The organism is Pseudomonas sp. AC532, assembly GCF_979258965.1.
This window is the reverse complement of the sequence record NZ_OZ409888.1, coordinates 2,188,694-2,301,372: the sequence shown is the minus strand read 5'-3', so window position 1 is coordinate 2,301,372 and position 112,679 is coordinate 2,188,694. Positions and strand designations below refer to the sequence as shown.

Below are 112,679 nucleotides of genomic sequence, written 5' to 3'. Positions count from 1 at the left end.
ATGCCGGGGATCGAAGGCGACCCGCTCCAACAGGCACTGCAACGGTTTCAGGCACCCCTGCAGGTCGCCAACGGCATAGGTTGCCATCAGTGCAGGGCACCGGGAACGGCGAGGCGGAAGGGCGCTATCGGCGCATCGAAACGCCGGCCATCCTCGGCGATCATCTGGTAGCTGCCCTGCATGATGCCGACCTGCGTCGCCATCAGCGTGCCGCTGCTGTAGCGGTGGCTATTACCCGGCTCGATCAGTGGCTGTTCGCCGACCACACCGGCGCCGCGCACTTCCTGGACCTGGCCGTTACCGTCGGTGATCAGCCAGTGGCGCGACACCAGCTGCGCCGGCAGGCTGCCGTTGTTGGTGATGGTCACATCGTAGGCGAACGCGAAGCGATTCTGCTGCGGCTGCGATTGCTCCGTCAGGTAGCGTGTGACGATGCTGACGTCGATCTGGTAGCGAGGGTCGGACATGGGCACTCGGTCGGTCAGGTGGGCGAAACGGCGGGCTGTGCCGCCAACTGGTCGGCCAGGCGCACGAAGGCGGCCAGGTCCAGCTGTTCGGGGCGCAGGCTGCCATCGACACCGGCAGCTTCGATTTCGCTGGCCGGCAGCAGGGCCTTGAGGGTGTTGCGCAGGGTCTTGCGGCGCTGGTTGAAGGCCTCGCGAACCACACGTTCGAGGAGCTGGTGATCCTTGGCAGGGTGCGGCAGCTGTTTGTGCGGGGTCAGGCGCACGATGGCCGAGTCGACCTTGGGAGGCGGGTTGAACGCCCCAGGGCCGACGTTGAACAGGTGCTCCACCTGGCAATGGTACTGCACCATGATCGACAGGCGGCCCCAGTCACCACCGCCGGGCCCGGCGGCAAGGCGCTCGACCACTTCCTTCTGCAGCATGAAATGCATGTCGCGAATCAGGTGGGCATTGGCCAACAGGTGAAAAATCAGCGGCGTGGAGATGTTGTAAGGCAGGTTGCCGACCACGCGCAGGCTGCCGGGCTCGGCCTCCAGGCGGGCGAAGTCGAACTTGAGGGCGTCGCCCTGGTTCAGCCGAAAGCGTGGCTCGCTGCCGAACTTGGCTTGCAGGATGGGGATCAGGTCGAGGTCCAGTTCGATGACATCGAGCCGGGCACCGCTGTTGAGCAACCCTTCGGTCAGCGCACCCTGACCGGGGCCGATCTCCAGCAGGTGGTCGCTGTCACGCGCATGGATGGCGCGCAGGATGCGATGGATAACCCCCGCGTCGTGAAGAAAGTTCTGGCCAAAGCGTTTGCGCGCACGGTGTTGGTAAGGCTCGGACATCGGAAAAGCAGCTCCAGGCTTCAAGCTGCAAGCGGTAGGCAAGCGCGTAAAGCGATCAGGCGAAAACGCGCAGTTTAGCAGGGAACGACCGTCGAGCGCGTTGCCGCTCGCCGTCTTGCACCTCAGCGGGCGTTGTCGGTCAGGGTGCTGCCATGGGCCATTTCGTAGGCGGTTTCCAGGGCCACCTGCAGGCTGCCGCAGTCGACCCGTCCCGTGCCGGCCAGGTCCAGCGCGGTGCCATGGTCTACCGAGGTGCGGATGATGGGCAGCCCCAGGGTGACGTTCACGGCGGCGCCAAAGCCTTTGTACTTGAGCACCGGTAGGCCCTGGTCGTGATACATCGCCAGCACGGCATCGCAGTGCTCAAGATGCTTGGGGGTGAACAGCGTATCGGCTGGCAGCGGGCCGATCAGGTCCAGGCCCTCGCCGCGCAGGTGCTGCAGCACGGGCTCGATGATGTCGATTTCCTCGCGGCCCAGGTGGCCACCTTCGCCCGCATGTGGGTTGAGGCCGCAGACCAGGATGCGCGGAGCGGAGATGCCGAACTTGTCGCGCAGCTCCGCATGCAGGATGCGGGTCACCCGCTGCAGGCGCTCGGCAGTGATGGCACTGGCGACGTCCTTGAGCGGCAGGTGAGTGGTGACCAGTGCCACGCGCAAGCCACGGGTGGCGAGCATCATGACCACCTGCCCGGTACCCGTCAGCTCGGCGAGGAACTCGGTATGGCCGGAAAAGGCGATCCCCGCCTCGTTGATGATGCCCTTGTGGACGGGCGCGGTGATGAGCCCGGCGAAGTCACCATCCAGGCAGCCCTGGCCGGCGCGGGTCAGGGTACGCAGTACATAGGCGGCGTTGGCGCTGTCCAGTTGCCCGGTTCGCACCGGCTGGCCAAGGGGCGTGTCCCAGACATACAGGCTACCCGCCGGTGCCGGTTGCGCTGGCCAGTTGCCGGGCGCGGTGTCGATCAGGCTTATCTCCAGCCCGAGCTCTGCCGCGCGCGCACTCAGCAGTGCGGTGCTGGCGATGCAGATCAGCGCATGCGCCTGGCGCTCGCGGGCCAGCAACAGGCACAGGTCGGGGCCGATGCCGGCGGGTTCTCCGGGGGTGAGGGCAAAGCGCAGGGAAGGGGACATGATCGGCTCTCGAGGGGCAGGGCACTGGTGATTCTAGCGCAGGCGCCCATGAAAAAGCCCGGCGTTGGGCCGGGCTTTCGGTACAGCATCGAAGCGGGTTACAGCTTGATTTCGACGTAGGCTTCGTCGCGGATCTGGCGTAGCCAGGTCTGCAATTCTTCCTCGTATTTGCGGTTGCGCAGCAGGTTGAGCGCCTGTTGTTCACGCATCTGCTCGCTGCTATCGGTGGCGCGACGGCCCATGACCTGCAGCACGTGCCAACCGAACGGGCTCTTGAAGGGCTTGGAGACTTCACCGCTGGCGGTGTTGTTCATCACTTCGCGAAACTCGGGAACCAGGGCAGCCGGGTCGATCCAGCTCAGGCTGCCGCCGTTGAGGGCCGAACCCGGGTCTTCGGAGAAGTTTTTCGCCAGTTCGGCAAAGTCTTCCCCGGCCTGGATGCGCTGGTACAGGCGCTCGGCCAGAACTTGTGCGTCGGCCTCGCTGCGGATCTCGCTGGGTTTGATCAGGATGTGCCGCACGTTCACTTCATCGCGGACCGCCGCTGCCTCGCCACCGCGCTTCTCCAGCACCTTGAGCAGGATGAAGCCGCCGGGTGTGCGGATCGGCTCGCTGACGTCGCCGACGTTCATCGTGCTGAGCATGCTGTCGAATGGCGGTGGCAACTGGGCAGCCTTGCGCCAGCCCATGTCGCCGCCTTCCAGCGCGGTTTCACTGGAGGAGTTGGCGATGGCCAATTGGCCGAAGTCGGCGCCCTGGCGTGCTTGCTGGTAGATATCCTGAGCGCGGCGCTCTGCGGTCTGCAGGGCGTCGGCCGAGGCATCTTCCTGCACCGGGATGACGATGTTGGCCAGGCGGAACTCTTCCGACAGCTGCATCTTGCCGAGGTCGGAGGCCAGGAAGTTCTTCACTTCCTGCTCCGTCACCTGGATACGCTCCGCCACCCGGCGCTGACGCACACGGCTGATGATCATCTCGCGGGCGACCTGGTCACGGGCTTCGTTGAACGACAGGCCGTCCTGGGCCAGTGCCGCGCGGAACTGCTCGATGGTCATGCCATTGCGCTGGGCAATGGTGGTGATCGCCTGGTTGAGTTCTTCGTCACTGATGCGAATGCCGGAGCGCTCGCCCATCTGCAGCTGGATGTTCTCGATGATCAGGCGATCGAGCACTTGCTGCGTCAGGACGTCGGCCGGTGGAACCTCGGCGCCGCGCTTGGCGATGGTCTGTTGAACTTCGCGAACACGGGCGTCGAGCTGGGTTTGCATGATCACGTCGTTATCGACGATCGCCACCACGCGGTTGAGGGGCTGTACATCGGCATGCGCCGCGGTACCCAGAAACAGCGCGCCCAACAGCAGCGGGCGCACGCACTCAGAAAGCTTCATCTTCACGTTTACGATAACCTTGAATGCCTTGGTCGAGGAATGTCTCAACGTTGCTACCCGTCACACCGCCCAGGCCTTTGAGGACGATCTGCAGGAAAATGCCGGTATCAGCCTGGTCGTTGCGCGAAGGATTGAGGCTGACCTCGTCGTAGTCGATCCAGTAGCGGTTGATGACACGCAATTTCCAGCAGCAGCTGTCGTACTCGAAGCCGCCGAAGGCTTCCAGGGTACGGTTGCGACCGTAGTCGTACTGCCAGCGGGAGATCACGCTCCACTGCGGGCCGATTGGCCAGATGACGGAGAAGTCATGCTGGCTGATCTTGTAGTAGTCCTCGATGAAGTTCGGGCTACCTTCGGTTCCATAATCGCTGCCGAAGCCCCACCGACCGGTACTTTCGTCGTAATTGAGGGTGTCGTTGCGATAGCGATAACCCACGTTGACGATCTTGCGCGGATTGTCGGCAGGCTGGTAATGGAACATGGCACTGCCGGAGCGGGTGCGGCGTGCATCCGGATCCCAGTTGAAGTCCGAGGTGAAGCGCCAGTCCTGGTTGTAGCGGTACATGTATTCCAGGGCGTACGGCGAAACCGACGACTGCGCTTCATCACGCGTGCGGTAGTCGATGCCGGGCATCTGCACCTGGCGATCTTCGAAATAGAAGGCCTGGCCGATGCTGAAGCGCTGGCGTTCGAAGCCGTTGTCTTCGATCCAGCGGCTGGTTACACCAAGGGAAATCTTGTTTTCGTCGCCGATGCGATCCTTGCCGCTGAAGCGGTTCTCGCGCCACAGTGATGCGTAGCTGAACGTGCTCTCGCTGGTGTCGAATACCGGGATGTCGGTCTGGTCTTCCTCGGGTACGTAGAGGTAGAACAGGCGCGGTTCGAGGGTCTGGCGGGCTTCGCGGCCGAACAGCGAGGTGTCGCGGTCGAAGTACAGGCCGCTGTCGACACTGAACATGCCTACGCCACGGTTCTGGCTGCTGCTGTACTGTTCGTCAGCCAGCAATGTGTTCCTGCCGCGCTGGTCGATGTCCAGGTCGTAGTTGGTCTGCAGGTACTTGACCTGAGGCTTGATAAAGCCCCAGCTCCAGTCCAGTGGCAGGCTGACCGCCGGCTCCACGTGCATGCGAGTACCGGTGGAGCGGGCCAGACCCTGGATGTTGAAGTCGTTCCAGGGGCCTTCGTCTACGCCATCTTCATTGATGAAGTTGCCGCTGCGCAGGTCGCGGTCGAAGCGAACCAGCTCGCTGCCGTATGTGAAGTTCACACCGCCCGGCTCGAACGGCAGCTTGCCGTCCAGGGTGATCTGCGGCAGGCGATCGTAAGGCGTCACGTCAGTGATCGTCGCCAGCTCGTAGGCGTGGGCATTGAGCTTGGCCGTGTAGCTGTCACCGCGCCAGGTCAGCGTGCCACGCTGGTTGACGTAGGTGGAGGTCTCGATGCCCAGGTCCGTGTCCAGATCCTGGAAGTAGTACGGGTCGCTGATATCGGTGTAGTCGACCTCGGCCAGCAGGCGCTCGTCCAGCCCCTGCCTGTGCTGCCAGCTGTACATCCAGCGCTGGTCCTTGTAGCCGGACTGCAGCTCGCGATCATCATTGCTGTCGTCCAGGTAGCCGGCGCCGACCTGGCCTTCGCTACTGCGGGTCAGGTAGCGGAACTCGCCTTCCAGCAGCAGGCCGCGATCGGCCATGTAGGTCGGGTACAGGGTGGCGTCGAAGTTCGGCGCCAGGTTGAAGTAGTACGGCGTCTGCAGGGTCAGGCCGTTGTCGCTCGAACTGCCGAAGCTTGGCGGCAGGAAGCCGGACTGGCGACGGTCGTCGATCGGGAAGTAGATGTACGGTGTGTAGAACACCGGGAAGTCCTTGACCCGCAGGGTGACGTTGGTCGCGGTGCCAAAGCCGGTCGCCGGGTTCAGGGTGATGTTGTTGCCGGTCAGGTGCCAGGCGTTGCTGCCCGGTTCGCAACTGGTGTAGGTACCGTCCTTGAGGCGGATGATCGCAGTCTCTTCGCGCTTGGCGTAGGCCGCGCTGCCGCGTACACCGGCGGCATGCATCACGTACTCGGCGTTGTCGACGCGCGCTTCACCGTTATCCAGTTGCAGCTCGGCGCGATCACCGACCACCAGGGCGCCCTTGTCGCGCAGGCGCACGTTGCCGACCAGCTCACCGCGGTTTTCCGCCTGGTGCAGGTTGGCTTCGTCCGCCTCGACCTGCATGCCGGCCTGGCGCACCACTACGTCGCCCGCGAGCGTGGCGACCTGCGCGTCCTGCTGATAGCGCGAAGCCTTGGCCGATACGAACATCGGCGCCTCGCTCATCGGCGTGGTGTCGTTCATGCCTGGGCGACTAGGCTCGATGTAGGTGCCGGAGCAGGACGGGCCGATCTCGGCCAGCTGCGCACTGGTCAACTGCTCGCGCGGTACCCAGTCGAGGTGGCTGTAGTCGGCGCTACGCGAGGCCAGCGCTCGGCCACCACTTTCGGTGACTTGCGTTGGCGCGGCCTTGGTCTCAGGCTTGGCGGCTACCGTACCCGCGGTACCGGCACTCACCGCATTGGTGCTGTGCGTCGGTCGAATCGGTACATTGGCAGCGCTGGTTTTCGGCGCACAGGCCCAACCGCCGGTTGGCGATGCCTGGCAATCGAATTGTTCGGCAGCGGTGGCGAATGGGCTGGCGAAGGGTTGCAAGGCCAACAGGCCGCCCGTTACCAGAAGCGGGAATTTCTTTCGAAAAGCGGGGTATTTTACTGCCATCTTGTTTTCCGGGCTTCCTGTGCGCTTTTGGCCCAGGGGCCGCACGCCTCTCGATGGGCTGAAAAAGATGCTGGATAATAAAGCATGACCCGCGCAACGGCTAGCGCCGTCGGAGACCCTTGTAATGCCTGATCACGATGTACGTCTGCAACACCTGCAACAGTGGCTCGAGCCGCAGTTGCAGGAATTATTCACCGTCAAGCAGTGGGGGGCGGTACCACCAGCCGTGCTGCAGCCTGCCAGCAGCGATGCCAGCTTCCGGCGGTATTTCCGCTGGGAGGCCGCTGGGCGCAGCCTGATCGTGATGGATGCACCGCCGCCGCAGGAGAATTGCCGACCATTCGTCGAGGTGGCGCAATTGCTCGCGCGTGCCGACCTGAATGTGCCGCAGATTCACGCGGCGGATCTCGAACAGGGCTTCCTGCTGCTCAGCGACCTGGGCCGGCATACGTATCTGGATGTGATCGATGCCGATAATGCCGACAGCCTGTTCGGCCCGGCCATCGACGCGCTGCTGGCGTACCAGCGGCTGCCGATGGATGCGCCGCTGCCTCACTACGACGACGCATTGCTGCGCCGCGAGCTGCAGCTGTTTCCCGACTGGTATGTCGCCAAGGCGCTGGGTATCACCTTCACTGCCGCGCAGCAGGCCGCCTGGGAACGCATCTGTGCGGTGCTGATCGACAGCGCCCTGGCGCAGCCCAAGGTGCTGGTGCATCGCGATTACATGCCCCGTAACCTGATGATCAGCGAGCCCAATCCCGGCGTGCTGGATTTCCAGGATGCGGTCTACGGTCCGGTCACCTACGACATCACCAGCCTGTTCAAGGACGCCTTCCTCAGTTGGCCGGAAGCGCGCGTGCGCAGCTGGCTCGAAGGCTATTGGGAGCAGGCTCGGGTAGCCGGCGTGCCGGTGCAGGGCGATCTGCAGGACTTTCTGCGTGCCAGCGACCTGATGGGCGTGCAGCGCCACCTCAAGGTGATCGGTATTTTCGCGCGCATTTGCCACCGTGACGGCAAGCCCCGCTACCTGGCCGACGTGCCACGCTTCTTCACCTATATAGAGGCAGTGCTCGAACGGCGGCCGGAGCTGGCCGAACTCGGCGAGTTGATCGGCCAGCTCAAGCGCGCGACAGAGGCTGCTCGATGAAGGCCATGATCCTCGCGGCAGGCAAGGGCGAGCGCCTGCGACCGCTGACGCTGCATACGCCAAAACCCCTGGTGCGGGCGGCGGGTGTACCGCTCATCGAGTATCACCTACGGGCGCTGGCGCGGGCGGGGTTCACGGATGTGGTGATCAATCACGCCTGGCTGGGCCAGCAGATCGAAGATCACCTGGGTGACGGCGAGCGTTTCGGCCTGCGCATCCAGTACTCGCCGGAGGGCGAGCCGCTGGAAACCGGCGGGGGGATCTTCAAGGCGCTGCCGTTGCTGGGCGAAGAGCCGTTCGTGGTAGTCAATGGCGACATCTTCACCGACTACGATTTCGCCAACTTGCGGCGGCCATTGCAGGGCCGCGCGCATCTGGTGCTGGTGGACAACCCGCCTCATCACCCGAGCGGGGATTTCCTGCTGCAGGACGGGCAGGTCGCGGATGCCGTGACAGGCCGCGCGAGCCTGACCTACAGCGGTATTGCCGTGCTCAATCCGGCGCTGTTCGCGGGCTGCCAGCCGGGGGCCTTCAAGCTTGCGCCGCTGCTGCGTTCGGCCATGGCCGCGGGGGCGGTGAGCGGTGAGCGTTTCGCCGGTCGCTGGGTGGATGTCGGCACCCATGAGCGGTTGGCCGAGGTCGAACGCCTGCTCCAGGACGAGGCCTGAAATGTACTGGCCCCTGACGTTGCTCGGCGCCGTGGCAGGCTATGCGCTGGCGAGTATTCCCGGCCTGTTGCTCGGTGGCTTGCTGGGGCAGGTGCTTGACCGGCGCCTTGGCCTGCGTGGCTGGCGCGCGCTGGGCGAGCGCCTGCGCAGGCAGCCAGCGGTGAGCGATGAACAGCTGCTGTTCGTGATGCTCGGTCGCCTGGCGAAAAGTGACGGTGTGGTGCAGCAGGCGCACATTCGCCAGGCGCGTGCCGAAATGCAGCGATTATCCGTGGGCGAGGCGGGCAAGGCCGCCGCCATCGAGGCGTTTTCCCGCGGCAAGACGGGCCAGGACAGCCTGCGGGGTGCCCTGCAGCGTCGCCGTAGCGATGCGGATGCGCTGCTGCGTGCCTGCTGGCGCATGGCTTGGGCAGACGGGCGCGTGGGGCAGGCCGAGCGCGAGCTGATTCTGCTCTGGGGCAAATGGCTGGGGGTATCTGCCGAGGCGCAAGAGGCGCTCAATGCTGCCTACTCGCCGCGACGGGGCCCGCCGACCGCAGCACCGGACAGCTACCAGCAGGCGCTGAGCCTGCTGGGTGTGACCGCCGACAGCGACGCGCAGCAGGTCAAGAAAGCCTACCGGCGGCTGCTCAGTCGGCATCATCCGGACAAGCTGGCCGGCAGCGGTGCAGCTCCCGAAAAAGTCCGTGAAGCCACCGAGAAGACCCGTGAGCTGCACAACGCCTACGCCTTGATTCGTCAGCGCCAGGGCTTTCGTTAATCAGGCCGAACGTCGCGGTGTGCGGTGCATGCGTCACTTGTCGCCCGCCTGCTTATCCAGCCAGCCGCGCAGGCGACGGAACAGCTGCTCCTCACCGACGGCCGGGTTGCCCGGTAACGCATCCAGGCCAACCTGCACGAAGGCCGGCTGCTTCTGCCGTTGACTGATTTGCTTGCGCAGTAGCGCCGCCTGGCGCGCCGTTGCACTGTCGCGGTAGTAGAAGTCGCCTACGCTGGCGGTGACCTGTGCCAGCAGGTCGTTGACGGGAGCATCGAAGCCTTCGGGCTGGCGAATGTCCACCAGCATCAGGTGAGTGATGGTTGCCGGCTTGCGCTCGGCCATGTAACGGGTGGCCCAGTAGGCGCCGCTACCATGCCCCAGCAGGACCACACGTTTGGCCTGCTGCTGCCCGGCAAAGGCAATGCCGGCATCGATGCGGGCGAACACGCGCTCGACATGCGCGGCCCGCGCGGCCTCGGCGCTGGCTGGTGGCTCGGCTGTCGGCGCCGCCTCGGGTACTGCTTGCGGCGGCTTTTCGGAGTCGGCAGCGCCGTTCTCGGCGGGTGCTGCGGAACCTTCGGTTGGCGGCTCGGCGACCCGTACCGGCAGGGCGGCACCCTGCGGGTCGGGGAGGCTGAGGCTGAGGCTGTGCCAGCCGGCATCCGGCAACTTCTGTCGCAACGGCCCGATCACCCGCGGCGCATCGGCACTTTCCTCATCGCCCGGCAGCAGGATCACCGCGCCCTTGGGCGCCGGGTCGTTGGCCGGCAGCCAGAGGGCGAGGAACGGGGTGCCTGCGGCGTCGAGGCGCTGCTGCTCGGCCGCTGCCAACTGGCGCTCGAGCGCCAGCGCGTCCAGCTCGCTGCGCTCTGCCAGGGGCGCCCGCTGTTCGGGCTTGGCCTCGCTGTTTTCACCCGCCTCGGTCGCTGGCGGCTGCTCGCCCGCCGTAGCCAGGGCGGTGGCCAGCAGGGTCAGGCACAGCAGGTCGCGGGGCGAATATCGAAAGCGCGTCATCGTGTTGCCCGAATAATGGATGGTGATGAGCCTAGGGGCTGTTGGCGTTGCAGTGCAAGCTACAAGACGGCCGCTGGCGATACGCGGGCGGCAGCACGTTGTCGTGGATTTGTTTGCTGCTGGTGTAGCTTAATGCGGCTTTAGCGGCGGTCTCGCCGCGCTACCTTCCTGCGCTTTCTCGGTGCCCGAGCATGATCCACCGCTGGCTGTTTCTTCTGCTGCTGAGCGCGTCGCCTGCGTTGTGGGCCGATGAGCCGCCGCCCGCACCTGCGGCGATTTTCGATGCTGCCCAGCAGCAGTGGCTCGCCGAGCATCCGGTACTGCGTGCCGGCGTCGTGTTGCAGGCGCCTTACGCCCAGCTCGACCGGCGATTGCATCGTCTTACCGGTGCCAATGTGGAGATGATGAACACCCTCGCCACGCTGATGGGCGTGCAGCTGCGCTGGCGAACCTTCCAGAGCGTCGAGGAGCTGGAGCAGGCGCTGCACAACGACCAGATCGATCTGGCCAGCGGTCTTGGCCAGACGCCCTCCGGGCTGCGCCGGTGGGTGTTTTCCGATCCCTTCCTGCGTGTGTCGCACCTGTTGATTGGCGAGCGTGACAGCGGCGGCTCGGTCGACCTGGAACAGCTCGACAGCCGCTCGCCGGTGGCCTTGAAGGTATCCGACGCCGTGCTCGATTACCTGCGCAGCAGCTACCCGAGGCTCAAGCTGGAGATCGCCAGCTCACCGCGCCAGGCGCTGCAGCGCGTGCTCAATCAGCAGGCCAGCTACGCGGTGCTCGATGAGGCGCAATTGGGGCGGCTGTCCCGCGAGCCGGAGTTCCTCGGCCTGGCCATCGTCGGCGATATCGGCTTTCCGCAGTTGCTGCGGGTCGCCTCCCGGCGTGACTGGCCGGCGCTGTCCGGCATCGTCGATGTCGCGATGCGCAGCGTGTCGGCCCGCGAGCTGGACGACTTGCACAACCGCTGGCTGCCGCCGAGTTATCTGCAGCAGGAAAACTCATCTAGCTTCTGGCGCGGGATCAGTCTGCTGCTCGGCCTGCTGTTGGTGTTCGCGCTGCTGTTGGCGCTATGGATGCGCCGCCAGCGGGACACTCTGGAGTTTCGCCTGCTCGCCGCGCGCCACGAAATCGAGCTGCGCGAGGTGGCCCGCGATGCGCTGCGGCTGTCGCAGTTCTCCATCGACAACAGCACGGTGGGCATCCTCTGGGTCAACTGGGACAGCCACGTGCGGTACGCCAACCGCGCTGCCGAGGCGATGCTCGGTTGCCGCAGTGGTGGCGTGGTCGACCGGCCGCTGAGCGATTTCGAGCCGAGCCTGAACATGGACCGTTGGCTCAACCTGTGGCGGCTGGCGCGCAAGGGCGACGAGCGACCGCCGCGTTTCGAAACCGAGTGCCTGCGCGCCGATGGCAGCCGCCTGCCGGTGGACGTATCGCTGAGCTTTCTGCAGTACCGCGATACCGAATACCTGGTGGTGTTCATCACCGATGTCACCGAGCGCCGCCGCGCCCTGGCCGCGTTGCAGGAAAGCGAGGCGCGGCTGCAGGGCATCGCGTCCAACGTCCCTGGCGTGGTGTTCCGCCTGGAGCGCGCCCGCCAGGGCGACCCGGCGCTGTTCGCGTTCATCGGCGAGGGCAGCGAAAGCCTGGTCGGTTATCCGGCGGCGACATTGCTGGCGCCGGATCATGGCCTGCGCAGCCTGGTGCACCCCGATGACAAGGCCGACTACCACCGTGTTCAGGATCAGGCCTTCGATAGCGACAGCGACTGGCACTGGCAGGGACGCATGCTGACCCACACTGGCGAGTCGCGCTGGGTCGACATCAAGGCCATGGCCCGGCGCATGGCCGATGGCCGGCTGATCTGGGATGGCGTGGTCTGGGACATCAGCGACAACAAGCGCAACGAGCTGGCGCTGGCCGACTCCCAGGTGCGCCTGCGCGATCTGTCGGCGCACCTGGAGAGCGTGCGCGAAGAGGAAAAGGCGCGCATTGCCCGTGAGGTGCATGACGAGCTGGGCCAGGTGCTGACCGTGCTCAAGCTGGAGACCTCGATGTGCGAGCTGGGCTTTGCCGATCTCGATCCCGGGCTGCGCGAGCGCCTGGACAACATGAAGAAGCTGATCGCCCAGCTGTTCCAGTTGGTGCGCGACGTGGCCACTGCGCTGCGCCCGCCGATTCTCGATGCCGGTATCGCCTCGGCCATCGAATGGCAGGCGCGGCGTTTCGAAGCGCGCACGCAGATTCCCTGCCTGGTCGAGGTGCCCGAACACCTGCCGCCACTCAGCGATGCCAAGGCGACCGGGCTGTTTCGCATCCTGCAGGAGTCGCTGACCAACGTGATGCGCCATGCCCAAGCGCACACCGTGACCGTGCGCCTGGAGTGGCTGGGCGACAGCCTGCTGCTGTCGATCAGCGACGACGGCAGTGGCTTTCATCCCGCCGCGGTGCGCGCCGATTCCTTCGGCCTGGTGGGCATGCGCGAGCGCGTGTTGATGCTGGGTGGGCAATTGACCCTCGACAGCCGGCCTGGCGAAGGTACGCTGTTGCGCGTCAGGGTGCCGCTGCAGGAGTGTGTATCCAATGACTGAACAGAGGCTGAGCACGTGATCCGAGTACTGGTGGCGGAAGACCACACCATCGTCCGCGAGGGCATCAAGCAGCTGATCGGCATGGCCCGCGACCTGCAGGTAGTCGGCGAGGCGAGCAACGGCGAGCAATTGCTGGAAACCCTGCGCAACACGCCCTGCGAGGTGGTGTTACTGGATATCTCCATGCCTGGCGTCAATGGCCTGGAAGCGATTCCACGGATTCGCGCCCTGGCCCAGCCGCCGGCGATCCTGGTGCTGTCGATGCACGACGAGGCGCAGATGGCCGCCCGTGCACTGAAGATTGGCGCGGCCGGTTACGCCACCAAGGACAGCGACCCGGCGCTGCTGCTCACCGCGATCCGCAAGGTGGCGGCAGGCGGGCGCTATATCGACCCGGACCTGGCCGACCGGATGGTTTTCGAGGTGGGGCTGACCGACTCGCGACCGCCCCACGCGCGCCTGTCCGAGCGTGAGTTCTCGGTGTTCGAGCGGCTGGTGCAGGGCGAGGGCGTCAACGAGATTGCCGCGCACCTGGCGCTCAGCAGCAAGACCATCAGCACCCACAAGGCGCGGCTGATGCAGAAGCTCAACCTGCACTCGGTCGCCGACCTGGTGCGTTACGCCGTCGAGCACAAGCTGGTCTGACGGCCCGGCATATCTGTTCGCGACACACCTTTCGGGCCGCGCTGCCGGCCCATGAGGTCTGCGCGTCTGCTTGTTGCCCATCCACGACATCGCTGTAGGGATCGCCCTACAGTCATGTGTCCGACCGCCTTATATCAAACTGTCAGCACGCCCGATTTTCAGGCTCTAACCCCGGTTCTAGGCTTGAGCCACGGTAGAAAAACAGGCAGGTGCGGTGATGGGCGACACTTCTTCGAACGACATCCTGGTCAGCTTTCGTGGCGTGCAGAAAAGCTATGATGGCGAGAACCTGATCGTCAAAGACCTCAATCTGGATATTCGCAAAGGCGAGTTCCTGACCCTGCTCGGGCCGTCCGGCTCCGGCAAGACCACCAGCCTGATGATGTTGGCCGGTTTCGAAACGCCCACGGCCGGCGAAATCACCCTGGCTGGCAAGCGCCTCAACAACGTGCCGCCGCACAAACGCGACATTGGCATGGTGTTTCAGAACTACGCGCTGTTCCCGCACATGACCGTGGCCGAGAACCTGGCGTTTCCCCTGACCGTGCGCGGCATGAGCAAGGCCGACGTCGCCGAGAAGGTCAAACGCTCCTTGTCCATGGTGCAACTCGACGCTTTCTCCGGCCGTTACCCGGCGCAGCTCTCCGGTGGCCAGCAGCAGCGTGTGGCCCTGGCCCGCGCGCTGGTGTTCGAGCCGCAACTGGTGTTGATGGACGAACCCCTCGGCGCGCTGGACAAGCAACTGCGCGAGCACATGCAGATGGAGATCAAGCACATCCACCAGCGCCTCGGCGTGACCGTGGTGTACGTGACCCATGACCAGAGCGAAGCGCTGACCATGTCCGATCGCGTCGCCGTGTTCCATCAGGGCGAGATCCAGCAGATCGCTCCGCCGCGCGAACTCTACGAGGCGCCATGCAATACCTTCGTGGCCCAGTTCATTGGCGAGAACAACCGCTTCGCCGGCGAGCTGGTATCGCGCGACGGCGACAACTGCACCGTGCAGTTGAGCCGCGGCGAGATGGTTCAGGCCCTGGCCGTCAACGTCGGCCAGCCGGGTGACGCGGTCAGCCTGTCGATCCGTCCCGAGCGCATTCGCCTGAACGCCGCGGCCGAGGGCTGCGACAACCGGTTTTCCGGTCGTGTATCGGAGTTCATTTACCTCGGTGACCACGTGCGCGTGCGGCTTGAGGTGTGCGGCAAGACCGACTTCTTCGTCAAACAGCCGATTGCCGAGCTCGATACTGCGCTCGCCGTCGGTGATGTGATCCCGCTCGGCTGGCAGGTCGAGCACGTTCGCGCCCTTGATCCGCAGTTGGCGGAATGATCGGCGTTATCCGCTTTACCACAGCACTCGGAGCCAACATAAAAATGTCGAAGCTATTCTCCCTTTCCGCGCTGACCCTTGGGCTGGTCTGTGCTGCACAGGTTCATGCCGCGGACCTCACCGTCGTCAACTTCGGGGGCGCCAACAAGGACGCCCAGGTCAAGGCTTACTATCAGCCGTGGGAAGCAGCGGGCAACGGCAAGATCATCGCTGGCGAATACAACGGTGAAATGGCCAAGGTCAAAGCCATGGTCGACACCAACAGCGTCTCGTGGGACCTGGTCGAGGTGGAATCGCCCGAGCTGGCTCGCGGTTGCGACGAAGACCTGTTCGAAGAAATCGATTACTCGGTGGTCGGCGACAAGAACGCCCTGGTGCCAGGTGCTGCGTCGATGTGTGGCGTCGGCTTCTTCGTCTGGTCGACCGTCATGGCCTACAACGCCGACAAACTGACCACCGCGCCGACCAGTTGGGCGGATTTCTGGGACGTGAAGAAATTCCCCGGCAAGCGCGGCCTGCGCAAAGGCGCCAAATACACCCTCGAGTTCGCCCTGATGGCCGACGGCGTTGCGCCGAAAGACGTCTACAAGGTGCTGGCGAGCAAGGACGGACAGGAGCGCGCGTTCAAGAAACTCGACGAACTCAAGCCGTACATCCAGTGGTGGGAAGCCGGCGCTCAGCCGCCGCAGTATCTCGCTTCCGGTGACGTGGTCATGAGCTCGGCCTACAACGGCCGCATCGCCGCTACCCAGAAAGAAGGCAGCAGCCTGAAAGTGGTCTGGGACGGTGGCATCTACGACTTCGACGCCTGGGCCATCCCGAAGGGCGCGAAGAACAAGGACGAAGCCCTGAAATTCATTGCCTTCACCCTGCAGGCCGAGCACCAGAAGACCTACTCGGAAAACATTGCCTACGGCCCGGTCAACCCGAAAGCCGTCGATCTGCTGGACGCCAAGGTCGCTGCCGACCTGCCGACCGCCCCGCAGAACATTGCCAACCAGGTGGCCATGGACGTGACCTTCTGGGCTGACTTCGGTGAAGTGCTGGAGCAGCGGTTCAACTCCTGGGCTGCCAAGTAACGCCTGAGCAAGTCGTCGTTACACGAGCAAGGTTGTGAGGAGCGCCTGCGTGCAGGCGCTCTGGCTTCACCCCCGAATTCCTTATTCGCTTCACCGGAGTTAGCCCCATGGCCCTAGCAGTGCCCCATGCCGAGGTCGCCGGCCCCTCGCTCAAGCAGCGTCTGGCGCGCGCCGAGCGGATGAACCGCCTCAAGTCGCAGGCGCTGATCCTGCCGCTGGTGCTGTTTCTCGTCTTCACCTTCCTGGTGCCGATCGTGGCGCTGCTCAATCGCAGCGTGGATAACCCGGACGTGATCGGCTCGATGCCGCGAACCGTCACCGCCATCGAGTCGTGGGATGGCCGGGGCCTGCCGGCGGAGCCGGTGTACCAGGCGCTGGCGCTGGACCTGGCAGAGGCCCGTGAACAGCAGAAGCTGGGCGATCTGTCCAAGCGCCTGAACATGGAACTGGCGGGTTACCGCAGCCTGCTGGCCAAGACGGGACGTGCACTGCCGTTCGAAGCCGAGCCGGCATCCTACAAGGACGCCCTGGAATCCTTCGACGAACGCTGGGGTGACCCCGCCTACTGGCAGGTGATCCGTCGCAACACCAGTTCCTGGACGTCCTATTACCTGCTGGCTTCGCTCGACCATCGCGTCGACGACACCGGCGCCGTGGTCAAGACCACCCCGGACCAGGCCATTTACCTGGACATCTTCGCCCGCACCTTCTGGATGGGCGCGGTGATCACCGCCATCTGCCTGGCACTGGCCTATCCGTTGGCCTACCTGCTGGCCAATCTGCCGACTCGCCAGGGCAACCTGCTGATGATCATGGTACTGCTGCCGTTCTGGACGTCGATCCTGGTGCGTGTCGCCGCCTGGATCGTGCTGTTGCAGTCGGGCGGCCTGATCAACTCGGCGCTGATCAAGCTGGGACTGATCGACCAACCGCTGGAACTGGTGTTCAACCGCGCCGGCGTGTACATCTCCATGGTGCACATCATGCTGCCGTTCATGATCCTGCCGATCTACAGCGTGATGAAGGGCATCTCGCCGAGCTACATGCGTGCGGCGATTTCCCTCGGCTGTCACCCGTTCGCCAGCTTCTGGCGAGTGTATTTCCCGCAGACCCTGGCCGGTGTCGGTGCCGGTTGCCTGCTGGTGTTCATCCTGTCCATCGGCTACTACATCACGCCGGCGCTGCTCGGCAGCCCGAGCGACCAGATGGTCAGCTACTTCGTTGCCTTCTACACCAACACCACCATCAACTGGGGCATGGCCACCGCGCTGGGCGGCTTGCTGCTGGTCGCCACGCTGCTGCTCTACGTGGTGTACAGCTGGCTGGTGGGCGCTGGTCGCCTGCGTCTGGGTTAGCAGGCGATTGAAAACGTTAACGAAGTAGCGGCAACGCAGGTGGTTTTTCAACGACCTGCTTATGGAATGGAGATTGAGAAATGCTGAGCCCGTATATGTCTCCCATCGAGCGCGCCTGGTACTACGGCCTGCGCCTGCTCTGCGGCCTGGTGCTGCTGTTTCTGGTGCTGCCGATCCTGGTGATCGTGCCGCTGTCGTTCAACTCCGGCACCTTCCTGATCTACCCCATGCAGGGCTTCTCGATGCGCTGGTACGAGGACTTCTTTGGCTCGGCCGGCTGGATGCGCGCGCTGAAGAACAGCATGATCATCGCCCCGGCGGCGACCGTGCTGGCCATGGTGCTCGGTACCCTGGCGGCCATCGGCCTGACCCGCTCGGAATTCCGCGGCAAGGCACTGGTGATGAGCCTGCTGATCTCGCCGATGGTGGTGCCCGTGGTGATCGTCGGCGTTGCCAGCTACCTGTTCTTCGCGCCGCTGGGCCTGGCCAACGGCTACCTGTCGCTGATCGTGGTGCACGCGGTGCTGGGCGTGCCGTTCGTGATCATCACCGTGTCCGCCACGCTGCAGGGCTTCAACTACAATCTGGTGCGCGCCGCTGCGAGCCTCGGCGCCTCGCCGATCACCGCCTTTCGCAGGGTAACCCTGCCGCTGATCGCGCCCGGAGTGATCAGCGGTGCGCTGTTCGCCTTCGCCACCTCGTTCGATGAAGTGGTGGTGACCCTGTTTCTCGCCGGCCCCGAGCAGGTCACCCTGCCTCGGCAGATGTTCAGTGGCATTCGCGAGAACCTCAGCCCAACCATCGCTGCCGCCGCGACCCTGCTGATCGGCTTCTCGATCCTGCTGCTGCTGACGCTGGAATGGCTGCGCGGGCGTAGCGAGAAGCTGCGCACCGAGGTCGAATAAGGTTATACGGGCGCTGCCATAACCGCCGTAGCCTCTAGGGTCTGTTGACGTTTCTCGCAGCAACGCGGCTCGCGCTGAAACGTCAACAGACCCTCGGTTGCGGCGGTTTTTTTATGGCCGGGGATCGAGCGGAGTAAACTTGCGCGCTCTCCCGCGTTTCCCGGAAAGCCCCATGGATTTCGACGACCCCAGTTTTCGCGAGCTGCTCGATGCGCTGCACGACGGCGTCTACATCACCGATGCCGATGGCATTACCCTCAAGGTCAACAGCGCCTATGAGCGGCTCACCGGGCTGCGCAGTGAGGATGTGGTTGGTCAGCACATGCAGGCGCTGGTCGAACAGGGCGTAATTTCCCAGTCGGTGTCGCTGCGCGTGCTCAAGGAGGGCAGGGCGCTGTCGCTGATGCAGAGCGTCAGCCAGGGCAAGCGCCTGTTGGTCAGCGGTACGCCGATTTTCACCACCGAGGGCCGGGTGCGTTACGTGGTCAGCACCGTGCGCGACATGACCGAATTGCTGCGCATGAAGCACGAGCGCGACGAGCTGCAACAGCTCAAGCAGCTGCGCAACAGCACCGCGAAGCTGCATGCCGGCCAGCGTGACGATCTGCTCGACGCATCGCCGGTCGCCAGCCTGCCGGTCTCGGGCCGGGTGTTCGCCCAGGCCCGCCAGGTCGCGGCCAGCGATGTGAAAGTCCTGCTGCAGGGCGAAACCGGTGTGGGTAAAACGCTGATCGCCCAGTACATCCACAAAAGCAGTCCGCGGGCCGCGCAGCCGTTCCTGGCGCTGAACTGCGGTGCGCTGCCGGAGAACCTCATCGAGGCTGAGCTGTTCGGCTACGTGCCAGGCGCGTTCACGGGCGCCGGCAGCAAGGGTAAGCGCGGGTTGCTGGAGCTGGCGAACCACGGCACGGTGTTTCTCGACGAGATCGGCGACCTGCCGCTGGCGCTGCAGGTGAAGCTGCTCAAGGTCATCGAGGAAAGCCGCTTCATTGCAGTCGGCGGCCTGGAGCTGAAGGAAGTGGACGTACGCATCATCACCGCCACCCACCATGACCTGCGCGCCATGGTGGCTGAAGGGCGCTTCCGCGCCGACCTCTATTATCGGCTCAATGTGGTACCGATCCACATTCCCGCCTTGCGCGAGCGGCGCGAGGAAATTCAGCCGTTGCTCGACTTCTATCTGGCTGAATTCAATCAGCGCTACGGGCGCGAGCTCGAGTGGGGGCTCGAGGCCCTGGATGCGCTGACCGACTATTGCTGGCCGGGCAACATCCGCGAGCTGATCAATCTGGTCGAGCGCCTGGTGGTCACCTGCAGCGGCGCAGTCGTGGAGCTGTTCGACCTGCCCGAAGAGATGCGTAGCCGTGCGCGAGACGCCGATGACGACAGCCTGCTGCCGTTGCGCAAGCAGGTCGAACAGCTCGAGCGGCGCCTGATCCGCAAGGCCCTGGTGCAGCACAAGACCACCCGTGAAGCAGCCCGTGTGCTCGGTCTGAGCCAGGCCACCCTGGTGCAGAAGATGAAGCGCTGGGAGCAAGGCTGATTGGAAAATGGATCAAGCGATGGCTTTTTGATCCATTTGCTGATCGCTGCGATGCTCCGATAGCCTGTGGCAAATCGACGCAACCCGTCTACGGCGAGGGTTTCGTCAGGCTGGCACAGGAATCGCTATGACAGGCCCGAACCCGTCCAGTTAGACACCATAAAAAGGGCCTGATGATGAGTGTTGCTGCCTTCAAAATCGCCAATAAGCTGTTGACCGGCCAAGGTGCCGTCGAGCAACTAGCGAACGAACTGCCCCGCCTGAACATGCACAACCCGCTGATCGTCACCGATGCGATCCTGATCAAGTCCGGTACCGTCGAACACGTGCTCAAGCAGTTGGGCGAGCGGCCCTACGGCATCTTCGATGGCGTCGAGCCGGAACCGGAAATCGCCATCGTCGAGGCGTGCGCCAAGGCGTATCGGGCTGGCGGCCACGATGGCCTGATCGGCGTCGGCGGCGGTAGCGCCATCGACATCGCCAAGGCGGTAGCTGGTTACGTCGGTCATGACGGCGCGCTGGAAGAGCTGTTCGGCGTCGATCAGGTCAAACGCAAAGGCCCTCCGCTGATCGCCATCCCAACCACGGCCGGTACCGGTTCGGAAGTGACCAACGTGTCCATTCTGTCCGACAAGAAGGCGCAGCTGAAAAAGGGCATCGTCAGCGACTACCTGTTGCCCGACGTCGCCCTGGTCAGCCCGCTGATGACCCTGACCTGCCCGCGCAGCGTGACAGCCGCCAGTGGTGTCGATGCCCTGGTGCACGCCGTGGAGTCGTACCTGTCGGTGAATGCTTCGCCGATCACCGACGCCCTGGCCATCGGTGCGATCAAGCTGATCGCCAAGGCGCTGCCCAAGGCCTATGCCAATCCGGCAGACCTTGCCGCGCGCGAAGACATGGCCACCGCCAGCCTGATGGCCGGCATGGCCTTCGGCAACGCGGGCGTGGGTGCGGTGCATGCGCTGGCCTATCCATTGGGCGGGCGTTTCAACATCGCTCACGGCATCAGCAATGCCTTGCTGCTGCCCTACGTGATGGCCTGGAACAAGTTGGCGTGCGTCGAGCGCATGGCCGAGATTGCCACCGCCATGGGCGTGCAGACACATGGGCTGAGTGACAAGGCCGCTGCCGATCTTGCGGTCGGGGCCATGGCCGAGCTGTGTGCCAGCGTCGACATTCCCAAGGGCATGCGCAGTTTTGGCGTGCCGGAAGAGGCGATTCCGACAATGGCCGAAGAGGCCAGCAAGATTGATCGCCTCATGCGCAACAATCCGCGCCGCCTGACGGCCGGCGACATCGAGCAGATCTACCGCGCTGCCTACTGATTCAGCAACACGCGATGAAGCGCCCCGGTGTTCCGCCGGGGCGCGCTGGTTTACGACCAATACTAATAACTCCAGGTAATCCACATGTCCGAACTCCAACAACAAGGCCCGGAAGCGCCGTATACCGCACTTGGCCCGTTCAAGCTTCGCCTGCCGTTCATTCACTACCGTTTCGAGATTTCCGACTACATGCAGGGCTTGCTCATGTGTGCAGTGGACCTGGCGGCCATCCCGTTGATGACCGAATTTCTTGGCATGCCGTTCGAGGTGGCGCTGGCGGTGGTCATGCTCAATGGCCTGCTGTACCTCACTCACCATCTGCTGGGCGATCCGGTGGTGCCGGGGTGGATTACCCCGGCGATTCCCCTGTTGATGGCCTACTGCAGCCAGTTTCCGGAGGGCCCGGAGCGGGTGCATGCGCTAATCGCCTTCCAGTTGATGCTGGGAGTATTTTCCATCGGCCTGGGCATGACCGGCATGGCGCGCAAGGTGGTGTCGCTGGTGCCGTCAGCACTCAAGGCCGGGATCATCATGGGGGCCGGGCTCAGCGCGGTGGTCACCGTGTTCAAGGAAGGCGGTCGTTTCGATAGCTTCCCCTGGACCATCTCGATTGCCATTGGCATTGCGTTCTACCTGGTGTTCTCCATCCACTTCCAGGAGCTGAAGAAGCGCAACCGCTTCTGGTGGAACTTCGCCAAGCTGGGCATCTTTCCGATCATTCTGCTGGCGGTGATCGTCGCTCCCCTTTTCGGTGAAGCGGCCTGGCCGAGCATCGAGTGGGGCTTCAGCCGGCCGGATTTCGTCACCCTGTGGAACGAGTACACGGTATTCGGCCTGGGTATGCCGCCGTTGATGATGTTCGTAACGGCCATTCCCACGGTATTTGCAGCCTACCTGGTGGTATTCGGTGATGTGTTGGGCGCCAAGGCCATTCTCTCCGAGGCGGATGACGTTCGCCGCGACGAGAAAGTCGATTTCGACCCCAATCGCTCCCACCTGATCTTTGGCGGGCGCAATGCCTTCATGAGTTTCTTCGGCCCCGATGTCGCCATGTGCGGGCCGCAGTGGTCGGCCATGCAGGTGGTGATTACCGAGCGCTTCAAGGGTGGCCCGAAGGCGATGAAGTCCATCTACGGCGGCGTCGGCTCGTTCCGCTGGGGCACCAATACCGGCCTGCTGCTATTGCCGGTGGTGACCTTTGTGCAGCCCATTCTCGGCGTGGCCCTGGCACTTACCCTGCTGATCCAGGGCTACGTGAGCGTGCGCCTGGGCATCATGGAAGCACGCAGCCAGCGTGATCTGGGCATCGCCGGGGTGATCGGCGCCGTGCTGGCGATCAAGGGCGCCGGCTGGGCGTTCGCCATCGGTCTTGGTCTGTGCCTGTTGATCTACGGCACCCGCTTCTTCCGCGGCGAGAACGACCAGACCTTCAGTAAAGACCTGCCGACCGAGCCGGCTGCTAAAGACTAGAGACCAGCGCCGGGAGCCGAGCGCCCCGGCTACAGGAGTGACCATGCATCTCAACGATCCCGATCTGCTGCGCCATCAGGCGTACATGAACGGCCAGTGGTGCGACGCCGTCGACGGCGCGACCACGGAAATCTTCAACCCGGCCAGTGGCGATTCCCTCGGCCGCGTGCCGAACCTGGGCGCCGAGCAGACCCGCGCCGCCATCAAGACCGCCCGCCTTGCCCAGCCAGCGTGGCGGGCACTGACGGCCAAGGAACGCGCTGCGCGCCTGCGCAAATGGTTCGAGCTGATGGTGGCCAATGGCGAAGACCTGGCGCAGATCATGACCGCCGAGCAGGGCAAGCCACTGACCGAAGCGCGGGGCGAAGTGCTCTACGCCGCCTCGTTCATCGAGTGGTTCGCCGAGGAGGCCAAGCGCGTCTACGGTGACACCATTCCCGGCCATCAGGCAGACAAACGCCTGATCGTGACCAAGGAACCGGTCGGTGTGACGGCGGCGATCACGCCCTGGAATTTTCCGGCCGCGATGATTACCCGCAAGGTGGCGCCGGCCCTGGCTGCCGGTTGCGCGATGGTGCTCAAGCCTGCGCCGCAAACGCCTTTCAGCGCCTTGGCGCTGGCTGTGCTGGCCGAGCGGGCGGGCATTCCTGCCGGGCTGTTCAGTGTGTTGCCAGCCGACACCGAGCGCTCCCGTGAGGTAGGCTTTGAGCTGTGCGCCAACCCCACCGTGCGCAAGCTGTCGTTCACCGGCTCTACGGGTGTCGGCATCAAATTGATGGAGCAGTGCGCGCCCACCCTGAAGAAGCTGTCCCTGGAGTTGGGCGGCAACGCGCCGTTCATCGTGTTCGAAGATGCCGACCTGGATGCGGCCGTGGAAGGCGCCATGGTGTCCAAGTACCGCAATGCCGGGCAAACCTGTGTATGCGCCAACCGGCTTTACGTGCACGACGCGGTGTACGACGCCTTCGCCGAGAAGCTGGCCGCGGCGGTGGCCACGTTGAAGGTGGGGCACGGTGACGAGGCGGGCGTAACCAACGGTCCGCTGATCGATGGCAATGCGGTGGCCAAGGTGCAGGCGCACCTGGCCGACGCGTTGAGCAAAGGCGCAAAAGTACTGCAGGGCGGCAAGGCCCATGCGCTGGGCGGCAACTTCTTCGAACCGACCGTACTGACCGGCGTGACCACCGAGATGTGCGTGGCCCGCGAGGAAACCTTCGGCCCGCTGGCGCCGCTGTTCCGCTTCAGTGACGAAGCCGACGTGATACGCCAGGCCAACGACACCGAGTTTGGTCTGGCCTGTTACTTCTATACCCGCGATCTGGGCCGTACCTTCCGGGTAGCCGAGGCGCTGGAGTACGGCATGGTCGGTATCAATACCGGGCTGATCTCCAACGAAGTGGCGCCGTTCGGCGGCATGAAGGCCTCCGGGCTGGGCCGCGAGGGCTCCAGGTACGGCCTCGATGAGTACCTGGAAATCAAGTACCTCTGCCTGGGTATCTGAGCGGCTCTTTCGAGGCGTTGATAGAAAAGCCAGCTTGGATCGAGCGCGCTGACAATCCGGCAACGCCCCTGGGTATCGCTTCGCTCAACCACAGGCTACGGGCATAGGTTCATGTGGAGGCCATCGTTGCATGGCGCGCCCCGCCGAAGAACGCCAATCACGGCTGCGCTAGCAGGTAGGGTGGATCGGGGCGTAGCTGACGCTCTTTTCATCCACCCTCGTGGGTGGCGCGCGGTGGACGGGTAACGCGCCGTCCACCCTACGACTCGGATCGCGCCCCGCAGGATCTGGCTTGCCAGCATGTAGCCCGGGTCGAGCGCAGCGACACCCGGGAATGCGCTCCTGGGTATCGCTGCGCTCAACCACAGGCTACGAGCGGTGCAGGCTCGAGCCGAGTGCCTGTCGATCAACGGCGTGCCAGTCGTTACAATGCGCGCCACCGTGACCCATGCCCCCCAAGAGGTGCGCCATGCAACCCTTCGCCATCGCCCCGTCGATCCTTTCCGCCAACTTCGCCCGCCTGGGTGAGGAAGTGGATAACGTGCTCGCTGCCGGCGCCGATATCGTTCACTTCGATGTGATGGACAACCACTACGTGCCCAACTTGACCATCGGCCCGATGGTCTGCACGGCGCTGCGCAAGCACGGCGTCACCGCGCCCATCGACGTGCACCTGATGGTCAGCCCGGTGGATCGCATCATCGGCGACTTCCTCGAAGCCGGCGCCAGCTACATCACCTTCCACCCCGAAGCTACCTTGCACATCGACCGCTCCCTGCAGTTGATCAAGGATGGCGGCGCCAAGTGCGGCCTGGTGTTCAACCCGGCGACTTCGCTGGAGTCGCTGAAGTACGTGATGGACAAGGTCGACATGATCCTGCTGATGAGCGTCAACCCCGGTTTCGGTGGCCAGAAGTTCATCCCCGGCACCCTCGACAAGCTGCGCGAAGCGCGCGCGTTGATCGACGCCAGCGGCCGCGACATCCGCCTGGAAATCGACGGTGGCGTGAGCGCCAAGAACATCCGCGAGATCGCCGAGGCGGGCGCCGATACCTTCGTCGCCGGCTCGGCGATCTTCAACCAGCCGGACTACAAAACCGTGATCGACGCCATGCGCGCCGAGCTGGCCCTGGTGCGTGGATGAAAGCGCTACGCGCGTTGTGCGCCGGTGAGCTGCCGCGCCTGGTGATGTTCGACCTGGACGGCACGCTGGTCGATTCGGTGCCGGATCTGGCCACCGCAGTCGACCGCATGCTGGCCGAGTTGGGGCGTGAGCCGGCCGGCGTTGAGCGCGTGCGTAAGTGGGTCGGTAACGGAGCCCGCGTGCTGGTGCGCCGCGCCCTTGCCGGTGGCCTGGATCATTCGGCCGTTGACGAGGCACAAACGGAGCAGGCGTTGGCGCGCTTTCTCGATATCTACGCCGATTGCCATGAGTTGATCGCGCCCTATCCGGGTGTTCACGAACTGCTGGAGGCGCTGAGCACCGCTGCCGTCGAGCTGGCCGTGGTGACCAACAAGCCGGAGCGTTTCGTCGCGCCGTTGCTGGAGCAGGTCGGTCTGGGCGGTTATTTTCGCTGGATCATCGGTGGCGACACCCTGCCACAGCAAAAGCCTGACCCCGCAGCGCTGCTGCTGGTCATGCGCCTGGCTGGGGTCAGCAATGTGCAGTCGGTGTTCGTGGGCGATTCGCGCAGCGATGTGCTCGCAGCCCGTGCGGCCGGCGTGCCCTGCGTGGCCGTGAGCTATGGCTACAACCATGGCCGTCCGGTGGCCGAGGAAGAACCGCAACTGGTCGTCGACAGCTTTGCCGAGCTTCTCTGAAGAGGCGTCAGCGGCATGTGGTTGCCTGAACCGAGCGGCTAAGCTACCTTGGCCGCTCGTTATTTCCCCTCTTCGAGATGCTCCCGTGGCGGTCACCTGCAAACTCTGGATGAAGGTCATCAAGGCCCTGGCCCGTTGGCGTTGGCGCGCCTGACATTCTTCTGCCGCACCAGGCGGCCCGTTCGCAACTGACCGATTTTCCAAGCCACGAGGCTGATCATGACCCATGAAGAATTCCTGCGTTTAGCCGCTGAAGGCTACAACCGCATTCCGCTTGCCTGCGAAACCATCGCTGACTTCGACACGCCGCTGTCGATCTACCTGAAGCTGGCCGACGCGCCCAATTCCTACCTGCTCGAATCGGTACAGGGCGGCGAGAAGTGGGGCCGTTACTCGATCATCGGCCTGCCGGCGCGCACCGTGCTGCGGGTGCAAGGCCATGATGTGGTGATCACCACCGATGGCATCGAGATCGAGCGCCACGAGTGCGTTGACCCGCTGGCTTTCGTCGAGCAATTCAAGGCTCGCTACCGGGTGCCGACCATTGCCGGCCTGCCGCGTTTCAATGGCGGGCTGGTCGGTTACTTCGCCTACGACAGCGTGCGTTACGTGGAGCCGAGGCTGGCTGCAGGGGTCAACCCGGATACCCTGAACACCCCGGATATCCTCCTCAACGTGTCCGACGCCGTGGTGGTGTTCGACAACCTGGCGGGCAAGATGCACGCCATCGTCCTGGCTGACCCGGCCGAAGCCGACGCCTTCGCCCGTGGACAGCAACAGTTGCAGGACATCCTGCACAAGCTGCGTCAGCCGTTCACCCCGCGCCTGGGCGTGGACCTGAACAAGGCCGCAGGCGCAGAGCCTGCGTTCCGCTCCAGCTTCAGCCGCGAGGACTACGAGCGCTCGGTCAAGGCCATCAAGGACTACATCCTCGCCGGTGATTGCATGCAGGTGGTGATTTCCCAGCGCATGTCGATCCCCTTCAAGGCCGCGCCCATCGACCTGTACCGCGCGCTGCGCTGCATCAATCCGACGCCATACATGTACTTCTTCAACTTTGGCGACTTCCACGTGGTGGGCTCGTCACCGGAGGTGCTGGTGCGCGTCGAGGACAACCTGGTCACCGTGCGCCCCATCGCCGGCACCCGGCCGCGCGGCACTACCGAAGAGGCCGACCTGGCGCTGGAAGAAGACCTGCTTGGCGATGCCAAGGAGGTCGCCGAGCACCTGATGCTGATCGACCTGGGTCGCAACGACACCGGCCGTGTCTCGGAGATTGGCTCGGTGAAATTGACCGAGAAGATGGTCATCGAACGTTATTCCAACGTCATGCACATCGTCTCCAACGTCACTGGCGAGCTGAAGAAGGGCCTGACCTCGATGGACGCCCTGCGCGCCATCCTGCCCGCCGGTACCCTGTCTGGCGCACCGAAGATCCGCGCGATGGAGATCATCGACGAGCTGGAACCGGTCAAGCGCGGTGTCTACGGCGGCGCGGTCGGTTACTACGCCTGGAACGGCAACATGGATACCGCCATCGCCATCCGCACCGCGGTGATCAAGGACGGCGAGCTGCACGTGCAGGCTGGCGCCGGTATCGTCGCCGACTCGGTGCCGGCCCTTGAATGGGAAGAAACGCTGAACAAGCGTCGCGCCATGTTCAAGGCCGTAGCGCTGGCGGAGCAGGGTTCGCACTGAGTAGATGCCGATAAAAACGGGTGGCCCAGGCCGCCCGTTTTTATGGGTCGCGAAAAATGTTCCCGGGTGTCGCTGCGCTCGACCCAAGCTACGAAAAAGCCCGGGTAGCCTGGCGTTGAGCGCAGCGATACCCAGGGCCGATCTCAGCTTTCCAGTTGTAGGGTGGACGGCGCTTTATCCGTCCACCATCAGTTCGGCAAAGAGGGGTGGATGAGAAGAGCGTCATCCACCCCTCTTTGGCTGGCGGAGCAGGGTTCGCATTGAGTAGATGCCAATAAAAAACGGGTGGCCCAGGCCACCCGTTTTTATGGGTCGCGAAAAATGTTCCCGGGTGTCGCTGCGCTCGACCCAGGCTACGAAAAAGCCCGGGTAGCCTGGCGTTGAGCGCAGCGATACCCAGGGTCGGCCTCAGCCCTCCAGCTTGGCCAGCGCCGCTCCCGCATCCAGATAAGCCCCGGCCTGTTCACGGATACGCAAGGTGCCGTCCGCTGGAGCGCTGACCTGAGTCTCCATCTTCATCGCCTCCATCACCGCAATCACCTCGCCGGCTTTGACCTGGGTGCCGTCTTCGACCAGCCAGGCGTGCAGGTTGCCGGAGATCGGCGCACTTACCAGGCCTTCTTCGACTGCAGGCACTGCGGCTTGTGGCGTCGCCTGCGCGTTGCTGCCCAGCGGGGCCAGCCCTTGCAACAGCGCGCTGGGAAGGCCCAGTTCGTGGCGCTTGCCGTCGATCTCGATAAAGGTGCGCAGCACCGCCTCGCCGGCCACTGGCAGGCTGCGCGGCGCGAGGGTGATCTGCTCGGCGAAGTCGGTCTCGATCCAGCGCGTGTGCACACCGAATCGCTCGGGACCGGTGAAATCACGGTGATCCATCACCGCCCGGTGGAAGGGCAGCACCGAGGCGATGCCGTCGATCTGAAACTCGGCCAGAGCGCGGCGTGCGCGAGAGATGGCCTGCTCGCGGGTGGCGCCGGTGACGATCAGCTTGGCCATCAGCGAATCGAAGGTGCCGGGTACCCTGGAGCCGCTTTCCACACCACTGTCCAGGCGCACGCCGGGACCGGACGGTGGGCGGAACGCCTCGATTTTCCCCGGTGTGGGCAGAAAACCCTTGCCGGCATCTTCGGCGTTGATGCGAAATTCGAAACTGTGGCCTCGCGGTGTGGGTGTTTCGCTGAATGACAGTGGCAGGCCGTCGGCAATGCGCAGTTGCTCGATCACCAGGTCGACGCCAGCGGTTTCCTCGGTCACCGGGTGTTCGACCTGCAGGCGGGTGTTCACCTCCAGGAACGACAGGGTACCGTCGGCGCTGAGCAGGTATTCCACCGTGCCGGCGCCCACATAGCCGGCCCTGGTGCAGATGTCATGGGCGGACTGGTGGATGCGCTGGCGCTGCTCGTCGCTGATGAAAGGTGCGGGTGCTTCTTCCACCAGTTTCTGATTGCGCCGCTGCAGCGAGCAATCGCGTGTACCGACCACCACCACGGTACCGTGGGTATCGGCGATCACCTGCGCCTCGATGTGCCGAGGGCGGTCGAGGAACTGCTCGACGAAGCACTCACCACGGCCGAAGGCGGCTTCGGCTTCACGCACTGCCGAGGCGTACAGTTCAGCCACCTCGTCCATCCGCCAGGCGACCTTCATGCCACGCCCGCCACCCCCGAAGGCGGCCTTGATGGCGATCGGCAAGCCATGCTGCTCGGCGAACGCCAGCACCTCGGCGGCGCTCTGTACCGGGCCGGGAGTACCGGCCACCAGGGGCGCACCTACCTGCTGGGCGAGCTTGCGGGCCTGGACCTTGTCACCGAGCACGTCGATGGTCTCCGGGTTCGGGCCGATCCAGATGAGGCCGGCGCTTTGCACGGCGCGGGCGAATTCGGCGCGCTCGGAGAGAAATCCGTAGCCAGGGTGCACGGCGTCGGCGCCAGCGCGTTTGGCGATGGCCAGCAGCTTGTCGATGTTCAGGTAGGTGTCGGCCGGGCGTTCGCCGTCCAGCGCATAGGCTTCGTCAGCCTGGCTAACGTGCAGGGCTTCGATGTCGGCGTTGGCATACACAGCCACCGAAGCCACGCCATGGTCGCGGCAGGCACGGGCGATGCGCACGGCGATTTCACCACGGTTGGCGATCAGGACTTTTTTCATGGGGTCGGTTTCCCGTCGGCAGATACAAGGGAGGCGCCAGGCTTGAGCTCGGTGAATGCCTCGATGGGGTTGAAGCGAATCTGGGCATTGATCGGGATCTGCCCGGCCAGGTCCAGGTGATGGCTGGCCACGGCGGCGATCACCGGGTAGCCCCCGGTGAGCGGGTGGTCGGCGAGAAACAGCACCGGTTGGCCGCTGGCCGGCACCTGGATGGCGCCAAGCGAGGTGCCTTCGCTGGGCAACTCGTGGTGATTGCAGCGCTCCAGCGGCACCTCGCCCTGCAGGCGAATGCCGACCCGGTTGGATTGCGGGGTGACGTGCCACAGCTGGTTGCTCAGGTTGTCGATGGCGGCCTGGGTGAACCAGTCGCTGCGCGGGCCCATCACCACATCCAGGGTGATCACGTCCCGCGCTGTGGGCAGTTCGAAGGCCGGACCTTCAGCTGTCGAAACGCTGGTACCGGCCCCGATTGCTTCGAAACCCAACCGGTCTCCGGCCTTGAGTGGCGGTGGGCCGACCTGGGCAAGGCTGTCGTAGGACAGGCTGCCCAGCACCGCCGCCACCTGAAAGCCACCGCGAATCGCCAGGTAGCTGCGCAGCCCGGCCTGTGGTGCGCCCAGGCTGACGCGGTCGCCGTCGTCCAGTTCGATCGGTTGGTAGTTGCTCGGCTGCCAGCGCAAGCCGCTGGCAGTGGTCACGGTGACCGGGGTTTGCGCGCCGGTAACGGCGATGATGGTGCGGCCATGGCAAACGAAACTCAGGCCGCCGAGCACCACTTCCAGGCAGGCGCTGGCCGATGGGTTGCCCACCGCGCGATTGGCGGCGCGCAGTGCACCGCGGTCCAGCGCGCCGGACATCGACACGCCCTGATCGGTATGGCCGGCGCGGCCGAGGTCCTGCAGCGCGCTTTGCAGGCCTGGCGTGAGGATCTCCAGGTGGTTGCCACGGGGCGGTTCGCTGGCAGCAGGCTGCTGGTGCGCGGGCAGCCCGCCGGCTGGCAGTGGCCCGGCATCCATGAAGCGCACCTTGTAGCCGGGGCGCAGCAGGGCCGGCTCCGGGCGGGCCAAGTCCCACATCTGTAGCGGTGTGACGCCGATGATCTGCCAGCCGCCGGGGCTGGCCTTGGGGTAGATGCCGCTGAAATCTCCGGCCAGGGCCACTGCGCCCGCCGGAATGCGCGTGCGTGGGGTTTGCCGGCGCGGCACTTGAAATCCTGCGCCACCGGTGAGGTAGCCGAAGCCCGGCGCGAAGCCGCAGAAGGCCACCTCGTAATCGGCGCTGGTATGCCGGCGCACCACGTCGTCACGGCTGATACCGAGCAGTGTGGCGACCTCGTCGAGGTCCTCGCCGTTGTAATGCACAGGGATTTCCACGCGGCGGCTGTCTCGCGTGCTGCGCTGGCTCAGGTCGCGGCGGGCGAGGCCATCGATCAGCGCCTGCCGGTCGAGAGAGCTGGGCCGGTACTGGATCAGCAGGGTGCGCGCCGCCGGGACGATGTCGTCGACGCCGGCGATGGGCTCGGCTTGCAGCGAGTCGAACAGCGCCAAGGTCTCGTCCAGGTCGGCCAGTTCGACCAGCAGCGCATCCAGGTTGACGGGGAGAAAACGCACGGTGTTGTCCTATACGTGATACGTGCTGTCAGGCACGTCGGTGATGAACATATAGCCCGGCGAGTGGGTAATTGCGAAGGGCACGCCAGAAGCCATGACGGCGGCCTGGGGCGTTACGCCGCAGGCCCAGAACACCGGGATCTCGCCAGGCTCGATACGCACGGCGTCGCCGAAATCCGGCTTGTGGAGGTCGGCGATACCCAGGCGCTGCGGCTCGCCGATGTGCACCGGTGCGCCGTGTACCGAAGGGTAGCGCCCGGAAATACCGGCCGCTTCGGCGACCCGGTCCGCCGGGATCGGGCGCATCGATACCACCATCTCGCCATGCAGGCGGCCCGCTGGTCGGCAGGCACGGTTGGTGCGGTACATCGGCACGTTGCAGCCGTCAGCGATATGCCGCACTTCGATGCCGGCTTCCTGCAGGCCCGTCTCGAAGGTGAAGCTGCAGCCGATCAGAAAGGCCACCAGGTCCGGGTGCTCGGCCCAGGCCTGGGTCGCATCGCTGACTTCATCGGCGAGCTTGCCGTCACGCCATATGCGGTACAGCGGGATGTCGGTGCGCAGGTCGGCACCTTCAGCCAACACGGTGTGCGGGCTGCCGGCATCGCTGACGTCCAGCACCGGGCAGGCTTTGGGATTGCGCTGGGCGTAGAGCAGAAAATCATAGGCCCAGTCGCGGGGCAGGGCGATCAGGTTGGCCTGGGTCATACCCGGGGCGACGCCGGCCGATGGCGCGACGCGGCCGTTACGGTATTCGGCACGGGCTTCTCGGGCGGCGGCAATAGCCGCCTGCTGGGCGCGTTGGAGGGCATTCATTGGGAGGCTCCGGCAAAGGGTTGCAGGGATACGCCGGATTGCTCCAGCACGTGGCGTACTTCGCGGGCCATCTGCACGGCGCCAGGGCTGTCGCCGTGCACGCAGATGGAATCGGCTTCGATGCGCGTCAGGCTGCCGTCGATGGCTTCGACCGTGCCGCTTTCCACCAGGCGCAGCATGCGCCGGGCGACCTGTTCGGCGTCATGCAGCACGGCGCCCGCTTCGCGGCGCGACACCAGCGTGCCCTGTGGCGTGTAAGCGCGGTCGGCGAAGGCTTCGGCGATGCAGGTGAGGCCTTCGCTGCGGGCCAGCTCGATCAGTGGCGAGCCGGCCAGGGCGACCAGCACCAGGCTGGGGTCGATGGCACGAAGTGCCTCGATCACCGCCAGGGCCTGGCGTTTGTCGTGGGCGATGGTGTTGTACAGCGCGCCATGGGGCTTCACGTAACGTACCCGGGTGCCGGCTGCGTGGGCCAGTGCCTGCAGCGCGCCGATCTGGTAGATCACGTCGGCAGTCAGCTCATCGCTGGCGAGGTCCATGTTGCGGCGGCCGAAGCCGACCAGGTCCGGGTAGGCGACATGGGCACCGATGGTCACGCCTTTCGCCACGGCGGCTTTTAGCGTGCGCAGCATGCCCGCCGGGTCGCCGGCGTGAAAGCCGCAGGCAACGTTGGCACTGGTCACGATGTCGAGCATCGCGTCGTCGTCGCCCATGTGCCACTGCCCAAAGCTTTCGCCCAGGTCGCTGTTGAGGTCGATGCTTGGCATGTCAGGTCTCCTTGAGTCAGGCCACGTTGAGGAAGGCGAAGATCGGGCCGACCGATTTTGCAGCCATGTACCAAGTCAGAAGACAGGTGATGGCACCGAGCACCAGCAGCCAGCGCGGATAATGGTAGCCGTCCATCATGTCGGATCGGCGCCAGCCCACGTACACGAAAATGCTCAGGCCGATCGGCAGGATCAGGCCGTTGAAGCCTCCGGCGAACAACAACAGTGCGCCGGGTGCGGTACCCAGTGCCAGGTAGATGCTCAGCGAGACGGCGATGAAGGCCACGGTGGCACGGTTACGACCCCGCTCGCTGATGGCTGGCACGAAGGCAGTGATAAAGGACATGGAGGTGTATGCGGCGCCGATCACGCTGGTAATGGCAGCGGCCCAGAGCACCAGGCCGAAGGTCCGCAGGCCCAGTTCACCCGCCGCGGCCTGGAACGCCTGAGCCGCCGGGTTGGCACCCTTGCCTGAGGTGTCGATGACCACGCCACTGGTGGCAACGCCGAGAATCGCCAGGAACAGCACGTAACGCATCAACCCGGTTATCGCAATGCCACTGAGTGCGGCGCGCGTGACTTCTCTCACGTGTTCCTGGCCGACCAGGCCCCGATCCAGCAGGCGGTGCGCGCCGGCATAGGTGATGTAGCCGCCGACCGTGCCACCGACGATGGTGGTGATGGTGGCGAAGTTGATGGTGTCCGGCCAAACGGTCTGACGCAGTGCTTCACCCAGGGGCGGGTTGGACGCGAAGGCGACGAACAGTGTCAGCAGGATCATCAGCACGCCGAGTACCACGATCAGGCGGTCGATGGCGACGCCGGCGCGCTTGGACAGGAAAATGCCGATGGCCACCAGCGCGCTGAGTGCGCCGCCCCATTTCGCATCCAGCCCCATCAGCGCGTTGAGGCCCAGCCCGGAACCGGCGATGTTACCGACGTTGAATACCAGCCCGCCGAAGATCACCAGTACCGCCAACAGGTAGCCGCTGCCGGGAATCGCCGCGTTGGCGATGTCCGACGCACGCATGCGTGTCAGGCTGACGATGCGCCAGACGTTCAACTGCACCACGAAATCGATCAGGATCGAGGCGAGGATGCCGAAGGCAAAAGCGGCACCCATGGTGGCGGTGAAGGTAGCCGTCTGGGTGATGAAGCCTGGGCCGATGGCCGAGGTTGCCATCAGGAAGATGGCGCCTATCAGGGAAGATCGTCGTGAGCGGGCGAATTCGCCGGGTGTCTGGGCCTGCATGGGAAGCTCCTGGGGGCGGGGTAACGTGTGCAGGGTATAAGGCAATCGGCATGCCATTTTGCATTGAGTGCTAGTGGAATGTTGATTTTAGACGCTTTTATTGTTGAACAATCAAATTGCGATTGATGATCTATGTGCGCCATTTTGTTACTTCGGTACCCAGGGGTGTTCCTATATGGTGCGCGAGGTGACAACGCCGCCTCTTGCTTGAAACGCGTCGCTCGGAGACCATCGACTCCTTCGGCGCGCCTGCAAGATGTGGCGCCTGCACTGCCTGGTGGATCGGTAATGAACAACGACGTGTCTGATAATCCACGAACGCTTGGCGAAACCGTGACTGCGGAAATCCGTCGCAAGCTGGTCGACGGTGAACTGGTTCCGGGGCAGCGGCTGTCCGAGGCGGCGCTCAGTGAAAGCCTGGCCATCTCTCGCAATACCCTGCGCGAGGCGTTTCGCGTGCTGACCCAGGAAGGGTTGCTCAAGCACGAGCCCAACCGCGGCGTATTCGTGTCGGTACCCGATATGGCCTCGATCATCGAGATCTACCGGGCGCGGCGGTTCGTCGAGTGCCAGGCGCTGGCCCAGGCCTATCCCAAGCACCCGGGGGTCAAGCGCATGCGCGAGGCCGTCGCGGCCGGCAAGCGCAGCGCCGAGGTGGCCGACTGGGGGGCGGTTGGCACGGCCAACATGGCTTTTCACGCCGCCATCGTCGAACTCGCCGACAGCCAGCGGCTGAATACCTTCTACGGCCACCTGTCCGCTGAATTGCGCCTGGTGTTCGGCCTGCTCAACGACGCCGAATTCCTGCATTCGCCGTACATCGACATGAACGCGGCGATTCTCGAGCGCCTGGAGGCCGGGCGTCCGGACGAGGCGGCCAAGGCGCTGGATACCTATCTGGTGCAGTCCGAGCGCACCATCCTGGCGGCCTATGCGCGGCGCGGTGCCTGAGGCTCAATCGAGCGCATAGGCACCTTGCGTCTCTGCGCACAACGCGCCGGCGCCGTTGGCGGCGGTCGCGCAGCTGTCGATATAGCTCGCCAGGTGATGCAACTCGATGAACTTTGGCGCTTTCGCGCTGCTGTCCAGGGTGGTCACCGGCAGGTTCAGGCGCCCGGAGGCTATGGCGCGGATGAAGTTGTCGGGGCTCAGGTGGCGGAAATACACGGTGCGCACCCGATCGATGGGCACCAGCACGTCACCGTGGGTGCGAAACAATAGCTCCAGCGTCTGGAGCGGCAGCGGCTGCTCAGGCTGAGTGTTCATGGCATGGGCTCGTCAGGGTTGATTACGCTCGATCTGGTTGAGGGTGGTGATCATTCTTCGGCAAAGCGCGACGACTTGAGGATGCCGCCGACCAGGTGAATCTTGCTGACTTCGGCCTGGGGTATGTGCAGCGGTGGGTGGTTCTGATTGACGCTGTCGAAACGGTACATGCCGTCTCGCAGGTAGATGTACTCCTTGATCATCGCCTGGCCATCCAGGGTGCGAACCATCACCTCGTCGCCCGCATGGAAGGGCTTGTTCGGCTCGATCAGCACGTATTCACCGTTCTTGATGCGCGGGTGCATGCTGTCGCCGGTGACCCGCAGGCCATAGGCGTTAGGGTCATCACTGTGAATGCGCAGGTAACCATCACCATGGCCGACGGGAAAGTCGATCTCCTCGAAGTAGCCATGGGTGCCCAGTTGCGCATGCCCCACCACCGGCACCGCGCCGCCGCGGGCGTGGCCCACATCCAGGGTATCCGTCGCGGCCGGCAGCGCCTCGCTACCGGCCAGCTCGGCGATGCTGACGCCGAGTGCCGGAGCCAGTAGCAGCAGATCCGCGAGGCTCGGTTCGCGCAGGTCGCTTTCGTAATTGCCGATGCGTGATTGCGATGACCAGCCACAGGCTTCGGCAAGCGCTTGCTGGCTGAGGCCTGCGCTTTTGCGCAGGTGCTTGATGCGTTGGCCAAGGGTTTCCATGGGGCGCTCCGTTTAATCACGTTATGAAATATTTATAGCCCAGATTCTGGCTGGAATAAAACACGTTTCGTGATTATCTTTTCATCAGGCGATCACCGGTAGGCGACGCCTTGGATGGAGGTGTGGCACGCCAACCGATATTTGGCTGCCACTTATCGTTTCGCCGCTTGAGGCGGCAGGAGGGCATCATGATTCCTTATATTGACGAAGTGCTGCAGCGCTGGGCCGACAGTCGTGGCAACAGCCACCTCGATTCTGCCTTGGGCGGCAACGTGATTGCCGCGCTGATGGCATCACAGGGCGTGCTGACACGTGGCGCACGCGGCAGTCGAGTGCTGCTCGACAGAGCCGCGGAGATCGAGTGGATCGTCAGCAAGCACCTGGCGCCGGAGCAGCGCCAGGTGGTCATCGAACACTATTGTGGGCAGGCCGAATCACCGCAGCAGAAATGGGCGGCCTGCGGCTGCAGTCGTTCGCAGTTCTACCGTCGCTTGGGCCAGGCTCACAAGACCATCCAGCGCCAGTTGCTGGCGCACGCCGCCTGAGCGCGCGCTTGCGATTCGCGGCCGCCTGCCGGTAGGTACCTGCCACGCTGGGCGGCGTATTCATTCGTCCCTTCTCCCTCTTTCTTCACGGCCACCACGTGCCTCGAGGCCGCGTTGGGGCGCGGCTGTGGGCGCTTGACGGCGGCGTCGCTGCGTCTCGACCCTGAACGTTTCCGCTGTTTTTCAGCGCGTTTCCGCTGATGGTTGGCGGTGCCTTGTGAGGCCGGGAATCGGGGGATATAAATTCATCAACGTCAGAGAGGTGGGCGAGCAAGCCGCCAGCCTCGCGACTGTCATCAATGCTGATTGCGCGCTCCAAAGGCGCGCTGCAACAACCGACCTCTCTCTCACAAAGCCCCGCCAGCGTGCGGGGCTTTGTCGTTCCGGGCGGCGGCGTAACCTCAATTTTCGTCGCGGTCACGGGGCTGCGGGGAGGACAACAAGAATGGATGAATTCAGCAGCACCGCGCTGCTAAGCATGTTTCACCTCAGCGCGCTGATCGCCTCGATCGACGGCGAAGCAGCCCTGGGGGCGTTATGTGGCGCGTTGGTGTATTTCACCACCACGCAGCAGTTGCCCATGTGGAATCGGCTGGCGTTCTTCCTGACGTCGGCGGTAATGGGCTACCTGTGCGCACCGGCGATCACCGATGTCGAGGTCCATGGCATCCATCCCTTCGCGTACCCGGGGCCCGCCGGCTTCGCTGGCGCCGGGCTGGTGGTCACGCTGATGCTGACGGCGATCCGCAAGCGTGCAGGCGCGCTGCACGAGAAGGCACCGAAAGGTCGGGAAGAATAAGGCCCGCCCACGTAACCGAGTTACCCGAACCCGTCCAACGGCGCATACGCGCCGAAGGACACACCCTGGCCCGCCACTGTGCGGGCTTTTTCATGTCTGGAGGAAATACCCATGGCTATCAAGACCTTTGACCAAATGGCCGCTGCCGGCGAGTTCCCGCTGATCGGCTTCAACGCGGCGGGGTTGGGCAACAACCCCTATGTCGACCCCATCACCACGGCGCGGCTGGATACTCACTACCGCACCATCGCTCCCCGTGGCCACCAGCCGGACTACATCAAGTCCTACGCTGGCAGCCTGGGCGGCAAGCCATTCGCGGTGCGCCTGCCATTCGCGGGCGAGCGCATGGTGATCCTCGACGGCGCGGGCGGCTTCACCCTGCGCCAGGGCTATGTCGAGGAGATTCGTCGGGCCATCCGCCACGTGCACAGCTGGGGCGGTTTCTCACTGCTCGACATGCACAACTATGGCCGCTGGTACGTGCGCGCCAACGGCCCGGTGAGCGGCCGAATCGTGCAGGCCTGGGGCGGCGGCTTCGCCCTGTGGACAGCCATCGGTGCACCCGACTGCCCGGTCGACTATGCGCTGCTGGCGCGCATCTGGACCGCGATTGCCAACGAGTTTCGCGATGAGCCCGGGCTGTTCGGCTACGGCCTGATGAACGAGCCCCACAACATGGGCAGCGTGCCCGACGGCGGTGTCAATGTCGAAGCGCTGTGGAGCAGCAATGTGCAGAGCCTGATCAGCGCGGTGCGCGCGGTCGACCCACGGCACTTCATCACTGTGGCGGGCAATGCGTTCAGCTCCGCCCTGGATTGGCCGCGTCGTTCCGACATGCTCAAGAATCTCCAGGACCCTGGAGGCCGGCTGCTCTACGAGGCGCACCAGTATCCCGACAAGGCCGGCCAGGGCGGTGGCAAGTGGAACCAGCTCAGCGAGTCGATCACCTACCGTGATCGGGTGGCCGACTGGTACCCGTTCATCAACTGGCTCAAGGCCAATGGCAAGCGCGGCATCGCGGGTGAATACGGCGGGCCGGACCACGTGCCCGGCATGCGCACCTACTTTACCGAGCTGCACAAGTATTTCGACGATAACCACATCCTGCGCTTCCAGTGGCTTGCCGGCCCGGGTGATGCGAACGACGCGCCCAACGGCATGGACCGCGACGACGGCACGCTCAAGCCCAACACGCGCTCGCTGATGGCGCGCATCGGTAACACCACCACGGCCTACGGGCCTCGTTGATCCGCCACATGGCCCGCTTCGGCGGGCCATTGCGTTACGGGAGAATAACCATGGCACGTCTTACAGCCGCCCAGGCGGGTGGCTCCAACGTACTCGCCTTTCTCGACATGCTCGCCTGGAGCGAAGGCACCTCGACCGTGGTCGGCAGCGACGACGGTTACAACGTACTGGTGGGCGGCACGCTGTTCACCGACTACAGCACGCACCCGCGCCGCCTGGTTGCCTTGCCGCGCTACGGCATCCGCTCTTCCGCCGCCGGCCGCTACCAGTTCCTGGCCCGCACCTGGGACGCGGTCGTCAGGCTTTATGGCTTTCATGGCCGATTCACGCCCCAGGCCCAGGACCTTGCGGCGCTGAAGCTGCTGGAGGAATGCGCCGCGCTCGCCGCCATCCGGGCAGGCCGTATCGAGCGGGCCATCGCCGCTGCCGCACCGATCTGGGCGAGCCTGCCCGGTGCCGGTCATGGCCAGCGTGAACATCCGCTCGGCGTGTTGCTTGGCATCTACAGCGCCGCGCGCGCCGCGGACCCCAACAGCCCGGATGATCTGCTGGCCATGTACACCGCCTGCGGCGGCCAGGCACTGGCATGAGCGGATTATCGATGTTGCCGCTCACTATCCGCCTGCTCACGGTAGGCGGGCTGGCATTGGCTGTGTTACTCGGCGCCGCCGGCGTTGGCTGGCTCGCTCAGGGCTGGAGGCTGGGCGAGGCGCTGGCCGATCAGGGTCGTGAGCTGGAACAGCAGATCTCGGTGCGCGACAAGCGCCACGCCGACTCCCTCGCCCAGGTGCAAAACGCCGCCATCGGCGAGGCGCGGCGCGCTCAGGAAAAGCGCCTGACGCTCGAGCACCAGTTGCAGGCTTCATCCCAACACCAACACAGGAAACTGACCGATGCCGAAAATACTGCTGCCCTTCTGCGTGACCGCCTCGCTACTGCTGAGCTGCGGCTGTCAGTCCTTCTCGCCAACCCAGGCGCCGCCGGGGCAAGCCACTGTGGCGCAGTGCCTGCCACCGCCAGCGCCGGATGCCTGGTGGATGGCGCCGCTCGAGCCGACATTGACAGAGGCGCTGCTCAACGAATTGTCAGCATCGTCGAGCGAGGCGACCGGGCCATCATCGCCCTAGGCATGTGCCAATCGTACGTTCAGACGGTCAGCCATGATGCCGGTTAGGGATGGGCGTCCGGTGTGGTGGGCTCGGGCGCCGCCGCCGGCATCTGCGGATGCTCGCTCGTCAGGGTCGGCAGGGCGGCGGTGAAACGGGTGCCGTCGGCTTCACTGGAGGTGACTTCGATGGTGCCGTTGTGTCCCTTGACGATTTCCGAGGCGATGTACAGCCCCAGGCCCAACCCCTCGCGCTGGCCCAGGTCCGAGCGTGTATAGGGCTGGAACAGGTGGGGCATCAGCGCCGGTTCTATCGGCACGCCCTGGTTCCAGACCGAGATGAGCAGATGCCCCTCGTCGCTGATCACCGAGACTTTGATGGGCGCGCCAGGCCGGCCGTGGGTGACCGCGTTGGCCAGTAGATTGGACAGCAGCTGGCAGATGCGCACCGGGTCGCACAGGTTGACCCGAGGGATCCGCACCGCCTGCTCGATACAGGCGAGGGGGTGAGCCAAGGCGATCTCGCTGATAACGCGCTGCAGATCAGCCTGCAGAGTGTCCACCAGGCGCGGCTCGACCGGTATACCGCTGCCCAGGCGGCCGCGGGCGAAATCAAGAATGTTCTCGATCAGCGACCCCATGCTTTTCGCGCTCTGCTGAATCGCCACGGCAAGCCGGCGCTCCGGGCGCTCCACCAGCTTGGATTCGAGAAGATCGGCGCCCATGCGGATGGCGCTCAGCGGAGTGCGCAGGTCGTGGCCGAGCACCGCGATAAGCTGCTCGCGCAGGTGACCGGTTTCCTGCTCGTCGGCCAGGGCGCTGCGGCTCTGGTCGACGGCCGCCTGCATGTCGAGGTTGGCGGCGATCAACTGGGCATACAGGGTGAGCGTGTCGGTGACCACGGTCACGTCCAGGTCGGCGGGCGAGGGGTCGATGGCGCAGAGCGTGCCGAAAAACTCGCCACTGGCGCGCACGATCGGGATCGATACATAGCTTTCAAGGCTATATAGCCTGGGCGTGTGATGGGTCGAGAACAGTGGGTGCTCGCTGGCGTGCCCGAAAATCACCGGGGTGCGGTGTTGGCGAATCTCATTGCAGATGGTGGTTTCCAGTGCCAGCTCGTCGCCCGGGGCCAGGCCGAACTCGATCGAATCGTCGACCGCGCAGGTCACCCATTGCTTGTCGGTGACCCGGGCAACCGCGGCGAAGCGCATGCCGGTGAGGTGCTTGACCATGCGCAGAATCATCGGAATCGCTTCGATCTTCGCAACTGCGCGAAGATCGGGGCCAAAATTTATCGTCGACATCCTGGCCGTTCCGAATGGGAAAGCACTCAGGGTACAGCAGGCGCCTTTTCATCTCACCGAACTTTACAGTGGCGTGTGGGCAATTCCGGCCAGCGCCCGGTAGCGAACCCGCGGGGTGATATTGCACGCCGTAGCGCTGTGGGCTACTGTGCGGGCAGATAAACGCGAGACTGCCCCGTGAATGCCAGCAGCACCCTTCTGATGCGAGTCATCAAAGCCCACGCCCGTTGGCGTTGGCGCGCCTGATCTTTGTTCTCCGGCCATGCCGGGCGATTCTCTCTGCCTTGTTCCTGACCGTCACGTCCCCGACATCCCAGCATGTTGGCGCGAGTGGCGGCACTGCCAGCAAGGCGATTGGCTGAAGAGCAGTACATCAAAGGGTTAACGACAACATGCTGCTGATGATCGACAACTACGACTCATTTACCTACAACGTGGTGCAGTACCTGGGCGAACTGGGTGCCGACGTTCACGTTATCCGCAACGACGAACTGACCATCGCCGAGATTGAGGCCCTCAAGCCCGAACGCATCGTGGTGTCGCCGGGCCCGTGCACGCCCACCGAGGCGGGCGTGTCCATCGAGGCGATCAAGCATTTCGCCGGGAAGCTGCCGATCCTTGGCGTCTGCCTGGGCCACCAGAGCATCGGCCAGGCCTACGGCGGCGATGTGGTGCGTGCCCGCCAGGTGATGCATGGCAAGACCAGCCCGGTGTTCCATGCGGATAAAGGCGTGTTCGCGGGCCTCAATCACCCGCTGACGGTGACCCGCTACCACTCCCTGGTGGTCAAGCACGACAGCCTGCCGGACTGCCTGGAAATCACCGCCTGGACGGCCACCGAAGACGGTGCCGTCGACGAGATCATGGGCCTGCGCCACAAGACCCTGAACGTCGAGGGCGTGCAGTTCCACCCCGAGTCGATCCTTACCGAGCAGGGTCATGAACTGTTCGCCAACTTCCTCAAGCAGACCGGAGGCGTGCGCGCATGAACATCAAGGAAGCCCTCAACCGCGTCGTCGCCCAGCTCGACCTGTCCACCGAGGAAATGCGCGCGGTGATGCGCGAGATCATGACCGGTCAGTGCACCGATGCGCAGATCGGCGCGTTTCTCATGGGCATGCGCATGAAGAGCGAGACCATCGACGAAATCGTCGGTGCCGCCAGCGTGATGCGTGAACTGGCGGCGCCGGTCGAGATCGCCGCCGAGCGGCTGGTCGACACCTGCGGCACCGGCGGCGATGGCATGAACATCTTCAACGTCTCGACCGCGGCCGCCTTCGTGGTCGCCGCGGCGGGTGGCAAGGTGGCCAAGCACGGTAACCGCGCGGTATCGGGCAAAAGCGGCAGCGCCGACCTGCTCGAGGCGGCTGGCGTTTACCTGGGGCTCACACCGGTGCAGGTGGCGCGCTGCGTGGAGACCGTCGGTGTCGGCTTCATGTTCGCGCCGTCGCATCACGGTGCGATGAAGCACGCCATTGGCCCGCGTCGCGAGCTGGGCCTGCGCACGCTCTTCAACATGCTCGGGCCGATGACCAATCCGGCAGGTGCCAGGCATCAGGTGGTGGGGGTATTCAGCCAGGCGCTGTGCCGGCCGATGGCCGAAGTGCTGCAGCGTCTCGGTAGCGAGCACGTGCTCGTGGTGCATGCACAGGATGGCCTCGACGAGATCAGCCTGGCTGCACCGACCTTCGTCGCCGAACTGAAGAACGGCGTGGTCAGCGAGTACCGCATTCAGCCCGAGGAGTTCGGCATCAAGAGCCAGAGCCTGATCGGCCTGACCGTCGAAGGCGCCGAGCAATCCCTGGAGCTGATCCGCGATGCCCTGGGACGGAGCAAGAGCGAAGCCGGCCAGAAGGCGGCCGACATCATCGTGCTCAATGCCGGCGCTGCGCTCTACGCCGCCGACCATGCCGACAACCTGCAGGACGGCATGAGCCTCGCCCATGATGCCTTGCACACCGGGCTGGCCCGGGAAAAGATGGAAGAGCTGGTGTCCTTTACCGCGGTATTCAAACAGGAGAATGAAGGGTGAGCATTCCCACCGTTCTGGAAAACATCCTCGCTCGCAAGGCTGAAGAAGTCGCCGCCCGGCGTGCCGTCGTCAGTCTCGCCGAAGTCGAGCGTGAAGCCCGCGCTGCCGATGCGCCACGCGGGTTTGCCGCAGCGCTGATCGAAAAGGCCAGCAACAAGGAGCCGGCGGTGATCGCCGAAATCAAGAAGGCCTCGCCGAGCAAGGGTGTGTTGCGCGAGAACTTCGTGCCGTCGCAAATCGCCCAAAGCTATGAAGACGGTGGCGCCACCTGCCTGTCGATCCTCACCGACATCGACTTCTTCCAGGGCGCCGACCGCTACCTGCAGGAAGGCCGCGCTGCCTGTTCGCTGCCGGTTATCCGCAAGGATTTCATGATCGATCCCTACCAGATCGTCGAGGCGCGGGCCTTGGGCGCCGATTGCGTGCTGCTGATCGTCTCGGCGTTGTCCGATGCGCAGATGGGCGAGCTGGCAGCCACTGCCAAGGCGTTCGGCCTCGACGTGCTGGTCGAGGTGCATGACGGTGACGAGCTCGAGCGTGCGCTGAACGTGCTGGACACGCCCTTGGTCGGCGTGAACAACCGCAACCTGCACACCTTCGAGGTCAACCTGGAGACCACCCTGGACCTGCTGCCGCTGATTCCGCGTGATCGCTTGGTGGTCACCGAGAGTGGCATCCTCAACCGGGCCGACGTGGAGCTGATGCAGATCAGCGACGTCCATGCATTTCTGGTCGGTGAGGCGTTCATGCGCGCGGAAAACCCGGGTGCCGAGTTGGAGCGCCTGTTCTTTCCGGAGCGCAAGCGGTTCATCGTCAGCCCGGACGTGGACTGAGTGAACAAAAAAACGGCGCCCTCGGGCGCCGTTGTCGTTCGAGTGCGCTCAGAGCGACAGGCGCATCGACAGGTCGACTGCCTTGACGTCCTTGGTCAGGGTGCCGATGGAAATATAGTCCACACCCGTTTCGGCGATACTGCGCAACGTGCTTTCGTTCACCCCTCCCGATGCCTCGAGTCTGGCGCGGCCGGCATTGATCGCCACGGCGCGGCGCATATCCTCTAGCGACAATTCATCGAGCATCACGATGTCGGCGCCGGCAGCCAGGGCCTGCTCCAGTTCGTCCAGGCTTTCCACTTCCACTTCCACCGGCTTGCCCGGGGCGATCTGCTTTGCGGTGCTCACCGCGGCGGCAATGCCACCACAGGCGGCGATGTGGTTCTCCTTGATAAGGAAGGCATCGAACAAACCGATCCGGTGGTTGTGACAGCCGCCCTGGGTCACAGCGTACTTCTGGGCCAGGCGCAGCCCGGGGAGGGTTTTGCGGGTATCCAGCAATTTCACCTCGGTGCCCTGCACCAGGTCCGCATAGTGCTGGCAGCGGGTGGCCACGGCCGACAGGGTCTGCAGAAAATTCAGCGCGCTACGCTCGCCGCTCAGCAGTGCGCGTGCAGGCCCCTCGAGGTGAAACAGCGCCTGGTCAGGGGTTGCCCGCTGGCCGTCCTGTACCTGCCAGTGCACGGCCACACGGGGGTCAAGCTGCCGGAACACCTCGTCCACCCAGGCGGTACCGCAGACCACTGCGTCTTCCCGGGTTATCACGGTAGCGTGGGCCAGGCGGGATTCGGGAATCAATTGGGCGGTGATGTCGCCGCTGCCGATGTCCTCGCGCAAGCTGCGGCGGACGTTGGCCTCGATCTCGGCGCTGAGCTCGGTAAGCAGTAGATTCGGCATGGGGCCTCCCGGTAATAAGGAAGCGATTATAGGGGGGAGTGGGTACCAATGTTACGTTCATCGGCTAAAAATGAACCCTGGTGGTAACCTTCGGTCACATGCCGGAGCCTGTTGCGGCCGGTTACCGGGCACCTGTGAAGTGCGTCATATCTGCAAGAATTTAGCTTGGTAACTGGTGCGGCATTCCTATAATGTTTTAATACGGAAGTATTGACGCCATATGGTTGGCGTCGAGATGAGGCTCACAACCTTGTTTCAGCTTGCTCCGCCAGCGCCGTGCGCAGGAGATCGTGATGAAAACCGATGCCAACGTAGTGCATCTGAACAAAATGGTTTCTGAAACGGCTCATCCCGCTGCCGGCAGGCTACCTGCGTCCCTGATTCAGGTCAGGGACCGGGCTGCCAATCAGCTCAAGCAGGCGCTGCAGGCATTGTTCGACAATGCCGACGATACCCTGTTCGACATGGCTGATCGCGCCACCAGCAACGCCGAGCAAAATGCTTTCTTCGAAGCCATGCGCGACCTGCGCCTCAAGCGCAAGGGCATCGAGCGTGGCTTTCTGCAAAAGGTCTTCGAGTCCTTTGCCAGCCTTAACCAGTATGTAGTGGGCAAGGCGCCGACGCTCGACGCCGTGTCCTTCGACAGTCTATCCCTGGTGCAGAATGACGAGCTCGAAGAGACCGTCGCGCTGGATTCGATGATTGCCAAGGTGCTCAGCCGCGATCACGTTGCGCTGACCCACCTGACCACGCGGCTCAATGCGGTGGTCAACAAGAAACTCGACGACAAATCCAATCCGCTTGGCCCGGTCTCGCTCAGCGAGCTGTTCCTCGACTCGTGCAGTGGCCTGGGTGTCGAGATCAAGGTCAAGCTGATCATCCTCAAGCTGTTCGAGAAGTACGTGCTCAGCGGCCTCGAGCAGTTGTATGGCGATGCCAATGCCATGCTGGTCGAAGCCGGTGTGCTACCGGAGCTGAAGTCCGCGCCACCGCGTCGCACGGCGAGCTCCAATCGCCCCGCACGTCACGAGCAGGCCGAAGGGGTCGATCTGACGTCCGCCTATGGCGATGACGAAGTTCGGGAAGTCTTTGGTGCTCTGCAGGAACTGCTGTCGCAGACCCGCGACGGTGGATCGCTGCGGCGCCAGGCGCCGGCCGACGCGATGCCGATTTCCACCAATGACCTGATGCGGCTGCTTTCGCACCTGCAACAGCGTGCGCCCATTCAGGCGGCGATGGATGTCGACCTGCGCGCTCAGTTGGAACACCTGCTGACCCGCGCCAGCGCCAAGAGTGGCAGGGTTCGGGTAGTGGGTGAGGTCGATGAAGACGTCATCAACCTGGTGTCGATGCTGTTCGAGTTCATCCTCGATGACCGCAGCCTGCCGGACTCCCTGAAAGCGCTGATTGCCCGCCTGCAGATTCCCATGCTCAAGGTCGCCGTCCTCGACAAGACCTTTTTCAGCCGTGGCAGCCACCCCGCGCGTCGCCTGCTCAACGAGATCGCCACGGCGGCTTTGGGCTGGGGCGAACATGACCATACCCAGCGCGACAGCCTTTATCAGAAAATCGAGCAGGTGGTTCAGCGCCTGCTCAATGACTTTACCGATGACCCGGCAATCTTCTCCGAATTGCTGGGCGATTTCCTGGCCTTCACCGGTGATGAGCGTCGCCGCAGTGAGTTGCTCGAGCAGCGCACCCGCGACGCGGAAGAGGGCAGTGCGCGTGCCGAGCTTGCTCGGCGCGAGGTCGAGCATGCGCTGAACGCGCGGCTGCTCGGCAAGACCCTGCCAGAAGTGGTGGTGCGTCTGCTGCGCGAGGCGTGGAGCAAGGTGATGATGCTCACCTGCCTCAAGCATGGTGTCGAGTCCGAGCAGTGGCAGGCTTCGCTGGCGACCATGGACGACCTGATCTGGAGCGTCGAGCCCCATGAAAGCCCCGAGGCGCGGCTGCGTTTGCTCGAACTGGTGCCCGGCTTGCTGAAGTCGTTGCGCGATGGCATGGCCAGCGCGGCGTTCGACCCGTTCTCGACCAGCGAATTCTTCGGCCAGCTCGAAGCGCTGCACGTCCAGGCATTCCAGCGCTTCAAGCGCACCTTGCCAGAGGCCGAGCGTTCTGCGCCCACCGAATCCGAGGACGTGCAGCGTGCCGCGCTGACGGCGGTCGGCATCGAGTTGCCGCTGCTGGAGCTGCCGCCTGAAGAGGAGGAGAGCGTTTCGGCGATGGTCGAGGTGGTCGAGGAAATTGTCCTGTTGGCACCTGGGCAGTCGCGTGTCGAGGAAGACGAGCCCGTGCTCGCCGATGATGACGAAGCGCTGCAGCAAGTGGACTCGCTGCGTGTCGGTAGCTGGGTGGAGTTTCAGGAAGACGAGGAACACAAGTTGCGCTGCAAGCTGGCAGCCATCATCAAGCCGACCGGCAAGTTCATTTTCGTCAACCGTACCGGTATGAAGGTGCTGGAAAAGACTCGTATGGGGCTGGCGGTCGAGTTTCGTCGCGATGCCATCCGCCTGCTGGATGACGCACTGCTGTTCGACCGTGCGCTGGAATCGGTGATCGGCAACCTGCGCCGTCTCAAGGGCGCCTGAGCCACACCCGCACGCGCGGCCGCTGGCCAAATCCTCTCACCTGGGGCTTTGACGGCCGCGGGTCGTTACATCGCCCTTCACCACCATAACTTGCGCTGAAATGCGATCAGCCCCTAGAGTGTGCGCTCGTTCGGGGGGCACGCATGCACAAGCAACTCGAAGACGGCTGGTTTCAAGGTATTCAGCACTGTCCTTCGCCCAATTTCAATGAGCGCCCGCAGGGCGAAATTTCCCTGTTGGTGATTCACAACATCAGCCTGCCGCCCGGTCAGTTCGGCACCGGGCACGTGCAGGCCTTCTTCCGCAATTGCCTGCAGGCTGACGCGCACCCGTATTTCGCCGGCATCGCCAGCATGACGGTGTCCGCGCACTTCCTGATCGAGCGTGACGGTACCGTCATCCAGTTCGTGTCGTGCCTGGACCGTGCCTGGCATGCCGGCGTGTCCTGCTTTGAGGGGCGCGACAATTGCAACGACTTTTCCCTGGGGATCGAACTGGAAGGCACCGATCACCTGCCGTTCACGGACGCGCAGTACGCTGCGTTGACACAGCTGACCCTTGAGCTGCAGCGCGTCTATCCGGCGATCAGCGCCGAGCGCATCTGCGGACACAGCGATATCGCGCCTGGGCGCAAGACCGACCCTGGCCCCGCATTCGACTGGGCGCGGCTGCGCTCGGCATTGATGATTGATTAAGGAGGCATCATGAGTTTCCTGGTGTTGCTGTTGGTGGTGTGGATCGAAAAATTCTCATCCTGGCGCCAGCGTATCCAGCACGACGAGCCCTGGCTGCGTGCCCTGGCGCGCCTGGAACGTAGCGGTACGGCAAGCGATTCGCCATGGCTGGCCATCGTCCTGCTGGTCGGCATCCCGCTGCTGGTGCTGGCGCTGGCCCTGAAACTACTCGCGCCGCTGGCCTATGGCTGGCTGTTGTTGCCTGTGCACCTGCTGGTGGTGATCTACAGCCTGGGGCGCGGCGATTTGCTGGCGGCCCTCGGCCCCTTCCGTGACAGCTGGCGGCGTGGTGACAGCGAAGCGGCCTATCTGGTGGCGCAGCGTGACCTGGGCGTGGACGGCGAGGGCGAGGCGGCGCTGCTGCCAAACGTGCAGACCTTCATGGTCTGGCAGGCTTACCAGAGCTTCTTCGCGGTCATTTTCTGGTATGTCCTGCTCGGCCCACTGGCTGCGCTGGCCTACCGACTGCTGGCGCTGCTGGTCGAGCATGCGCAGTCCGATGCGTTGCGTGAGCGCGCCGGGCAGTTGCGGCATGCCTTCGACTGGTTGCCGGTGCGTGTGCTGGCAGCCAGCTTTGCGCTGGTCGGCAATTTCATCGCGGTGAGCCGTGCGCTGCTTCACGAGGCTCTGAGCTGGGATATCTCGGCTGCCCAACTGGCGTCGGGAGCCGCCCGTGCCGCCGCCGAGACGCCGGAGCCGGCGCTCGGTGAGGGGGGTGTAGCGACCCTGGACAGCCTCTGGCAACTGCTGGTGCGCGCGGCGATCCTCTGGTACGCCGCGATTGCCCTGTGGACGCTGTTCTTCTGAGGCCTGCCTAGCGGTCTGTCCAGCCGAAAAGCTGCGCCGCATTCCGGCTGCTGGCTTCGGCCAGTTGTTCGGTGGCAATGCCCAGCAGCTGCGCGAGGTTGCTGCAGATGTCCGGCAGGTGGACAGGGCTGTTGCGCACGTTCGGATGCATGGCCGGCGCCATGTCCGGCGAGTCGGTTTCCAGCACCAGCGCATCGAGCGGCAGGCGCGGGATGACCTGGCGCAGGCGTTTGGCCTGGGGCCAGGTCGGTGCGCCGCCGAGGCCGAGCTTGAAGCCCAGTTTCAGGTACTCCCTGGCCTCTTCATAACTACCGGCGAAAGCATGAATGATCCCGGCGCGTTGCAGCTTGTAGCGCTTCAGGGCGGCGATCACCGGTGCATGCGCACGGCGCACGTGCAGCAATACCGGTAATTCAAAGCGCTCGGCGAGGGCCAGCTGCGCGTCGAACAGCGCTTGCTGGCGCTCGCGATCCAGCTCCGCCAGGTAGTAATCCAGGCCGAATTCGCCCACCGCGCAGAGCTTGGCGTGGCCGTGCAGCCGTTCCAGCCACTCCTGCAACGTTTGCAGGTCCCGTGGGCCATGTTCGTTCAGATACACCGGGTGCAGGCCAAACGCTGCATACAGCTCATCATGCTGCACGACCTGATCCCACAGGCGCTGCCAGTTGGAGAGGCCCACGCCGAGCACGACCATGCGTTGCACGCCGAGTTGGCGCGCCTGGTCGAGCACTGCGCCGCGGTCGGCATCGAACTCGGGAAAGTCGAGGTGCGTATGGGTGTCGATCAACTGCATGGTGGCCTGCCGGTGCGACGATTACTTGGATAAAAGGACGGTGTTGTACACCTCGGGTGCAACATTCGGTGAGTCATTATCGGACTTGGCCAGTCGAACCTCCAGGGAAGGCGGTTGTGGGGATCGCCAAGGTAAAAGGGCGGTTTCATGATGCGTCTTCGCAAGATAGTCGGCTGGTGTATTGCCAGCCTGTTGCTGGTGATCGCAGCGCTGATGCTTTTTCTGGTGCTGTTCGACTGGAACTTGCTCAAGCCAACCATCAATGCGCGCGTATCCGAAGCGCTCAACCGGCCGTTTGCCATCGAGGGTGACCTGGCCGTGACCTGGCGGCGCGAGCCCGATGAGCCCGGCTTGCGCGCCTGGATTCCCTGGCCGCGGGTGTCGGCCGAGCAGCTCAGCCTGGGCAATCCCGAGTGGGCCAAGGGCGAACATTTCGTCGCCCTGCAGCGGGTGGAGGCCAGCCTGTCGCCGTTGCCGCTGCTGTGGAAGACCGTTTCCATCCCCCGTATCCAGCTGACCGGTGCCGATGCGTCGCTGGAGCGGCTTGCCGATGGGCGTAACAACTGGACTTTGGATTTAGGTGAGCAGGAGCAGCCCGAGGAACAGTCCGCAGCCCCCTGGATCATGGACATCGGCACCATTGGTTTCGACAAGGCCCAGGTGCGTTTCGACGACCAGACCCTGCCGGCCAGCCTGGGCCTTTCAGTCGAGCCACTTGGTGCGCCGATCGCCTTCGACGAGCTCGTCGGCAAAGCGGCCGGCGACTCCGCACAAGGGGCCGCCGCGCCACAGGATTACGCGTTCGCCTGGCGGGCCAAGGGGCGCTACAAGGGCCAGGCGCTGAACGGCAGTGGGCGGATTGGCGGCTTGCTTGCCCTGCAGGACGCCCGTCAGCCGTTTCCCGTGCAGGCTGACGTGCGGGCCGGTACTACCCGCGTCCAGGTTGCCGGCACCCTGACCGACCCGAAAAACCTGGGCGCACTGGATTTGCGGCTGCGCTTGTCGGGGGCCAGCCTTGGCAATCTGCACGCGCTGACCGGCGTTACGCTGCCGGACAGCCCGGCATATTCCACCGATGGCCGCCTGATCGCGACGCTGCAGGACCCGCAAGGCCCATCATTCCGCTATGAGAAGTTCAACGGACGGATCGGCGACAGTGATATTCACGGCAGCCTGATGTTCGTGGCACGCGAGCCGCGGCCGAAACTCTCCGGTGAGCTGGTATCCAACCAGTTGCGCTTTGCCGACCTGGCGCCACTGATCGGTGCCGATTCGAATGCCGAGAAAAAGCAGCGTGGCGCCACCAGCATGCAGCCAGACAACAAGGTGTTGCCCGTCGAAGCGTTCCGGACCGAGCGCTGGCGCGACATGGATGCCGACGTACGTTTCACCGGCAAGCGCATCGTGCACAGCGAAGCGTTGCCCTTCACGGACCTGTTCACCCACGTGATACTCGACGAGGGTGTGCTCAGCCTCGAGCCGCTGCGCTTCGGCGTCGCCGGTGGGCGGCTCGACTCGACCCTGCGCCTGAATGGCCGCGGCACCCCGCTCAAGGCCCAGGCGCAGCTGCGTGCGCGCAATTTTCGCCTGCGCCAGCTGTTTCCCGGCGTGGAGGTGATGCAAAGCAGCCTGGGCGCCCTCAATGGTGACGCGACGATCAACGGTACCGGTAACTCGGTGGCGACTCTGCTGGGCAGTGCCGACGGCCAGGTCAAGCTGCTGATCAACGACGGCCGAGTCAGTCGCAACCTGATGGAGATCGCCGGGCTCAATGTCGGCAATTACCTGGTTGGCCGCCTGTTCGGTGACAACGAGGTGGAGATCAATTGTGCGGCCGCCAACCTGAACATCAAGCAGGGTGTCCTGCGCCCCGAGTTGATGGTCATCGACACGGAAAATGCCCTGATCGGCGTGGACGGTACGGTGAATTTCGGCAACGAGCAGCTCGACCTGACCATCAATCCCGAGTCCAAGGGCCTGCGGGTGTTCTCCCTGCGGTCACCGCTGTATGTGCGTGGCACCTTCAAGGATCCCCGCCCGGGCGTGAAGGCAGGCCCGCTGATGCTGCGCGGGGCCGGCATGCTGGCACTCGGCGCGCTGGTGGCGCCTGCTGCGGGGCTGGTTGCGCTGGTCGCCCCCAGTGGCGATGAGCCCAACGAATGCGCGCCGCTGCTGGAGCAGATGCGCCAGGAGCGCTAGGCGTCGAAGCGCACCTTGAGGTGCCGCTCGATGGCATCCAGGCCGGGTTGGTAAGTGCCGTCGAGGGCATCGAGCAGCCGCTCGAACACCCGCTGCGCGATCTGCTCATGCTGTTGGGAGATGGCATTGACGCGCATCGGCAGAAAATCCAACAGTTGCGCGTCGCCGAACGTGCCGAGGCGCAGGCGGCCGATGTCCACCTCGGGCCGCTCGTACAGGGCGTCTAGCACGCCTTCGAGCAGCACGTAGGCGGTGGTCACCAGAACATCGGGCAGTTCACCCTGGACCATTAGCGCGACCATCTGCCGGTAGCCCGACTGGCGGCTGAACTGCTCGGCATGGCTGACGCTGATGACGTTGTCGCCCCCTGCCAGTGCATCACGAAAGCCCTGTTCACGGGCCTGGCTGATCGGCAATTCGGGTCGTGCGCCAATCAGTGCAGCGCGGCGTTGCCCCGGTTGCAACAGGCTGCGAGTCAGCTGCTCGCCAGCCCGGCGATCATCGCTGATCACCGAGTAGAGGTGCCCGGGGGCGAGCGCGCGGTCCACCGCGATTACCGGCGTGCCGGCAGTGAGCAACTGACGGTACTCGGGGGCGTCTTCGGGCAGGCAGCTGGCAACGATCAACGCATCGCAACGGCGCGAGCGAAACAGCTCGATCAGTTGCCGCTCGCTGTCCGGCTGGTCATCGGAGCTGGCGATCAGCAACTGATAGCCCGCGGCACGTGCGCGCTGCTCCAGCAGTTTGGCCAGGCGCGCATAGCTCGGATTTTCCAGGTCCGGAAGGATGAAGCCGAGGCAGCGGCTTTCTCCACGCCGCAGGCCGGCTGCCTGGGGATTGGGACGATAGCCGTGCTGCTCGACCACTGCCAGCACCCGCTGGACCGTGGCCGCACTAATCCGGCGCCTGGCGGCCTGGCCGTTGATCACATAGCTGGCGGTGGTCAGCGAGACGCCAGCCAGGCGGGCGATGTCGGTCAATTTCACGGTGCGTCTCCTCTGGCAGACTTCAAGGATTACCCATTATCAGGTAACGTGCCAGTACTAGATGAAACGATTCAGCAAACCAGCCGACTAAGCTAACAAGAATTGTCCGCCAAGCCCGACCTGCGACGGCTTGCACGAGGAGAACATCATGCTTGAACTTCACCCTTCGCAAATCCGCATGGGCCGGCAGGCTACGGACAAGCAGCAGGCGTTGGCCGAACTGGCGCAGTGCCTGGTCGCCGACGGCCTGGTGGCAGCGGGTTACCTGGATGGCATGCAGGCCCGCGAGCAGCAGGGCTCCACTTACCTCGGTCAGGGCATCGCCATTCCTCATGGCACCCCGGAAACCCGCGACCAGGTGTTCCAGACCGGTATGCGCCTGATCCAGTACCCTGATGGCGTGGACTGGGGTGACGGGCAGCGCGTGTACCTGGCCATTGCGATTGCCGCACGCTCCGATGAACACCTGCATCTACTGCAACTGCTGACCCGCGCGTTGGGTGAAGGCGACCTGAGCCAGGCGTTGCGTGAAGCCAGGGAGGCGGAGGCCATTCTTGCGTTGCTGCAGGGCGCGCCTCAGGAGCTGGCGCTCGACAGCCAACTGGTGGGGTTGGGCGTCAGCGCCGAGGACCTCGACGAGCTGGCCTGGCAGGGCGCACGTCTGTTGAAGAAGGCCGGCTGTACGGCATCCGGCTTCTCCGGCAGCCTGGTGCAGGGCCAGCCCCTGCCGCTAGGCAGCGGTTTATGGTGGCTGAGCAGCGAACAGTGTGTTGAACGACCGGGTTTGGCCTTCGTCACCCCCGCGCAACCGTTGCAACACGACGGCCAGGCGGTTGCGGGGCTGTTTTGTCTCGCTTGTCTGGGCGAGGGGCATCGTCAGGTGCTCGAGCGTCTGTGCGACCTGCTGATCGCTGGTCAGGGCGATGCGCTGGCGCAGGCTACCACCAGCCGTGGCGTACTCGAAGCGTTGGGCGCCGAGCTGCCGCCAGACTGGCCAGTGCTGCGTATCACCCTGGCCAACGCCCATGGTCTGCATGCCCGACCGGCCAAGGCCCTGAGCGAGCTAGCCCAACGCTATGCCGGTGACATTCGCGTTCGCCTGGTCGAGGGCGCTGCAGCTGGGGTGTCGGCCAAGAGCCTTAGCAAGCTGCTGGCGCTCGGCGCACGACGTGGCCAGGTGCTGGAGTTCAGCGCCGACCCGGCGGTCGCCGATGAAGCCCTGCCGGCCATCGAGGCAGCCGTTCGTGCTGGCCTGGGCGAGGAGGTCGAGCCCTTACCGGCAGAGCCTGCCGCGCTGGCCGTCGATGCCCGGGTCTCGGAACCGGCCGAGGCACCCCTGGCGCCCGTGGCACCCGAGGCCGGTGCGCGCCTGCAGGCGGTGCCCGCATCGCCGGGTATCGCCAGCGGCCCGGCGTTCGTACGGCGTGTGCCGCGCCTCGCTTATCCCGCCGAGGGTGAGGGGGTGGCGGCAGAACGTGCGCGCCTGGATGCTGCGCTGCAGCATATCGACGGAGAGATTCAGCGGCTGGTCGAGCGCAGCCAGGAAGCCAGCGTGCGCGATATCTTCGTCACCCATCAGGCGATGCTGCGTGATCCGGCCCTGCGTGAAGATGTCGATGCGCGGCTGGTGGCCGGTGCCAGCGCCCAGGCTGCCTGGATCGGCGAGATAGAGGCGGCCGCCACTCAGCAGGAGTCTCTGCATGATGCGTTGCTGGCCGAGCGCGCCGCGGATCTGCGCGATGTCGGCCGGCGCGTGCTGGCGCAACTCTGCGGCGTCGCGGCGCCTCAGGAGCCCAGCGAACCCTACATCCTGGTGATGGGCGAGGTGGGCCCTTCCGACGTTGCCAGCCTTGATCGTCAGCGCGTCGCCGGCATCGTCACCGCCCGCGGTGGCGCGACCGCGCACAGCGCAATCATCGCCCGCGCCCTGGGCATCCCCTGCGTGGTCGGTGCCGGCGAAGGGGTGCTGGCCCTGGCGCAGGGCACTGCGCTGCTGCTCGATGGTGAGCGCGGGCAGCTGTGGGTTGCGCCGGATGAGGCCACCCGCGCCCACGCCGAGCGTGAGCGGCAGGCCAGCGAGCAGCGCCGTGAGCGCGCTCATGGCGAGCGCATGCAGCCGGCACGCACCCGTGACGGCCATGCCGTCGAGGTCGCCGTCAACATTGGCGCCAGTGGTGAAGCTGTCGGGGCGGTGGAACTGGGCGCCGAAGCGGTTGGCCTGCTGCGTACCGAACTGGTGTTCATGGACCACGCCCAGGCGCCGGACGTCGCGACCCAGGAGGCCGAGTATCGGCGGGTGCTCGATGCCCTGCAGGGCCGGCCTCTGGTCGTGCGCACCCTGGATGTCGGGGGTGACAAACCCTTGCCCTACTGGCCGATGCCGGAGGAAGAAAACCCGTTCCTGGGGGTGCGTGGCATACGGCTGACCCTGCAGCGCCCGGATATCATGCAAACCCAGCTGCGCGCCCTGTTGCAGGCGGCTGACGGGCGCCCGCTGCGCATCATGTTCCCGATGGTCGGGCAACTCGAAGAATGGCGTGCGGCACGTGCGATGGTCGAGCAGCTGCGTCAGGAAATTCCCCTGGAGGACCTGCAGCTGGGCATCATGATCGAGGTGCCGTCCGCCGCCCTGATGGCGCCGGTACTGGCCCGAGAGGTGGATTTTTTCAGTATCGGCACCAACGACCTGACCCAGTACACCCTGGCCATCGACCGTGGCCATCCCACTCTGTCGGCCCAGGCGGACGGTCTGCACCCGGCGGTGCTGCGCCTGATCGGCATGACCGTCGAGGCGGCCCATGCCGAGGGAAAATGGGTTGGCGTGTGTGGTGAACTGGCGGCCGACATGCTCGCTATTCCACTGTTGGTCGGCCTGGGCGTGGATGAGCTGAGCGTCGCGGCGCGCAGCATCCCGCTGGTCAAGGCGCGGATTCGCGAGCTGGATCTGCATCACAGCCAGGTACAGGCGCAGCAGGCGCTGACCCTGGGCAGCGCCGCAGCCGTGCGCGCACTGGTCGAGGAGACGCACTGATGGCTCGCATTCTGACCCTGACCCTCAACCCCGCGCTGGACCTCACCGTAAGCCTCGACACCCTGCAGCCCGGAGCTGTCAATCGCAGCCTGGGCATGGCCAGTCATGCCGCAGGCAAAGGCCTGAACGTCTCCCAGGTACTGGCCGATCTCGGTCACAAGGTTACCGTCAGCGGCTTTCTTGGGCAGGCCAACGCTGCGCCGTTCGAGCAGCTGTTCCAGCGTCGCGGCTTCATTGACGCGTTCGTGCGGGTGCCCGGCGAAACCCGCAGCAATATCAAGCTCGCCGAGCGTGACGGCTGCGTCACCGATCTCAACGGCCCCGGGCCGGAGGTCGATGCAGCGCACCAGGCGCAGTTACTGGATGAGCTCGAGCAGATCGCTTCGGGGCATGACGCGGTCGTCGTCGCCGGCAGCCTGCCGCGCGGCGTGACGGTCGAGTGGTTCGGTGCGCTGTTACGTCGCCTGGTGGCTCTCGGCTTGCCGCTGGCGCTGGACACCAGTGGTGCGGCGTTGCGTGTCGGGCTGACCGCTGCTCCTTGGCTGATCAAACCCAACGAGGAAGAACTGGCTGAGGCCTGTGGCCTGGAATCGCCTTCAACGGAGCGTCTCGATGACGCCGTCCGCGCGTTGCGTGAGGGTGGTATCGAGCATGTGTTGCTGTCGCGCGGCGCACAGGGCGCTGATTGGTTCGGCCCTCATGGCGTGCTGCACGCGCAGCCGCCGCAGGTCGAGGTGGTGAGCACCGTTGGCGCCGGCGATTCGCTGCTCGCGGCCACTTTGCACGGTCTTCTCAGCGACTGGCCCGCCGAGCGCACGCTGCGTTTGGCGACGGCAGTGGCCGCCCAGGCGGTCACGCAAATCGGTTTCGGTATTCATGATCGGCAACAGCTCGCCCGCCTGGAAGCGGCGGTGGCTGTGACGCTGAAACAATAACAAGAGGTCGTTGCAATGAATGTGCTGATCATTACCGCCTGCCCCAACGGCCAGGTCACCAGCGTTCTCTGTTCGCGTCTATTGCAGGCCGCGGCCGAGCGGCTGGGTTGGTCCACCCAGGTTGAAGTGCATGATCCCAAGGCGATCGGCTCGCCCTTGAGCGACGCTGATATCGCGGCGGCCGAACTGGTGCTGGTGGTCAAAACCGGCGAGCTGGATCTGCAGCGCTTCGTCGGCAAGCGCGTGGTGCAGTCCACGCCGTCCGAAGCGTTGGCTGATCCCAGGCAGTTCTTGCTGGTCGCTGCCGAACAGGGTCAGGTGCTCGAGAAGGCCGATCCGGTGTCTGCTGCTTCCTCCGGTGGCAAGCCGAAGCTGGTGGCGATCACCGCCTGCCCGACCGGCGTCGCGCATACCTTCATGGCTGCCGAGGCGTTGCAGCAGGCTGCCGAGCAGTTGGATTATGACCTGAAGGTGGAAACCCGTGGCTCGGTGGGCGCGCGCAACCTGCTCGACGAGGCCAGTATCGCGGCCGCCGACGTGGTGCTGCTGGCCACGGATATCGAAGTGGAAACCGAGCGTTTCGCCGGCAAGAAAGTCTATCGCTGCGGCACCGGTGTAGCGTTGAAACAGCCGAAGCAAACCCTGCAGAAGGCGCTGGCCGAGGGCGTGCCGCTCCAGGGTGCCGGGCAGCCGCAAAGCGCTGATGCCGGCAAGGCGGCCAACAAGAGTGGCCCCTACAAGCATTTGCTGACCGGCGTCTCGTTCATGCTGCCGATGGTGGTAGCGGGCGGGCTGCTGATCGCCCTGTCGTTCGTGTTCGGAATCGAGGCGTTCAAGCAGGAAGGTACCCTGCCTGCGGCATTGATGAAAATCGGTGGCGAGGCTGCCTTCGCACTGATGATTCCGGTGCTGGCCGGCTACATCGCCTACTCGATTGCGGACCGCCCCGGGCTGGCCCCCGGGATGATCGGCGGCATGCTGGCCAGTGCGCTGGGCACCGGTTTCCTGGGGGGCATCATTGCCGGTTTCCTGGCCGGGTATCTGGCGCTGGGCCTGAGCCGCTGGCTGCGCCTGCCGCAAAGCATCGAAGCGCTCAAGCCGATCCTGCTGATTCCACTGCTCGCCAGCCTGGTTACCGGCCTGGCGATGATCTATGTGGTTGGCACGCCGGTCGCGGCGATCATGGCGGCGCTGGAGGTATTCCTGCAGAACATGGGCACCACCAATGCCATCCTGCTCGGGCTTTTGCTTGGCGGCATGATGTGCGTGGACCTGGGCGGGCCGATCAACAAGGCCGCCTATGCGTTCTCGGTCGGCCTGCTGGCTTCGCAGAGCTATGCGCCGATGGCGGCGACCATGGCAGCCGGTATGGTGCCACCGATCGGTATGGCCATCGCCACCGTGCTGGCGCGGCGCAAGTTCAGCCAGGCCGAGCGCGAAGCCGGCAAGGCGGCAGGGGTGCTGGGGTTGTGCTTCATTTCCGAAGGGGCGATTCCCTTTGCCGCGAAGGACCCGTTGCGGGTTATCCCGGCAAGCATCGCCGGTGGCGCGCTGACCGGTGCGCTGTCGATGTACTTCGGCTGCAAGCTGATGGCGCCACACGGTGGGCTGTTCGTACTGCTGATCCCCAATGCGATCAATCACGCCTTGCTGTATCTGCTGGCGATTGTCGCGGGTAGCCTGGTGACCGGGGTCGTCTATTCGCTGATCAAGCGGCCTGAGGTCGATGCGCTAGTGGTGGCTGCCAAGGCCTGAGCAAACGGCCCGGTATCTGCGGATACCGGGCTGGCGGTTCAGCGCGTGCCGAACACCACCATGGTCTTGCCCTTGACGTGAACCAGGCCCTGTTCTTCCAGGGCCTTGAGTACCCGCCCGACCATTTCACGGGAGCAGCCGACGATACGGCCGATCTCTTGGCGGGTGATCTTGATCTGCATGCCGTCCGGGTGAGTCATCGCGTCTGGCTGCTTGCACAGGTCCAGCAGGGTGCGGGCCACGCGTCCGGTCACGTCGAGGAAGGCCAGGTCGCCCACTTTTCGGGTGGTGTTGCGCAGGCGCTCGGCCATCTGCGTACCGAGGGCGAACAGGATGTCGGGGTCCTGCTGAGTCAGCTCGCGGAACTTGGTGTAGCTCAGTTCGCCTACTTCACATTCGGTTTTCGCACGCACCCAGGCGCTGCGCTCTTTCTCTACGCCGTCTTTGCCAAACAGCCCCATCTCGCCGAAGAAATCCCCGGGATTAAGGTAGGCAATGATCATTTCACGACCATCATCATCTTCGATCAGGATGGTCACCGAGCCCTTGACGATGAAATACAGCGTTTCGCTGCGATCACCCGCATAGATGATGGTGCTCTTGGCCGTGTAGCGGCGGCGGTGGCAGTGCGCGAGCAACTTGTCGAGATTTTTGACTTTTGGAGTGAGGGTGATAGCGACCATGCCTGAGTCCCGAATTAAAGAAGATAAACCTGTGGCGGCGTGATGGTAAGCGCTGCCCAGACCCAAGTGCTTGACTGTCGGCAAGGCAGATGACGGTTGCCGGGTCACGTCTGGTACATCATGTAAGCCCGTGACCGTGACATCCTTCACAACGAAAATCACATTGCCTGCACTGACGTCGAGTCGAAAGCGCGTGGGTGAATATCTCGTTCTGATCGACAGAAAACATGTCGTCGTACTTCTGGCGTCAATTGTGCCACTAATTCAGCATCACATGAGCAGTGAGCGCTACCGGTCGTCTGTTTTGTGAGGCATTCGACGTTCCCGCGGGAACTTTGTCAGTCTTCTTGTTGAGCGGTGGCAAAGCTGCCTTGTGATAAGCTTTTGCCCCTTTTCAGCTTAGAGGAGCAGCAACAATGAAGGCGCGTGTTCAATGGGCAGGCGAGGCGCTGTTTCTAGGCGAGTCGGGCAGCGGCCATGCTGTGGTGATGGACGGTCCACCGGAAAACGGTGGCCGTAATCTCGGTGTCCGGCCCATGGAAATGTTGCTTATTGGCCTTGGCGGTTGCAGCAATTTCGATGTGGTCAGCATCCTTAAGAAATCACGCCAGCCCGTCGAAAGCTGCGAAGCCTTCCTCGATGCTGAACGGGCGAGTGAGGACCCCAAGGTGTTCACCAAGATTCACCTGCATTTCGTGGTCAAGGGCCGCGGGCTCAAAGAGGCCCAGGTGAAGCGTGCGGTGGAGTTGTCGGCGGAGAAATACTGCTCGGCGTCGATTATGCTGGGTCGGGCTGGCGTGGTGATTACTCACGATTACGAAATCGTCGAGTTGGGCGCTTGACCTGAAGGGCAGCCGGCAGGCCGCCCTCTGTTTTGCCTCAGATCCGGTAGGTGGTTTTGGTCATGACCTTGGAGAGCAGGCTCATGCCCAGCTTGACCGGCGCCGGGAAGCGAGCGCCTCCGGCGTTCAGGGCGCTGTCGGCGTGCTCCTGCTCATCACGGCGCATCTGTTCGAGGATGGCGCGTGATTTACCATCTTCCTGAGGGATCTGCTCCAGGTGCTCGTCCAGATGCTTGACCACCTGATCCTCGGTCGCGGCCACGAACCCCAGGCTGACGCGGTCACTGACCAGGCCGGCTACTGCGCCAACGCCAAATGACAGGCCATAGAACAGCGGGTTGAGCACGCTGGGGTGGCTGCCCAGTTGGCGAATGCGCTGTTCGCACCAGGCCAGGTGATCCACTTCCTCGTCCGCGGCATGCTCCATGGCGGCGCGCACGCGCGGCAACTTGGCCGTCAGGGCCTGACCTTGGTACAGCGCCTGCGCGCAGACTTCCCCGGTGTGGTTGACGCGCATCAGGCCGGCAATGTGGCGGGTCTGCTGGGCGTCGAGCTGCGCCTCGGGTTCGACCACGGCAGGGGAGGGGCGGCTGGGCTGGCCGCTGAAGGGCAGCAGCGTACGCAGCGCCATGTCGGCTTGCAGCAGCAGGCGGTCGACGGGGGAATAATGGCGGTCGTTGGCCATGGTGCTTCTCCGGCGAGAACATGAGTGGCCAGTTTACCGCAAAAGATCTCCCCAGGTCGGCGGCACGCAGCAACGATGGCGACTCGGTCTACAAACCGTCATGCAGCACTTGCCCGCGGCTCTGCTTGGCGGGACCATGGCCGTTGTCTCTGGGCATAAGGAGTTGCTGTGAAGAACGACATTCACGATCTGGGGCTGGTGCTGGACTCCAAGGTCAAGCTGGTGCTGATCGAGTCATGGGATGAGCGCCGGGTGCTGGAAACCCTGACCAGCCTGGCGGTGCGCCGTGGGCTTGGCCTGTTCACGTGGTCCATCACCTCGGGCCTGCAGCGCGGTGGCCTGGTTGGCGACGCTTTTGCCGACGCAGGCAGCAACGAGCCCGAGGCGGCGCTGCGCCTGATCAAGGCTGATCCACAAGCGAGCCTCTACGTGCTGTGCGACCTGCATCCGTTTCTGGTCGATAACCCCAAGCTGGTGCGCCTGCTCAAGGAAATAGCCATGGCCGACGGCAGCCAGGCACCCACTGTGGTGCTGGTGTCCCATGCCTGCAAGCTGCCTGCGGAAGTGCAGCGCTACGCTGCTCGTTTCAGCCTGGCGTTGCCAGGTGAAGACGAACTGCTGGGCATCGTGCGTGACGAGGCAGCGCGCTGGAGCGAGCACAATCGCAATCGGCGCGTGCGCACCGATAACCGCACCCTGCAGCAGGTAGTGAAGAACCTGCGCGGCATGAGCCATGCGGAAGCGCGCATGTTGGCGCGCAACCTTATCTGTGACGACGGCGCCATCACCCAGGAAGACCTGCCCGAACTCAACAAGGCCAAGTTCGAACTGCTCGATCTCGATGGCGTGCTCAGCTACGAATACGATACGGCGCGTTTCGCCGATGTGGGCGGCTTGAGCAACCTGAAACGCTGGCTCGGTGAGCGGCAGCGAATCTTCTTCGACGGCGCCAGTGTGGATATGCCCAAGGGCGTTCTGCTGGTCGGCGTGCAGGGTTCCGGCAAGAGCCTGGCGGCCAAGGCCGTGGCCGGGCTATGGGGACTTCCGCTGCTACGCCTGGATTTTGCCTGCCTGTACAACAAGTTCTTTGGCGAAACCGAGCGTAACCTGCGCGAGGCATTGAAGCTGGCCGAGCAGATGTCACCCTGCGTGCTGTGGGTCGACGAAATCGAGAAGGGTCTCGCCAGCGGCGATCAGGATGGTGGTGTCAGCCAGCGGGTGCTCGGTACCCTGCTGACCTGGATGTCGGAGCGAAAGTCATCGGTGTTCATGGTCGCGACTGCCAACGTCATTGGTCGCCTGCCGCCGGAGCTCGTCCGCAAGGGGCGCTTCGACGAAATTTTCTTCGTCGATCTGCCAGACGTGCACGTTCGCGCCGAGATCTTTCGAATCCACCTGCAGCGCCGTGAGCTGGAGGCCACGGCATTCGACCTCGCGCAGTTGGCGCAGGCCAGCGAAGGTTTTTCCGGGGCGGAGATCGAACAGGTGGTGGTCAGTGCGCTTTACGCGGCGCAGGCGCAGCAGCAGTCAGTGGACCATGACTTGCTGTTGCGCGGCATCCACGCCACCTCGCCGCTTTCGGTGATCATGGCCGAACCCCTGGCAGAGCTGCGCGGCTGGGCGCGCGGGCGAACGGTGAGTGCGAACTGACGGTGCGCGTCAGGCTCGTCCGAAGCGCCGGTTGAGGCGCGCGACGATACGGCGAATCAGGGCACGCGGCAACAGTCGCGGCACCAGGCTCAGTAGCCGGTTGCGCCAACCCGGAATGATGATTGCGCGGTTCTTGTCCAGGCCGCGTACCGCAATCAGCGCGACTTCCTCGGCGCTCAGCATCAGTTTGCCACGCTCCAGTGCGCTGGCGTCGAGCTGGGCATTGCGAAAGAACGCGCTGCGGGTCGGCCCCGGGCACAGCACCGACACCTTGACGCCGTGCGGGCGCAGCTCTTCGCGCAGCGCTTCGGAGAAATGCAGCACATAGGCCTTGCTCGCGTAGTAACTGCTCATCCACGGGCCTGGCTGGAAGGCGGCAATCGACGCCACATTGAGAATCTGCCCGTTGCCCCGGCCGGCCATCACGGTACCAATGGCGTGGCACAGGCGCGCCAGGGCCAGCACGTTGACCTCCAGCAGTTGCTGCTCGCGCCGCCAGTCCTGGGCAACGAAGGAGCCTGCGCTGCCGATCCCGGCGTTGTTGACCAGCAGCTCGACGACCTGACCGTTCTGTTCCAGCTCATGCAGCAACCCGGAAAGCTGCAGCGGCTCGCTGAGGTCACAGACGCGAAACAGCACCTCGACGGAAAACCGCTGCGTCAGCTCGTAGGCGATGCTTTCCAGCGCATCACGCTGGCGGGCGATCAGGATCAGATTACGCCCACGGCGCGCCAATGCCTCGGCCAGCGCGAGGCCGATACCACTGGAGGCGCCTGTAACCAGGGCATAGCGGGACATGGGATTTCTCCTGACGCGGTGCATGACGGGCGTATAGCCTATCCGCAACGGGGCTGTCAGCGCTGCAATGGCAGCACTGACAGCGCAAATAAACTCGCGTCCGGAGTCAGGACGTACCGGCCATCTGGCTGAAGAACATGCCGAAGATGGTGAGAATGGCGAATCCGCTGAGGAACAGGGTCAGCAGAGCGCCGATCAGCAACAGCAGGAAAAGGCCCGCGAGCACGTTCACCGCCACGCTGTTGGGCGGCGGCTCGGCGCCGAAACGGTTGCTGCCGACGGTGCCCGGAACCACTAGCATGATGATCCAGAACACGCTGTTGACGATTGGCACCAGGCTGAGCAGCCACAACCAGCCGGTCCAGCCCATGTCATGCAGGCGCTGCACGCCGATCTGTACGCTGACTACCAGCATGCCGATGCTGGCGCCAATGATCAGGATGCCGCCCAGGGTTTCTGACAGCAGCGACACGAGGGACAGCGCCGCGACCAGCAGGGTGAAGGCGAACATCAGTACCAGTGACCAGGCCAGGTAACGCATGCGCCCGATACGACCGTTGAAGGACATGACCTTCAGCTCGGCGACCTCGCCGGCGTGTACGTCGATGTTGGCCCGCGGCGGCGCATAGGGCGTGCGCTGCGCCTCGGCAGGGGCCACAGCGGGCTGTACCGGCGACTGCTGGGCGAGCGTAGCCTGCCGGGCCAGGTACTTTTCAATGATCACGCCGCAGGCCGAGCATTCCGCTGCGGTTTCCTGCTGATGGCCGCACTTGGGGCATTCCATCGATTGCTGTACCTGGGGGGTAGGCACTGCGTTGGCGGCCTTTTCCTCATCGGTCTCCAGGAGGCTGAGGGCTGCCGAGAGGTCCGGCTCCTTGCGCGCACGGGCCCCGGCGCGTTGCAGGACATTCAGGTACTGGTTGGCTTCGTTTTCCGGCATGTCACGTTTCAGGGCGATGGGCCCCCGGCCAAAGAGGCCGTCGATGCGCGCGCGGTCACTCTTGAACAAAGCGGCGAGATTGGCCTTGACGGTGTCCATCGAGGTGTCGGGCATCAAACTGCCATCGAAGACGATCTTGTAGCGGAGCTGGCTCATGCGCGTCCTTGTCTGCACGGGAGGTAATGGGCAGACCGTAGCGCCCCGCCCACGCTTGGGCAAGGGGGCAGAGGCGACTTTTGCGTATGGCTGAGCGGTGGTTCTCAGCTTGCTGAATGCACCGTCACAAGTGCTCTTTGGTATTCGTCGTCCAGGCGCGCGATCAGTCGGTTTACCGAGGGCGGATCCTCACTGCTGCCTACGCCCTGGCCGGCCGACCACAGCGCCTTCCAGGCTTTGGCTTGCTCGTCGAGCGGCTTGAATGTGCTGCCTGGTGAGCGCCTTGCAGCGCCTGCATATCGAAGCCAGCGCGCGCCAGGCTCTGGCGCATGAAACTGGCGGCTACGCCGGAACCCACCGGCATGTGAATGATGTCGCTGGCGCGTGCCTCTGTCACGGTGGAGCATGGGCGCGGCAATCAGCGGCAAGCGCTGGCGGTCGGCAAACAGGGCAGGCAGCGACATGGTGACGTCTCCAGGCCGTTGGGTCAGAACGGTTTGACCACCACCAGAATGACGATGGCGATCAACAGCAACACGGGCGCCTCGTTGAACCAGCGATAGAACACGTGGCTGCGCTTGTTCTCGCCGCGGGCCAGGCGTTTGTACATGGCGCCGCACACATGGTGATAGCCGACCAGCAGCACCACCAGCGTCAGCTTGGCATGCATCCAGCCCTGGCTCATCCAGCCTGGCACCATCACCAGCAGCGCGATGCCGAACACCAGCGTGGCGATCATTGCCGGGGTCATGATGCCGCGGTACAGCTTGCGCTCCATCACGCTGAAGCGTTCACGGCTCGGCTCATCCTCGCTCAGGCTGTGGTAGACGAACAGCCGCGGTAGATAGAACAGGCCGGCGAACCAGCAGACCAGGGCGATGATATGCAGGGCTTTGATCCACAGGTAGAGCATTGCTGTTCCTCTCGGCTGAATTAGTGCCCCGATACTAGTGCCCAGGCCGCCGATAGTCATCAAGACGGTTGGCCGCAGGCGGGTGCACCTTTATGATCGACATCTTTGTGCACCTGCCTCGAGGCACCCGATGCCCGCATTTCCTCATTTCACCGCTCCCTCGCCTGGCTGCAGGCCTCGCCTCTGCAGGTGGCAGCGCTGATGTCGGGTTGGGAAGTGCGGCCCAGTAATCGTGCTCAGGAGCGTCGACTTCGTGTTGCCCTGGTGCTGCTGTTGATGGCGGTACCGGGCGCTTTCTATCTGGGCAGTTGGTGGCAGGGCAAGGCGATGCGCGAAGAGCGCGTTGAGGTGCAGGCGCTACAGGGTCGACTCGACGAGCAGGCGCAGGAAGTCGATGAGCTGCGTCAGCGTATGGCCGTGCTGAGCAGCGGCGAGCAGTTGGCCCAGCAGTCCAACGAGCAGAGCCGCCAGACCATCAAGTTGCTCGAAGAGCAGAATTTCAAACAGCAGCAGGAGTTGGCCTTCTACAAAGGGGTGCTGGCGCCGGATAGCCGCGCGGATGGGCTGCTCATTCGCACCTTCGATATCCACCCCACCGAGCAGGCGGGGCTGTTTCGCTTCAAGATCATGCTCAGCCGTATCGGCAAGGATGACAAACCGATGCAGGGGCGTTTGCAGGTGCAGGTCGACGGCCGCCAGGATGGCAAGGCAAAGAGCCTGCCGCTGGTCCAGTTGAGCGCGGATCTGCCAGAGGGCTCGAGCGTCCAGTCGATCCCGTTCGCCTTCAAGCATTTACAGGCGATTCCGGAGGGTGGGCGGCTCGGCGAGCTACAGTTACCGGAGGGCTTCGAGCCGCAACAGATACGGATCAAGGCTGATGTCGAGGGTGGCAAGCCCGTCGAACGTCAAATCGAATGGACTGACTGATAAGTGATGGTTGGCGATGTGGAATAAAGGCAAGGGCAAGACCGACATGCAGCGCTTCACTGGCAAAACCAGCCTGATCGCCGCGGGCGCGGTGTTTCGTGGTGACCTGGAGTTTCAGGGGGCCGTGCAAATCGATGGCAGGGTGCTGGGCAACATTCTTACCGAAGAGGGGCTGGTGCGCGTCAGCGTCGAAGGGCAGGTTGAAGGCGAGGTGCGAGCGCCCCATATCGTGATCGATGGCGAGATCCACGGTGATGTCTACGCCAGCCAGCACGTCGAACTGGGCGCGCGGGCTCGAGTGCGCGGCAACCTCTATTACGGTCTGATGGAAATGGCCATGGGAGCGCAGGTCGAGGGAGGTTTGCGCCCTCTCAAAGAGCAGGGCAGACCGTTGGAGCTGCCGGAAAGCGTGGGCGACGCACAATAGTTGACCACTTTTCTCGGGTAAGCGGATAATGTAGCGCTACAACGCAGTATGGCGCCTGGCGCCGGGAGAGAAACATGAGCGTCGAAACCTTCACCCCCACCGCAGCGATGCAGTTCACGCAGGGGGCGGCAAGCAAGGTTAAGAACCTGGTCGATGAGGAAGGCAACCCGCGCCTGAAGCTGCGCGTGTTCGTCACGGGCGGCGGCTGCTCCGGGTTCCAGTATGGCTTCACCTTCGATGAAGACGTTGCCGATGATGACACCATCATCGAGCGCGAAGGTGTCGCTCTGGTCGTCGACCCGATGAGTTTTCAGTATCTGGTCGGCGCCGAAGTGGATTATCAGGAAGGCCTGGAGGGATCTCGCTTCGTGATCAAGAACCCGAATGCCACCACTACCTGCGGTTGCGGCTCGTCCTTCTCCATCTAAGTCAGGTTGTAACGAAAACGCCGCGCACATGCGCGGCGTTTTGCATTGTGCAGGCGGATGCCGGCCTAGGCCGGATAGATTGCTCCCAGCACGCGCAGGCCGCGTGCCCCGGTCACCTCCGGGCGGTTACCGGGAATGCCGTGCAAGCAGCAATGAGCCAGCCAGGCAAAAGCCATCGCCTCGACCCAGTCGGCCGGGACGCCGTGATCGTCTGTGCGACTCACGCGCGTTTCTGGCAGCAATGCCTGCAAGCGCGCAAGCAGCGCCCCGTTGTGCGCTCCGCCCCCGCACACCAGCAATTCGCTGCAGTCGGGTTGGGCCCGCCGCAGTGACGACGCGATGCTGGTGGCGGTGAGTTCCAGCAGCGTGGCCTGCACGTCTTCTGCTTTGCACGCCGGGTGTTGCTGCAACTGTTGTATCAGCCATGGCAGGTTGAACAGTTCGCGCCCGGTGCTTTTCGGACCGGTTGCCTGGAAGAAGGGATCGTCAAGCAAGGTGTCGAGCAGGTCTGGCTGCACCTGTCCGCTGATGGCCCAGGCACCGTCGCGATCAAAGGCCTGTGCGCGGTGATGGTGAATCCAGGCGTCCATCAGCACGTTGCCGGGGCCACAGTCGAAGCCAAGCGCTGGCTTGCCGTGCTCCAACAGGCTGAGATTACTGAAACCGCCCACGTTCAGTATCGCCCGGGCCGCGTCGGGCCGGGCGAACAGCGCTTCGTGGAAGGCAGGCACCAACGGTGCGCCCTGGCCACCCGCTGCCACATCCCGGCGGCGGAAGTCGGCCACCACGGTGATGCCGGTCAGCTCGGCGAGCAGGGCAGCATTGCTGAGCTGGATGGTGAAGCCGCGTGCTGGTTCATGGCGCACCGTCTGGCCGTGGCTGCCAATGGCGCGGACGGCCCGGGGCTCGAGCTTCTGTTGCGCCAAGAGGCTGTGCACGCCCGCGGCAACCAACTCCGCCCACTGCTGTTCGGCAAGCGCCGCCCGCGCGAGCTCGTCGGCACCAGGGCTGCAGAGTGCCAGCAACTGTTCGCGGAGCGAGTCGGGGAGGGGCTGGTAATGGTGGGCGAGCAACCGGGTGTGCTCGCCTTGTTCGACAAGGGCGATATCCAGCCCATCGAGGCTGGTGCCGGACATCACGCCCAAATAGAGCACTCGCTTAACGCTTGTTCAGCGCGAGCATGGTGGCTTTTTCCTGATCCATGCGTGCCATCAGAGGTTTGCTCATCTGCAGGAAGCGCTGCTTTTCCTGGCGGGCGATTGGATCGGACATCGGCAGCTTCTGGCTCAGCGGGTCCACATGGGTACCGTTGACCTGGAACTCGTAATGCAGGTGCGGGCCGGTGGACAGGCCGGTGGTGCCGATGTAGCCGATGATCTGGCCCTGCTTGACGTTACCGCCGGTGCGTACGCCCTTCGCGAAGCCCTGCATATGCGCATAAAGCGTGCGATAGCGGTTGCCATGCTGCAGTACCACGGTATTGCCGTAACCGCCCTTGCGACCAGCGAGGACTACCTTGCCGTCGCCGGCTGCCTTGATGGGAGTACCCCGGGGAGCGGCGTAATCCACGCCTTTGTGGGCGCGAATCTTGTTGAGGATCGGATGCTTGCGGCCGTTGGAGAAGCGCGAGCTGATGCGGGCGAAATCCACCGGCGTACGGATGAATGCCTTGCGCATGCTGTTGCCGTCGGCATCGTAGTAGGTAGCGTTGCCCTGCTTGTCGGTGTAACGCACCGCGGTGTAAGTCTTGCCGCGGTTGGTGAAGCGTGCGGAGATGATATTGCCGCTACCAACCGATTTGTCGCCGACCACTTTCTCCTGATAGATGACTTCGAATTCGTCGCCCTGGCGAATGTCCATGGCAAAATCGATGTCGTAACCAAAAATGTTGGCCAGGTCCATGGTCAGGTTGTGCGACAGGCCGGCGCGCTTGGCCGACACGAACAGCGAGCTGTTGATCACGCCGTGTGCGTAAGCATCGCGCACCTCCGGCTTGACCAGTTCACGCTTGAAGTCGTAGCCCTTGTCCGTCTTGCTCAGGCTGATGCTTTCCAGGTCGCTGAGCTTGCTGTGCAGGCTTTCCAGCTGGCCGTCTTCGCTGAGTTTGAACTGCAGCTCCTGGCCGACCTTGAGGCGGCTCAGCTGCTTGGCTTCCTTGCTGCTGTTGATCACGTCATGCAGGGTGTTGGCAGAGAGACCAACCTTGCCGAAAACCGTGGAAAGCGTGTCGCCATTGGCCACGGCGACGGTCTTGCTGAGCGGGTCTTGCGGTGGTTGTTCGGCAACTTTCGGCTCGGCATCCAGCTCGGCGTTCTGGGTTTCTTCGCTGCTTTCTATCTGCGCGAATGGCGATTGCTCGGCTGTTTGCTCCTGTTGCTCCTGGACGATCTCGGTAGGGGGCGTTGGCAGACCCTGCTGCGCCTGTTCCGAGCCATTGTCCATATCGAGATTGAGGAAGGTTTTCTTGGCTTCTACCTCTCGGGAGGGAAATACCAGAAGGGCCAGGCTTAGCAGGGCGGCTACGCCGCTCGCTGCGATGATGTGGGTTTTTGGATAGAGCGGCGGCGCTTTAGTTGTAGAGGTCATAGGGCTGCTTTTTTGAAGTGAAAAGATGAAGAGGAAAAGATGAAATGATGAATATGCAGTAACTGTATAAAATATAACCAAATCCACCCCGAGGCAACCCTGAAGGTGATGGCTGGTGCGGCGATGGCTTTGCACTGGGCAAAACTTGTCATTTGTCCGTGATCTTGTATGGTTGGTTCCCTTTTGAATTCGGTGGTTGTGAGCCCTATGAAGTCGGTTGAAGAGCAGCTCGCGCTGATCAAGCGCGGTGCGGAAGAAGTCCTGGTTGAAGCGGAGCTGATCGAGAAGCTCAAGCGTGGTGAACCGCTGCGTATCAAGGCAGGCTTCGACCCCACGGCCCCTGATCTGCACCTGGGGCACACCGTGTTGATAAACAAGTTGCGCCAGTTCCAGGAGCTGGGGCATCAGGTGATCTTCCTGATCGGCGACTTCACGGGGATGATCGGCGACCCCAGTGGCAAGAGCACCACGCGCCCGCCTTTGACGCGCGAGCAGGTGCTCGATAACGCCGAGACCTACAAGCAGCAGGTATTCAAGATTCTCGACCCGGCGAAAACCGAGGTGGCCTTCAACTCCACCTGGATCAATGAGCTGACACCTGCCGACTTTATCCGTCTGGCTTCGCAATACACAGTGGCGCGCATGCTTGAACGAGATGACTTCGACAAGCGCTACACCGGCAATCAACCCATCGCCATTCACGAGTTTCTCTACCCGCTGGTTCAAGGCTACGACTCCGTGGCGCTGCGTGCCGACGTGGAGCTGGGAGGTACCGACCAGAAGTTCAATTTGCTGATGGGGCGTGAGCTGCAGCGAGCATATGGACAGCCGTCCCAGTGCGTGGTCACCATGCCGCTGCTCGAAGGCCTGGATGGCGTGAAGAAGATGTCCAAGTCGCTGGGCAACTATATCGGTATCCAGGAAGCGCCTGGTGTCATGTACAACAAGCTGGTGTCAATGCCGGATGCCTTGATGTGGCGCTACTTCGAGTTGCTGAGCTTCCGCTCCATGGATGAGATCGGCCAGTTCAAGGCGGATGTCGAGAAGGGTGCCAATCCGCGTGATATCAAAATCAAGCTGGCCGAGGAGATCGTCGCGCGCTTCCATGGTGAGGAGGCAGCTGCAAGCGCACACCGTTCTGCCGGTAACCGTATGAAGGAAGGTGAGCTGCCCGAGGATCTGCCGGAGGTCGAGCTCGCCTCTGCCGAAGACATGCCCATCGCGGCCCTCCTTAATAAGGCAGGGCTGGTAAAGAACGCAGCGGTCGCTCGCGACTTGCTGGGTTCTGGTAGCGTGCGGGTCGATGGCCAGGTGGTGGACCGTGCTTTCGTTTTCAAACTCGGTGCGACCCATGTCTGTCAGGCCGGTAAGAAGGCCTTTGCACGAATTACCCTGAAATCCGAACAAACCTGAAATAAACGGTTGACCTAGGAATCTGGCGGCCTATAATGCGCACCACTTCCGGCGCGGCCTGATCTGAAAACTCCTTGTAAAACAAGAAGTTAGGTGAAAATAAGGGTTGCACGGACGGCGAATTCGAGTAGAATGCGCCGGCATCGACAGGGTGGTTTGAGTGTTCTGTTGGTGGCTCGATCAGGTTGGATCGAAAGCGGTTGAAGAGGTGGTTGACAGCGGTTTGTAACGCTGTAGAATGCGCCTCCCGCTGGAGAGAAGATGATCTGGTGGGGTGCTGCAAGGTGTTGAGAAGAAAGAAAAAGTTCTTCAAAAACAGCTTGACAGGAAATGAGGCTGCTGTAAGATGCGCGCCTCGGTTGAGACGAAAGACTTAACCAAACGTTCTTTAACAACTGAATCAAGCAATTCGTGTGGGTGCTTGTGGGTTAAGACTGAGGATCGCAAGATTATCAGCATCACAAGTAAACACTCGTTAATTCGAGAGTTAACTCTTTAGCAATAAAGAGGTTTGCGATTGCTGAGCCAAGTTTAGGGTTTTCTCAAAACCCATGCAGTATTGAACTGAAGAGTTTGATCATGGCTCAGATTGAACGCTGGCGGCAGGCCTAACACATGCAAGTCGAGCGGATGACGGGAGCTTGCTCCCTGATTCAGCGGCGGACGGGTGAGTAATGCCTAGGAATCTGCCTATTAGTGGGGGACAACGTTTCGAAAGGAACGCTAATACCGCATACGTCCTACGGGAGAAAGCAGGGGACCTTCGGGCCTTGCGCTAATAGATGAGCCTAGGTCGGATTAGCTAGTTGGTGAGGTAATGGCTCACCAAGGCGACGATCCGTAACTGGTCTGAGAGGATGATCAGTCACACTGGAACTGAGACACGGTCCAGACTCCTACGGGAGGCAGCAGTGGGGAATATTGGACAATGGGCGAAAGCCTGATCCAGCCATGCCGCGTGTGTGAAGAAGGTCTTCGGATTGTAAAGCACTTTAAGTTGGGAGGAAGGGTTGTAGATTAATACTCTGCAATTTTGACGTTACCGACAGAATAAGCACCGGCTAACTCTGTGCCAGCAGCCGCGGTAATACAGAGGGTGCAAGCGTTAATCGGAATTACTGGGCGTAAAGCGCGCGTAGGTGGTTTGTTAAGTTGGATGTGAAAGCCCCGGGCTCAACCTGGGAACTGCATCCAAAACTGGCAAGCTAGAGTACGGTAGAGGGTGGTGGAATTTCCTGTGTAGCGGTGAAATGCGTAGATATAGGAAGGAACACCAGTGGCGAAGGCGACCACCTGGACTGATACTGACACTGAGGTGCGAAAGCGTGGGGAGCAAACAGGATTAGATACCCTGGTAGTCCACGCCGTAAACGATGTCAACTAGCCGTTGGGTTCCTTGAGAACTTAGTGGCGCAGCTAACGCATTAAGTTGACCGCCTGGGGAGTACGGCCGCAAGGTTAAAACTCAAATGAATTGACGGGGGCCCGCACAAGCGGTGGAGCATGTGGTTTAATTCGAAGCAACGCGAAGAACCTTACCTGGCCTTGACATGCTGAGAACTTTCCAGAGATGGATTGGTGCCTTCGGGAACTCAGACACAGGTGCTGCATGGCTGTCGTCAGCTCGTGTCGTGAGATGTTGGGTTAAGTCCCGTAACGAGCGCAACCCTTGTCCTTAGTTACCAGCACGTTATGGTGGGAACTCTAAGGAGACTGCCGGTGACAAACCGGAGGAAGGTGGGGATGACGTCAAGTCATCATGGCCCTTACGGCCAGGGCTACACACGTGCTACAATGGTCGGTACAAAGGGTCGCCAAGCCGCGAGGTGGAGCTAATCCCATAAAACCGATCGTAGTCCGGATCGCAGTCTGCAACTCGACTGCGTGAAGTCGGAATCGCTAGTAATCGTGAATCAGAACGTCACGGTGAATACGTTCCCGGGCCTTGTACACACCGCCCGTCACACCATGGGAGTGGGTTGCACCAGAAGTAGCTAGTCTAACCTTCGGGAGGACGGTTACCACGGTGTGATTCATGACTGGGGTGAAGTCGTAACAAGGTAGCCGTAGGGGAACCTGCGGCTGGATCACCTCCTTAATCGAAAGATCCCAGCTTATTCATAAGCACCCACACGAATTGCTTGATTCATTGCGAAAGACGATTGGGTCTGTAGCTCAGTTGGTTAGAGCGCACCCCTGATAAGGGTGAGGTCGGCAGTTCGAATCTGCCCAGACCCACCAATTGTTGAGGGTGCAGGCCTTGAAAGTATTTGGGGCCATAGCTCAGCTGGGAGAGCGCCTGCCTTGCACGCAGGAGGTCAGCGGTTCGATCCCGCTTGGCTCCACCACTTACAGATGTTGATGCGTATAGAGTTCAGAAATGAGCATTCCTGTTTAGGCAGATGAGTGTTGATTTCTGGTCTTTGACCAGTCGAAAAATCGTTCTTTAAAAATTTGGGTATGTGATAGAAGTGACTGATTGATTACTTTCACTGGTAATTAATTTGGTCAAGGTAAAATTTGCGTTGTTCTCAAGTGCAAATTTTCGGCGAATGTCGTCTTCACGTTATAGACAGTAACCAGATTGCTTGGGGTTATATGGTCAAGTGAAGAAGCGCATACGGTGGATGCCTTGGCAGTCAGAGGCGATGAAAGACGTTGTAGCCTGCGATAAGCTTTGGGGAGTCGGCAAACAGACTGTGATCCAGAGATCTCTGAATGGGGGAACCCACCTAGCATAAGCTGGGTATCATGCACTGAATACATAGGTGCATGAGGCGAACCAGGGGAACTGAAACATCTAAGTACCCTGAGGAAAAGAAATCAACCGAGATTCCCTTAGTAGTGGCGAGCGAACGGGGACTAGCCCTTAAGTTAATTTGAGATTAGTGGAAGGCTCTGGAAAGTGCCGCCGTAGTGGGTGATAGCCCCGTACACGAAAATCTCTTATCAATGAAATCGAGTAGGACGGAGCACGAGAAACTTTGTCTGAATATGGGGGGACCATCCTCCAAGGCTAAATACTACTGACTGACCGATAGTGAACTAGTACCGTGAGGGAAAGGCGAAAAGAACCCCGGAGAGGGGAGTGAAATAGATCCTGAAACCGTATGCGTACAAGCAGTGGGAGCAGACTTGTTCTGTGACTGCGTACCTTTTGTATAATGGGTCAGCGACTTATATTCAGTGGCGAGCTTAACCGAATAGGGGAGGCGTAGCGAAAGCGAGTCTTAATAGGGCGTTTAGTCGCTGGGTATAGACCCGAAACCGGGCGATCTATCCATGGGCAGGTTGAAGGTTAGGTAACACTGACTGGAGGACCGAACCGACTACCGTTGAAAAGTTAGCGGATGACCTGTGGATCGGAGTGAAAGGCTAATCAAGCTCGGAGATAGCTGGTTCTCCTCGAAAGCTATTTAGGTAGCGCCTCGTGTATCACTGCTGGGGGTAGAGCACTGTTTCGGCTAGGGGGTCATCCCGACTTACCAAACCGATGCAAACTCCGAATACCAGCAAGTGTCAGCACGGGAGACACACGGCGGGTGCTAACGTCCGTCGTGAAAAGGGAAACAACCCAGACCGTCAGCTAAGGTCCCAAAGTTATGGTTAAGTGGGAAACGATGTGGGAAGGCTTAGACAGCTAGGAGGTTGGCTTAGAAGCAGCCACCCTTTAAAGAAAGCGTAATAGCTCACTAGTCGAGTCGGCCTGCGCGGAAGATGTAACGGGGCTCAAACCATACACCGAAGCTACGGGTTCATCTTAGGATGAGCGGTAGAGGAGCGTTCTGTAAGCCTGTGAAGGTGAGTTGAGAAGCTTGCTGGAGGTATCAGAAGTGCGAATGCTGACATGAGTAACGACAATGGGAGTGAAAAACTCCCACGCCGAAAGACCAAGGTTTCCTGCGCAACGTTAATCGACGCAGGGTGAGTCGGCCCCTAAGGCGAGGCAGAAATGCGTAGTCGATGGGAAACGGGTTAATATTCCCGTACTTCTAATTACTGCGATGGAGGGACGGAGAAGGCTAGGCCAGCACGGCGTTGGTTGTCCGTGTTTAAGGTGGTAGGCTGAGATCTTAGGTAAATCCGGGATCTTAAGGCCGAGAGCTGATGACGAGTTGTCCTTTGGGACGATGAAGTGGTTGATGCCATGCTTCCAGGAAAAGCTTCTAAGCTTCAGGTAATTAGGAACCGTACCCCAAACCGACACAGGTGGTTAGGTAGAGAATACCAAGGCGCTTGAGAGAACTCGGGTGAAGGAACTAGGCAAAATGGCACCGTAACTTCGGGAGAAGGTGCGCCGGTGAGTGTGAAGGGTTTACCCCGTAAGCACATGCCGGTCGAAGATACCAGGCCGCTGCGACTGTTTATTAAAAACACAGCACTCTGCAAACACGAAAGTGGACGTATAGGGTGTGACGCCTGCCCGGTGCCGGAAGGTTAATTGATGGGGTTAGCTAACGCGAAGCTCTTGATCGAAGCCCCGGTAAACGGCGGCCGTAACTATAACGGTCCTAAGGTAGCGAAATTCCTTGTCGGGTAAGTTCCGACCTGCACGAATGGCGTAACGATGGCGGCGCTGTCTCCACCCGAGACTCAGTGAAATTGAAATCGCTGTGAAGATGCAGTGTATCCGCGGCTAGACGGAAAGACCCCGTGAACCTTTACTATAGCTTTGCACTGGACTTTGAGCTTGCTTGTGTAGGATAGGTGGGAGGCTTTGAAGTGGGGACGCCAGTTCTCATGGAGCCAACCTTGAAATACCACCCTGGCAACCTTGAGGTTCTAACTCTGGTCCGTTATCCGGATCGAGGACAGTGTATGGTGGGTAGTTTGACTGGGGCGGTCTCCTCCTAAAGAGTAACGGAGGAGTACGAAGGTGCGCTCAGACCGGTCGGAAATCGGTCGTAGAGTATAAAGGCAAAAGCGCGCTTGACTGCGAGACAGACACGTCGAGCAGGTACGAAAGTAGGTCTTAGTGATCCGGTGGTTCTGTATGGAAGGGCCATCGCTCAACGGATAAAAGGTACTCCGGGGATAACAGGCTGATACCGCCCAAGAGTTCATATCGACGGCGGTGTTTGGCACCTCGATGTCGGCTCATCACATCCTGGGGCTGAAGCCGGTCCCAAGGGTATGGCTGTTCGCCATTTAAAGTGGTACGCGAGCTGGGTTTAGAACGTCGTGAGACAGTTCGGTCCCTATCTGCCGTGGACGTTTGAGATTTGAGAGGGGCTGCTCCTAGTACGAGAGGACCGGAGTGGACGAACCTCTGGTGTTCCGGTTGTCACGCCAGTGGCATTGCCGGGTAGCTATGTTCGGGAAAGATAACCGCTGAAAGCATCTAAGCGGGAAACTTGCCTCAAGATGAGATCTCACTGGAACCTTGAGTTCCCTAAAGGGCCGTCGAAGACTACGACGTTGATAGGCTGGGTGTGTAAGCGTTGTGAGGCGTTGAGCTAACCAGTACTAATTGCCCGTGAGGCTTGACCATATAACACCCAAACAATTTGGCTGTTAGACGGTAGAAGTCGACAGTAATGCCGAAAATTTGTAAAACGAACACGCAACACCAACTGATATCACATACCCAATTCGGGGAAGCGACCTAAAAACCGACTCCCCAACCGGATTGCTTGACGACCATAGAGCGTTGGAACCACCTGATCCCATCCCGAACTCAGTAGTGAAACGATGCATCGCCGATGGTAGTGTGGGGTCTCCCCATGTGAGAGTAGGTCATCGTCAAGCTTCTACCAGAAACCCCAGATCTCGACAGAGGTCTGGGGTTTCGTCTTTGTGGCGGCAAAAAAGTAGGTCAGCCGCCAGGGAAAAGAAAGGCGGGGCCGTGGGCGCAGGCAGTAGCCTCGTAATGCGCTGTTCAGTGCGGTGCGTTGGCTTTACGAGTCGGCTCATGGTCATCTTGCGCGCAGGCTGACTGGGCCGACACGCGCGCTGGAGGGGCGGATATGCCTTCGTGAGGCAGCGAGACCGTCAGGCGACTCTCTCTCCTCGCTGCATGAGTTGCTGCTCTGCCTGCCGAGCCGTCCTGCCTCTGCAAGTCGTTCGGCTTGCGACTGCTTTCCCGCCATCGGTAGGCAGTAGGGAAAGGCATCGTTATCATGCGCACCTTATTGCACGGCAGGTTTGGCATGCAGCCTTTATTACGACTGTTACAAGATGGCCAGTTTCATTCGGGCGAAGAGCTGGGGGCCGCGCTTGGGGTTAGCCGTGCGGCGATCTGGAAGCAATTGCAAACGCTCGAGGCTGAATTTGACCTTGGTGTTCACAAGGTGCGGGGGCGCGGTTACCGCCTGGAGGCGCCGTTGTCGCTGTTGAATCTCGAGGCGCTTGATGCACCGGGCGCCTGGCCCGTGACGCTTTTGCAGCAGGTCGACTCGACCAACACTCATGGGTTGCGTCAGCTGGCATCCGGTGCGGTGCCGCCCTTTCTGGTGGTCGCCGAGCAGCAAACCGCAGGTCGTGGCCGGCGAGGGCGTGGTTGGGTAAGCCCCTATGGGGAGAATCTGTACTACAGCCTGGTGCTGCGCATTACCGGGGGGATGCGCCAGATCGAGGGGCTGAGCCTGGTCGTAGGCCTAGCATTGCTGCAGACGATTCGCGAGGCTGGTGTTTTGAATGCTGGCTTGAAATGGCCGAATGATCTACTGGTAGATGGTCGCAAAATCGCCGGCATACTGCTGGAATTATCCGGTGATCCGGCGGATGTCTGCCATGTGGTCATTGGAATTGGGGTCAATATCAACATGCGAATGGTGACCCGCGAGACCATCGATCAACCCTGGACCTCCATTCGGCAGGTCTTGGGGGAGCAGGTTGATCGCAACCATTTCGTCCGCGCATTGAGTGATCAGCTCAAGCGCTATTTGCACGTGCACCAGGCCGAGGGTTTTCGCGCGCTGCGTCAGCAGTGGGAGGCCGGCCACCTCTGGCAGGGTCGCGCTGTATCGCTGACCGCTGGCTCGCAGTCTGTGCAGGGCCGCGTTTTGGGCGTCGATGACACCGGCGCATTGCGCCTCGAGGTTGATGGCGACGAGCAGGTTTTCAGTGGCGGGGAGCTCAGTTTGAGGTTGCGCGATGATTCTTGAGCTTGATTGTGGCAACAGTTTTATAAAGTGGCGTGTCTTGCCCAGGCTTGGCGACACGCGGATAGCCGCGGCCGGCGTTGCGGGAGCGGATGAAGAGCTGCTGGTTGCCCTGGCTACGCGCTTTCCTGGTGAGCTGTTTACCTGTCGCCTGGTCAGCGTGCGCACTAACGAAGAGACGCGCCTTTTGGTCGATGCGTTGAAAGCGCGTTTCGGTATCGACTGCCTGATCGCTTCGCCAGCCAATGAGCTTGCGGGCGTAAGCAATGGCTATGAGGACTACCAGCGCCTGGGTCTCGACCGTTGGCTTGCTGTGGTAGGTGCTTACAGCCTCGAGCGCGGGGCCTGCCTGGTGCTCGATCTAGGTACAGCGGTAACCTCGGATTTCGTCAGTGCCTCGGGGGCGCATCTCGGTGGCTTCATCTGTCCCGGAATGCCGTTGATGCGCAATCAGCTGCGCACGCATACCCGGCGCATTCGCTATGACGACGCCATCGCCGCGCAGGCTCAGCACAGCCTCACGCCTGGTCGGTCAACGGCGGAGGCGGTGGAGCGCGGCTGCCTATTGATGTTGCGCGGCTTCGTCGATACCCAGCTAGCGCTCGCGCGGGAGCAGTGCGGCGAAACCGTCACGGTGTTCCTGACCGGCGGGGACGCGGCGCTGGCCGCTGACTGGGTGCCCGCGGCGCGGGTTATGCCGGATCTGGTCTTTACAGGCTTGGCGATCGCCTGTCCGATCAAGGGGAAATAACGATGCGCTGGATTTTCATGCTCCTGGTGGTGCTGAACGCCTTTTATTACGTGTGGCATCAGCAGCAGGCGCCCATGCATGCCAAGGAGGTCGCGCCATTGTCGATGTATCAGGAGAGTCGGCGTGACATTCAACTGTTGAGTGAGTCCGAGCCGCAGCAGCGGCGTGCGACGGCTCCCGCGCAGGTGCCCCCTGCAGAAGCTGTGTGTCTGTTCTTGGGAAGCTTCGAAGAGGCTGAGCAGGCGGAGCAGGTCGAGCAGCGTCTGCTCAGCCTGGATATTCGCTCGCGATCCCAGGTAGTCGAGTCGGCTGGGGCGGTCGACTATTGGGTATATCTGCCGCCTTTGGCATCGCGACAGGCGTCGCTCAGGCAGTTGCGCGAGTTGCAGGCACGCAAGATCGACAGCTACATCATCACGCAGGGAGACCTGTCCAATGGTATCTCCCTTGGCATATTTCCACGCCATGACTCGGCTGATAGCGTGATCACGCGCTTGCGCGCTGCCGGGTACGAGCCGTTGCTGCGCGAGCTGCCTCGCGCCAACCGCAGTAACTGGGTACGCATCGCTCCCGAAAGCCGGCGTTTGGTCGATGATTCGCTGCTCCAGCGATTGTCTTTGGACTTCAACGGCTTACAACATCAATTAATGCCATGCGAGGGGGTTGCAAGCCCTCGATAGAATGCATAGAATGGCGCCCGCTTCGCAGGGTGGACGCCTTAACCGGTGTGTATGCGGAGCTGCTGTTAGTGTCGCTAAGCTCAGGTTTTTAAATGAGAAAGTGCTTGACAGTAGGGTGGCAGATATTGAGAATGCCGCCTCCTTATGGAGGGATTCCCGAGCGGCCAAAGGGATCAGACTGTAAATCTGACGTCATCGACTTCGAAGGTTCGAATCCTTCTCCCTCCACCAGATTTAAGCGTGAGCTGCAGGCTCCGCGGGCATAGTTCAGTGGTAGAACCTCAGCCTTCCAAGCTGATGATGCGGGTTCGATTCCCGCTGCCCGCTCCAGCTTTGTTGGTCGTGCACTGTATTTGCTCATGTAGCTCAGTTGGTAGAGCACACCCTTGGTAAGGGTGAGGTCAGCGGTTCGAATCCGCTCATGAGCTCCATTTAATAAAGGCAGATATGAAAGTATCTGCCTTTGTTTTAATGGCGGTATCACTCGCTGAATTCTTCGTTCGGAGACGGTCAAAATGGCTAAAGAAAAGTTTGAACGTAACAAGCCGCACGTCAACGTTGGCACCATCGGTCACGTTGACCACGGTAAAACCACTCTGACCGCTGCTCTGACCCGCGTCTGCTCCGAAGTATTCGGTTCGGCCAAGGTCGACTTCGACAAGATCGACAGCGCGCCGGAAGAGAAGGCTCGTGGTATCACCATCAACACTGCGCACGTTGAGTACGACTCTGCCGTACGTCACTACGCGCACGTTGACTGCCCGGGTCACGCTGACTACGTCAAGAACATGATCACCGGTGCTGCCCAGATGGACGGCGCTATCCTGGTTTGTTCGGCTGCCGATGGTCCGATGCCTCAGACTCGCGAGCACATCCTGCTGTCGCGTCAGGTAGGCGTACCGTACATCGTCGTGTTCCTGAACAAGGCTGACATGGTTGATGACGCCGAGCTGCTGGAGCTGGTGGAAATGGAAGTGCGCGATCTGCTGAGCACTTACGACTTCCCGGGCGACGACACGCCGATCATCATCGGTTCCGCACTGATGGCTCTGAACGGCCAGGACGACAACGAGATGGGCACCACTGCCGTCAAGAAGCTCGTCGAAACGCTGGACAGCTACATCCCGGAGCCGGTTCGTGCAATCGACCGTCCGTTCCTGATGCCGATCGAAGACGTATTCTCGATCTCCGGCCGCGGCACTGTAGTGACCGGTCGTGTAGAGCGCGGTATCGTCAAGATCCAGGAAGAAATCGAGATCGTTGGTCTGCGTGACACCACCAAGACCACCTGTACCGGTGTTGAGATGTTCCGCAAGCTGCTCGACGAAGGTCGTGCTGGCGAGAACTGCGGTGTACTGCTGCGCGGCACCAAGCGTGACGACGTAGAGCGTGGTCAGGTTCTGGCCAAGCCAGGCACCATCAAGCCGCACACCAAGTTCGAAGCTGAAGTGTACGTTCTGTCCAAGGAAGAAGGTGGTCGTCACACCCCGTTCTTCAAGGGCTACCGTCCACAGTTCTACTTCCGTACCACTGACGTGACCGGTTCGTGCGAACTGCCGGAAGGCGTTGAAATGGTAATGCCGGGCGACAACATCAAAATGGTTGTCACCCTGATCAAGCCGATCGCCATGGAAGATGGTCTGCGTTTCGCGATTCGCGAAGGCGGCCGTACCGTTGGTGCTGGCGTGGTTGCCAAGATCGTCGAGTAATCGGTTGATCTATCCCCCTCGGGCCGGCATAATGGTCGGCCTGATTTTGTTCTAGGTCAGTAGCTCAATTGGCAGAGCGACGGTCTCCAAAACCGTAGGTTGGGGGTTCGATTCCCTCCTGACCTGCCATTTTCTAGCGAATTTGGCGAGTCTTCTCACAGGATCCTTGTTCATGAATGTTAAGGCTGAAGCCAAAGACTCTCGCTTCGATCTGCTTAAGTGGATTGTGGTGGCTCTGCTTGTTGTTGCAGGGGTTGTCGGTAATCAGTACTTCTCTGGTGAGCCGATTCTGTATCGCGTTGTCGGTCTGCTCGTGCTGGCTGTGGCTGCCGCCGCTGTTGCCTTGCAAACTGCCAAGGGTCAGGCCTTCTTTAGCCTGGCGAAGGAAGCTCGCGTCGAGATTCGCAAGGTTGTCTGGCCGACGCGCCAGGAAACCACGCAAACCACGCTGATCGTCGTCCTTGTCGTCATTGTGATGGCATTGGTGTTGTGGGGGCTCGATTCGCTCCTCGGTTGGCTTGTGTCGTTTATTGTAAGTTGAGATAGGGTGTCCCGTGGCTAAGCGTTGGTACGTTGTGCATGCTTACTCGGGTTACGAGAAGCATGTAATGCGTTCGCTCATTGAGCGCGTAAAATTCGCTGGAATGGAAGATGATTTCGGCGAGATTCTGGTCCCCACCGAAGAAGTGGTGGAGATGCGTAACGGCCAGAAGCGCAAGAGCGAGCGAAAGTTCTTTCCAGGCTATGTGCTTGTACAGATGGAGATGAACGAGGCGACTTGGCACTTGATCAAGGATACGCCGCGCGTGATGGGCTTCATCGGTGGTACTGCCGACAAGCCTGCGCCGATCACTGAAAAAGAGGCTGATGCCATTCTGCGTCGTGTTGCCGATAGCGGCGACAAGCCCAAGCCCAAGACGCTCTTCGAGCCGGGCGAGATGGTTCGTGTCACTGATGGTCCGTTCGCTGATTTCAGCGGCGTCGTCGAAGAAGTCAATTACGAGAAAAGCCGCATCCAGGTGGCGGTGACCATTTTCGGTCGCTCTACCCCGGTCGAGCTGGAGTTCAGTCAGGTCGAGAAGTCGTAACTGACAACCGCATCCCTTACCCCCGCAGTCATAGGCTGCGGGGTTTTGTTGTCACTGGGATAAACAGGAAATAGTCGGGGAGCCGAAAGGCGCTAGAACCCGTAACTGGAGTAGCTAATGGCTAAGAAAATCACGGCTTATATCAAGCTGCAAGTAAAGGCCGCTCAGGCCAACCCGTCGCCACCTGTGGGCCCAGCCCTGGGTCAGCACGGCGTGAACATCATGGAATTCTGCAAGGCGTTCAACGCCAAGACCCAGGGCATGGAACCTGGTCTGCCGACTCCAGTGATCATCACTGTATACAGCGACCGTAGCTTCACCTTCGAAACCAAGAGCACCCCGGCTTCCGTGCTGCTGAAGAAAGCAGCTGGTCTGACCAGCGGTTCGGCCCGTCCGAACACTGTCAAGGTCGGTACCGTTACCCGTGCGCAGCTCGAAGAGATCGCCAAGACCAAGCAGGCCGATCTGACTGCAGCTGACATGGATGCGGCCGTGCGTACCATCGCCGGTTCCGCTCGTAGCATGGGCCTCAACGTGGAGGGTGTGTAATGGCTAAGCTGACCAAGCGCCAAAAGGCCATCGCGGCCAAGATCGAGCCGGGCAAGGCCTACAGCTTCAACGACGCTGCTGCGTTGCTGGCTGAAATCTCCGCCGTCAAGTTCTCCGAGTCTGTCGATATTTCGATCAACCTCGGCGTTGACCCGCGTAAATCCGACCAGGTTGTTCGCGGCGCTACCGTTCTGCCGAACGGCAGCGGCAAAACCGTTCGCGTTGCAGTCTTCACTCAGGGTCCGGGCGCTGAAGCTGCTCTGGCTGCCGGTGCTGACCGCGTAGGTATGGACGATCTGGCTGCTGAAATGAAAGGCGGCGACCTGAACTACGACGTCGTCATCGCATCCCCGGATGCCATGCGCGTTGTTGGCCAGCTCGGCCAGGTACTCGGCCCGCGCGGTCTGATGCCGAACCCGAAGGTCGGCACCGTGACCCCGGACGTTGCTACCGCAGTCAAGAATGCCAAAGCTGGTCAGGTGCGTTTCCGTACCGACAAGAACGGCATCATCCATGGTTCTGTTGGCAAGGTTGGCTTCGAAGCCGACAAGCTGAAGCAGAACGTGGAAGCACTGCTGTCCGATCTGAAGCGCCTGAAGCCGTCGACCTCGAAAGGCATCTACGTCAAGCGCGTGACCTTGAGCACCACCATGGGCCCAGGTCTGCTGATCGACCAAGGTTCGCTGGACGCTTAACGAATGACTGCAGGCGCACCTGGTGCGACTGCAGCGATAAATTGGGGTCCCTGCCTGGCGGGGGCTATCCAAGACCGTAGGGGGTGTAAGCCTCAAACCGGAAGAGCGATCTTCCACCCTACGCAGATGGTGCTCCCGATTCTTACCGAATCAGACACCAAAACGCCGTCCGGCTCAGGCCGGGCGAAACGGTAACATCCAGGAGTAAACCCGTGGCAATTAAACTCGAAGACAAGAAGGCCATCGTCGCTGAAGTCAACGAGGCTGCCAAAGCTGCCCTGTCCGCTGTCGTGGCTGATGCCCGTGGCGTGACCGTAGCTGCTATGACCGGACTCCGTAAAGAGGCCCGCGAAGCTGGCGTGTACGTGCGTGTCGTACGTAACACCCTGCTCAAGCGCGCCGTTGAGGGCACTCAGTATGATGTGCTCAACGACGTGTTCAAAGGCCCGACCCTGATCGCTTTCTCCACTGAACATCCGGGCGCTGCTGCTCGTATCTTCAAGGATTTTGCCAAGGGTCAGGACAAGTTCGAGATCAAGGCAGCTGCGTTCGAGGGTCAGTTCCTCGCAGCCAATCAGATCGACGTACTGGCAACTCTGCCGACCTATGACGAAGCCATTTCCCAGCTGATGAGCGTGATCCAAGGCGCTACCAGCAAACTGGCTCGTACTCTGGCGGCCGTTCGCGACCAGAAAGAAGCCGCTGCCGCTTAAGGCACGTCATTCGTTCTCGCGCTTATTTGTTTAATTTGACGGTCGCGAAGGCTGTCCCCCAATACAGGAATTAGAGTCATGGCTCTGTCTAACGAAGACATCATCGAAGCAATCGGTCAGAAATCCGTTCTGGAAGTCGTTGAACTGATCAAGGCAATGGAAGAGAAGTTCGGCGTTACCGCCGCTGCTGCTACCGTTGCTGCTGCTGGCCCGGCTGCTGCCGTTGCTGAAGAGCAAACCGAGTTCAACGTCATCCTGACTGAAGCCGGCGAGAAGAAAGTGAACGTCATCAAAGCCGTTCGCGAACTGACCGGTCTGGGTCTGAAAGAAGCTAAAGCAGTTGTTGACGGCGCTCCTGGCATCGTTAAAGAAGGCGTGTCGAAAGACGAAGCCGAAGCTGCCAAGAAAGCTCTGGAAGAAGCAGGCGCCAAAGTCGAGCTCAAGTAAGCGACGACCTTGCGTCTACAGCCCGCGCTACTCGCACAAGGCTGACGGCTGGTGGCTCTTGCCACCGGCCTTTTTCCGTTCTGACTCGGCTGTTCGATGGCCCAGGCTTGGAACGTGAAAGACCCACCAATGAGGTGGAGCAAACCTAGGGTTTGCACGAGTTTCTGGCTGCTCCCGTCGGAGAAGCCAAATAAGCAGGTGACCAAGCTGGGGAACGCTGATGGCTTACTCATACACTGAGAAAAAACGTATCCGCAAGGACTTTAGCAAGTTGCCGGATGTCATGGATGTGCCTTACCTCCTGGCCATTCAGCTGGATTCGTACCGCGAATTCCTGCAGCAAGGCGCGAGCAAGGAACAGTTCCGCGACATCGGCCTGCATGCGGCCTTCAAATCTGTATTCCCGATCATCAGCTACTCCGGCAACGCTGCTCTGGAATATGTCGGCTATCGCCTGGGCGAGCCGGCGTTTGACGTCAAGGAGTGCGTGCTGCGTGGCGTGACCTTCGCCGTCCCGCTGCGCGTGAAAGTGCGCTTGATCATTTTCGACAAAGAATCGTCGAACAAAGCGATCAAGGACATCAAGGAGCAGGAAGTGTACATGGGCGAAATTCCGCTCATGACCGAGAACGGTACCTTCGTCATCAACGGTACCGAGCGCGTGATCGTTTCCCAGTTGCACCGCTCCCCGGGTGTGTTCTTCGACCACGACCGTGGCAAGACCCACAGCTCGGGCAAGCTGCTGTACTCCGCGCGTATCATTCCTTACCGCGGTTCGTGGTTGGACTTCGAGTTCGATCCGAAGGATGCGGTGTTCGTGCGTATCGACCGTCGCCGCAAGCTGCCCGCTTCGGTGCTGCTGCGCGCGCTGGGCTATAGCACTGAAGAAGTGCTGGACGCCTTCTATACCACCAACGTTTTCCACGTCAAAGGCGAAGGCCTGAGCCTGGAGCTCGTTCCGCAGCGCTTGCGCGGCGAGATCGCCAGCCAGGACATCCTGGACGGCAGCGGCAAGGTGATTGTCGAGCAGGGTCGTCGTATTACCGCTCGCCACATCAACCAGCTGGACAAGGCTGGCGTCAAGGAGCTGGACGTACCGTTCGACTACCTGATCGGTCGTACCACTGCCAAGGCGATCGTGCACCCGGCTACCGGCGAGATCCTCTGCGAGTGCAACACCGAGCTGTCGGTGGAGCTGCTGGCCAAGATCGCCAAGGCCCAGGTCGTTCGCATCGAAACCTTGTACACCAACGACATCGACTGTGGTCCGTTCATCAGCGACACGCTGAAGATCGATGGCACCACCAATCAGTTGGAAGCGCTGGTCGAGATCTACCGCATGATGCGTCCTGGCGAGCCACCTACCAAGGATGCCGCCGAGACCCTGTTCAACAACCTGTTCTTCAGCGCCGAGCGTTACGACCTGTCCGCCGTGGGCCGCATGAAGTTCAACCGTCGTATCGGTCGTACCGAGATCGAAGGTTCGGGCGTGTTGAGCCGTGAAGACATCGTCGAAGTCCTCAAGACCCTGGTCGACATCCGTAACGGCAAAGGCATCGTCGATGATATCGACCACCTGGGTAACCGCCGTGTACGTTGCGTCGGCGAAATGGCCGAGAACCAGTTCCGTGTTGGCCTGGTGCGCGTGGAGCGTGCGGTCAAGGAACGTCTGTCGATGGCCGAAAGCGAAGGCCTGATGCCGCAGGACCTGATCAACGCCAAGCCGGTTGCGGCGGCGGTGAAGGAGTTCTTCGGTTCCAGCCAGCTTTCCCAGTTCATGGACCAGAACAACCCGCTCTCCGAGATCACTCACAAGCGCCGTGTTTCCGCACTCGGCCCGGGCGGTTTGACCCGTGAGCGTGCAGGCTTCGAAGTTCGTGACGTACACCCGACCCACTACGGCCGTGTGTGCCCGATCGAAACGCCGGAAGGTCCGAACATCGGTCTGATCAACTCCCTGGCGGCCTATGCCCGCACCAACCAGTACGGCTTCCTGGAAAGCCCGTATCGCGTTGTGCAGGAAGGCAAGGTCACCGACGAGATCGTCTTCCTGTCCGCCATCGAAGAGGCCGATCACGTGATCGCTCAGGCTTCGGCCACGATGAACGACAAGAAGATGCTGATCGACGAGCTGGTGGCTGTGCGTCACCTCAACGAGTTCACCGTCAAGGCGCCGGAAGACGTCACCCTGATGGACGTATCGCCGAAGCAGGTCGTTTCCGTCGCTGCCTCGCTGATCCCGTTCCTCGAGCACGACGACGCCAACCGGGCACTCATGGGTTCGAACATGCAGCGTCAGGCTGTCCCGACCCTGCGTTCGGACAAGCCGCTGGTCGGTACCGGCATGGAGCGCAACGTCGCCCGTGACTCGGGCGTCTGCGTCGTGGCCCGCCGTGGTGGCGTGATCGATTCGGTCGACGCCAGCCGTATCGTGGTTCGCGTTGCCAACGATGAAGTCGAAACCGGTGAAGCCGGTGTGGACATCTACAACCTGACCAAATACACCCGCTCCAACCAGAACACCTGCATCAACCAGCGTCCGCTGGTGCAGAAAGGTGATGTGGTTGCGCGTGGCGACATCATGGCCGACGGCCCGTCCACCGACATGGGTGAACTGGCGCTGGGTCAGAACATGCGCGTCGCGTTCATGCCCTGGAACGGTTACAACTTCGAAGACTCCATCCTGCTCTCCGAGCGCGTGGTTCAGGAAGACCGCTTCACCACGATCCACATCCAGGAACTGACCTGTGTGGCGCGTGACACCAAGCTCGGCCCAGAGGAAATCTCTGCGGACATCCCGAACGTGGGTGAGGCTGCACTGAACAAGCTCGACGAAGCCGGTATCGTCTACGTCGGCGCCGAAGTCGGCCCTGGCGATATTCTGGTTGGTAAGGTCACCCCGAAAGGCGAGACCCAACTGACACCAGAAGAGAAGCTGCTGCGCGCCATCTTCGGTGAGAAGGCCAGCGACGTTAAAGACACCTCCCTGCGCGTGCCGACCGGCACCAAGGGTACTGTCATCGACGTACAGGTCTTCACCCGTGACGGCGTCGAGCGTGATGCCCGTGCGCTGTCGATCGAGAAGAGCCAGCTGGACGAGATCCGCAAGGACCTCAACGAAGAGTTCCGCATCGTTGAAGGTGCAACTTTCGAGCGTCTGCGTGCCGCGCTGGTTGGCAAGGTCGCCGAAGGCGGCGCTGGCCTGAAGAAAGGCGCCGCGGTCACTGACGAAGTGCTCGACGGTCTGGAGCGCGGCCAGTGGTTCAAGCTGCGTATGGCTGAAGATGCACTGAACGAGCAGTTGGAAAAGGCTCAGGCCTACATCTCCGACCGCCGTCAGCTGCTCGACGACAAGTTCGAAGACAAGAAGCGCAAACTGCAGCAGGGCGATGACCTGGCGCCGGGCGTGCTGAAGATCGTCAAGGTCTACCTGGCCATCCGCCGTCGCATCCAGCCGGGTGACAAGATGGCCGGTCGTCACGGTAACAAGGGTGTGGTCTCGGTGATCATGCCGGTCGAAGACATGCCGCACGACGTGCACGGCACGCCGGTCGACATCGTTCTCAACCCGCTGGGCGTACCGTCGCGTATGAACGTCGGTCAGATCCTCGAAACCCACCTGGGCCTTGCGGCCAAAGGCCTGGGCGAGAAGATCAACCTGATGCTCGAAGAGCAGCGCAAGGTCGCTGAGCTGCGCAAGTTCATGCAGCAGATCTACAACGAGATCGGTGGGCGTCAGGAAAACCTCGACGAGCTGAGCGACCAGGAAATCCTGGCCCTGGCCAACAACCTGCGCAAAGGCGTGCCGATGGCCACTCCGGTGTTCGACGGTGCCAAGGAAAGCGAAATCAAGGCCATGCTGAAGCTGGCTGATCTGCCGGAAAGCGGCCAGATGCGCCTGATCGATGGCCGTACCGGCAACCAGTTCGAGCGCCCGACCACGGTCGGTTACATGTACATGCTGAAACTGAACCACCTGGTGGACGACAAGATGCACGCTCGTTCTACCGGTTCCTACAGCCTGGTTACCCAGCAGCCGCTGGGTGGTAAGGCGCAGTTCGGTGGTCAGCGCTTCGGGGAGATGGAGGTCTGGGCTCTGGAAGCTTACGGCGCCGCCTACACCCTGCAGGAAATGTTGACCGTCAAGTCGGACGACGTGAACGGCCGTACCAAGATGTACAAGAACATCGTGGATGGCGATCACCGCATGGAGCCGGGCATGCCCGAGTCCTTCAACGTGTTGATCAAAGAGATCCGTTCGCTCGGTATCGATATCGATCTGGAAACCGAATAACACGACGTGAATCGGCAGCGGGGCAACATGCCCGCTGCCTGCTCCGCCAGGAGGAAAGGCCTTGAAAGACCTACTGAATTTGCTGAAAAACCAGGGTCAAGTCGAAGAGTTCGATGCCATTCGCATCGGCCTTGCTTCGCCTGAGATGATCCGTTCGTGGTCGTTCGGTGAAGTTAAAAAACCGGAAACCATCAACTACCGTACGTTCAAGCCTGAGCGTGACGGCCTGTTCTGCGCCAAGATCTTTGGCCCGGTAAAGGATTACGAGTGCCTGTGCGGTAAGTACAAGCGCCTAAAACACCGCGGTGTGATCTGCGAGAAGTGCGGCGTTGAAGTCGCCCTGGCCAAGGTTCGTCGTGAGCGCATGGCGCACATCGAGCTGGCTTCGCCGGTTGCCCACATCTGGTTCCTGAAGTCGCTGCCGAGCCGTATCGGCCTGCTGATGGACATGACCCTGCGTGATATCGAGCGCGTTCTCTACTTCGAGAGCTACGTCGTTATCGACCCGGGCATGACCACCCTCGAGAAGGGGCAACTGCTCAATGACGAGCAGTACTTCGAAGCGCTGGAAGAGTTCGGTGATGACTTCGACGCCCGCATGGGTGCCGAGGCCGTTCGCGAGCTGCTGCACGCTATCGACCTGGAGCACGAGATCGGTCGCCTGCGCGAAGAGATTCCGCAGACCAACTCGGAAACCAAGATCAAGAAGCTGTCCAAGCGTCTGAAGTTGATGGAAGCCTTCCAGGGTTCCGGCAACCTGCCAGAGTGGATGGTGCTGACCGTTCTGCCGGTTCTGCCGCCAGACCTGCGTCCGCTCGTTCCGCTGGACGGTGGCCGTTTCGCCACGTCCGACCTGAACGACCTGTATCGCCGCGTCATCAACCGTAACAACCGTTTGAAGCGCCTGCTCGATCTGTCGGCTCCCGACATCATCGTGCGCAACGAAAAGCGCATGCTGCAGGAAGCGGTTGACGCACTGCTCGACAACGGCCGTCGCGGTCGCGCCATCACCGGTTCGAACAAGCGTCCTCTGAAATCCCTGGCTGACATGATCAAGGGCAAGCAGGGTCGTTTCCGCCAGAACTTGCTCGGTAAGCGTGTTGACTACTCTGGCCGTTCGGTAATTACCGTAGGCCCGGCACTGCGTCTGCACCAGTGCGGTCTGCCGAAGAAGATGGCTCTCGAGCTGTTCAAGCCGTTCATTTTCGGCAAGCTGGAAATGCGTGGTCTGGCGACCACCATCAAGGCCGCCAAGAAAATGGTCGAGCGCGAGCTGCCGGAAGTGTGGGACGTTCTCGCCGAAGTGATTCGCGAACACCCCGTACTGCTCAACCGTGCGCCGACGCTTCACCGTCTGGGCATCCAGGCGTTCGAGCCGGTACTGATCGAAGGTAAAGCCATCCAGCTGCACCCGCTGGTCTGCGCCGCGTACAACGCCGACTTCGACGGTGACCAAATGGCCGTTCACGTGCCGCTGACGCTGGAAGCCCAGCTCGAAGCGCGCGCGCTGATGATGTCGACCAACAACATCCTGTCGCCTGCCAACGGTGAGCCAATCATCGTTCCGTCCCAGGACGTTGTATTGGGTCTGTACTACATGACCCGTGAAGCCATCAACGCCAAAGGCGAAGGTCGCGTATTCGCTGACCTGCAGGAAGTCGACCGCGTATTCCGCGCCGGCGAAGCGTCCCTGCACGCCCGTGTGAAAGTGCGTATCAACGAAGTCATCAAAGACCGCGATGGCACCATCACCAAGAACACCCGTATCGTCGACACCACTGTCGGCCGCGCGCTGCTGTTCCAGGTGGTTCCAGCTGGCCTGTCGTACGACGTGGTCAACCAGTCGATGAAGAAGAAGGCGATCTCCAAGCTGATCAACCAGTGCTACCGCACCGTTGGTCTGAAGGACACCGTGATCTTCGCTGACCAACTGATGTACACCGGTTTCGCCTACTCGACCATTTCTGGTGTGTCGATCGGCGTGAACGACTTCGTCATCCCGGATGAGAAGGCGCGCATCATCGACGCCGCCACCGAGGAAGTGAAGGAAATCGAATCGCAGTACGCCTCCGGCCTGGTCACCCAGGGCGAGAAGTACAACAAGGTGATCGACTTGTGGTCGAAGGCCAACGACGAAGTCTCCAAGGCGATGATGGCCAACCTCTCGAAAGAGAAGGTCATCGACCGCGATGGCAACGAAGTCGACCAAGAGTCCTTCAACTCCATGTACATGATGGCCGACTCCGGTGCGCGTGGTTCCGCTGCGCAGATCCGTCAGCTGGCTGGTATGCGTGGTCTGATGGCCAAGCCGGACGGCTCGATCATCGAGACGCCGATCACCGCGAACTTCCGTGAAGGTCTGTCGGTACTGCAGTACTTCATCTCGACTCACGGTGCGCGTAAAGGTCTGGCGGATACCGCACTGAAGACCGCGAACTCCGGTTACCTGACCCGTCGTCTGGTCGACGTGGCGCAGGATCTGGTGGTGACCGAGATCGATTGCGGCACCGAGCAGGGTTTGTACATGACTCCGCACATCGAAGGCGGCGACGTCGTCGAGCCGCTCGGCGAGCGCGTACTGGGCCGTGTCATCGCCCGTGACGTGTTCAAGCCGGGCACCGAGGAAGTCATCGTTCCAGCCGGCACCCTGGTAGACGAGCAGTGGGTCGAGTTCATCGAGCTGAACAGCATCGACGAAGTCGTCGTGCGTTCGCCGATCAGCTGTGAAACCCGCTACGGCATCTGCGCCAAGTGCTACGGTCGCGACCTGGCTCGCGGTCACCAGATCAACATCGGTGAGGCCGTTGGCGTTATCGCTGCCCAGTCGATCGGTGAGCCGGGTACCCAGCTGACCATGCGTACGTTCCACATCGGTGGTGCGGCAAGCCGGACCTCGGCTGCTGACAGCGTCCAGGTGAAGAACGGTGGCGCGGTTCGTCTGCACAACCTCAAGCACGTCGAGCGTCTGGACGGCAACCTGATCGCGGTATCGCGTTCCGGTGAGCTGGCCATCGCGGACGAGTTCGGCCGTGAGCGCGAGCGTTACAAGCTGCCGTACGGTGCGGTCATCACCGTGAAGGAAGGTGACAAGGTCGACGCCGGCGCCATCGTCGCCAAGTGGGACCCGCACACCCACCCGATCGTGACCGAAATGAAGGGTACCGTTACCTTCGTCGGCATGGAGGAGGGCATCACCATCAAACGTCAGACCGACGAACTGACCGGCCTGACCAACATCGAAGTGCTCGATGCCAAGGATCGTCCGGCTGCTGGCAAGGACATCCGTCCGGCCGTGAAGCTGGTCGATGCAAGCGGCAAGGATCTGATGCTGCCAGGTACTGACGTACCGGCGCAGTACTTCCTGCCTGCCAACGCCCTGGTCGGTGTTGCCGATGGTGCGCAGGTTGCGGTCGGTGACGTTATCGCCCGTATCCCGCAGGAAACCTCGAAGACCCGTGACATCACCGGTGGTCTGCCGCGCGTTGCCGACCTGTTCGAAGCGCGTCGTCCGAAAGAAGCCTCGATTCTGGCGGAAATCAGCGGCACCATCGCCTTTGGTAAAGAGACCAAGGGCAAGCGCCGTCTGGTCATCACACCGACCGATGGCAGTGATCCGTACGAAGAGCTGATCCCGAAATGGCGTCACCTGAACGTGTTCGAAGGTGAGCAGGTCAACAAGGGTGAAGTTATCTCCGACGGTCCTAGCGACCCGCACGACATCCTGCGTCTGCTGGGCGTCAGCGCATTGGCCAAGTACATCGTCAACGAGATCCAGGACGTTTACCGTCTGCAGGGCGTGAAGATCAACGACAAGCACATCGAGACCATCCTGCGTCAGATGCTGCGCAAGGTCGAGATTGCCGAGTCCGGGGATTCCACCTTCATCAAGGGCGACCAGATGGAGTTGACTCAGGTACTGGGCGAGAACGAGCGTCTGGCCGAACAGGACAAGTTCATCGCCAAGTACACTCGCGTGCTGCTGGGGATCACCAAGGCGTCGCTGTCCACCGAGTCGTTCATCTCGGCGGCATCCTTCCAGGAAACCACTCGCGTCCTCACCGAGGCGGCGGTTACCGGCAAGCGTGACTTCCTGCGTGGCCTGAAAGAGAACGTGGTCGTGGGTCGTCTGATCCCGGCAGGTACTGGTCTTGCTTACCACAGCGAGCGCAAACGTCGTCGCGAGGCTGACAAGCCTGTGCGTGTGAGCGCGAGCGAAGTGGAAGCGGCGCTGACCGAAGCGTTGAACTCCAGCGAAAATTGAGAACGTGCCCCGGCCGCCTGGCGGGCGGGGCCGTATCTTGACTAGGGGGCCGAGTCTCTTTAGACTCATGCACCCCTAAATATGGCAGGGCATAGGCCCTGCCATTTATTTATGGTGTAAATAAATAGCGTCGAAAGACGGACAGTGGAGCTAGTAGATGGCAACTATCAACCAGCTGGTGCGTCAGCCGCGCAAGCGTATCGTCGAGAAATCCGACGTGCCTGCGCTGCAGAACTGCCCCCAGCGTCGTGGCGTATGCACTCGCGTGTATACCACCACGCCGAAGAAACCTAACTCGGCACTGCGTAAAGTTTGCCGTGTGCGTCTGACCAACGGTTTCGAGGTTTCCTCGTACATCGGCGGTGAAGGCCACAACCTGCAAGAGCACAGCGTCGTGCTGATCCGTGGCGGTCGTGTAAAAGACTTGCCAGGTGTGCGTTATCACACCGTTCGCGGCTCGCTGGACACCTCCGGTGTCAAAGGCCGTAACCAGGGTCGTTCGAAGTACGGTACCAAGCGTCCGAAGTGATCGGCCGTCGGTACTGAATGCAGTTTCTAATTTTATTGAGTCGATAAGAGTAAGGTCGGGCGTAACCAGATGGTTACAGTTCCGGGCTAACCTGAAGACCGTTTGAGGGCTTATCAAATGCCAAGACGTCGTGTAGCAGCCAAGCGCGAAGTGCTTGACGATCCAAAATACGGAAGCCAAATCCTGGCCAAATTCATGAACCACGTGATGGAAAGCGGCAAGAAAGCCGTTGCCGAGCGTATCGTTTATGGCGCCCTGGAGAAGGTTAAAGAGCGTAAGAACAGCGATCCCCTGGAAATCTTCGAGAAAGCTCTCGACGCCATCGCTCCGCTGGTCGAAGTGAAGTCGCGCCGTGTAGGCGGTGCTACTTACCAGGTTCCGGTCGAAGTTCGTCCGTCCCGTCGTAATGCTCTGGCCATGCGCTGGCTGGTGGATTTCGCCCGCAAGCGTGGCGAGAAATCCATGGCCCTGCGTTTGGCAGGCGAGCTGTTGGATGCTGCAGAAGGCAAAGGTGCTGCAGTTAAGAAGCGTGAAGACGTGCACCGTATGGCTGAAGCCAACAAGGCTTTCTCGCACTACCGCTTCTAATTTTAGCGTCACTCAATTTGCGAGGGCTTTATGGCTCGTACTACACCGATTAATCGCTACCGTAACATCGGTATCGTGGCTCACGTGGATGCTGGTAAAACCACCACCACCGAGCGCGTCCTTTTTTACACCGGCAAAAGCCACAAGATGGGCGAGGTGCATGATGGCGCCGCGACCACAGACTGGATGGTGCAGGAGCAGGAGCGTGGTATTACCATCACGTCTGCTGCCATCACCGCCTTCTGGAAGGGTTCCGAGAAGCAGTACAAGGACGAGCACCGCTTCAACGTCATCGATACCCCCGGGCACGTTGACTTCACCATCGAAGTAGAGCGCTCGCTGCGCGTACTCGACGGCGCGGTCGTCGTGTTCTGCGGCACCTCCGGCGTTGAGCCGCAGTCGGAAACCGTATGGCGTCAGGCCAACAAGTACGGTGTTCCGCGTCTTGTTTACGTCAACAAGATGGACCGTGCCGGTGCCGACTTCCTGCGCGTGATCGGTCAGATCAAGCAGCGTCTGGGTCACACTCCGGTGCCAATCCAGCTGGCTATCGGCTCGGAAGACAACTTCCAGGGCCAGATCGACCTGATCAACATGCAGGCCGTTTACTGGAACGACTCCGACAAGGGTATGGTTCCCGTTCGCAAGGAAATCCCTGCCGAGTTGATGGCTGATGCCGAGAAGTGGCGCGGCAACATGGTCGAGGCTGCAGCCGAGGCCAACGAAGAGCTGATGAACAAGTACCTCGAAGGTGAAGAACTCACCAACGAGGAGATCAAGTTCGCTCTGCGTCAGCGCACCATTGCTGGCGAGATCGTTCTGGCTGTCTGCGGTTCGTCCTTCAAGAACAAGGGTGTTCCCCTGGTTCTCGACGCCGTTATCGACTTCCTGCCGGCTCCGACCGACATTCCTGCTATCAAGGGTTCCAACCCGGATAACGAGGAAGAAGAGATGGAGCGTCATGCGGACGACAGCGAGCCGTTCTCGGCTCTGGCGTTCAAGATCGCTACCGACCCATTCGTGGGCACCCTGACCTTCGTCCGCGTTTACTCGGGCGTGTTGGCCTCCGGCGACGGCGTGATCAACTCGGTCAAGGGCAAGAAAGAGCGTGTGGGTCGTATGGTGCAGATGCACGCCAACGCCCGCGAAGAGATCAAGGAAGTGCGCGCTGGTGACATCGCGGCCCTGATCGGCATGAAAGACGTGACCACGGGCGAAACCCTGTGCAACGCCGACAAGCCAATCATCCTGGTTCGTATGGACTTCCCGGAGCCGGTTATTTCGGTTGCCGTAGAGCCCAAGACCAAGGACGACCAGGAAAAAATGGGTATCGCTCTGGGCAAGCTTGCTCAGGAAGATCCGTCTTTCCGCGTCAAGACTGATGAAGAGACTGGTCAAACGATCATCTCTGGCATGGGCGAGCTGCACCTGGACATCCTGGTTGACCGGATGCGCCGTGAGTTCAACGTCGAAGCCAACATCGGTAAGCCTCAGGTTTCCTATCGTGAGCGCATCACGAAGAACTGCGAAATCGAAGGCAAGTTCGTTCGCCAGTCCGGCGGTCGTGGCCAGTTCGGCCATTGCTGGATCCGTTTTGCTCCTGCTGACGAAGGTCAGGAAGGTCTGCAATTCGTGAACGAAGTTGTGGGTGGTGTGGTTCCGAAGGAATACATCCCGGCAATCCAGAAGGGTATCGAAGAGCAGATGAAGAACGGCGTCGTAGCCGGCTATCCGCTGATCGGCCTGAAGGCTACCGTGTTCGATGGTTCCTACCACGACGTCGACTCCAACGAAATGGCGTTCAAGGTGGCTGCTTCCATGGCGACCAAGCAACTGGCCCAGAAGGGCGGTGGTGAGTTGCTCGAGCCGATCATGGCGGTAGAGGTTGTTACCCCTGAAGACTATATGGGTGACGTGATGGGCGACCTTAACCGCCGTCGCGGCATGATCTTGGGTATGGAAGACACGATCTCCGGCAAAGTAATCCGTGCCGAAGTTCCGCTGGGTGAGATGTTCGGTTACGCAACCGACGTCCGTTCCATGTCTCAGGGTCGCGCAAGCTACTCTATGGAATTCAAAAAATACAATACAGCTCCGTCGCACATCGTCGAGTCTGTAACCAAAAAACAAGGCTGATTCAGCCCTTTAGGCAAGGAGTTAATTGTCGTGGCTAAAGAAAAATTCGAACGTAACAAACCGCACGTCAACGTTGGCACCATCGGTCACGTTGACCACGGTAAAACCACTCTGACCGCTGCTCTGACCCGCGTCTGCTCCGAAGTATTCGGTTCGGCCAAGGTCGACTTCGACAAGATCGACAGCGCGCCGGAAGAGAAGGCTCGTGGTATCACCATCAACACTGCGCACGTTGAGTACGACTCTGCCGTACGTCACTACGCGCACGTTGACTGCCCGGGTCACGCTGACTACGTCAAGAACATGATCACCGGTGCTGCCCAGATGGACGGCGCTATCCTGGTTTGTTCGGCTGCCGATGGTCCGATGCCTCAGACTCGCGAGCACATCCTGCTGTCGCGTCAGGTAGGCGTACCGTACATCGTCGTGTTCCTGAACAAGGCTGACATGGTTGATGACGCCGAGCTGCTGGAGCTGGTGGAAATGGAAGTGCGCGATCTGCTGAGCACTTACGACTTCCCGGGCGACGACACGCCGATCATCATCGGTTCCGCACTGATGGCTCTGAACGGCCAGGACGACAACGAGATGGGCACCACTGCCGTCAAGAAGCTCGTCGAAACGCTGGACAGCTACATCCCGGAGCCGGTTCGTGCAATCGACCGTCCGTTCCTGATGCCGATCGAAGACGTATTCTCGATCTCGGGCCGCGGCACTGTAGTGACCGGTCGTGTAGAGCGCGGTATCGTCAAGATCCAGGAAGAAATCGAGATCGTTGGTCTGCGTGACACCACCAAGACCACCTGTACCGGTGTTGAGATGTTCCGCAAGCTGCTCGACGAAGGTCGTGCTGGCGAGAACTGCGGTGTACTGCTGCGCGGCACCAAGCGTGACGACGTGGAGCGTGGTCAGGTTCTGGCCAAGCCAGGCACCATCAAGCCGCACACCAAGTTCGAAGCTGAAGTGTACGTTCTGTCCAAAGAAGAAGGTGGTCGTCACACCCCGTTCTTCAAGGGCTACCGTCCACAGTTCTACTTCCGTACCACTGACGTGACCGGTTCGTGCGAACTGCCGGAAGGCGTTGAAATGGTAATGCCGGGCGACAACATCAAAATGGTTGTCACCCTGATCAAGCCGATCGCCATGGAAGATGGTCTGCGTTTCGCGATTCGCGAAGGCGGCCGTACCGTTGGTGCTGGCGTGGTTGCCAAGATCGTCGAGTAATCGGTTGATCTGATCCTGGAAAAGCCCCCGCGAAAGCGGGGGCTTTTTTATGGGCGCTATCTTCGTTGGTTATTTTCTGATCGGGTTGACACTGTCTGGGGGCGTCTATAGAATCACGCCTCCTTTTAACGGGCGTAATGCGCTCGTTAACTGGGACTCGCAGCTTGGAATCTGAGGTCAAAATGCAAAACCAACAAATCCGTATACGGTTGAAGGCTTTTGACCATCGCCTGATCGATCAATCAACCCAGGAAATCGTGGAAACCGCGAAACGTACTGGTGCTCAGGTGCGTGGTCCGATTCCTCTGCCAACTCGCAAAGAGCGGTTCACCGTTCTGACTTCGCCACACGTCAACAAAGACGCGCGCGATCAGTTCGAAATCCGTACTCATAAGCGCGTACTGGACATCGTCCAGCCAACGGATAAAACCGTTGATGCTCTTATGAAGCTCGATCTTGCGGCTGGCGTGGAAGTGCAGATCAGCCTCGGCTAAAACCGGTTGGTTTTAGTCGTGTAACGCTCTGAAATGGGCGGCCATAGCGGGTGAAAGCCCCGTACACTCATGAGGTTACAACATGACTATTGGTGTAGTCGGTCGAAAGGCGGGTATGACCCGTATTTTCACCGAAGAAGGTGTCTCCATTCCGGTTACGGTCATTGAGATCGAGCCGAATCGCGTCACCCAGTTCAAAACTGAAGAGTCCGATGGCTATCGCGCAGTGCAAGTCACTGTCGGCGAGCGCCGCGTTTCTCGTGTCAGCAAGGCTCAGGCCGGTCACTTCGCCAAGGCGAACGTCGCGGCAGGTCGTACTGTTCTGGAATTCCGTCTTGAAGAAGGCGACTACCAGGCTGGCGATCTGATCAACGCTGAAATCTTCCAAGCTGGTCAACTGGTCGACGTGACCGGTCAGTCCAAGGGTAAAGGCTTTGCCGGTACCATCAAGCGTTGGAACTTCCGCGGCCAAGACAATACGCACGGTAACTCCGTGTCCCACCGCGTTCCGGGTTCGATTGGCCAGTGCCAGACGCCGGGTCGTGTCTTCAAGGGCAAGAAAATGTCCGGTCACATGGGTGCTGAGCGCGTGACTGTGCAGTCCCTGGAAGTAGTGCGCGTGGACGCTGAACGCAACCTGCTGCTGGTCAAGGGTGCCGTTCCTGGCGCTACTGGCGGCAACCTGGTTGTACGTCCGGCTGCCAAGGCTCGCGGTTAAGGGGAAGCTGACATGCAATTAAATGTAAATGGCGCTCAAGCGATCGAAGTGTCCGATGCGACTTTCGGTGGCGACTACAACGAGACCCTGGTTCACCAAGCAGTTGTGGCCTATATGGCTGGCGGCCGTCAGGGCAGCAAGCAGCAGAAGACTCGTTCCGACGTTTCCGGTGGCGGTAAGCGCCCATGGCGTCAGAAGGGTACTGGCCGTGCACGTGCTGGTACCACTCGTGGTCCGATCTGGCGTGGCGGTGGTGTGACCTTCGCAGCTCGTCCGCAGAATCATGATCAGAAGCTGAACAAGAAGATGTATCGCGCTGCGATCCGTTCGATTCTTGCTGAGTTGGTCCGTAGCGACCGTCTGGTAGTGGTTGAAGACTTCGCTGTCGAAGCTCCGAAAACCAAAGAACTGCTGGGCAAGCTGACCGACATGGGTCTGACTGACGTTCTGATCGTGTCCGACGCTGTCGATCAAAATCTGTACCTGGCTGCTCGCAACCTGCCGCATGTCGATGTTCGTGACGTGCAGGGTTCCGATCCGGTCAGTCTGATCGCGTATGAAAAGGTGCTGATCACCGTTTCTGCCGTGAAGAAATTCGAGGAGCTGCTGGGATGAACCAGGAACGCGTATTCAAAGTGCTGCTTGGCCCGCACATCTCCGAGAAGGCCACGACTCTGGCAGACAAGAAAAGCCAGTTCGTTTTCAAGGTTGCAACTGACGCAACCAAGCTGGAAATCAAGAAGGCCGTCGAAAGCCTGTTCAGCGTGAAGGTTCAGCATGTGACGACTCAGAACGTTCTGGGTAAGAGCAAGCGTACCGCTCGCGGTCTGGGCAAGCGTAACGACTGGAAGAAGGCGATCATCTCCCTTCAGCCTGGCCAAGATCTCGATTTCGCAACCAGCAGTGCTGAGTAAGGAAGGGGTGCATCATGGCAATCGTTAAATGCAAACCGACTTCCGCGGGCCGCCGTTTTGTGGTCAAGGTGGTCAATAAGGAGCTGCACAAAGGCGCTCCTCATGCTCCACTGCTCGAGAAGAAGTCGAAGACTGGCGGTCGTAACAACAACGGCCGTATCACCACCCGTCATATCGGTGGTGGTCACAAGCAGCATTACCGTCTGGTTGATTTCCGTCGCAACGACAAAGATGGCATTCCTGCCACTGTCGAGCGCGTGGAATATGACCCGAACCGTACTGCGCACATCGCTCTGCTTATGTATGCAGATGGTGAGCGTCGTTACATCATCGCACCTAAGGGTGTGAGCGCCGGCGATCAGCTGGTTGCAGGTTCGATGGCGCCGATCAAGGCCGGCAACAGCCTGCCGCTGCGTAACATTCCGGTAGGTTCGACCGTTCACGGTATCGAGCTGAAGCCGGGCAAAGGTGCTCAAATCGCTCGTTCCGCTGGTGCTTCGGCTCAGCTGATCGCTCGTGAAGGCGTCTACGTCACCCTGCGTCTGCGCAGCGGTGAAATGCGTAAAGTGCTGGCCGAATGCCGCGCGACCCTGGGCGAAGTCTCGAACTCCGAGCACAGCCTGCGTTCGCTGGGTAAAGCTGGTGCCAAACGCTGGCGTGGCGTTCGCCCGACCGTTCGTGGTGTTGCCATGAACCCGGTCGACCACCCACACGGTGGTGGTGAAGGTCGTACCTCTGGTGGTCGTCATCCGGTGTCTCCATGGGGCTTCCCGACTAAGGGCGCGAAGACTCGTGGTAACAAACGCACCGACAACATGATCGTCCGTCGTCGCAAGTAACTAGAGGGATACGACAGTGCCACGTTCTCTGAAAAAAGGTCCTTTTATCGATCTTCACCTACTGAAGAAGGTCGAAGTGGCAGCAGAAAAGAATGATCGCAAGCCGGTGAAAACCTGGTCGCGCCGTTCGATGATTCTGCCGCAGATGGTCGGTCTGACCATCGCTGTGCATAACGGTCGCCAACATGTCCCTGTTCTCGTGAACGAAGACATGGTCGGCCACAAACTGGGCGAATTTGCCGGCACCCGTACCTATCGTGGTCACGTGGCTGACAAGAAAGCCAAGCGTTAAGGGGTAAGGAAATGGAAGTAGCCGCTAAGTTGTCGGGCGCTCGCATCTCCGCCCAGAAAGCCCGCTTGGTCGCCGACCAGATCCGCGGGAAGAAGGTGGGCGAAGCGCTCAACCTGCTGGCTTTTAGCAGTAAGAAAGCCGCGGAAATCATGAAGAAAGTGCTGGAGTCGGCCGTAGCCAACGCCGAGCACAACGAAGGCGCAGACGTTGATGACCTGAAAGTCAGCACCGTTTTCGTCAACGAGGGGCGTTCGCTTAAGCGCATCATGCCGCGTGCCAAAGGCCGCGCTGATCGCATCGTCAAGCGGTCTTGCCATATCACTGTCAAGGTTGCGGACAAGTAACGGAGTCGATCAGATGGGTCAGAAAGTACATCCCACTGGCATTCGCCTGGGAATCGTCAAGGAACACACCTCCGTCTGGTACGCAGACGGCCGGACTTATGCGGACTATCTGTTCGCTGATCTGAAGGTGCGTGAGTATCTCCTCGACAAATTAAAAAGCGCGTCCGTAAGCCGTGTCGACATTGCTCGCCCGGCCCAAACCGCACGCATCACCATCCACACCGCTCGTCCAGGTATCGTTATCGGGAAGAAAGGTGAAGATGTTGAGAAGCTGCGTCAGGACCTGACCAAGCAAATGGGTGTGCCTGTGCACATCAATATCGAAGAGATCCGCAAGCCGGAGCTCGACGGTATGCTGGTTGCGCAGAGCGTAGCTCAGCAGTTGGAGCGTCGTGTGATGTTCCGTCGCGCCATGAAGCGCGCTGTACAGAACGCCATGCGCATTGGTGCCAAGGGCATCAAAATCCAGGTGAGCGGTCGTCTCGGCGGTGCGGAAATCGCACGTACCGAATGGTATCGCGAAGGTCGTGTGCCGTTGCACACCCTGCGTGCCGATATCGACTATGCCACGTACGAAGCGCACACCACCTACGGTGTGATCGGTGTCAAGGTTTGGATCTTCAAAGGCGAGGTCATCGGTGGCCTCAAAGAAGAGCTGAAACCGCAAGCACCTGCGCCTCGTAAAAAAGCTGCTAAGTAAGGGGTACGCCACATGTTGCAACCAAAGCGTACGAAGTTCCGCAAGCAGATGACCGGCCACAACCGTGGTCTGGCTCAGCGCGGTAGCAAAGTCAGCTTCGGCGAGTTCGCGCTGAAGTCTGTTGCCCGCGGTCGTCTCACCGCCCGTCAGATCGAGTCCGCTCGTCGTGCTCTGACTCGTCACGTTAAGCGTGGCGGGAAGATCTGGATTCGCGTGTTCCCTGACAAGCCTGTTACCAAGAAGCCTCTCGAAGTGCGGATGGGTAAAGGGAAGGGTAGCGTTGAATATTGGGTAGCCCAGATCCAGCCAGGCAAAGTCCTGTACGAGATCGAAGGCGTTTCCGAAGAGTTGGCGCGTGAGGCTTTCGCCCTGGCTGCTGCAAAGCTGCCGCTCGCCACCACTTTTGTTAAGCGGACGGTGATGTGATGAAAGCGAATGAACTTCGTGAAAAATCAGCACAGCAGCTGAACGAGCAACTGCTCGGCCTGCTGCGCGACCAGTTCAATCTGCGTATGCAGAAAGCAACTGGCCAGTTGGGGCAGTCTCACCTGCTCTCGCAAGTTAAGCGCGACATCGCTCGTGTGAAAACTGTGCTCAACCAGCAGGCAGGTAAGTGATCATGGCTGAAGCCGAAAAAACAGTCCGTACGCTGACCGGCCGTGTTGTCAGCGACAAGATGGACAAGACCATCACCGTACTCATCGAGCGTCGCGTTAAGCACCCGATCTACGGTAAATATGTCAAGCGTTCGACCAAGCTGCACGCTCACGACGAAACCAATCAGTGCAAGATCGGCGACAAAGTTTCGATTACCGAAACGCGTCCCCTGGCCAAGACCAAGTCTTGGGCACTGGTTGAAGTTCTCGAACGCGCAGTGGAAGTCTAAGGGCTAAGGGTCGGAGAAATTATATGATTCAGACTCAATCCATGCTCGATGTGGCCGACAACAGTGGTGCACGCCGCGTCATGTGCATCAAGGTGCTGGGTGGCTCGCATCGCCGCTACGCTGGCATCGGCGACATCATCAAGGTCACCGTCAAGGAAGCAATTCCGCGCGGCAAAGTGAAGAAAGGTCAGGTCATGACCGCAGTGGTCGTTCGTACCCGTCACGGCGTTCGCCGTGCCGACGGTTCGATCATCCGCTTCGACGGCAACGCTGCTGTTCTGCTGAACAACAAGCAAGAGCCGATCGGTACCCGTATCTTCGGGCCAGTGACCCGTGAACTTCGTACCGAGAAGTTCATGAAGATCGTCTCGCTCGCCCCTGAAGTGCTTTAAGGAGATCCGACATGCAAAAGATTCGTCGTGACGACGAGATCATCGTGATCGCCGGCAAAGACAAAGGTAAGCGCGGTAAGGTGCTCAAGGTTCTCGCTGACGACCGTCTGGTCGTCGGTGGCATCAACCTGGTGAAGCGTCATACCAAGCCGAACCCGATGTCGGGCGTTCAAGGCGGTATCGTCGAGAAAGAAGCGCCTCTGCACGCTTCCAACGTTGCCATTTTCAATGGCGAAACCAACAAGGCTGACCGCGTTGGTTTCAAGGTTGAAGACGGCAAGAAAATTCGTGTCTTCAAGTCCACCCAGAAGCCGGTTGGCGCTTGAGAATCATAGGTAAAACACCATGGCACGACTAAAAGAGATTTACCGGAAGGAAATCGCCCCCAAGCTGAAGGAAGAGCTGAAGCTGGGTAACGTGATGGAAGTTCCGCGCATCACCAAGATCACCCTGAACATGGGCCTGGGCGAAGCAATCGGTGACAAGAAAATCATCGAAAACGCAGTTGCCGACCTCGAGAAGATTACCGGTCAGAAAGTCGTCGTGACTCATGCCCGCAAGTCGATCGCTGGTTTCAAGGTTCGTGAAGGTTGGCCGATCGGCGTCAAGGTCACTCTGCGTCGCGAGCGTATGTACGAGTTCCTGGATCGTCTGCTGTCCATCTCCCTGCCGCGCGTGCGTGACTTCCGCGGCCTGAATGCCAAGTCCTTCGATGGCCGCGGCAACTACAGCATGGGCGTGAAAGAGCAGATCATCTTCCCGGAAATCGATTACGACAAGATCGATGCGCTGCGTGGTCTGGACATCACTCTGACCACTACTGCCCGTACGGATGACGAAGGCCGCGCTCTGCTGCGTGCTTTCAAATTCCCGTTCCGCAACTGATTGGAGTAGGAACATGGCCAAGACGAGCATGAAAAACCGCGAGCTGAAGCGTCAGCGCACGGTTGCCAAGTACGCCAAAAAGCGCGCCGAACTGAAAGCTACCATCGTTAATCCGGAAACCTCTCCGGAAGCGCGTTGGGAAGCCCAGGTCGCCCTGCAGAAGCAACCCCGTGATGCCAGCGCCTCGCGCCTGCGCAACCGCTGCCGTATCACCGGCCGCCCGCACGGTGTCTTCCGCAAGTTCGGTCTGTCGCGCATCAAGCTGCGTGAAGCAGCCATGCGCGGCGACGTACCAGGTCTGGTTAAAGCCAGCTGGTAAGCCGCTGCGGCAAACGCCGGAGCTCGCTCCGGCGGACAAGCAATATGAATCAAGCCCCTTTTGGGGCTTGATTCATTTTTGATCAGTCTCTAGAATGCCCGGCTCGCCTGAGCCCGGATTTCCGTGAGTTCTGGTGATTCTTAGCCGAGAGGCTAATTCTTTTTGTATCAGGAGCGTCTAGCCCATGAGTATGCAGGACCCGTTAGCGGACATGCTAACTCGTATCCGTAATGCCCAGATGGCTGAAAAGTCCGTCGTAAGCATGCCTTCTTCTACCCTGAAGGTGGCTGTAGCCAAAGTTTTGAAAGACGAAGGTTATATTGCGGGTTATCAGATCAGCGGCGAAGCAAAGCCGCAGCTGTCCATCGAGCTGAAGTACTTCGAAGGCCGTCCAGTCATCGAAGAAGTCAAACGCGTCAGCCGTCCCGGCCTTCGCCAGTACAAATCCGTCGATGACCTGCCGAAAGTTCGCGGCGGTCTCGGTGTTTCCATCGTCTCCACCAATAAAGGTGTGATGACGGACCGCGCTGCGCGCGCTGCCGGTGTCGGCGGCGAAGTGCTTTGCACTGTGTTCTAAGGGGGGATAAGCATGTCTCGCGTTGCTAAGAACCCCGTCAAGCTGCCTGCTGGTGTAGAGATCAAACTCGCCGGTCAGCAGCTTTCGGTGAAGGGTGCCAAGGGCACTCTGGAACTGAACGTTCACTCGTCCGTTGAAGTTCTGCAGGAATCCGGTGAGCTGCGTTTCGCTGCTCGCAATGGCGACCAGCAGACTCGTGCGATGGCTGGTACTACCCGTGCACTGGTTAACAACATGGTCATCGGCGTAAGCCAAGGCTTCGAGCGCAAGCTCCAGCTGATCGGTGTTGGTTACAAGGCACAGGCCAAGGGCCAGATTCTCAATCTGGCGTTGGGCTTCTCTCACCCTATCGACTATCAATTGCCGGAAGGCGTTGTGGCCGAAACCCCGAACCAGACCGAGATCCTTATCAAGGGTGTCGACAAGCAGCTGGTTGGTCAGGTTGCCGCGGAGATTCGTGACTTCCGCCGTCCTGAACCTTACAAGGGCAAAGGTGTTCGTTACGCTGACGAAGTCGTCCGCCGTAAAGAAGCCAAGAAGAAGTAAGGGGCTAGGAAATGACCGACAAAAAAGTTACTCGTCTGCGTCGCGCTCGCAAAGCACGCCTGAAAATGCACGAGCTCGAAGCCGTGCGTCTCTGCGTGTATCGCTCTGCGCAGCACATCTATGCCCAGGTCATCTCGGCCGACGGCAGCAAGGTTCTGGCCAGCGCCTCTACCTTGGACAAAGCACTGCGTGACGGCGCCACCGGCAACGTCGACGCGGCCAAGAAAGTTGGTGAGCTGGTTGCCGAGCGTGCGAAAGCCGCTGGTGTGACTCAGGTTGCATTCGACCGTTCTGGCTTCAAGTACCACGGCCGCGTCAAGGCGCTGGCTGATGCTGCTCGTGAAGGCGGGCTGGAGTTCTAAGTTATGGCAAATAACGACCAAAAGCGCGACGAAGGCTATATCGAGAAGCTGGTTCAAGTGAACCGCGTTGCCAAGACCGTCAAAGGCGGCCGTATCTTTACCTTCACCGCGTTGACCGTGGTGGGTGATGGTAAGGGCCGTGTAGGTTTCGGCCGCGGCAAGTCTCGTGAAGTGCCGGCTGCTATCCAGAAGGCTATGGAAGCTGCCCGTCGCAACATGATCCAAGTTGATCTGAACGGCACCACCCTGCAGTACGCGATGAAGTCCGCCCATGGCGCTTCGAAGGTGTACATGCAGCCGGCTTCCGAAGGTACCGGCATCATCGCTGGTGGCGCCATGCGTGCCGTCCTGGAAGTCGCTGGTGTTCAGAACGTTCTGGCCAAGTGCTACGGCTCTACCAACCCTGTGAACGTGGTTCATGCCACTTTCAAAGGTCTGAAGGCTATGCAGTCTCCGGATTCGGTTGCAGCCAAGCGTGGCAAGAGTGTCGAGGAGATTCTCTAACCATGGCTAACACCGTCAAAGTGACTCTGATCAAGAGCACCAATGGCCGTCTGGCCAATCATAAAGCCTGCGTCAAGGGTCTCGGCCTGCGTCGCATCAATCATACCGTCGAAGTTCTGGATACTCCGGAAAACCGCGGCATGATCAACAAGGCTTATTACCTTCTCCGTGTGGAGGGTTGATCCATGTACCTGAATGATCTGAGTCCAGCGCCGGGTTCCCGTCGCGAGAAGCATCGTCCGGGCCGTGGTATCGGCAGTGGTTTGGGCAAGACTGGTGGCCGTGGCCACAAAGGTCAGACCTCCCGCTCCGGTGGCACCATTGCTCCGGGTTTCGAAGGCGGCCAGCAGCCTCTGCACCGTCGTCTGCCCAAGTTCGGTTTCGTATCCTTGAAAGCTATGGACCGCGCAGAAGTGCGTACCTCCGAGCTGAACAAGATCGAAGGCGGCATTGTTACTCTGCAGGCGCTGAAGGATGCCAACCTGATTAACCAACATGTGCAGCGTGTGAAAGTCATGCTGTCCGGTGAAGTTACTCAGGCAGTCACCCTTAAAGGTATCGCTGCCACCAAAGGTGCGCGTGCGGCTATCGAAGCAGCTGGCGGTAAGTTCGAGGAATAAATGGCTAAGCAAGGTGCTCTCTCTGCTCTGGCTGGTGGCGGGTTGTCCGAACTCTGGGCTCGTCTGCGTTTTCTGTTCATGGCGATCATCGTCTATCGAATCGGCGCGCATATCCCAGTTCCCGGTATAAACCCTGACCGTCTGGCCGATCTGTTCCGACAGAATGAGGGGACCATTCTTAGCTTGTTCAACATGTTTTCCGGTGGCGCGCTGGAGCGGATGAGCATCTTTGCATTGGGGATCATGCCGTACATTTCGGCATCGATCATCATGCAGCTGATGACCGCCGTCAGCCCGCAGCTGGAACAGTTGAAGAAGGAAGGTGAGGCTGGTCGTCGCAAGATCAGCCAATACACCCGCTACGGCACCTTGGTTCTGGCATTCGTTCAGGCTATCGGCATGTCCGTTGGCCTGGCGAGCCAGGGCGTAGCGTTCTCGGTCGATTTCGGCTTCCACTTCGTTGCAGTCACCACCTTCGTGGCGGGTGCGATGTTCATGATGTGGCTAGGCGAGCAGATCACCGAGCGCGGTGTTGGCAACGGTATTTCGATGCTGATTTTTGCGGGCATCGTAGCCGGTCTGCCGTCGGCGATCGGGCAGTCTTTCGAGTCTGCTCGGCAGGGCGATATCAACATTTTCGCCCTCATCGCCATCGGTTTGCTGGCAGTAGCGATTATCGGTTTCGTGGTGTTCATTGAGCGTGGTCAGCGCCGCATTGCGGTGCACTACGCCAAGCGTCAGCAGGGCCGCAAGGTCTTCGCGGCGCAGACCAGCCACTTGCCGTTGAAGGTGAACATGGCGGGCGTAATCCCGGCCATCTTCGCCAGCAGCCTTCTGTTGTTCCCGGCCTCGCTGGGTGCCTGGTTTGGTCAGTCTGAGGGTATGGGCTGGCTGCAGGATATTTCGCAGGCTATCGCTCCTGGTCAGCCGTTGAACATTTTGCTGTTTAGTGCAGGGATCATTTTCTTCTGCTTCTTCTACACGGCCTTGATGTTCAACCCGAAAGACGTAGCGGAAAACCTGAAGAAGTCCGGTGCCTTTATTCCGGGTATCCGTCCCGGTGAGCAGTCCGCGCGCTATATCGATGGCGTTTTGACTCGCTTGACCATGTTCGGTGCTCTGTACATGACGGCCGTGTGCTTGTTGCCCCAGTTCCTGGTGGTGGCGGCCAACGTACCGTTCTACCTTGGCGGGACCTCGTTGCTGATCGTGGTAGTGGTTGTGATGGACTTCATGTCGCAAGTACAATCGCACCTCGTTTCGCACCAGTACGAATCCCTGATGAAGAAAGCCAACCTGAAGGGCTACGGCAGCGGCATGCTCCGCTGAAGTGTCCATAAGGTTCGAGGAGTTGGTGATGAAAGTTCGTGCATCGGTGAAAAAGCTGTGCCGTAACTGCAAAATTATTCGCCGTGAAGGTGTAGTGCGAGTGATTTGCAGCGCGGAACCGCGTCACAAACAGCGCCAAGGCTGAGTGTGATCGAAGCTATAAGCCCGGCAGCTAGTGCGCTGCCGGGTTGATTATTTGTTTCTACAGCGATAATATCTCGCGCCCCATTTCTTGGCTTCCGGGGCGTAGGTAGCTGTCAATTGGAGTTCCACTGAATGGCCCGTATTGCAGGCGTTAACATTCCGGATAACAAGCACGCTGTTATCTCGCTGACCTACATCTTTGGTGTTGGTCGCACCACCGCACAGAAAATCTGTGCAGCTACCGGTGTAAATCCGGCGGCAAAGATCAAGGATCTCTCTGACGAGCAGATCGAGCAGCTGCGTGGTGAAGTCGCCAAGGTGAATACCGAGGGTGACCTGCGCCGTGAAGTGAACATGAAAATCAAGCGCTTGATGGATCTTGGCTGCTACCGCGGTCTGCGTCATCGTCGCGGTCTGCCGGTTCGCGGTCAGCGTACCAAGACCAACGCACGCACCCGTAAGGGCCCGCGTAAGCCGATCCGCAAGTAATCGCGTTCGCGAATCGACAGGAATTTAGTCATGGCAAAACCTGCTGCTCGTACTCGTAAGAAAGTCAAGAAGACGGTGGTTGATGGCATCGCCCACATCCACGCTTCTTTCAACAACACCATCGTGACCATCACCGACCGTCAAGGTAACGCCCTGTCCTGGGCTACCTCCGGTGGTTCGGGTTTCCGCGGTTCTCGCAAGTCCACCCCGTTCGCTGCCCAGGTGGCTGCTGAGCGTGCTGGTCAAGCTGCGCTGGAATACGGCCTGAAGAACCTCGACGTCAACGTCAAGGGCCCAGGTCCGGGTCGTGAGTCCGCAGTCCGTGCTCTTAACGGTTGCGGTTACAAGATCGCCAGCATCACCGATGTGACGCCCATCCCGCATAACGGGTGCCGTCCTTCGAAGAAGCGTCGCGTGTAATCAGGAGACAGTGAGAAATGGCTCGTTACATTGGTCCCAAATGCAAACTGTCTCGTCGTGAAGGCACTGATCTTTTCCTGAAGAGTGGCGTACGCGCTCTGGAATCGAAGTGCAACATCGAAGCAGCCCCAGGTATCCACGGCCAGCGCCGTGGCCGTCAGTCCGACTACGGCACCCAGCTGCGCGAGAAGCAAAAAGTTCGTCGTATCTACGGCGTACTCGAGCGTCAATTCAGCGGTTATTACAAAGAAGCTGCCGGCAAGAAAGGCGCTACTGGTGAGAACCTGCTGCAGCTGCTCGAATGCCGTCTGGATAACGTTGTTTACCGTATGGGCTTTGGTGCAACCCGCGCCGAATCCCGTCAGCTGGTTTCGCACAAAGCGATCAGCGTCAACGGTAAGACTGTAAACGTACCGTCGTTCCAGGTTAAAGCTGGCGACGTGGTTGCAGTTCGTGAGAAATCGAAGAATCAGCTGCGCATCGTTCAAGCTCTCGAGCTGTGTGCCCAGCGTGGCCGCGTTGAATGGGTAGATGTAGATACCGAGAAGAAGTCTGGCGTGTTCAAAAGCGTCCCGGCTCGCGGTGATCTCTCCGCTGACATCAACGAAAGCCTGATTGTCGAGCTCTACTCCAAGTAAGGGCTAGAAAATAGGTGCATCCATGCAGATTTCGGTAAATGAGTTCCTGACCCCCCGCCATATCGATGTGCAGGTGGTCAGTCCGACCCGCGCCAAGATCACTCTCGAGCCTCTCGAGCGTGGTTTCGGCCATACCCTGGGCAACGCGCTGCGTCGCATCCTGTTGTCCTCCATGCCTGGCTGTGCAGTAGTCGAGGCCGAGATTGACGGTGTACTCCATGAGTACAGCGCCATCGAAGGTGTTCAGGAAGATGTCATTGAAATCCTGCTCAACCTTAAAGGTCTGGCAATCAAGCTGCACGGTCGAGACGAAGTTACACTGACTCTGGCGAAGAAGGGCTCTGGCGTCGTAACCGCTGCCGATATTCAGCTGGATCATGATGTTGAAATCGTCAACGGCGACCACGTTATCGCCAACCTGGCCTCCAATGGCGCGCTGAACATGAAGCTCGTTGTAGCTCGTGGTCGCGGCTATGAGCCAGCTGATTCGCGCCAGAGTGATGAAGACGAGAGCCGCAGCATTGGTCGCTTGCAGCTCGACTCTACCTTCAGCCCGGTGCGTCGCGTGTCTTACGTGGTGGAAAACGCTCGCGTTGAGCAGCGTACCAACCTGGACAAACTGGTTATCGACCTCGAAACCAACGGTACCCTGGACCCTGAAGAGGCTATCCGTCGTGCTGCAACCATCCTGCAACAGCAGTTGGCTGCATTCGTCGACCTCAAAGGTGACAGCGAGCCTGTGGTTATCGAACAGGAAGACGAGATCGATCCGATCCTGCTCCGCCCGGTTGATGACCTGGAACTGACCGTTCGTTCGGCCAACTGCCTCAAGGCAGAAAACATCTACTACATCGGTGATCTGATCCAGCGCACCGAAGTAGAGCTGTTGAAAACGCCGAACCTGGGCAAGAAATCCCTGACTGAAATCAAGGACGTTCTGGCTTCCCGCGGTCTGTCCCTCGGTATGCGCCTCGACAACTGGCCGCCGGCAAGTCTGAAGAAAGACGATAAGGCGACTGCCTGATCGTCATCATCACCGAACGTGAAGTTTGGTAAGGAATTGAACCATGCGTCATCGTAAAAGTGGCCGTCACCTCAGCCGCACCAGCGCTCACCGCAAGGCCATGTTTCAAAACATGGCGGTATCGCTGTTCGAGCATGAGCTGATCAAAACTACTCTGCCGAAAGCCAAGGAACTGCGTCGCGTTGCCGAGCCGCTGATTACCCTGGCCAAAGAAGACAGCGTTGCCAACCGCCGTCTGGCTTTCGACCGTACCCGTTCGAAAGCCATCGTTGGCAAACTGTTCAACGATCTGGGCAAGCGCTACGCCACCCGTCAGGGCGGTTACCTGCGTATCCTCAAGTGCGGTTTCCGCGCTGGCGACAATGCCCCGATGGCTTATGTTGAGCTGGTCGACCGTCCGGTCGGTGGCGCAGTAGAAGCTGCCGAATAAGGCATCGTTGCAAAAAAGAACCGGGCTTAGGCCCGGTTTTTTTACGCCTGCTGTTTAGTGAAAAACTATCGTCTCGTGAGATGTTATTCATTTGTCGCTTCGCTTGTACTCGTCAATACTCAACGCCAATCCCGCTCAGTCGGGAACGATCAGCTTGGTAAGGAGATAGACGATGAGTGACAAGACCGAAGGTAAGTGCCCGTTCTCGGGAGGCGCTTCCGAAACGCCGAAGCACACGGCCGGCGGCGGCACCGGTAACCGCGACTGGTGGCCGAACCAGTTGCGTGTCGACCTTCTGCATCAGCATTCCTCGAAGTCCAATCCGCTGGGCGAGACCTTCAACTATGCCGAGGCCTTCCAGTCGCTGGATTACGAGGCCTTGAAGAAAGACCTGCGCGCCTTGATGACCGACTCGCAGGACTGGTGGCCGGCCGACTTTGGCCACTACGGTCCGCAGTTCATTCGCATGGCCTGGCACGCGGCCGGTACCTACCGTACCGGTGACGGTCGCGGAGGCGCGGGGCGTGGGCAACAGCGTTTTGCACCGCTCAACAGCTGGCCGGACAACGTCAATATCGACAAGTCGCGCCGCCTGCTGTGGCCGATCAAGCAGAAGTACGGCCAGAAGATCTCCTGGGCAGACCTGCTGGTGCTCACCGGCAACGTCGCGCTGGAAACCATGGGTTTCCGTACGTTTGGTTTCGCCGGGGGGCGTGAGGATACCTGGGAACCGGATCTGGACGTCTACTGGGGCACCGAAAAGACCTGGCTGGGCGGCGATAACCGTTACGGCAAGGGTGCGGCCGGCAACAAGGACGACCACGGCGTTCTGGTGGCCGACGAGGAGCTGCATGGCCAGGAGCAGGACCGTACCGACAGCCAGGGCCGCAACCTGGAAAACCCCCTCGCTGCCGTGCAGATGGGGCTGATCTATGTGAACCCGGAAGGTCCGGAGGGCAATCCCGACCCGCTCGCCGCGGCCCACGACATTCGTGAAACCTTCGCGCGCATGGCCATGAACGATGAAG

General features: G+C 61.4%; 108 protein-coding genes, 6 tRNA genes, 3 rRNA genes and 1 pseudogene (2 of these 118 running past the window's edge). 92 read left to right on the top strand and 26 right to left on the bottom strand.

Annotated elements, in window-relative coordinates:
• The 6 genes from ACZ0AV_RS11035 to ACZ0AV_RS11010 form a co-directional block, all read right to left on the bottom strand.
• A protein-coding gene (locus tag ACZ0AV_RS11035) for a symmetrical bis(5'-nucleosyl)-tetraphosphatase (RefSeq protein WP_499151052.1) crosses the window boundary here: on the bottom strand, window positions 1–87 show its start. The gene continues 738 nt to the left of window position 1, outside the view; 87 of the gene's 825 nt are visible here — the first part of the coding sequence; its start codon is at window positions 85–87; its stop codon lies off the left edge, out of view.
• Window positions 87–467: a Co2+/Mg2+ efflux facilitator ApaG/CorD gene (gene apaG / locus ACZ0AV_RS11030; RefSeq protein WP_499151051.1), complete on the bottom strand. Its 381-nt coding sequence runs from the start codon at window positions 465–467 to the stop codon at window positions 87–89. The genes ACZ0AV_RS11035 and apaG overlap by 1 nt, the downstream gene beginning before the upstream one ends.
• Window positions 468–481: 14 nt before the next feature.
• Window positions 482–1,294, bottom strand: a complete 813-nt coding sequence (gene rsmA / locus ACZ0AV_RS11025; protein WP_499151050.1) for a 16S rRNA (adenine(1518)-N(6)/adenine(1519)-N(6))-dimethyltransferase RsmA — start codon at window positions 1,292–1,294, stop codon at window positions 482–484.
• A 122-nt stretch (window positions 1,295–1,416) separates the two neighbouring features.
• On the bottom strand, window positions 1,417–2,427 hold the full coding sequence (gene pdxA, locus ACZ0AV_RS11020) for a 4-hydroxythreonine-4-phosphate dehydrogenase PdxA (protein ID WP_499151049.1): 1,011 nt from the start codon (window positions 2,425–2,427) through the stop codon (window positions 1,417–1,419).
• Between the two features lie 98 nt (window positions 2,428–2,525).
• Complete coding sequence (locus ACZ0AV_RS11015; protein WP_499151048.1) at window positions 2,526–3,821, bottom strand: peptidylprolyl isomerase; 1,296 nt, start codon at window positions 3,819–3,821, stop codon at window positions 2,526–2,528.
• A complete protein-coding gene (locus tag ACZ0AV_RS11010; RefSeq protein ID WP_499151047.1) occupies window positions 3,802–6,567 on the bottom strand; it encodes an LPS-assembly protein LptD in 2,766 nt (921 codons plus the stop codon). The genes ACZ0AV_RS11015 and ACZ0AV_RS11010 overlap by 20 nt, the downstream gene beginning before the upstream one ends.
• A gap of 124 nt (window positions 6,568–6,691) precedes the next feature.
• Between ACZ0AV_RS11010 and ACZ0AV_RS11005 the strand changes: the two genes are divergently transcribed.
• The 3 genes from ACZ0AV_RS11005 to ACZ0AV_RS10995 are packed head-to-tail and all read left to right on the top strand — an operon-like array spanning window position 6,692 to window position 9,145.
• On the top strand, window positions 6,692–7,717 hold the full coding sequence (locus ACZ0AV_RS11005) for an aminoglycoside phosphotransferase family protein (protein WP_499151046.1): 1,026 nt from the start codon (window positions 6,692–6,694) through the stop codon (window positions 7,715–7,717).
• On the top strand, window positions 7,714–8,385 hold the full coding sequence (murU, locus tag ACZ0AV_RS11000) for an N-acetylmuramate alpha-1-phosphate uridylyltransferase MurU (RefSeq protein WP_499151045.1): 672 nt from the start codon (window positions 7,714–7,716) through the stop codon (window positions 8,383–8,385). Before ACZ0AV_RS11005 ends, murU begins: the two co-directional genes overlap by 4 nt.
• 1 nt (window position 8,386) lies before the next feature.
• Window positions 8,387–9,145: a DnaJ domain-containing protein gene (locus ACZ0AV_RS10995; protein ID WP_499151044.1), complete on the top strand. Its 759-nt coding sequence runs from the start codon at window positions 8,387–8,389 to the stop codon at window positions 9,143–9,145.
• Window positions 9,146–9,178: 33 nt separating this feature from the next.
• Here the strand turns inward: ACZ0AV_RS10995 and ACZ0AV_RS10990 are convergent, their stop codons facing one another.
• Window positions 9,179–10,159: an alpha/beta hydrolase family protein gene (locus ACZ0AV_RS10990; protein WP_499151043.1), complete on the bottom strand. Its 981-nt coding sequence runs from the start codon at window positions 10,157–10,159 to the stop codon at window positions 9,179–9,181.
• 191 nt (window positions 10,160–10,350) lie between these two features.
• Between ACZ0AV_RS10990 and ACZ0AV_RS10985 the strand changes: the two genes are divergently transcribed.
• The 13 genes from ACZ0AV_RS10985 (at window position 10,351) to trpE (ending at window position 27,422) form a co-directional block, all read left to right on the top strand.
• Window positions 10,351–12,753, top strand: coding sequence for a PAS domain-containing sensor histidine kinase (locus ACZ0AV_RS10985; protein WP_499151042.1), 2,403 nt, complete (start codon window positions 10,351–10,353; stop codon window positions 12,751–12,753).
• 15 nt (window positions 12,754–12,768) lie between these two features.
• A complete protein-coding gene (locus tag ACZ0AV_RS10980) occupies window positions 12,769–13,398 on the top strand; it encodes a response regulator (RefSeq protein WP_070880073.1) in 630 nt (209 codons plus the stop codon).
• A gap of 217 nt (window positions 13,399–13,615) precedes the next feature.
• Window positions 13,616–14,725: an ABC transporter ATP-binding protein gene (locus ACZ0AV_RS10975; protein WP_499151041.1), complete on the top strand. Its 1,110-nt coding sequence runs from the start codon at window positions 13,616–13,618 to the stop codon at window positions 14,723–14,725.
• A 44-nt stretch (window positions 14,726–14,769) separates the two neighbouring features.
• Window positions 14,770–15,804: an ABC transporter substrate-binding protein gene (locus tag ACZ0AV_RS10970; protein ID WP_092366692.1), complete on the top strand. Its 1,035-nt coding sequence runs from the start codon at window positions 14,770–14,772 to the stop codon at window positions 15,802–15,804.
• Between the two features lie 107 nt (window positions 15,805–15,911).
• Entirely contained in the window at window positions 15,912–17,159 is a 1,248-nt protein-coding gene (locus ACZ0AV_RS10965) for an ABC transporter permease (protein ID WP_070880070.1), read from the top strand.
• A gap of 80 nt (window positions 17,160–17,239) precedes the next feature.
• Window positions 17,240–18,064 (top strand): ABC transporter permease, encoded by an 825-nt coding sequence (locus ACZ0AV_RS10960; RefSeq protein WP_499151040.1) that lies wholly within the window; start codon window positions 17,240–17,242, stop codon window positions 18,062–18,064.
• Window positions 18,065–18,236: 172 nt separating this feature from the next.
• Window positions 18,237–19,607, top strand: coding sequence for a sigma-54 interaction domain-containing protein (locus ACZ0AV_RS10955; protein ID WP_499151039.1), 1,371 nt, complete (start codon window positions 18,237–18,239; stop codon window positions 19,605–19,607).
• Window positions 19,608–19,783: 176 nt separating this feature from the next.
• Window positions 19,784–20,932, top strand: a complete 1,149-nt coding sequence (locus tag ACZ0AV_RS10950) for an iron-containing alcohol dehydrogenase (protein ID WP_499151038.1) — start codon at window positions 19,784–19,786, stop codon at window positions 20,930–20,932.
• Window positions 20,933–21,016: 84 nt separating this feature from the next.
• Entirely contained in the window at window positions 21,017–22,402 is a 1,386-nt protein-coding gene (locus ACZ0AV_RS10945) for a hypothetical protein (RefSeq protein WP_092366687.1), read from the top strand.
• Window positions 22,403–22,445: 43 nt separating this feature from the next.
• Window positions 22,446–23,903: an NADP-dependent succinate-semialdehyde dehydrogenase gene (gabD, locus tag ACZ0AV_RS10940; protein ID WP_499151037.1), complete on the top strand. Its 1,458-nt coding sequence runs from the start codon at window positions 22,446–22,448 to the stop codon at window positions 23,901–23,903.
• A 469-nt stretch (window positions 23,904–24,372) separates the two neighbouring features.
• On the top strand, window positions 24,373–25,047 hold the full coding sequence (rpe, locus tag ACZ0AV_RS10935) for a ribulose-phosphate 3-epimerase (RefSeq protein WP_499151036.1): 675 nt from the start codon (window positions 24,373–24,375) through the stop codon (window positions 25,045–25,047).
• Window positions 25,044–25,724, top strand: a complete 681-nt coding sequence (locus ACZ0AV_RS10930) for a phosphoglycolate phosphatase (RefSeq protein ID WP_499151035.1) — start codon at window positions 25,044–25,046, stop codon at window positions 25,722–25,724. Before rpe ends, ACZ0AV_RS10930 begins: the two co-directional genes overlap by 4 nt.
• Window positions 25,725–25,943: 219 nt before the next feature.
• Complete coding sequence (gene trpE, locus ACZ0AV_RS10925) at window positions 25,944–27,422, top strand: anthranilate synthase component I (RefSeq protein WP_499151034.1); 1,479 nt, start codon at window positions 25,944–25,946, stop codon at window positions 27,420–27,422.
• A 408-nt stretch (window positions 27,423–27,830) separates the two neighbouring features.
• Here the strand turns inward: trpE and ACZ0AV_RS10920 are convergent, their stop codons facing one another.
• From ACZ0AV_RS10920 to ACZ0AV_RS10900, 5 genes are read right to left on the bottom strand one after another with little or no spacing between them, the layout of a single operon-like run.
• The gene (locus ACZ0AV_RS10920) at window positions 27,831–29,564 is read right to left on the bottom strand and encodes an acetyl/propionyl/methylcrotonyl-CoA carboxylase subunit alpha (RefSeq protein WP_499151033.1); all 1,734 of its coding nucleotides are present in this window, start codon (window positions 29,562–29,564) and stop codon (window positions 27,831–27,833) included.
• Complete coding sequence (locus ACZ0AV_RS10915) at window positions 29,561–31,174, bottom strand: 5-oxoprolinase subunit B/C family protein (protein WP_499151032.1); 1,614 nt, start codon at window positions 31,172–31,174, stop codon at window positions 29,561–29,563. The genes ACZ0AV_RS10920 and ACZ0AV_RS10915 overlap by 4 nt, the downstream gene beginning before the upstream one ends.
• A 9-nt stretch (window positions 31,175–31,183) precedes the next feature.
• Window positions 31,184–31,990 (bottom strand): putative hydro-lyase, encoded by an 807-nt coding sequence (locus tag ACZ0AV_RS10910; RefSeq protein ID WP_499151031.1) that lies wholly within the window; start codon window positions 31,988–31,990, stop codon window positions 31,184–31,186.
• Window positions 31,987–32,757, bottom strand: coding sequence for a LamB/YcsF family protein (locus tag ACZ0AV_RS10905; RefSeq protein ID WP_499151030.1), 771 nt, complete (start codon window positions 32,755–32,757; stop codon window positions 31,987–31,989). Before ACZ0AV_RS10905 ends, ACZ0AV_RS10910 begins: the two co-directional genes overlap by 4 nt.
• Window positions 32,758–32,773: 16 nt before the next feature.
• On the bottom strand, window positions 32,774–34,009 hold the full coding sequence (locus tag ACZ0AV_RS10900; protein ID WP_499151029.1) for an NRAMP family divalent metal transporter: 1,236 nt from the start codon (window positions 34,007–34,009) through the stop codon (window positions 32,774–32,776).
• A 288-nt stretch (window positions 34,010–34,297) separates the two neighbouring features.
• Between ACZ0AV_RS10900 and ACZ0AV_RS10895 the strand changes: the two genes are divergently transcribed.
• Complete coding sequence (locus ACZ0AV_RS10895) at window positions 34,298–34,960, top strand: GntR family transcriptional regulator (protein ID WP_499151028.1); 663 nt, start codon at window positions 34,298–34,300, stop codon at window positions 34,958–34,960.
• A gap of 3 nt (window positions 34,961–34,963) precedes the next feature.
• On the opposite strand, the gene ACZ0AV_RS10890 is transcribed toward ACZ0AV_RS10895, so the two are convergent.
• Together ACZ0AV_RS10890 and ACZ0AV_RS10885 are read right to left on the bottom strand one after the other, a co-directional pair.
• Complete coding sequence (locus ACZ0AV_RS10890; RefSeq protein WP_499151027.1) at window positions 34,964–35,275, bottom strand: pyocin activator PrtN family protein; 312 nt, start codon at window positions 35,273–35,275, stop codon at window positions 34,964–34,966.
• A gap of 50 nt (window positions 35,276–35,325) precedes the next feature.
• A complete protein-coding gene (locus ACZ0AV_RS10885) occupies window positions 35,326–35,976 on the bottom strand; it encodes an XRE family transcriptional regulator (protein ID WP_499151026.1) in 651 nt (216 codons plus the stop codon).
• Between the two features lie 188 nt (window positions 35,977–36,164).
• Here ACZ0AV_RS10885 and ACZ0AV_RS10880 point away from each other — a divergent pair, with 188 nt between their 5' ends.
• The 5 genes from ACZ0AV_RS10880 (at window position 36,165) to ACZ0AV_RS10860 (ending at window position 39,742) form a co-directional block, all read left to right on the top strand.
• Window positions 36,165–36,521 carry a PA0613 family protein gene (locus tag ACZ0AV_RS10880; protein WP_499151025.1) on the top strand — a complete coding sequence of 119 codons (357 nt, stop codon included), beginning with the start codon at window positions 36,165–36,167 and terminating at the stop codon, window positions 36,519–36,521.
• Window positions 36,522–36,966: 445 nt separating this feature from the next.
• A complete protein-coding gene (locus tag ACZ0AV_RS10875) occupies window positions 36,967–37,320 on the top strand; it encodes a putative holin (protein WP_499151024.1) in 354 nt (117 codons plus the stop codon).
• Window positions 37,321–37,431: 111 nt separating this feature from the next.
• The gene (locus ACZ0AV_RS10870) at window positions 37,432–38,568 is read left to right on the top strand and encodes a glycoside hydrolase family 5 protein (protein ID WP_499151023.1); all 1,137 of its coding nucleotides are present in this window, start codon (window positions 37,432–37,434) and stop codon (window positions 38,566–38,568) included.
• Window positions 38,569–38,618: 50 nt separating this feature from the next.
• On the top strand, window positions 38,619–39,158 hold the full coding sequence (locus tag ACZ0AV_RS10865; protein WP_499151022.1) for a glycoside hydrolase family 24 protein: 540 nt from the start codon (window positions 38,619–38,621) through the stop codon (window positions 39,156–39,158).
• Between the two features lie 11 nt (window positions 39,159–39,169).
• Entirely contained in the window at window positions 39,170–39,742 is a 573-nt protein-coding gene (locus tag ACZ0AV_RS10860; protein WP_499151021.1) for a lysis protein, read from the top strand.
• Here the strand turns inward: ACZ0AV_RS10860 and ACZ0AV_RS10855 are convergent.
• The gene (locus ACZ0AV_RS10855; RefSeq protein ID WP_499151020.1) at window positions 39,739–40,980 is read right to left on the bottom strand and encodes a GAF domain-containing sensor histidine kinase; all 1,242 of its coding nucleotides are present in this window, start codon (window positions 40,978–40,980) and stop codon (window positions 39,739–39,741) included. The two genes, ACZ0AV_RS10860 and ACZ0AV_RS10855, sit on opposite strands and share 4 nt — an antisense overlap.
• 392 nt (window positions 40,981–41,372) lie before the next feature.
• On the opposite strand from ACZ0AV_RS10855, the gene ACZ0AV_RS10850 reads away from it, so the two are divergent.
• Genes ACZ0AV_RS10850 through trpC form a run of 3 tightly spaced genes read left to right on the top strand, consistent with a single transcriptional unit; the run spans window position 41,373 to window position 43,845 of the window.
• Window positions 41,373–41,969 (top strand): aminodeoxychorismate/anthranilate synthase component II, encoded by a 597-nt coding sequence (locus ACZ0AV_RS10850; RefSeq protein ID WP_499151019.1) that lies wholly within the window; start codon window positions 41,373–41,375, stop codon window positions 41,967–41,969.
• A complete protein-coding gene (gene trpD / locus ACZ0AV_RS10845; protein ID WP_499151018.1) occupies window positions 41,966–43,012 on the top strand; it encodes an anthranilate phosphoribosyltransferase in 1,047 nt (348 codons plus the stop codon). The genes ACZ0AV_RS10850 and trpD overlap by 4 nt, the downstream gene beginning before the upstream one ends.
• Window positions 43,009–43,845: an indole-3-glycerol phosphate synthase TrpC gene (trpC, locus tag ACZ0AV_RS10840; RefSeq protein ID WP_499151017.1), complete on the top strand. Its 837-nt coding sequence runs from the start codon at window positions 43,009–43,011 to the stop codon at window positions 43,843–43,845. The genes trpD and trpC overlap by 4 nt, the downstream gene beginning before the upstream one ends.
• Window positions 43,846–43,893: 48 nt before the next feature.
• On the opposite strand, the gene nadC is transcribed toward trpC, so the two are convergent.
• The gene (nadC, locus tag ACZ0AV_RS10835) at window positions 43,894–44,742 is read right to left on the bottom strand and encodes a carboxylating nicotinate-nucleotide diphosphorylase (RefSeq protein ID WP_499151016.1); all 849 of its coding nucleotides are present in this window, start codon (window positions 44,740–44,742) and stop codon (window positions 43,894–43,896) included.
• A 293-nt stretch (window positions 44,743–45,035) separates the two neighbouring features.
• Between nadC and ACZ0AV_RS10830 the strand changes: the two genes are divergently transcribed.
• The 3 genes from ACZ0AV_RS10830 to ampE all read left to right on the top strand — a co-directional run bounded on the left by ACZ0AV_RS10830 (window position 45,036) and on the right by ampE (window position 48,871).
• Window positions 45,036–47,330, top strand: coding sequence for a DUF1631 domain-containing protein (locus ACZ0AV_RS10830; RefSeq protein ID WP_499151015.1), 2,295 nt, complete (start codon window positions 45,036–45,038; stop codon window positions 47,328–47,330).
• Between the two features lie 143 nt (window positions 47,331–47,473).
• Window positions 47,474–48,025 (top strand): 1,6-anhydro-N-acetylmuramyl-L-alanine amidase AmpD, encoded by a 552-nt coding sequence (ampD, locus tag ACZ0AV_RS10825; protein WP_499151014.1) that lies wholly within the window; start codon window positions 47,474–47,476, stop codon window positions 48,023–48,025.
• A gap of 9 nt (window positions 48,026–48,034) precedes the next feature.
• Window positions 48,035–48,871 carry a regulatory signaling modulator protein AmpE gene (gene ampE, locus ACZ0AV_RS10820; protein WP_499151013.1) on the top strand — a complete coding sequence of 279 codons (837 nt, stop codon included), beginning with the start codon at window positions 48,035–48,037 and terminating at the stop codon, window positions 48,869–48,871.
• Window positions 48,872–48,878: 7 nt separating this feature from the next.
• On the opposite strand, the gene ACZ0AV_RS10815 is transcribed toward ampE, so the two are convergent.
• Window positions 48,879–49,664, bottom strand: coding sequence for a TatD family hydrolase (locus ACZ0AV_RS10815; protein ID WP_499151012.1), 786 nt, complete (start codon window positions 49,662–49,664; stop codon window positions 48,879–48,881).
• 147 nt (window positions 49,665–49,811) lie between these two features.
• On the opposite strand from ACZ0AV_RS10815, the gene ACZ0AV_RS10810 reads away from it, so the two are divergent.
• Window positions 49,812–51,863 (top strand): AsmA family protein, encoded by a 2,052-nt coding sequence (locus ACZ0AV_RS10810; protein ID WP_499151011.1) that lies wholly within the window; start codon window positions 49,812–49,814, stop codon window positions 51,861–51,863.
• Here the strand turns inward: ACZ0AV_RS10810 and cra are convergent.
• The gene (gene cra / locus ACZ0AV_RS10805; protein WP_499151010.1) at window positions 51,860–52,849 is read right to left on the bottom strand and encodes a catabolite repressor/activator; all 990 of its coding nucleotides are present in this window, start codon (window positions 52,847–52,849) and stop codon (window positions 51,860–51,862) included. The genes ACZ0AV_RS10810 and cra overlap by 4 nt on opposite strands.
• Before the next feature lie 148 nt (window positions 52,850–52,997).
• Between cra and ptsP the strand changes: the two genes are divergently transcribed.
• Genes ptsP through ACZ0AV_RS10790 form a run of 3 tightly spaced genes read left to right on the top strand, consistent with a single transcriptional unit; the run spans window position 52,998 to window position 58,570 of the window.
• The gene (gene ptsP, locus ACZ0AV_RS10800; protein ID WP_499151009.1) at window positions 52,998–55,880 is read left to right on the top strand and encodes a phosphoenolpyruvate--protein phosphotransferase; all 2,883 of its coding nucleotides are present in this window, start codon (window positions 52,998–53,000) and stop codon (window positions 55,878–55,880) included.
• The gene (pfkB, locus tag ACZ0AV_RS10795; protein ID WP_499151008.1) at window positions 55,880–56,815 is read left to right on the top strand and encodes a 1-phosphofructokinase; all 936 of its coding nucleotides are present in this window, start codon (window positions 55,880–55,882) and stop codon (window positions 56,813–56,815) included. Before ptsP ends, pfkB begins: the two co-directional genes overlap by 1 nt.
• 15 nt (window positions 56,816–56,830) lie before the next feature.
• Window positions 56,831–58,570, top strand: a complete 1,740-nt coding sequence (locus ACZ0AV_RS10790) for a fructose-specific PTS transporter subunit EIIC (RefSeq protein WP_499151007.1) — start codon at window positions 56,831–56,833, stop codon at window positions 58,568–58,570.
• Between the two features lie 38 nt (window positions 58,571–58,608).
• On the opposite strand, the gene crp is transcribed toward ACZ0AV_RS10790, so the two are convergent.
• Window positions 58,609–59,253 carry a cAMP-activated global transcriptional regulator CRP gene (gene crp, locus ACZ0AV_RS10785; RefSeq protein ID WP_499151006.1) on the bottom strand — a complete coding sequence of 215 codons (645 nt, stop codon included), beginning with the start codon at window positions 59,251–59,253 and terminating at the stop codon, window positions 58,609–58,611.
• 416 nt (window positions 59,254–59,669) lie between these two features.
• On the opposite strand from crp, the gene ACZ0AV_RS10780 reads away from it, so the two are divergent.
• Entirely contained in the window at window positions 59,670–60,095 is a 426-nt protein-coding gene (locus tag ACZ0AV_RS10780; protein ID WP_499151005.1) for an OsmC family protein, read from the top strand.
• Window positions 60,096–60,132: 37 nt separating this feature from the next.
• On the opposite strand, the gene coq7 is transcribed toward ACZ0AV_RS10780, so the two are convergent.
• Window positions 60,133–60,780, bottom strand: a complete 648-nt coding sequence (coq7, locus tag ACZ0AV_RS10775) for a 2-polyprenyl-3-methyl-6-methoxy-1,4-benzoquinone monooxygenase (RefSeq protein ID WP_499151004.1) — start codon at window positions 60,778–60,780, stop codon at window positions 60,133–60,135.
• Between the two features lie 168 nt (window positions 60,781–60,948).
• Here coq7 and ACZ0AV_RS10770 point away from each other — a divergent pair, with 168 nt between their 5' ends.
• Window positions 60,949–62,430 (top strand): AAA family ATPase, encoded by a 1,482-nt coding sequence (locus tag ACZ0AV_RS10770; RefSeq protein ID WP_499151003.1) that lies wholly within the window; start codon window positions 60,949–60,951, stop codon window positions 62,428–62,430.
• Between the two features lie 9 nt (window positions 62,431–62,439).
• On the opposite strand, the gene ACZ0AV_RS10765 is transcribed toward ACZ0AV_RS10770, so the two are convergent.
• The 4 genes and pseudogenes from ACZ0AV_RS10765 to hemJ form a co-directional block, all read right to left on the bottom strand.
• Entirely contained in the window at window positions 62,440–63,228 is a 789-nt protein-coding gene (locus tag ACZ0AV_RS10765) for an SDR family NAD(P)-dependent oxidoreductase (protein WP_499151002.1), read from the bottom strand.
• A gap of 106 nt (window positions 63,229–63,334) precedes the next feature.
• Entirely contained in the window at window positions 63,335–64,324 is a 990-nt protein-coding gene (locus tag ACZ0AV_RS10760) for a DUF805 domain-containing protein (protein WP_499151001.1), read from the bottom strand.
• Between the two features lie 104 nt (window positions 64,325–64,428).
• Window positions 64,429–64,712 (bottom strand): annotated as a pseudogene (locus ACZ0AV_RS10755) (nitronate monooxygenase); the annotation flags it as partial.
• 99 nt (window positions 64,713–64,811) lie between these two features.
• On the bottom strand, window positions 64,812–65,237 hold the full coding sequence (gene hemJ, locus ACZ0AV_RS10750; RefSeq protein WP_499151000.1) for a protoporphyrinogen oxidase HemJ: 426 nt from the start codon (window positions 65,235–65,237) through the stop codon (window positions 64,812–64,814).
• Window positions 65,238–65,438: 201 nt separating this feature from the next.
• On the opposite strand from hemJ, the gene ACZ0AV_RS10745 reads away from it, so the two are divergent.
• From ACZ0AV_RS10745 to erpA, 3 genes are all read left to right on the top strand, one after another.
• Window positions 65,439–66,164, top strand: coding sequence for a DUF6776 family protein (locus ACZ0AV_RS10745; RefSeq protein WP_499150999.1), 726 nt, complete (start codon window positions 65,439–65,441; stop codon window positions 66,162–66,164).
• Window positions 66,165–66,180: 16 nt separating this feature from the next.
• The gene (locus tag ACZ0AV_RS10740) at window positions 66,181–66,591 is read left to right on the top strand and encodes a bactofilin family protein (protein WP_499150998.1); all 411 of its coding nucleotides are present in this window, start codon (window positions 66,181–66,183) and stop codon (window positions 66,589–66,591) included.
• Window positions 66,592–66,665: 74 nt separating this feature from the next.
• Window positions 66,666–67,019: an iron-sulfur cluster insertion protein ErpA gene (gene erpA / locus ACZ0AV_RS10735; RefSeq protein WP_042554330.1), complete on the top strand. Its 354-nt coding sequence runs from the start codon at window positions 66,666–66,668 to the stop codon at window positions 67,017–67,019.
• Window positions 67,020–67,084: 65 nt separating this feature from the next.
• Here erpA and ACZ0AV_RS10730 read toward each other — a convergent pair whose 3' ends face one another.
• Window positions 67,085–68,173, bottom strand: a complete 1,089-nt coding sequence (locus ACZ0AV_RS10730) for an anhydro-N-acetylmuramic acid kinase (protein ID WP_499150997.1) — start codon at window positions 68,171–68,173, stop codon at window positions 67,085–67,087.
• A gap of 4 nt (window positions 68,174–68,177) precedes the next feature.
• Window positions 68,178–69,605 (bottom strand): peptidoglycan DD-metalloendopeptidase family protein, encoded by a 1,428-nt coding sequence (locus ACZ0AV_RS10725; protein WP_499150996.1) that lies wholly within the window; start codon window positions 69,603–69,605, stop codon window positions 68,178–68,180.
• A gap of 207 nt (window positions 69,606–69,812) precedes the next feature.
• Between ACZ0AV_RS10725 and tyrS the strand changes: the two genes are divergently transcribed.
• The 55 genes from tyrS to katG form a co-directional block, all read left to right on the top strand.
• Window positions 69,813–71,018 carry a tyrosine--tRNA ligase gene (tyrS, locus tag ACZ0AV_RS10720; protein WP_499150995.1) on the top strand — a complete coding sequence of 402 codons (1,206 nt, stop codon included), beginning with the start codon at window positions 69,813–69,815 and terminating at the stop codon, window positions 71,016–71,018.
• Window positions 71,019–71,579: 561 nt separating this feature from the next.
• Window positions 71,580–73,116 (top strand): 16S ribosomal RNA (locus tag ACZ0AV_RS10715).
• Window positions 73,117–73,182: 66 nt separating this feature from the next.
• Window positions 73,183–73,259, top strand: a tRNA-Ile gene (locus tag ACZ0AV_RS10710).
• A gap of 31 nt (window positions 73,260–73,290) precedes the next feature.
• Window positions 73,291–73,366, top strand: a tRNA-Ala gene (locus ACZ0AV_RS10705).
• Between the two features lie 252 nt (window positions 73,367–73,618).
• A 23S ribosomal RNA gene (locus ACZ0AV_RS10700) occupies window positions 73,619–76,509 on the top strand.
• A gap of 141 nt (window positions 76,510–76,650) precedes the next feature.
• Window positions 76,651–76,766: ribosomal RNA gene (gene rrf / locus ACZ0AV_RS10695) — 5S ribosomal RNA — on the top strand.
• The 16S, 23S and 5S rRNA genes sit together here with 2 tRNA genes alongside, the layout of an rRNA operon.
• 401 nt (window positions 76,767–77,167) lie before the next feature.
• The gene (birA, locus tag ACZ0AV_RS10690) at window positions 77,168–78,124 is read left to right on the top strand and encodes a bifunctional biotin--[acetyl-CoA-carboxylase] ligase/biotin operon repressor BirA (protein WP_499153344.1); all 957 of its coding nucleotides are present in this window, start codon (window positions 77,168–77,170) and stop codon (window positions 78,122–78,124) included.
• Complete coding sequence (locus tag ACZ0AV_RS10685) at window positions 78,114–78,872, top strand: pantothenate kinase (RefSeq protein WP_499150994.1); 759 nt, start codon at window positions 78,114–78,116, stop codon at window positions 78,870–78,872. Before birA ends, ACZ0AV_RS10685 begins: the two co-directional genes overlap by 11 nt.
• A gap of 2 nt (window positions 78,873–78,874) precedes the next feature.
• Window positions 78,875–79,552, top strand: a complete 678-nt coding sequence (locus tag ACZ0AV_RS10680) for an SPOR domain-containing protein (protein WP_499150993.1) — start codon at window positions 78,875–78,877, stop codon at window positions 79,550–79,552.
• A gap of 146 nt (window positions 79,553–79,698) precedes the next feature.
• Window positions 79,699–79,783 (top strand) — tRNA-Tyr (locus ACZ0AV_RS10675).
• Between the two features lie 25 nt (window positions 79,784–79,808).
• Window positions 79,809–79,882 (top strand) — tRNA-Gly (locus tag ACZ0AV_RS10670).
• A gap of 25 nt (window positions 79,883–79,907) precedes the next feature.
• A tRNA-Thr gene (locus ACZ0AV_RS10665) sits at window positions 79,908–79,983 on the top strand.
• 84 nt (window positions 79,984–80,067) lie between these two features.
• A complete protein-coding gene (tuf, locus tag ACZ0AV_RS10660) occupies window positions 80,068–81,261 on the top strand; it encodes an elongation factor Tu (protein ID WP_499150985.1) in 1,194 nt (397 codons plus the stop codon).
• Window positions 81,262–81,314: 53 nt separating this feature from the next.
• Window positions 81,315–81,390, top strand: a tRNA-Trp gene (locus ACZ0AV_RS10655).
• A 43-nt stretch (window positions 81,391–81,433) separates the two neighbouring features.
• Window positions 81,434–81,802 carry a preprotein translocase subunit SecE gene (secE, locus tag ACZ0AV_RS10650; RefSeq protein WP_499150992.1) on the top strand — a complete coding sequence of 123 codons (369 nt, stop codon included), beginning with the start codon at window positions 81,434–81,436 and terminating at the stop codon, window positions 81,800–81,802.
• 13 nt (window positions 81,803–81,815) lie between these two features.
• Window positions 81,816–82,349, top strand: a complete 534-nt coding sequence (gene nusG / locus ACZ0AV_RS10645) for a transcription termination/antitermination protein NusG (RefSeq protein WP_042553193.1) — start codon at window positions 81,816–81,818, stop codon at window positions 82,347–82,349.
• Between the two features lie 117 nt (window positions 82,350–82,466).
• Window positions 82,467–82,898 carry a 50S ribosomal protein L11 gene (rplK, locus tag ACZ0AV_RS10640; RefSeq protein ID WP_025167734.1) on the top strand — a complete coding sequence of 144 codons (432 nt, stop codon included), beginning with the start codon at window positions 82,467–82,469 and terminating at the stop codon, window positions 82,896–82,898.
• Complete coding sequence (rplA, locus tag ACZ0AV_RS10635; RefSeq protein WP_499150991.1) at window positions 82,898–83,593, top strand: 50S ribosomal protein L1; 696 nt, start codon at window positions 82,898–82,900, stop codon at window positions 83,591–83,593. Before rplK ends, rplA begins: the two co-directional genes overlap by 1 nt.
• Before the next feature lie 212 nt (window positions 83,594–83,805).
• A complete protein-coding gene (gene rplJ / locus ACZ0AV_RS10630; RefSeq protein ID WP_499150990.1) occupies window positions 83,806–84,306 on the top strand; it encodes a 50S ribosomal protein L10 in 501 nt (166 codons plus the stop codon).
• Between the two features lie 78 nt (window positions 84,307–84,384).
• Window positions 84,385–84,753, top strand: a complete 369-nt coding sequence (rplL, locus tag ACZ0AV_RS10625; protein ID WP_499150989.1) for a 50S ribosomal protein L7/L12 — start codon at window positions 84,385–84,387, stop codon at window positions 84,751–84,753.
• A gap of 220 nt (window positions 84,754–84,973) precedes the next feature.
• Complete coding sequence (gene rpoB, locus ACZ0AV_RS10620; protein ID WP_499150988.1) at window positions 84,974–89,047, top strand: DNA-directed RNA polymerase subunit beta; 4,074 nt, start codon at window positions 84,974–84,976, stop codon at window positions 89,045–89,047.
• 61 nt (window positions 89,048–89,108) lie between these two features.
• Complete coding sequence (gene rpoC / locus ACZ0AV_RS10615) at window positions 89,109–93,308, top strand: DNA-directed RNA polymerase subunit beta' (protein WP_499150987.1); 4,200 nt, start codon at window positions 89,109–89,111, stop codon at window positions 93,306–93,308.
• 157 nt (window positions 93,309–93,465) lie between these two features.
• On the top strand, window positions 93,466–93,837 hold the full coding sequence (gene rpsL, locus ACZ0AV_RS10610) for a 30S ribosomal protein S12 (protein ID WP_003186084.1): 372 nt from the start codon (window positions 93,466–93,468) through the stop codon (window positions 93,835–93,837).
• A gap of 117 nt (window positions 93,838–93,954) precedes the next feature.
• The gene (gene rpsG, locus ACZ0AV_RS10605; RefSeq protein ID WP_002555493.1) at window positions 93,955–94,425 is read left to right on the top strand and encodes a 30S ribosomal protein S7; all 471 of its coding nucleotides are present in this window, start codon (window positions 93,955–93,957) and stop codon (window positions 94,423–94,425) included.
• 30 nt (window positions 94,426–94,455) lie between these two features.
• Complete coding sequence (fusA, locus tag ACZ0AV_RS10600) at window positions 94,456–96,561, top strand: elongation factor G (RefSeq protein WP_499150986.1); 2,106 nt, start codon at window positions 94,456–94,458, stop codon at window positions 96,559–96,561.
• Between the two features lie 30 nt (window positions 96,562–96,591).
• Window positions 96,592–97,785 (top strand): elongation factor Tu, encoded by a 1,194-nt coding sequence (tuf, locus tag ACZ0AV_RS10595; RefSeq protein ID WP_499150985.1) that lies wholly within the window; start codon window positions 96,592–96,594, stop codon window positions 97,783–97,785.
• Between the two features lie 182 nt (window positions 97,786–97,967).
• Window positions 97,968–98,279 carry a 30S ribosomal protein S10 gene (gene rpsJ, locus ACZ0AV_RS10590; RefSeq protein WP_010486970.1) on the top strand — a complete coding sequence of 104 codons (312 nt, stop codon included), beginning with the start codon at window positions 97,968–97,970 and terminating at the stop codon, window positions 98,277–98,279.
• Window positions 98,280–98,361: 82 nt separating this feature from the next.
• Window positions 98,362–98,997, top strand: coding sequence for a 50S ribosomal protein L3 (gene rplC / locus ACZ0AV_RS10585; protein ID WP_070882609.1), 636 nt, complete (start codon window positions 98,362–98,364; stop codon window positions 98,995–98,997).
• Window positions 98,998–99,009: 12 nt separating this feature from the next.
• The gene (rplD, locus tag ACZ0AV_RS10580) at window positions 99,010–99,612 is read left to right on the top strand and encodes a 50S ribosomal protein L4 (protein ID WP_499150984.1); all 603 of its coding nucleotides are present in this window, start codon (window positions 99,010–99,012) and stop codon (window positions 99,610–99,612) included.
• A complete protein-coding gene (gene rplW / locus ACZ0AV_RS10575; RefSeq protein WP_013789759.1) occupies window positions 99,609–99,911 on the top strand; it encodes a 50S ribosomal protein L23 in 303 nt (100 codons plus the stop codon). The genes rplD and rplW overlap by 4 nt, the downstream gene beginning before the upstream one ends.
• Window positions 99,912–99,925: 14 nt before the next feature.
• Window positions 99,926–100,750 carry a 50S ribosomal protein L2 gene (rplB, locus tag ACZ0AV_RS10570; protein WP_070882612.1) on the top strand — a complete coding sequence of 275 codons (825 nt, stop codon included), beginning with the start codon at window positions 99,926–99,928 and terminating at the stop codon, window positions 100,748–100,750.
• A gap of 16 nt (window positions 100,751–100,766) precedes the next feature.
• Entirely contained in the window at window positions 100,767–101,042 is a 276-nt protein-coding gene (rpsS, locus tag ACZ0AV_RS10565; protein WP_013789761.1) for a 30S ribosomal protein S19, read from the top strand.
• 11 nt (window positions 101,043–101,053) lie between these two features.
• Entirely contained in the window at window positions 101,054–101,386 is a 333-nt protein-coding gene (gene rplV / locus ACZ0AV_RS10560) for a 50S ribosomal protein L22 (RefSeq protein ID WP_003103908.1), read from the top strand.
• A 13-nt stretch (window positions 101,387–101,399) separates the two neighbouring features.
• On the top strand, window positions 101,400–102,086 hold the full coding sequence (gene rpsC / locus ACZ0AV_RS10555) for a 30S ribosomal protein S3 (RefSeq protein WP_070882613.1): 687 nt from the start codon (window positions 101,400–101,402) through the stop codon (window positions 102,084–102,086).
• A gap of 12 nt (window positions 102,087–102,098) precedes the next feature.
• A complete protein-coding gene (rplP, locus tag ACZ0AV_RS10550; protein ID WP_042552939.1) occupies window positions 102,099–102,512 on the top strand; it encodes a 50S ribosomal protein L16 in 414 nt (137 codons plus the stop codon).
• Window positions 102,512–102,703: a 50S ribosomal protein L29 gene (gene rpmC, locus ACZ0AV_RS10545; RefSeq protein ID WP_002555481.1), complete on the top strand. Its 192-nt coding sequence runs from the start codon at window positions 102,512–102,514 to the stop codon at window positions 102,701–102,703. The genes rplP and rpmC overlap by 1 nt, the downstream gene beginning before the upstream one ends.
• Before the next feature lie 2 nt (window positions 102,704–102,705).
• On the top strand, window positions 102,706–102,972 hold the full coding sequence (gene rpsQ, locus ACZ0AV_RS10540; RefSeq protein ID WP_023534981.1) for a 30S ribosomal protein S17: 267 nt from the start codon (window positions 102,706–102,708) through the stop codon (window positions 102,970–102,972).
• 23 nt (window positions 102,973–102,995) lie between these two features.
• Window positions 102,996–103,364 carry a 50S ribosomal protein L14 gene (rplN, locus tag ACZ0AV_RS10535; RefSeq protein ID WP_002555479.1) on the top strand — a complete coding sequence of 123 codons (369 nt, stop codon included), beginning with the start codon at window positions 102,996–102,998 and terminating at the stop codon, window positions 103,362–103,364.
• 11 nt (window positions 103,365–103,375) lie between these two features.
• A complete protein-coding gene (gene rplX, locus ACZ0AV_RS10530; RefSeq protein ID WP_042552938.1) occupies window positions 103,376–103,690 on the top strand; it encodes a 50S ribosomal protein L24 in 315 nt (104 codons plus the stop codon).
• 19 nt (window positions 103,691–103,709) lie between these two features.
• The gene (rplE, locus tag ACZ0AV_RS10525) at window positions 103,710–104,249 is read left to right on the top strand and encodes a 50S ribosomal protein L5 (protein ID WP_499150983.1); all 540 of its coding nucleotides are present in this window, start codon (window positions 103,710–103,712) and stop codon (window positions 104,247–104,249) included.
• 13 nt (window positions 104,250–104,262) lie between these two features.
• Window positions 104,263–104,568 (top strand): 30S ribosomal protein S14, encoded by a 306-nt coding sequence (gene rpsN, locus ACZ0AV_RS10520; RefSeq protein ID WP_042552936.1) that lies wholly within the window; start codon window positions 104,263–104,265, stop codon window positions 104,566–104,568.
• A gap of 184 nt (window positions 104,569–104,752) precedes the next feature.
• Window positions 104,753–105,145 (top strand): 30S ribosomal protein S8, encoded by a 393-nt coding sequence (gene rpsH / locus ACZ0AV_RS10515; RefSeq protein ID WP_013789766.1) that lies wholly within the window; start codon window positions 104,753–104,755, stop codon window positions 105,143–105,145.
• Between the two features lie 12 nt (window positions 105,146–105,157).
• On the top strand, window positions 105,158–105,691 hold the full coding sequence (gene rplF, locus ACZ0AV_RS10510; protein ID WP_499150982.1) for a 50S ribosomal protein L6: 534 nt from the start codon (window positions 105,158–105,160) through the stop codon (window positions 105,689–105,691).
• A gap of 11 nt (window positions 105,692–105,702) precedes the next feature.
• A complete protein-coding gene (gene rplR / locus ACZ0AV_RS10505) occupies window positions 105,703–106,053 on the top strand; it encodes a 50S ribosomal protein L18 (protein ID WP_499150981.1) in 351 nt (116 codons plus the stop codon).
• A 3-nt stretch (window positions 106,054–106,056) separates the two neighbouring features.
• Complete coding sequence (rpsE, locus tag ACZ0AV_RS10500; RefSeq protein WP_013789768.1) at window positions 106,057–106,557, top strand: 30S ribosomal protein S5; 501 nt, start codon at window positions 106,057–106,059, stop codon at window positions 106,555–106,557.
• A 2-nt stretch (window positions 106,558–106,559) separates the two neighbouring features.
• On the top strand, window positions 106,560–106,739 hold the full coding sequence (gene rpmD / locus ACZ0AV_RS10495) for a 50S ribosomal protein L30 (RefSeq protein ID WP_013789769.1): 180 nt from the start codon (window positions 106,560–106,562) through the stop codon (window positions 106,737–106,739).
• Window positions 106,740–106,742: 3 nt separating this feature from the next.
• Entirely contained in the window at window positions 106,743–107,177 is a 435-nt protein-coding gene (gene rplO, locus ACZ0AV_RS10490; protein ID WP_499150980.1) for a 50S ribosomal protein L15, read from the top strand.
• On the top strand, window positions 107,178–108,506 hold the full coding sequence (gene secY, locus ACZ0AV_RS10485; protein WP_013789771.1) for a preprotein translocase subunit SecY: 1,329 nt from the start codon (window positions 107,178–107,180) through the stop codon (window positions 108,504–108,506).
• Window positions 108,507–108,534: 28 nt separating this feature from the next.
• Window positions 108,535–108,651 carry a 50S ribosomal protein L36 gene (gene rpmJ / locus ACZ0AV_RS10480; RefSeq protein WP_002555468.1) on the top strand — a complete coding sequence of 39 codons (117 nt, stop codon included), beginning with the start codon at window positions 108,535–108,537 and terminating at the stop codon, window positions 108,649–108,651.
• A 131-nt stretch (window positions 108,652–108,782) separates the two neighbouring features.
• Complete coding sequence (gene rpsM / locus ACZ0AV_RS10475; RefSeq protein ID WP_131182237.1) at window positions 108,783–109,139, top strand: 30S ribosomal protein S13; 357 nt, start codon at window positions 108,783–108,785, stop codon at window positions 109,137–109,139.
• 30 nt (window positions 109,140–109,169) lie between these two features.
• Window positions 109,170–109,559 (top strand): 30S ribosomal protein S11, encoded by a 390-nt coding sequence (rpsK, locus tag ACZ0AV_RS10470; RefSeq protein WP_013789773.1) that lies wholly within the window; start codon window positions 109,170–109,172, stop codon window positions 109,557–109,559.
• A 17-nt stretch (window positions 109,560–109,576) separates the two neighbouring features.
• Window positions 109,577–110,197, top strand: a complete 621-nt coding sequence (gene rpsD, locus ACZ0AV_RS10465; protein WP_084307110.1) for a 30S ribosomal protein S4 — start codon at window positions 109,577–109,579, stop codon at window positions 110,195–110,197.
• A gap of 22 nt (window positions 110,198–110,219) precedes the next feature.
• On the top strand, window positions 110,220–111,221 hold the full coding sequence (locus tag ACZ0AV_RS10460; protein ID WP_092370957.1) for a DNA-directed RNA polymerase subunit alpha: 1,002 nt from the start codon (window positions 110,220–110,222) through the stop codon (window positions 111,219–111,221).
• Between the two features lie 43 nt (window positions 111,222–111,264).
• Window positions 111,265–111,651: a 50S ribosomal protein L17 gene (rplQ, locus tag ACZ0AV_RS10455; RefSeq protein ID WP_042552930.1), complete on the top strand. Its 387-nt coding sequence runs from the start codon at window positions 111,265–111,267 to the stop codon at window positions 111,649–111,651.
• Between the two features lie 172 nt (window positions 111,652–111,823).
• On the top strand, window positions 111,824–112,679 hold the 5' end (the start) of the coding sequence (gene katG, locus ACZ0AV_RS10450) for a catalase/peroxidase HPI (RefSeq protein ID WP_499150979.1). 1,433 nt of this gene lie beyond the right edge of the window; 856 of the gene's 2,289 nt are visible here — the first part of the coding sequence; it begins with the start codon at window positions 111,824–111,826; the stop codon falls past the right edge of the window.

Coding starts and splice junctions, on each gene's coding strand:
- apaG (WP_499151051.1), bottom strand. CDS start 467: ATGTCCGACCCTCGCTACCAGATCGACGTCAGCATCGTCACACGCTAC.
- rsmA (WP_499151050.1), bottom strand. CDS start 1,294: ATGTCCGAGCCTTACCAACACCGTGCGCGCAAACGCTTTGGCCAGAAC.
- pdxA (WP_499151049.1), bottom strand. CDS start 2,427: ATGTCCCCTTCCCTGCGCTTTGCCCTCACCCCCGGAGAACCCGCCGGC.
- ACZ0AV_RS11010 (WP_499151047.1), bottom strand. CDS start 6,567: ATGGCAGTAAAATACCCCGCTTTTCGAAAGAAATTCCCGCTTCTGGTA.
- ACZ0AV_RS11005 (WP_499151046.1), top strand. CDS start 6,692: ATGCCTGATCACGATGTACGTCTGCAACACCTGCAACAGTGGCTCGAG.
- murU (WP_499151045.1), top strand. CDS start 7,714: ATGAAGGCCATGATCCTCGCGGCAGGCAAGGGCGAGCGCCTGCGACCG.
- ACZ0AV_RS10995 (WP_499151044.1), top strand. CDS start 8,387: ATGTACTGGCCCCTGACGTTGCTCGGCGCCGTGGCAGGCTATGCGCTG.
- ACZ0AV_RS10990 (WP_499151043.1), bottom strand. CDS start 10,159: ATGACGCGCTTTCGATATTCGCCCCGCGACCTGCTGTGCCTGACCCTG.
- ACZ0AV_RS10985 (WP_499151042.1), top strand. CDS start 10,351: ATGATCCACCGCTGGCTGTTTCTTCTGCTGCTGAGCGCGTCGCCTGCG.
- ACZ0AV_RS10975 (WP_499151041.1), top strand. CDS start 13,616: ATGGGCGACACTTCTTCGAACGACATCCTGGTCAGCTTTCGTGGCGTG.
- ACZ0AV_RS10970 (WP_092366692.1), top strand. CDS start 14,770: ATGTCGAAGCTATTCTCCCTTTCCGCGCTGACCCTTGGGCTGGTCTGT.
- ACZ0AV_RS10965 (WP_070880070.1), top strand. CDS start 15,912: ATGGCCCTAGCAGTGCCCCATGCCGAGGTCGCCGGCCCCTCGCTCAAG.
- ACZ0AV_RS10960 (WP_499151040.1), top strand. CDS start 17,240: ATGCTGAGCCCGTATATGTCTCCCATCGAGCGCGCCTGGTACTACGGC.
- ACZ0AV_RS10955 (WP_499151039.1), top strand. CDS start 18,237: ATGGATTTCGACGACCCCAGTTTTCGCGAGCTGCTCGATGCGCTGCAC.
- ACZ0AV_RS10950 (WP_499151038.1), top strand. CDS start 19,784: ATGAGTGTTGCTGCCTTCAAAATCGCCAATAAGCTGTTGACCGGCCAA.
- ACZ0AV_RS10945 (WP_092366687.1), top strand. CDS start 21,017: ATGTCCGAACTCCAACAACAAGGCCCGGAAGCGCCGTATACCGCACTT.
- gabD (WP_499151037.1), top strand. CDS start 22,446: ATGCATCTCAACGATCCCGATCTGCTGCGCCATCAGGCGTACATGAAC.
- rpe (WP_499151036.1), top strand. CDS start 24,373: ATGCAACCCTTCGCCATCGCCCCGTCGATCCTTTCCGCCAACTTCGCC.
- ACZ0AV_RS10930 (WP_499151035.1), top strand. CDS start 25,044: ATGAAAGCGCTACGCGCGTTGTGCGCCGGTGAGCTGCCGCGCCTGGTG.
- trpE (WP_499151034.1), top strand. CDS start 25,944: ATGACCCATGAAGAATTCCTGCGTTTAGCCGCTGAAGGCTACAACCGC.
- ACZ0AV_RS10920 (WP_499151033.1), bottom strand. CDS start 29,564: ATGAAAAAAGTCCTGATCGCCAACCGTGGTGAAATCGCCGTGCGCATC.
- ACZ0AV_RS10910 (WP_499151031.1), bottom strand. CDS start 31,990: ATGAATGCCCTCCAACGCGCCCAGCAGGCGGCTATTGCCGCCGCCCGA.
- ACZ0AV_RS10905 (WP_499151030.1), bottom strand. CDS start 32,757: ATGCCAAGCATCGACCTCAACAGCGACCTGGGCGAAAGCTTTGGGCAG.
- ACZ0AV_RS10900 (WP_499151029.1), bottom strand. CDS start 34,009: ATGCAGGCCCAGACACCCGGCGAATTCGCCCGCTCACGACGATCTTCC.
- ACZ0AV_RS10895 (WP_499151028.1), top strand. CDS start 34,298: ATGAACAACGACGTGTCTGATAATCCACGAACGCTTGGCGAAACCGTG.
- ACZ0AV_RS10890 (WP_499151027.1), bottom strand. CDS start 35,275: ATGAACACTCAGCCTGAGCAGCCGCTGCCGCTCCAGACGCTGGAGCTA.
- ACZ0AV_RS10885 (WP_499151026.1), bottom strand. CDS start 35,976: ATGGAAACCCTTGGCCAACGCATCAAGCACCTGCGCAAAAGCGCAGGC.
- ACZ0AV_RS10880 (WP_499151025.1), top strand. CDS start 36,165: ATGATTCCTTATATTGACGAAGTGCTGCAGCGCTGGGCCGACAGTCGT.
- ACZ0AV_RS10875 (WP_499151024.1), top strand. CDS start 36,967: ATGGATGAATTCAGCAGCACCGCGCTGCTAAGCATGTTTCACCTCAGC.
- ACZ0AV_RS10870 (WP_499151023.1), top strand. CDS start 37,432: ATGGCTATCAAGACCTTTGACCAAATGGCCGCTGCCGGCGAGTTCCCG.
- ACZ0AV_RS10865 (WP_499151022.1), top strand. CDS start 38,619: ATGGCACGTCTTACAGCCGCCCAGGCGGGTGGCTCCAACGTACTCGCC.
- ACZ0AV_RS10860 (WP_499151021.1), top strand. CDS start 39,170: ATGTTGCCGCTCACTATCCGCCTGCTCACGGTAGGCGGGCTGGCATTG.
- ACZ0AV_RS10855 (WP_499151020.1), bottom strand. CDS start 40,980: ATGTCGACGATAAATTTTGGCCCCGATCTTCGCGCAGTTGCGAAGATC.
- ACZ0AV_RS10850 (WP_499151019.1), top strand. CDS start 41,373: ATGCTGCTGATGATCGACAACTACGACTCATTTACCTACAACGTGGTG.
- trpD (WP_499151018.1), top strand. CDS start 41,966: ATGAACATCAAGGAAGCCCTCAACCGCGTCGTCGCCCAGCTCGACCTG.
- nadC (WP_499151016.1), bottom strand. CDS start 44,742: ATGCCGAATCTACTGCTTACCGAGCTCAGCGCCGAGATCGAGGCCAAC.
- ACZ0AV_RS10830 (WP_499151015.1), top strand. CDS start 45,036: ATGAAAACCGATGCCAACGTAGTGCATCTGAACAAAATGGTTTCTGAA.
- ampD (WP_499151014.1), top strand. CDS start 47,474: ATGCACAAGCAACTCGAAGACGGCTGGTTTCAAGGTATTCAGCACTGT.
- ampE (WP_499151013.1), top strand. CDS start 48,035: ATGAGTTTCCTGGTGTTGCTGTTGGTGGTGTGGATCGAAAAATTCTCA.
- ACZ0AV_RS10815 (WP_499151012.1), bottom strand. CDS start 49,664: ATGCAGTTGATCGACACCCATACGCACCTCGACTTTCCCGAGTTCGAT.
- ACZ0AV_RS10810 (WP_499151011.1), top strand. CDS start 49,812: ATGATGCGTCTTCGCAAGATAGTCGGCTGGTGTATTGCCAGCCTGTTG.
- ptsP (WP_499151009.1), top strand. CDS start 52,998: ATGCTTGAACTTCACCCTTCGCAAATCCGCATGGGCCGGCAGGCTACG.
- pfkB (WP_499151008.1), top strand. CDS start 55,880: ATGGCTCGCATTCTGACCCTGACCCTCAACCCCGCGCTGGACCTCACC.
- ACZ0AV_RS10790 (WP_499151007.1), top strand. CDS start 56,831: ATGAATGTGCTGATCATTACCGCCTGCCCCAACGGCCAGGTCACCAGC.
- crp (WP_499151006.1), bottom strand. CDS start 59,253: ATGGTCGCTATCACCCTCACTCCAAAAGTCAAAAATCTCGACAAGTTG.
- ACZ0AV_RS10780 (WP_499151005.1), top strand. CDS start 59,670: ATGAAGGCGCGTGTTCAATGGGCAGGCGAGGCGCTGTTTCTAGGCGAG.
- coq7 (WP_499151004.1), bottom strand. CDS start 60,780: ATGGCCAACGACCGCCATTATTCCCCCGTCGACCGCCTGCTGCTGCAA.
- ACZ0AV_RS10765 (WP_499151002.1), bottom strand. CDS start 63,228: ATGTCCCGCTATGCCCTGGTTACAGGCGCCTCCAGTGGTATCGGCCTC.
- ACZ0AV_RS10760 (WP_499151001.1), bottom strand. CDS start 64,324: ATGAGCCAGCTCCGCTACAAGATCGTCTTCGATGGCAGTTTGATGCCC.
- hemJ (WP_499151000.1), bottom strand. CDS start 65,237: ATGCTCTACCTGTGGATCAAAGCCCTGCATATCATCGCCCTGGTCTGC.
- ACZ0AV_RS10745 (WP_499150999.1), top strand. CDS start 65,439: ATGTCGGGTTGGGAAGTGCGGCCCAGTAATCGTGCTCAGGAGCGTCGA.
- ACZ0AV_RS10740 (WP_499150998.1), top strand. CDS start 66,181: ATGTGGAATAAAGGCAAGGGCAAGACCGACATGCAGCGCTTCACTGGC.
- erpA (WP_042554330.1), top strand. CDS start 66,666: ATGAGCGTCGAAACCTTCACCCCCACCGCAGCGATGCAGTTCACGCAG.
- ACZ0AV_RS10725 (WP_499150996.1), bottom strand. CDS start 69,605: ATGACCTCTACAACTAAAGCGCCGCCGCTCTATCCAAAAACCCACATC.
- tyrS (WP_499150995.1), top strand. CDS start 69,813: ATGAAGTCGGTTGAAGAGCAGCTCGCGCTGATCAAGCGCGGTGCGGAA.
- birA (WP_499153344.1), top strand. CDS start 77,168: ATGCAGCCTTTATTACGACTGTTACAAGATGGCCAGTTTCATTCGGGC.
- ACZ0AV_RS10685 (WP_499150994.1), top strand. CDS start 78,114: ATGATTCTTGAGCTTGATTGTGGCAACAGTTTTATAAAGTGGCGTGTC.
- ACZ0AV_RS10680 (WP_499150993.1), top strand. CDS start 78,875: ATGCGCTGGATTTTCATGCTCCTGGTGGTGCTGAACGCCTTTTATTAC.
- tuf (WP_499150985.1), top strand. CDS start 80,068: ATGGCTAAAGAAAAGTTTGAACGTAACAAGCCGCACGTCAACGTTGGC.
- secE (WP_499150992.1), top strand. CDS start 81,434: ATGAATGTTAAGGCTGAAGCCAAAGACTCTCGCTTCGATCTGCTTAAG.
- rplK (WP_025167734.1), top strand. CDS start 82,467: ATGGCTAAGAAAATCACGGCTTATATCAAGCTGCAAGTAAAGGCCGCT.
- rplA (WP_499150991.1), top strand. CDS start 82,898: ATGGCTAAGCTGACCAAGCGCCAAAAGGCCATCGCGGCCAAGATCGAG.
- rplL (WP_499150989.1), top strand. CDS start 84,385: ATGGCTCTGTCTAACGAAGACATCATCGAAGCAATCGGTCAGAAATCC.
- rpoB (WP_499150988.1), top strand. CDS start 84,974: ATGGCTTACTCATACACTGAGAAAAAACGTATCCGCAAGGACTTTAGC.
- rpsL (WP_003186084.1), top strand. CDS start 93,466: ATGGCAACTATCAACCAGCTGGTGCGTCAGCCGCGCAAGCGTATCGTC.
- rpsG (WP_002555493.1), top strand. CDS start 93,955: ATGCCAAGACGTCGTGTAGCAGCCAAGCGCGAAGTGCTTGACGATCCA.
- fusA (WP_499150986.1), top strand. CDS start 94,456: ATGGCTCGTACTACACCGATTAATCGCTACCGTAACATCGGTATCGTG.
- rpsJ (WP_010486970.1), top strand. CDS start 97,968: ATGCAAAACCAACAAATCCGTATACGGTTGAAGGCTTTTGACCATCGC.
- rplC (WP_070882609.1), top strand. CDS start 98,362: ATGACTATTGGTGTAGTCGGTCGAAAGGCGGGTATGACCCGTATTTTC.
- rplD (WP_499150984.1), top strand. CDS start 99,010: ATGCAATTAAATGTAAATGGCGCTCAAGCGATCGAAGTGTCCGATGCG.
- rplW (WP_013789759.1), top strand. CDS start 99,609: ATGAACCAGGAACGCGTATTCAAAGTGCTGCTTGGCCCGCACATCTCC.
- rplB (WP_070882612.1), top strand. CDS start 99,926: ATGGCAATCGTTAAATGCAAACCGACTTCCGCGGGCCGCCGTTTTGTG.
- rplV (WP_003103908.1), top strand. CDS start 101,054: ATGGAAGTAGCCGCTAAGTTGTCGGGCGCTCGCATCTCCGCCCAGAAA.
- rpsC (WP_070882613.1), top strand. CDS start 101,400: ATGGGTCAGAAAGTACATCCCACTGGCATTCGCCTGGGAATCGTCAAG.
- rplP (WP_042552939.1), top strand. CDS start 102,099: ATGTTGCAACCAAAGCGTACGAAGTTCCGCAAGCAGATGACCGGCCAC.
- rpmC (WP_002555481.1), top strand. CDS start 102,512: ATGAAAGCGAATGAACTTCGTGAAAAATCAGCACAGCAGCTGAACGAG.
- rpsQ (WP_023534981.1), top strand. CDS start 102,706: ATGGCTGAAGCCGAAAAAACAGTCCGTACGCTGACCGGCCGTGTTGTC.
- rplN (WP_002555479.1), top strand. CDS start 102,996: ATGATTCAGACTCAATCCATGCTCGATGTGGCCGACAACAGTGGTGCA.
- rplX (WP_042552938.1), top strand. CDS start 103,376: ATGCAAAAGATTCGTCGTGACGACGAGATCATCGTGATCGCCGGCAAA.
- rplE (WP_499150983.1), top strand. CDS start 103,710: ATGGCACGACTAAAAGAGATTTACCGGAAGGAAATCGCCCCCAAGCTG.
- rpsN (WP_042552936.1), top strand. CDS start 104,263: ATGGCCAAGACGAGCATGAAAAACCGCGAGCTGAAGCGTCAGCGCACG.
- rpsH (WP_013789766.1), top strand. CDS start 104,753: ATGAGTATGCAGGACCCGTTAGCGGACATGCTAACTCGTATCCGTAAT.
- rplF (WP_499150982.1), top strand. CDS start 105,158: ATGTCTCGCGTTGCTAAGAACCCCGTCAAGCTGCCTGCTGGTGTAGAG.
- rplR (WP_499150981.1), top strand. CDS start 105,703: ATGACCGACAAAAAAGTTACTCGTCTGCGTCGCGCTCGCAAAGCACGC.
- rpsE (WP_013789768.1), top strand. CDS start 106,057: ATGGCAAATAACGACCAAAAGCGCGACGAAGGCTATATCGAGAAGCTG.
- rpmD (WP_013789769.1), top strand. CDS start 106,560: ATGGCTAACACCGTCAAAGTGACTCTGATCAAGAGCACCAATGGCCGT.
- rplO (WP_499150980.1), top strand. CDS start 106,743: ATGTACCTGAATGATCTGAGTCCAGCGCCGGGTTCCCGTCGCGAGAAG.
- secY (WP_013789771.1), top strand. CDS start 107,178: ATGGCTAAGCAAGGTGCTCTCTCTGCTCTGGCTGGTGGCGGGTTGTCC.
- rpmJ (WP_002555468.1), top strand. CDS start 108,535: ATGAAAGTTCGTGCATCGGTGAAAAAGCTGTGCCGTAACTGCAAAATT.
- rpsM (WP_131182237.1), top strand. CDS start 108,783: ATGGCCCGTATTGCAGGCGTTAACATTCCGGATAACAAGCACGCTGTT.
- rpsK (WP_013789773.1), top strand. CDS start 109,170: ATGGCAAAACCTGCTGCTCGTACTCGTAAGAAAGTCAAGAAGACGGTG.
- rpsD (WP_084307110.1), top strand. CDS start 109,577: ATGGCTCGTTACATTGGTCCCAAATGCAAACTGTCTCGTCGTGAAGGC.
- ACZ0AV_RS10460 (WP_092370957.1), top strand. CDS start 110,220: ATGCAGATTTCGGTAAATGAGTTCCTGACCCCCCGCCATATCGATGTG.
- rplQ (WP_042552930.1), top strand. CDS start 111,265: ATGCGTCATCGTAAAAGTGGCCGTCACCTCAGCCGCACCAGCGCTCAC.